This window comes from Rhodoferax sp. (genome assembly GCF_030653815.1).
Classification (GTDB): domain Bacteria; phylum Pseudomonadota; class Gammaproteobacteria; order Burkholderiales; family Burkholderiaceae_C; genus Rhodoferax.
The window spans coordinates 1-95,767 of the sequence record NZ_JAURYQ010000021.1; the positions used below are offsets into that span (position 1 = coordinate 1).

Consider the following 95,767-nt stretch of genomic DNA (forward strand, 5'->3'; position numbering starts at 1 on the left):
TCCATATTGATGGCACGCCCTCTGCAATGACGAACCACCGGGGCATCAGAACTGAGGAGGCCGTGAAAAATATTCTCACTGTGCTACCTCAAGACCATGGCATCACTTTCGAGGCAATGGCCTAGCGTTCACCACGCCAAAAAAATTGAGCAATTTCTCCCAAGCTACAATGAGGGTGTCCCGACATGGGGTCGAGACTTTTTGTCGAATCCCACTGTCGATGCTCGAAAAAGCCTTTGAAATCAACGTACTTGGTTGGATTAGCTGGACCCCCATCAGCCACCCCAGTATCCCAAGAAAGCTCACTATCAAAATGGTAGTGGGCTTTTTTCATGGGGGATTTCAATGGAAGTCCCGGCTGGGCGCGGCAAGCCGTCCCAGCAAAGGCGTCAAATCCACCAGGCGCTGCGCGATCAGGTTGCGCACCTCGCCTTCGCGCTGCCAAGTGCCGTAAACGCCCAGCAGTTTGGCGTTCATCAATGCCTGGCGCTGTTGCTCGCGCACACTTTTCCAGACGATGACCTGCACGCTGCCGTGCTCGTCTTCCAGTGACACAAAAACGACGCCCTTGGCGGTGCCTGGTTGCTGCCGCAGCGTCACGATGCCGCAGGCCCGCACCAAGCGACCATCGGGCAGCTCACGCAAGGCTTGCGATGACTGGAAACGCATGACGTTCAGGCGTTGCCGAAGTAGCGCCATGGGGTGGCGCCTGAGCGAGAGCCCGAGGGCGGCGTAGTCAAACACAATTTCTTCGCCCTCGGGCGCCTCGGGCAACTCCAACAACTCTTCTTCCACCGGCGCGTCGCGCAGCAGCAGGGGCGGTGCATGCAAGGCTGCCGCGTCCCAGACCTGTTGCCGGCGGTGCCCCGACAGGCTGGCCAGGGCATCGGCTGCGGCCAGCAGTTTCATTTCAACCTGCGCTAGTTGGGCACGGCGGGACAGGTCTTCGGCACTGTCAAACGGCGCTTGTGCCCGCGCGGCAACAATGCGCTCGGCGGAAGTTCGTTTGAGCCCGGCAATCAGGCCCAGTCCCAAACGCACGGCGGGGGTGTGGGGCAAGTCCTCCAGCGTGGCGCCCCAAGCGCTGAACATCACGTCCACCGCCCGCACCACCACGCTGTGGCGCCTGGCGTCCTGCACCAATTGGCTGGGCGAGTAAAAGCCCAGCGGCTGGGAATTGAGCATGGCGGCCAGAAAGGCGGCGGGCTCGGTCTGTTTGAGCCAGCAACTGGCGTACACCAGCAAGGCAAACGAGGCCGCGTGGGACTCCGGGAAACCGTATTCGCTGAAACCCTTGATCTGCTCAAAAATCTGCACCGCAAATTCCTTTTGGTAGCCGCGCGCGGTCATGCCGTCGACGATGCGGGCGTAGTATTTTTCCAACCCGCCCTTGCGTTTCCAGGCCGCCATAGCCCGGCGCAAACCGTCCGCTTCGCCCGGGGTGAAACCGGCCGCCAGAATGCTGACCTGCATCACCTGCTCCTGAAACACCGGAACGCCCAGCGTCCGGCCCAAGGCCTGTTCCAGCGCCGCACTGGGATAAGTCACCGCTTCCTTGCCCTGGCGGCGGTTCAGGTACGGGTGCACCATGCCACCCTGAATCGGGCCGGGCCGCACCAGCGCCACCTCGATCACCAGGTCGTAAAAGCACTGCGGCCGCAAGCGCGGCAACATGCTCATCTGCGCCCGCGACTCGATCTGGAAAACGCCCACCGTGTCGGCCCGGCAAATCATCGCGTAGGTGTCGGGGTCTTCGGGTGGGATGTCCTGCATCTGAAATTCAAAGCCACGCCGCAAGCTGACGAGTTCCAGCGCTTTGCGAATCGCCGTCAGCATGCCTAAGCCCAGCACATCGACCTTGAGCAAACCCATGGCGTCCAGGTCGTCCTTGTCCCACTCGATCACGGTGCGGTCTTCCATGGCGGCGGCTTCTATGGGCACCATGCGCGACAAGGGCCCCCGGGTCAGAACAAAGCCGCCCGGGTGCTGTGACAGATGCCGTGGAAAACCCATCAGCTGACGTGTCAGGTCCATCAACTGCTGTACCGCCAGGTCGTTCAGCGACAGGCCCAACTCTTGCAAGCGATCGGTATGCAACTCGCGGCCATCCCAATGGCGGTGCGCTTTGCCCAGCTTTTCCAGCAGCTCCAGCTCAAAGCCCAGGGCTTTGCCAACGTCGCGGATGGCCGACTTGGGCCGGTAGGAAATCACCACTGCCGTCAGGGCGGCGCGCTCGCGGCCGTACTTTTGGTACAGGTACTGGATGACTTCTTCGCGGCGCTCGTGCTCGAAGTCGATGTCAATGTCGGGCGGCTCGTTGCGCTCCTTGCTGATGAAACGCTCAAACAGCACACTCATGCGCGCCGGGTCGACCTCGGTCACGCCCAGGCAATAACACACAGCGCTGTTGGCGGCCGAGCCGCGCCCCTGGCACAGGATGTGGCGCGAACGGGCGAAAGAAACAATGTCGTACACCGTCAAAAAATAGGGCTCGTAGTGCAGTTCGCAAATCAGCGCCAGTTCATGCTCGATCTGATGCTGCACCTTGGCTGTCATGCCGCCGGGCCAACGACGCCCGGCACCCTGGTAGGTGACCTTGCGCAAATACGACTCAGGCGTTTCCCCGGGTGGCACCACCTCCTGCGGATACTGGTATTTCAGCTCGTCCAGAGAAAAGTGGCAGCGCTCCGCCAGCTTGAGCGTCTCGGTCAGCAACGCCTGCGGGAAAATTTGGGCCAGCCGCAACCGGCTGCGCAGGTGCTGCTCGGCATTGGCTTGCAGGTCCAGCCCGCACGCGGTTAGCGGCTTGCCGACACGAATGGCCGTCAGGACGTCCTGCAGGGGCTTGCGCGAACGCACATGCATGTGCACATCACCCACGGCCACCAGCGCAATGGCCGTGGCGTCGCTCAGCTGCTTCAAGTGGTGGCGCCAGATTTCATCGTCCAGCATTAGCAGTTGCGTCACACCCAGCCAGCAGCGGCCGGTGAAATGTGTCAGCAGCCATTGGCCAAGCACCAGCAGTTGCGCCGGGGCATTGTTGCGCTCAGGGCAGGCCAGCACCAGGCAATCGGCCAGCGCAGGCCCATGGATGTCTTCCTGCCGAAGCTGGTAGCTGCCCTTTTTTTCAGCGCTGCGCCGCAGGCGTGTGATGAACTCGCACAGGTTGCCGTAACCGTTCAAGTTACAGGCCAGTACCACCAGCGTAAAAGGGGCTTCACCGTCGACCTTAAATTGCGAACCGACCAGCAGCTTGAGGCCACAGGTTTTGGCTGCCACATGGGCGCGCACCACGCCGGCCATGCTGCATTCGTCGGTGATGGCCAGCGCGGTGTAGCCCAGCGCGTGGGCGCGTGTCACCAGTTCCTCGGGTTGACTGGCTCCTTTTAAAAACGAAAAGTTGGACAGGCAGCGCAGTTCAGCGTAACCGGAAAGCTGGGGCTGTTGTGACAAAGGGGGCAGGGCGGCCATGACGACGCCTCAGGCAAAGATGCCGTGCAAATACCAGCACGCTGTTTCGTTGCGGGGCAGGCGTTGCTGAAAAATCCACAGCGCGCCCGCATGCTGGCTCAGGGCCACCCAGTAGTCGCGCGCCACCTGCAGGCTGTGCTGGCCGCCCTCGGCAGCCTTGACGCGGTGCCACCAGCCACCCTCAATACGCTCGGGGCCCAGCAGCAGTTGCAGCGGTCCCTGGTACAGCGGGCAGTCGTCCCGCACATCAAGCTTGAGCGGGTTTTTGAGAATCCAGGTCGGTTGTGGCCCTGGCACCTGGCGCACCTTGATGCCGGGACTTTGGGCGTTGAGGGGTTGCCAATGGGCCATCCAGGCCATGCGGGTATCCTCGACCAGCATTGGCCGCAGCACACGTTTTTGACCCAGCCGGGCTTCGATGCGCTCCAGCACCTGGTTCAGTGCTTCGCCGCTGGCCCGGGCATCGGGCAGCAAGGAGCGGCTGGTCTCAATGAACGGGCTGACCTCGGTGGCGCTCAGGGCCAGTTCGCCCGTCGGGGCCAGCAGTTGCACTTTGGCCAGGTTCTCACCCAGCAATCGGCACAGATGGTCGACGTTTTGGGTGGGTTGTGCCGTGCGCACCGTGATACTGCCACCCTCACCGGCGTCGCGGGCGCGCATGGCGTCGTGACCCCAGTGCAGCGTGAAAGCCGTCACGCCGCAGTGGCGGGCCGACAACCAGCCACCCATCTGCAGCAGCAAACGCCGCGCGCCAAACATCAGGGCCGGGGCCGTGTCGACACGGCCGGGCAACTCCAGTTTGGCCGAGAAAATCTCTGGCAGCTTGACCCAGGCGTAGCCCTCGGGGCGCAGTCCGTAGGCCTGGTCCAGTGCCAGCAGCAACTGGCTGTCAAAACGCCGGCTGATGCCGCCGCGCGGCAGTTGGCGCACATCGGCCAGCGTTTGGCAGCCCAGGCGCGCCAGCGTGGCCTGATGGGTCTTGACGGCATCCATGCATTCAATGGGCAAGGGGTCAAGTACCTGAGCCAGCGGCATGGCAAAGCCGTTGCGAATGCCCATTCGCGCGCAAGCCAGGGCCGCCAGGCTGGTTGGCGCCCAGGCCAAAGCCCTGATGCCCAGTTCGGCGGCACCGGTTTCCACCCGCTGGTGCAGCGGGTCTTCGCCACCGAACAGCCGGGTGCTTTGTGCCACCTCCAGCCAGACCGTCTGCTCCTTCTGTGCCACCCGGGGAGTGAACTGAAGCGCCCATACAGCCACGCTCTGGGGGTCAATGCGCGGCGAGCTGTCGCAGGTGGCGTTGGTCAACAGTGCGGCCCAGTGCAGGGACATCTGAAACCTCCGATCTTGCAAGCAACTGGCTGGGGCGCATCAGCCGGGGTGTCAACACGCTGGCAAGCGTCCCCGGCACCGAAGGCAGCACGATGGGGCCGTCCAGCAGGGCACCCTTGCGCTTGAGCAGGTGAACGTGCAGGTTCCAGTCTGGCCCCAAGGTGGTCAACAGCCGCAAGGGGGCGGGTGAGGCGTCCAGCTGGGCCGCTTCGGGCCGGAACAGAAACACCGGGCAATCACAAGACTGGGCGTGCACCTGCAGGCGGCGCAATTGCTCGGCACGGGCCTGGGGCAGCCAGGCCAGGATGGTGCCGCCGCGTGGGTTGGCCTTGACCAGCTGTTCTGTGGTCCAAAGCCGTTCGGCCGGGGTGTCGGCAGCGATCCAGACAATGCTTTTTTCGGCAATACCGAGCTTGACCAAACCCGGCGCGTGCGGGCGTTTGGGCGGACCCACCAGCAGGATGGGGCCACCTCCAGCGGCCAGCCCCGCCAGCGCTGGTGCCAACAAGCGCCACTCGCACAAGCCGGGTTGGGGTTGCAACAGTTCGGTCAGGGCATTGCAGGGCCAGCCGCCACCGGGCAATTGAGCATCCAGCGCGGCCCAGCCGCTTGACACCACCGACTGGTCGGCCTGTGCCACCTGGGAGCCGCGCCAGATCGCCTGGGCGACGCTACCTGGAAACTGCCCCAAGTCGAACGAATGCGACAGTGCATCGACCGACACGGGTGCGGCGTTGACGATCCATTGCAGTGCGGCAGGCATGGCGATTGGGTTTGTTGAAATACTGTTAAAAAACACAGTATAACCAGATCACCACTTTGTGGGAGGCCCGCCCTCGGGCCGATGGCTGTTGGGGGCAATCGCGGCGAGGGCGCCGCTCCCACAGGGTCAAGAAACCAGTACTTGTGCAGCAATATCCAGCGATTGCAGGCGCAGCGCTGGGTCAAACATGTCGCACACCAGCATGAACTCGTCGGCCTGCGTTTGCTGGGCTAAGGCCGTCAGCCCGGCGCGCACCTTGTCCGGGCCACCGATGACTGCCACCGCCAGAAAGTCGTTGATGGCTGCGAGCTCTTGAGGATGTAGCTGCTGCATGAAGTTTTTTACCGGCGGCTGCAGCGGCTGGCGGTCTCCGGTCAGGATGCCGAGTACGCGCTGGTAGGTGCTGCTGGCCAGAAATTCGGCCTCGTCATCGGTGGGGGCCGCGATCAAGGGCACGCCGATCATCACATAGGGTTGGCGCAACACCTTGGACGGCTTGAACAAGCGCCGGTACAGGTCAATCGCCTGCAGCATCATGCGTGGGGCAAAGTGCGAGGCAAAGGCGTAGGGCAGACCGCGTTCTGCCGCCAGCTGGGCCGAGAACAGGCTCGACCCCAACAGCCAGATCGGCACCTCGGTGCCGGCGCCCGGCATGGCCACAATGCGTTGGCCCGGCTGCACCGGTCCCAGCAGATGCTGCAGCTCGGCGACGTCGCGTGGAAAGTCCTGCTCGGTCTCAATGCGGTCGCGGCGCAGGGCCTGCATGGTGAGCCGGTCGGTACCCGGTGCCCGGCCCAGTCCCAGGTCAATGCGATTCGGGTACAGCTCGGCCAGCGTGCCAAAGGCTTCGGCCACTACCAGCGGCGCGTGGTTGGGCAGCATGATGCCGCCCGAGCCGACCCGAATGTGGTGCGTGCCCCCGGCCAGGTAGCCCACCAGCACGGCCGTGGCCGAACTGGCAATGCTGGCCATGTTGTGGTGCTCGGCCACCCAGTAGCGGGTAAAGCCCAGTGCTTCGGCATGCTGCGCGGTGCGCAAGGCCGTGGCCAGCGCCTGCGCCACCGTGCCGCCTTCGCGCAGCGAGACCAGGTCCAGCATGGACAGCGCGGGTTTTTTCATCAGGCCAGCTGCTCAGACAACCATGCCAGCGTGCGGCCACGCGCCAGTGCGGCAGCGCGCTGCTGGTACATCGGGCGGCCCCAGCAGTTGAAGCCGTGGTCCACACCCTCGTACACATGGAATTGCGCGTTGGCACGGCCTGCAAAGGCTTTCTTGACGTCGGCCACCGCCGTTGCCGGGATGTAGCCGTCCAGCGCCGCATAGTGGAACAGGATGGGGCACTTCACCGCTGCCGCCTTGTCCAGATGGTTCTGGATGCCGCCGCCGTAGTAACACACGGCCGCATCCACTGCGCCACTGGCCGCCAGCTGGTAACTCAGGCGCCCGCCCATGCAAAAGCCGATCGAGCCCACCTTGCCGCTTACTTCCGGCCGGGCGCGCAGGGCGTTTGCCGTGCTCACCAGATCGGCCACGGCATGGGCTTCGTCCAGGTTGGTCATGAGCTGGAAGGCCTTTGGGGTGTCCGTTTCGTTGTACTTCAGGTCGACGTTGGCTTCCTGGCGCCAGAATACATCGGGCGCCAGCACCACATAACCATCCATGGCGTACTGATCGGCCACCGCCTTGATGTGCTCATTGACGCCCCAGATCTCTTGAATGATCACCAGGCCCGGCCCGCGACCCGTTGGGGGCAGCGACAGGTAGGCGTCAAATTGTTGGCCGTCGTGGCTGGTGATGGAAAGGGTGGAACTGTTCATGTGTGTTTCCTATTGAATGGCGGTCGATACGGGAAATTCCAGAATCTTGAGTTTGTCATGGCCTGGCACCAACAGGTGCTTGAGGGCCAGGCGGTAGGTGTCGAGGTTGAAGGCCAGCGGTTCGGTGCGGCTGTGTAATGCCTCATGCAGGTCGTCGTCAGAATGCACCGTGGCCAGGTGACACCACTGGTCAAACAGGTGGATGTCGGTGCGCCCGGTGCGCGCGTTATGTTCACGCACCCCCACTTTGCCGGCAAAAGGCCAGACCTGCAGCTTGTTGCCAGCCAGCGCCAGCTGCAGGCGCAGGTGGTGGCGCTCGGGTGCTTCCTCGCCACAACACACGCCCTTGCACCGACCTATCTGATGGCCAAAACAGCGGCCCTTGCCGGATTCCAGCCCCAGCGCCTGCAGGCACAGTCCCTGCGTTTCGGCGAGTTCGCGCAGCTGGCTCTGAGCCTGGCTTTTGGAGCGGTAGGGGCCATACAACGCGCCAAATTGTTCCGGCGCCAGTTCGCTGCCACGCACCAGCGTCAGCAGCGGCCGGCTGTTGGGGTTGGCCTCAAGCCGCCAGGCGCACAGGTCGCCTTCGCGGCGCAACTGGCGGTTGTGCACGGGTTGGCGCGCTTTCACCAGCCGCGCTTCGAGCAGCAGGGCGCCGAGCTCTCCGGCGGTCTCGACCCATTCGATGCGCCTGATTTCCTGGGCGATGCGCATCTCGCGGGCGTTGCGGCCGGCGGCCTGAAAATGCGACATCACCCGGCTACGCAGCTTGACACTTTTGCCGATGTACAGCGGCAGCGCGCCTTCGCCAAAAAAGAGGTAAACCCCGGGCGTGTCAGGGATGTCGGTGATGTTCGTATCGAGCTGTGGTGGCAGCGCCGCGCTGCCCTGCAACAGTCTCTGCGCAAGGCCAGCCACATGCTCGGCACCCAGTTCGGTTTGTGCCAACGTGAGCCAGCTTTGCATCACTTCGACATCGCCCATGGCGCGGTGCCGCGCGGCACTGGTCAGGCCGTGGCGTTGCATGATGGCATCCAGGCCGTGGCCCTTGAACTGCGGGTACAAGAGCCTTGAAAGGCGCACGGTGCACAGGGTTTTGACGCGCAGCGTCACGTCCAGGCGGCTCAGTTCATTGAGCAGAAAACCATGGTCAAAGCGCACGTTGTGGGCCACCAGCACGGCACCGTCCAGCAAGGCCAGCAGTTCGGGGGCGACCTCGGCAAAGCGCGGGGCACTGGCCACCATGGCATTGCTGATGCCGGTGAGCTGCTCAATGAAACCCGACACGTGCACCCCCGGATTCACCAGCGTGCTCCAGCGCGCCACCTCCACGCCGTGCTCGACGCGCACGGCTGCAATTTCTGTGATGCGGTCGTGCACCGGATTGCCACCGGTGGTTTCCAGATCAAGCAGCACGTAGCAGGGCAGCATGGCGTCGGGCCTCAGCGCCGGTCAGGCAATGTCAAAGACATGGATGGAAAAATTGCCCTGACGGCGGTCAGCAAAAAAACGCTTCAGGGTTTCACTCACAGTCCGGAAAGCGAGTTCGTCCCAGGGGATTTCATCTTCTGAAAACAGGCGCGCCTCGAGAGTTTCAAACCCCGGATCAAATTGGTCGCTGAGCAACTGGGCGCGGTAGAACAGGTGCACCTGCCCCACGCGGGGGATGTTCACCAACGAGAAAAACTCCCCCATCTCAAATTGCGCGCCAGCTTCTTCGAGCGTTTCGCGCGCCGCGCCTTCGCTCACGGTCTCGTTGAGCTCCATGAAACCGGCGGGCAGTGTCCACTTGCCCCAGCGCGGCTCGATGTTGCGCTTGCACAGCAGCACCCTGTCACCCCAGATGGGGATGGTGCCCACCACATTGAGCGGGTTTTCGTAGTGCACGGTCTGGCAGGTCGGACACACTGCGCGGTGCTTGGTGTCGCCGTCGTCCGGCAGCCGATACACCACGGCCGTACCACAGCTTTTGCAGTGTTTGATCGGGGGGCGGTGCATGAACTCAAACCACCTTGAATTCAATATTTGTGAGGCCGCTGATGCTGCCTTTGAGCGTGTCGCCCGGCTGCACCGCGCCCACGCCGGCCGGGGTGCCGGTGTAGATCAGGTCACCGGGCTGCAGTTCCCAGGCGGCGGAGAGCTGGGCAATAGTCTCTGCAATGTTCCAGATCAGTTGTTCCACCGTGCTGTTTTGACGCACCGCCTGGTTGACCTGCAGGCTGATGGTGGCGTGGGCGATGTCGCCGGCCGCGTCTGTAGGCGTGATGGGACCGATGGGCGCCGAGTGGTCAAAGCCCTTGCCAATGCACCACGGGCGGCCCTGGGCCTTCATGGCGTTTTGCAGGTCGCGCCGGGTCATGTCCAGGCCCACGGCGTAGCCAAAAATATGGTTTTCAGCCTGTTCCACCGAGATGTTTTTGCCGCCGGTGCCAATCGCCACCACCAGTTCAACCTCGTGGTGCAGACTTTGGGTGAGGCTGGGGTAGGGCAGGGGCGTGACGCTACCTGGCTCTGCCACCAGCACCGCATCGGCCGGCTTCATGAAGAAAAAGGGCGGCTCGCGCCCGCTGTGGCCCATTTCCTGGGCGTGCTCGGCGTAATTGCGGCCGACGCAATAGATACGGTGCACCGGAAATTGGGCGCTGGTGCCGACCACGGGCACGGTCACGATGGGCGCTGGAGGAAAAACGGTGTTCATGGCGACCTTTTGCTCAGCCTGCATCAAGCTGACTTGGCGACCAGCTCAAAGTGCTCCACCACCGGCGGACTGGCAAAAAACGGCCCCACGATGGCGCGCCACTCGGCAAACGCCGGGGAACCCCGGAAACCCACCGTGTGGTCTTCCAGCGTGGTCCAGAAAATTTGCAGAATGTAGCGCTGCGGGCTTTCAATGCCACGGTTCACCTTGAAGCCCTCGAACCCTTTGGCGTGGGCAATGACGGTTTTCAGGCCACGTTCAATGGCTTCTTCAAAAGCGGCGTTCTGGCCGGGATGGATCGAGATATCGGCGAGTTCAAGAATCATAAAAGTCTCCGCTGGGGGTAGGTTAATTCGCTAAGCAGCGAGTCTAGCGTTTTCATCCCGGCCGCAAAACCGAACGGTATTAGGACTAAGGTATGCTGGGGACATGAACCACACTACCTTTATTCCTGGCAAAGACGCCGCCCTCGAAACCACGATTCAAACTCTGCAGGGCAAGTTGCAAGCTCTGGGTTTCCACATTGAAGAGCGCAGCTGGCTCAACCCGGTGGACGGCATCTGGTCGGTCCACATCCGCGACCGTGACTGCACCTTGCTGTTTGCCAACGGCAAGGGCGCCAGTCGCCTGGCCTGCCTGGCGAGCGCCCTGGGCGAGTTTGTCGAGCGCTTGTCCACGCATTATTTCTGGACCCATTTTTACCTTGGCCCTGATGTGACCGAACGCGCCCATGTGCATTTCCCGCAGGAGCGCTGGTTTGAGGTGCCGGCCGACGAGCAGTGGCCCGCCGAGCTGCTCACGCCCGAATTACATGCGCTGTACAACCCGCAAAGCAACATCGACGCCAGCAGCCTGGTCGATTTCAACTCCGGTGCCACCGAGCGCGGCATCTGTACCCTGCCGTATGTGCGCCAGAGCGATGGCAAAACGGTTTATTTCCCGGTCAATGTCATCGGCAACCTGTATGTCAGCAACGGCATGTCGGCCGGCAACACCCAACTTGAGGCGCGTACCCAGGCGCTGTCCGAAATTTTCGAGCGTGCCATCAAGGCCCGCATCATCAGCCAGGGCCTGTGCCTGCCCGACGTGCCCGAAGCCGTGATTGCGCGCTACCCGCGCATTGCGCGTGGCATTGCCGCGCTGCGCGAGGCCGGTTTTGGCATTCTGGTCAAGGACGCCTCGCTGGGCGGCCAGTACCCGGTGATGAACGTCACGCTGCTGAACCCGCTCGACCAGGGCTGTTTTGCCAGCTTTGGCGCCCATCCGCGCTTTGAAGTGGCGCTGGAGCGCGCGCTCACCGAGCTGCTGCAGGGCCGCGCGCTCGATGCCTTGTCGGGCTTTCCGGCGCCCGGCTTCGACCTGGAAGAAGCGGCCAGCTCCACCAACATCGAGATCCATTTTGTCGATTCCAGCGGTGTCATCCACTGGAAGTTTCTGGGTGATGTGCCGGACTTCGAATTTGCCGACTGGAACTTCAGCAGCACCACGGCCGAGGACTATGCCTGGAGCTTGGCGCGCCTGCACCAGGACGGTCATGAGGTCTACATCGCCGACTTCGAGCAGCTTGGCGTCTACGCCTGCCGAATTCTGGTGCCCGGCTTGTCCGAGATCTACCCCATTGACGACCTGGAGTTCGAAAACAACAGCATTGCCAACAATTTTCGCGAAGCCGTGTTGAACCTGCCCGACCTGGACGACGAAGAATGCGCCGACCTGCTGGAAACCCTCAACGAATCCAACCTGGCCGACCATCGCCCGGTGCCTGGCCTGATTGGCTTGGCCGCCGATGCCGGCTCGTTCTGGAGCGACCTGCGCTTGGGTGAACTCAAAACCCTGCTGGCACTGGCCGTGGGCGACGAAGCCGCCACGCTCGAAGGCTGCGAGTGGATTTTGAACTTCGACCAGGTCAATCCGCAGCGCAAACGGGTGTATGCCTGCATTCAGAACCTGATCAACTTTGCTGACATCGGCGACAGCGGACCTTATCTGGACACCCTGGCCTTGCTGTATGGCGCCGGCCCGCTGGCGCAAGCCCACGCGCTCATCATGCAGGAAGACCGCTTCATGGGCCTCGGTGCGCCCGGCTTGGCGCTGGACGGTTGCGAGATGCACCACAAGTTGCTGGCGGCCTATGACAAGATACATGCAGCGGTGTGATGTTGTTGTGGGCGCGGCGCCTTGTGGGAGCGGCGCCCTCGCCGCGATTGCCGCCAACAGCCATCGGCCCGAGGGCGGGCCTCTCACAAAGGCAGGGGCTTCTACATGCTGACACCTGACTGGCCGGCGCCTGATGGCGTTCATGCGATTTGCACCACACGCTCGGGTGGTGTGTCTGTTGCGCCCTATGACAGTCTGAACCTCGGCGACCACGTGGGCGACGACGCGGCCCATGTCGCCGCCAATCGGGCCATCCTGCAAGAGTCCATCAGCGCCCGCCCGGTTTTTTTGAATCAGATCCATGGCACCCAGGTGCTGACACTGGACGCCACCACCCCGGACGGCACGGTGGCCGACGCCTGCCTGACCGGCCAGCCGGGCCTGGCCTGTACGGTCATGGTGGCTGATTGCCTGCCGGTGCTGTTCGCCAGCGCCGACGGCCAACGGGTGGCGGCTGCCCATGCCGGCTGGCGCGGTTTGGCCGGCATGGGCGGGGTGGGCATTCTTGAGGCCACCGTCAAGCACATGCTGGTCAATGAATCGCAGGCCAATCACATCCTGGCCTGGCTCGGGCCGTGCATTGGCCCACAGGCGTTTGAGGTGGGTGACGAGGTCCGCGCCGCGTTCATCGCAAGTGATCCACTGGCGGGTGACTGCTTCGAACCCTTGGTGGCGGGCAAATGGCTGGCCGACCTGGCAGGCCTGGCGCGCTTGCGCCTGCGTGCCTTGGGGCTCAGCCAGATTTATGGCAACGACAGCAGCGCACCCTGGTGCACCGTGGGCAATGCCTCACGCTTCTTTTCCTACCGGCGCGACCGCGTCACTGGCCGCTTCTGCGCCAGCATCTGGCGGGTGGCTTAGTGCAGCCTGCGCAGCTTGCAGTTCGGCGCTTTCCCGGGCCTTGATGGCGCGCCGGCGCGCGGGTGTGCCCATCACGTACAGCACCAGGGCCATGGGCAGCACCCCATACAACACAAAGGTGATGATGCCGCCCAATAGCGTGCCGGTGCTGTGGGTGGCTTCGGCCACGGCCATGAGGACGGCCACATAAAGCCAGGCGATTGCGACGATGTACATGAGAAGAATGGTGTTTTTTTGGAAAAAATTGACTGATGTCAGGATTTCGAAGGCCTTGGCCTAAGATACTATCCAAATTATTTTTTGACCACCTCAGATAGGGATACGCATGAACGAAAACGCTTCGGAAGTTTGGCTGCAATCGGCACAGAATCTACAGAAATCCATGGCCGAGAGCTTGAGCAAAGCTTTTGAGTCGTTTCAGAATATGGACCTCGGGGAAGCCAGCACCAAGCTGATGGCACCCACGGCCAAAGCCCCCCAAATCAAATTCTCGGCAGAAAAACTGCAAGAACTGCAACAGGAGTTTCTGGCAGACGCTGCCGAATTGTGGGCCAACAGCGCCCAAGGCAAGCACCAACTCACCGACCGCCGCTTTACCAACGAAGCCTGGGCAGCCAACCCGACCGCCGCATTTTCTGCGGCTTCGTACCTGCTCAACGCCAAAACGCTGGCCCAGCTGTCTGAAGCGGTAGAAACCGACGACAAAACCCGTGCCCGCATCCGCTTTGCCGTGGAGCAGATCACCGCTGCCTCGGCGCCCAGCAACTTCATGGCCTTGAACGCCGAAGCGCAAAAGAAAGCCATCGACACCCAGGGCCAAAGCATTGCCAAAGGCATCCAGAACCTGCTGCACGACATGCAGCAAGGCCATGTGTCGATGACCGATGAGAGTCTGTTTGAAGTCGGTAAGAACGTTGCCACCACCGAAGGCGCGGTTGTTTTCGAGAATGAATATTTCCAGCTCATCGAATACAAGCCACTGACCGACACGGTCTATGAAAAGCCGTTTCTGTTGTTCCCGCCGTCCATCAACAAGTACTACATTCTTGACCTGCAGCCCGAAAACTCGCTGATTCGTTATGCTGTGGCGCAAGGCCACCGTACCTTCGTGGTGAGCTGGCGCAACCCCGATGCCTCAATGGCCAAGGCCACCTGGGACGACTACATCGAAAAGGCGGTCATCAAGGCCATCCAGGTCACCCAAGACATCACCGGCGCCAAAACCGTCAACACGCTGGGCTTTTGCGTCGGCGGCACCATGATGGGCAGCGCCCTGGCGGTGCTGGCAGCACGCGGCGAAAAGCCCGTGGCCAGCGCCACCTTTTTGACCTCGATGCTCGACTTTTCAGACACTGGCGTGCTCGACATCTTCATCGACGAAGGCTTTGTCAAATACCGCGAGAAGGAAATGGGCAAGGGCGGCCTCATGAAAGGCAAGGACCTGGCCATGACCTTCAGCTTCTTGCGCCCCAACGACCTGGTGTGGAACTACGTGGTGGGCAACTATCTCAAGGGCGAAACCCCGCCACCGTTCGACCTGCTTTACTGGAACAGTGACTCCACCAACCTGCCGGGTCCGTTCTATGCCTGGTACTTGCGCAACACTTACCTGGAAAACAACCTGACCAAACCGGGCGTGGCCACGGTTTGCGGCGAAAAAGTTGACCTCAATCAGGTCGACATGCCGGTCTATATTTACGGTTCACGCGAAGACCATATCGTGCCCATCGGCGGTGCTTACGCGTCCACCCAGTACCTGCCGGGCAAAAAACGTTTTGTCATGGGCGCCTCAGGCCACATTGCCGGTGTCATCAACCCGCCAGCCAAGGGCAAGCGCAGCCACTGGATTCGTGAAGACGGCAAGCTGCCCAAATCGGTCGACCAATGGATTTCTGGCGCGACCGAGCACAAGGGCAGCTGGTGGACCGACTGGTCCAACTGGCTGGCAGCCCAAGCGGGCAAGCAAATTGCCGCACCCAAGACTTATGGCAAGGGCAAGTACAAAGCCATCGAACCTGCGCCAGGCCGTTACGTCAAAGCCAAAGCCTAATCATTTCAATTTTTTAACCAGGACTCAGGAAACATCATGGAAGATATCGTCATCGTCGCAGCCGCTCGTACCGCCGTGGGTAAATTTGGGGGTTCATTGGCCAAAGTTGCAGCCCCGGATCTGGGCGCCATTGTCATCAAGGCATTGCTTGAGCAAACCGGCGTCAAGGCAGACCAGATTGGTGAAGTCATCATGGGCCAGGTGTTGGCCGCAGGCTCGGGTCAGAACCCAGCCCGTCAGACCCTCATCAAAGCCGGCATTGCCCAGGAAACGCCCGCCCTCACCATCAACGCCGTTTGCGGCTCCGGCCTCAAGGCCGTCATGCTGGCCGTGCAGTCCATTGCCTATGGTGACAGCGAGATCGTCATCGCCGGTGGTCAGGAAAACATGAGCGCTTCCCCGCACGTCCTCATGGGCAGCCGTGACGGCCAGCGCATGGGCGACTGGAAAATGGTCGACACCATGATCAACGACGGCCTGTGGGACGTCTACAACAAATACCACATGGGTATCACGGCGGAAAACGTTGCCAAGGCGCAAGGCGTGACCCGCGAAATGCAGGACACCCTGGCCCTGGCCAGCCAGCAAAAAGCCGCGGCTGCCCAGGCTGCCGGCAAGTTCAAGGACGAAATCGTCCCGGTCATCATCCCCCAGAAAAAGGGCGACCCGCTGGTATTCGATGCCGACGAATTCATCAACAAGAAAACCAATGCCGAGAGCCTGGCTGGTCTGCGCCCCGCTTTCGACAAAGCCGGCTCGGTGACTGCCGGTAACGCCTCGGGTATCAACGACGGCGCTGCCGCGGTGATGGTCATGAAAGCCAGCAAGGCGGCCGCCCTGGGCCTGAAACCCATGGCCACCATCAAGAGCTTTGGCACCACCGGCCTCGACCCCGCCGTCATGGGCATGGGCCCGGTGTCGGCCTCACGCAAGGCGCTGGCGCGTGCTGGCTGGAGCGTGGCTGACGTCGACCTGTTTGAATTGAACGAGGCCTTTGCCGCCCAGGCTTGCGCTGTGAATCAGGAACTTGCTGTGGACACCGCCAAGGTCAATGTCAACGGCGGCGCCATTGCCCTGGGCCACCCGATTGGCGCGTCCGGCTGCCGCATTCTGGTCACCCTGCTGCACGAAATGCAGCGCCGCGATGCCAAGAAGGGCCTGGCGGCACTGTGTATTGGCGGCGGCATGGGGGTTTCCCTGTGTCTGGAACGTTGATTATTTGATCTAATCAATCCAGATTTTCATTTTCACAAAGAGGAGTAGTTTCATGAGTCAAAAAGTAGCGTACGTCACCGGTGGCATGGGTGGCATCGGAACCGCCATCTGCCAGCGCCTCAGCAAAGAAGGCTTCAAGGTCATCGCCGGCTGCGGCCCAACCCGTGACTACGCCAAGTGGCTGGCCGAACAGGCCGCGCTGGGTTACACGTTTTACGCATCGGCAGGCAATGTCGGCGACTGGAATTCGACTGTCGAGGCTTTCACCAAGGCCAAGGCCGAGCATGGCAGCATCGACGTGCTCATCAACAACGCCGGTATCACCCGTGACCGCATGTTCATCAAGATGACGCGCGAAGACTGGGACGCCGTCATCGAGACCAACCTCAACTCCATGTTCAACGTGACCAAGCAAGTGGTCGGCGACATGGTGGAAAAGGGCTGGGGCCGCATCATCAACATTTCCAGCGTGAACGGTGTCAAGGGCCAGGCCGGCCAAACCAATTACTCGGCCGCCAAAGCCGGCATGCACGGCTTCTCCATGGCCCTGGCGCAAGAAATGGCCACCAAGGGTGTGACGGTCAACACCGTGAGCCCGGGCTACATTGGTACCGACATGGTCAAGGCCATCCGCCAGGAAGTGCTCGACAAGATCATTGGTACCGTGCCGGTCAAGCGCCTGGGTGAACCCTCGGAAATCGCGTCCATCATTGCCTGGCTGGCGTCCGATGAAGGCGGCTACGCCACCGGTGCCGAGTTCTCGGTCAATGGCGGCTTGCACATGGGGTGATGGGGTGTTCTGAGTGCAATCTCTACGTTCTCGCAGAGATTGCGTTCTTTTGCCGCGCCATGCACTCGGTGCGATTTTTTCCGGTGTTCGAGCGCCTTTAAAGATAAATTATTGTGACCAAAAATTGGGCGCTGGCCCTAAATGACGCTGCACCTCATCTGTCTTAATTAATCTTCCTGATGTCGATTGGTTCAAGACTCAACATGACGGGCTTGCTCATGATGTTCAACAACACCATGATGCGTTGCTCACCATCTCTCATTTGATAAACGGCCTCCAGTCCGACAAACGGACCGTCGGTAATTTGTACGGTTTCACCTGACGTGAAGTGGCGCTGTTGCACTTCACCGGACCTGCATTGCGTGCGAATCAAATCTACCAGTGCGTCACTGACCTTGGCTGGCTCCTGACCAAAGCTGACCATGCGGTTGACGCCTTTGGTGGAGCGGATGGGGTGCCAGCTTTGGGCCTGGTTACCGGTGTCGAGTCGGATGAAGAAGTAGCGGGGGAAAAGGGGTTCGTCAATTTCAACGAGCTTGCCCCGACGCAGCTTTTCGACGCGGATCTGGGGCAAGAAGCACGTGTAGCCTTGGTTCTGGAGGTTTTCCAGCGCGCACTTCTCCAGCCGGGGCTTGGTGTGGATGAGGTACCAGTTCATCCGGCGACAAAACTACGGCGCAGCGCGCTAAAAAAATATGACATTTGTGGCAGTTTCCCAGGCTTGGTGCCAGCTCTTTTATGGTGAACTTTAGCGTGGGCGCGATTATAGGCAGGGAAAAAGGCGTGCCTGCGGATCGGCGGAATTACACTTACCCCCATGGCAAGCTACAACACTCCTTTTGAAATCCACGTGCATGGCCAGGTGAGCCTGCGTGGTGATGTGACTTTTGAGAACATTCAGGACGCACTGAAACCCCTCTGGAAATACGCCGGCGCGCGCTCGTTGACCGACGCGGCGGGCAGTTTTTACGAAGACGAGCCCGGCATCCGGTTCGACCCCACCGATCACATCCTGCAGATGTGCTGGACAGTGGAGGGCGATGACGACTTTCGACAGGCACTGGATGAAATGTGCATGAACCTGAACGAAGTGGCGCTGACCGGCGCGGCTATCGAGGTCACGTTTTATGACACCGAGTTTGAAGACGAGGATGAGGAGGAAGACCCCGAAGCCGAGTCCCGCGACGACTTTGTGATGCTGTTTGTGGGTCCCGACCCGGCAGCCATCATGCAGGTGCAGCGCGATTTGTTGGTACAAGACGTCATTAGCCTGATGGAGCGCCATTTTGACGGCGCCGAGCTGGGCGGCGTGGTGGCAGCGGTGGACCAGCTGTTCAGCCAGCGTTTCAATGACCTGGTGAGCTCATTGCAATTAGGCAAGCCACCACGCGGCCCCGGTGGTTCCGGCGGCATGGGCCACGGTAGCGGCGGTCGCAAACCCCGGCATTTGCATTAAGGTGAATTGGTAGGCGGTCTTGGCTTGGTGGGAGGTCCGCCCTCGGGCCGATGGTTTTAACGCCGCACCTGCAAGGCCCCTGGATTGACGATGTTGGTGGGGCGGCCCTTGATGAAATTGACGACGTTGTCGAAGGCAGCGCTGAAATACATTTCGTAGCTGTCTTGCTCGACATAGCCAATGTGCGGCGTGCAAATGCAGTTTTCCAGGCGCAACAGGGCGTGGCCTTGCAAAATGGGCTCGCTTTCGTAGACGTCGACCGCGCCCAGACCCGGGCGGCCACGGTTGAGTGCGCTGATCAGGGCGTCGGGTTCAATCAGCTCGGCACGTGAGGTGTTGACCAGCAAGGCGGTGGGCTTCATGCGCGACAAGTCTTCAAGCTTGACGATGCCCAGGGTTGCCTCGTGGAGGCGCAGATGCAGCGAGAGGACGTCGCACTGTTCAAAAAATTCTTCGCGTGTGGCTGCGGCCTCGTAACCCAGTTGAATGGCTTTTTCGCGACTGGGTGCGCTGCCCCAAATGACCACCCGCATGCCAAAGGCCTTGCCGTAGCCGGCGACCAACTGGCCAATGCGACCAAAGCCCCAAATGCCCAGGGTCCGCCCCTTGAGCGATGTGCCCAAACCGAAGTTGGCGGGCATGCCGCTGCACTTGAGCCCGGATTGTTGCCAGGCTCCGTGCTTGAGGTTGCCAATGTACTGTGGCAGCCGCCGGGTTGCGGCCATGATCAACGCCCAAGTGAGTTCTGCCGGTGCCACCGGCGAGCCGGTGCCTTCGGCCACGGCCACACCACGCTCGGTGCAGGCGTTGACGTCGATATGGCTGCCGACGCGACCGGTTTGGGAAATGAGCTTGAGCTTGGGTAATTTATCGATGAGCGCGCGGGGAAGGTGGGTGCGCTCACGGTTGAGCACGATCACATCGGCGTCTTTGAGTCGCACCGACAGTTGTCCCAAACCCTTGACGGTGTTGGTAAAGACTTTGGCTGGAAAAGATTCAAGCTTGGCCGAGCAAGCCAGTTTGCGGACCACGTCTTGGTAGTCATCAAGGATCACAATGTTCATGACCCGGATTGTGCCTTTTTCTGTTTTGCACCTGCGGAGCCGACTTCAGTCGACCTGGCCGACTGAAGTCGGCTCCACGAAGGCAAAATTGGGTCGGGATTGGCCTTAGTGCGCGCGATCGAAGGCGGCCAGGCGGTCCAGTTCGGCGCAGACGTCGGCCATGCGGCCGGAAATGACCATGCGGCCGACTTGCGATGGTTTTTGGCCTGCCTCGAATACACGCAAGACGCGCAAAGGGCGCAGCGCGTCAGCATTTGCAGCGCTGGTTGCTCCGGTGACCGTCCGGGTGCAAGCACGCGGACTGGCTGCTTTGAAGTGCGCCAGGCCGGGCAGCAAAGTGGGTGACAGGTACGCAATGTTCATGGTGGGGTGCTCTGGATGGGTTGAGATAGCAAGGGAATGCAGCGGGTCAGAAGGGTTTACATCAGCATGGTGTTGCGAATGAGGCCGACCGCCAGGCCTTCAATTTCAAAGGATTCGCCGGGCTCGACCACAATGGTTTGGTAGTCGGGGTTTTCGGGGTGGAGTTCGATGAGGTTGTTGTGGCGCATGAAGCGTTTGACGGTGACTTCATCACCCAGGCGGGCCACCACAATCTGGCCGTTCTTGGCTTCGCGGGTGCTTTGCACCGCGAGCAGGTCGCCGTCCATGATGCCGGCGTCGCGCATGGACATGCCGCGCACCTTGAGCAGGTAGTCTGGCCTGCGTTGAAACAGGCTGTCTTCGAGGTAATAGGTTTTATCGATGTGTTCTTGCGCCAGAATGGGCGAGCCCGCTGCTACCCGGCCAATGAGGGGCAGTGCCAGTTGGCCCGCGAAGTCGGCCACCGACTTCACCAGCGATTTGCCGCGTGCGGCGTTGATGGCTTGCAAGGTGTCGCTTTTCAGGCGGATGCCGCGCGAGGTGCCGCTGACGAGTTCGATGGCGCCCTTGCGGGCCAGCGCCTGAAGGTGTTCTTCGGCGGCGTTGGCCGATTTGAAGCCGAGTTCGGCGGCGATTTCCGCGCGTGTGGGCGGGGAACCGGTGCTGGCGATGGCGCGCTGGATAAGATCGAGGATCTGTTGCTGGCGATCAGTCAATTTGGGTCTGATTAGCATGGCGGCTCCTGGGTGACGGTGTAAGAAAGTACTGGTTTCTTATCCAGTAACTGTATTTTTAACCAGTTTGAGAAAGACCGCAAGTGGCTATTGAAAAAAACTTCAAGAATATTGTGGTGTTGGGGACCGGCGGCACCATTGCCGGCACCGCGGCCCGCGCCGGCGACAACATTGGTTACAGCGCCGCCCAGGTCGGTGTGGCCGACTTGCTGGCGGGCGTGCCGGGCATGGCGGATGTGCTCCAGGGGGACACCCTGGTGGCGGAGCAGGTGGCGCAAGTCGACAGCAAAGACATGAGTTTTGCTATCTGGACGGCGCTGGCGCTGCGCGTGCAGCAGCACCTGGCGCAGGACGATGTGTGTGGCGTGGTGGTCACACACGGCACCGACACGCTCGAAGAAACAGCATTCTTCCTGCACACCACGCTGCCTGCCGCGCTGCAGTTGCGAAAGCCTGTGGTGCTGACCTGCGCCATGCGGCCAGCTTCAGCGCTGAGCCCGGACGGTCCGCAGAATTTGCTCGATGCCGTGGCCCTGGCGCGCACCCCTGGCGCCTGCGGCGTGATGGCCGTGTGCGCCGGGGTGGTGCATGGTGCCCTGGCCGTGCAGAAGGTGCATGTGTACCGCACTGATGCGTTTAGCTCGGGTGACGCCGGGCCGTTGGGTTTTATGGAAGAGGGCAGCTTTCGCCCGGCCAAAGCCTGGCCGCTGGCGTTGGATCATCAGGCAGCGGTGTCACTGGAAAAGATCGCCGGCACCACGAGCTGGCCGCGTGTGGAGATTGTGATGAATTACGCGGGCGGCAGCGCCGCCGTGGTGGACGCGATGCTGCAACTCCTGCCTGGTGTGGCGCCACTGCAAGGCCTGGTGGTGGCGGGCACCGGCAATGGCTCCCTGCATGTTGAACTGATTGCCGCGCTGCAGCGCGCCGGGCAGGCGGGCGTGAAGGTGGTGCGCGCCAGCCGTTGTGGCGAGGGGCGCGTGCTACCCGTGGCGGGTAAAGAGTTTGCGGACAGCGAGGGGCTGTCACCGGTCAAGGCAAGGGTGGCCTTGATGTTGAAACTTATGTGGAGGCCCGCCCTCGGGCCGATGGATTTTTGAATTTAATCGCGGAGAGGGCGCCGCTCCTACAGGGGGCAGTTCGGGCGATTTATGCTGCCAACGCCGCAAACGCCCGCGCGGTGATGTCTTCGACGCTGCCAGTGCCGCTGATGGCGCGGTATTTGGGTGCGGTGGCCGGATCGGCCTTGGCCCAGGCCGAGTAATACTCCACCAGCGGACGAGTTTGCGCGCTGTAGACATCGAGGCGCTTTTTGACGGTTTCTTCCTGGTCGTCGGCGCGTTGCACCAGCGGCTCACCGGTCACATCGTCGACACCGGCCACTTTGGGCGGGTTGAAGGTGACATGGTAGGTCCGGCCCGAGGCTGGGTGTGAGCGGCGGCCGCTCATGCGGTCGATGATGGCATCAAACGGCACATCGATTTCAAGCACGTAGTCAAGCATGACGCCGGCGGCTTTCATTGCGTCGGCCTGAGGCAACGTGCGCGGAAAGCCGTCGAACAGGAAGCCGTTGGCGCAGTCGGGCTGGGCAATGCGTTCTTTCACGAGGTTGATGATGAGGTCGTCGCTGACCAGGCCACCGGCGTCCATTACCTGTTTGGCCATCACGCCCAGCGGTGTGCCGGCCTTGACGGCGGCGCGCAGCATGTCACCCGTGGAGATTTGCGGAATGCCGTATTTTTGGCAAATGAACGTGGCCTGTGTGCCCTTGCCAGCGCCGGGTGCGCCCAACAAAATCAGTTTCATATTTGTCCTCGGGTTCTTATTGAAAATGGAAGCAATTTAACGGGTTGAGAATAGCACGCAAGAGCTTTTGCAAGACTTACATCACCCTTTGATTAAGCGTCGCACCCGCGCCAGGTCTTCGGGCGTGTCGACACCTGGCCCTGGCGCATGCTGGGTGATATGAACCGCAATGCGGTGCCCGTGCCACAGGGCGCGCAATTGTTCAAGTGATTCGGTGCGTTCCAGCGGGGCTTGCGCCAGCTTGGGGAAAAGTCGCAAAAAGCTCACCCGGTACGCGTAAATGCCGATGTGGCGCAAGGGTACCGGGCTGGGCAAGGCGTCGGGCGTGTCACGTGGCCAGGCAATGGGCGCGCGGCTGAAGTACAGCGCCATGTGTTGCGCGTCGAGCACCACCTTGACCACGTTGGGGTTGTGAAAGTCTGTGACCGAATCAATCGCGTGGGCGGCCGTGCTCATGGCCGCTTGCGGATGCCGGGCCAGCAGGTGGGCTACATCGGTGACCAGTTCGGGGTCCATCAGAGGCTCGTCGCCCTGCAGGTTGACCACGATGCTGTCGTCTGGCAGGTCCAACAAATCGCAGGCCTCGGCCAGACGGTCGCTGCCCGAAGGGTGGTCGGTGCGGGTCAGCACGGCTTCAATGCCGTGCGCCTGGCAAGCGGCCACAATTTCAAAATGGTCGCCCGCCACCACCACGCGTTGTGCCCCGGAGCGCAGCGCTTGTTGCGCCACACGGACCACCATGGGCACTCCGGCAATGTCGGCCAGCGGCTTGTTGGGCAGGCGCGTGGAGCCCAGCCGGGCGGGGATGAGGACGGTGAAGGTCAAGCTTGACGCCCTTCTTCAATTTCGATGTCGGTCAGCACCCTGGCTTCGTTTTCCAACAGCACCGGAATGCCGTCGCGCACCGGGTAGGCCAAGCGGGCGCTGCGCGACACCAGTTCCTGCGTGTCGTGCTTGTAAGTGAGCGGCCCTTTGGTGACGGGGCATACCAATAATTCAAGTAGTCGTGTGTCCATGAGTCAATGATAGCGTGCCAGCAATGCCTAAAAGGGCAGAAGCTGTTCGAGTTGCCGGTCAAAGGCAGCCCAGAATGCGGGTTCGGGTTCGAAGTTGAGCGGAACGGCCAGGGCTGTGGGTTCTTTGGCCCAGAGCTTGATGGCGTCTTTTTCAGTGCAGAGTACGGTGTAGGCACCCTCGGCGTTGCCAGCCCATTGGCTGAAATCGTGGTGATCGGGCAGGGCCAGGGTGCCTGCCAGTGGCTGGCCCTGGGCGCGTAGCATGGCGAAAAATGCCTCGGGTTGGGCGATGGCGGCCAGTGCGAGCAATGGTTTGCCAGGCACCAGGTCGGCCAGGGCCACCGGGCTGCCGTCGGCACGCAGGGCATGGCTGGCCAGGCTTCGGCTTGCCCGGAAACCGGCAAAGGCGGGTTGCTGGCCGGTGTGCAGCAGCAGGTCGAGCGGGCGCGGCCAGGGTTCGCGCAGCGGCCCGGCGGGGAGCAAAAAGCCGTTGCCCACGCCCCGGTCGTCAAACACGCCAATTTCCAGGTCGCGCTGCAAAGCCAAGTGCTGCAGGCCGTCGTCACACACCAAAATTTGTATTTGCGGGTAGCTGGCCAGCAGGGCGCGGCCGGCCTCGGCGCGCCGCCTTGCCACAAAGACCGGTGCCGATGTGCGGCGCTGGATAAGCGCGGGTTCGTCGCCGACGTCTTCAACCGCGCTGCCTGGTAGCACTTCAAGGCAGGCTTGGCTGCTGCGTCCATAACCGCGTGAGATCACGCCCACCCGGATGCCGCGCGCCTGCAGGTGTTGCACCATGGCCATCACCACCGGAGTTTTGCCAGCGCCTCCAGCCACCACGTTGCCGACCACCAGCACGGGGACCGGCAGGCGCTCGGTGGTCAGCCAGCCCAGGCTGTACATGGTTTTTCTTAAGCGCACCAGCCCGCCATAAAACACAGACAGCGGCCACAGCAGCCAGGCCAGCCAGCCCCGTTGCAGCCAGGCGCGGGTCAGCAGGCTGCCGGGCAATGGTGCGGCGGTGGCCATTTATTTAGCGTGTGCTGCCCGGGGTGGGGGACACGGTGGCGAAGGTGATCTGGGTGAGCCCGGCGCGGCGCGCTGCTTCCATCACGTTGATGACCGACTGGTGCTTGGCGTTGGCGTCAGCGTGGATGATGAGCACCGAATCGGCTCCAGCCTTGGCGCCCGCCTTCAGGGCGCTGGCCAGGTCGGCCACGCTGCGCCCGTTGACGCCTTGTTTGTTGACGCTGTACTGGCCGTCTGCACTGACCGACACCAGCACTTCGCGCTCGTAGTCGCGTTGTGCGTCGACGTCGGCCACTGGCAGTTTGAGCTGCATTTCGGTGTACTTGCTGTAGGTGGTGGTCAGCATCAAAAAGATCAGGATGACGAGCAGCACGTCAATGAACGGGATCAGGTTGATCTCGGGTTCTTCCTTGTTGCGGACACGAAAATTCATCACGCCAGGGCCTACTTGCGCAAGGTGTACAGGTGGCGCGCCAGCCGATCGGCGGACAGTTCGAGCGTGAGCAGGTACTCGTCGACCCGGGCGCGAAAGTAGCGCCAGAAAATGAGCGACGGAATGGCCACCATCAGCCCGAACGCCGTGTTGTACAAGGCTACCGAAATGCCGTGCGCGAGCTGCGCCGGGTTGCCACCCATGGTGGTGCCGCCGGGTTGCGAGCCAAAAATTTCGATCATGCCGACCACGGTGCCAAACAGGCCCATCAGGGGCGCCACCGAGGCGATGGTGGCCAGCGCGCTGAGGTAACGCTCCAGCCGGTGCGCCACCTGGCGCCCGCTGGCTTCCATGCCGGCGCGCAGCTCGTCCTGGCTGCACAAGGGGTTGGCGTTGAGCGCACGCAGGCCGGAGGCCAGTACTTCACCCAACGCAGAATTTTTTTCCAGCTTGGCGATCACATCAGGGCCGGGCACGCTCAGGCGAGTGACAGTGAGGACCTCGTCGAGCAGCCTGGGGGGTACCACCTTGGCAGTTTGCAGGCTGATGAAGCGCTCGATGATCAGCGCCAAGGCCAGCACCGAGCAGGCCACCAAAGGCCAGATGGGCCAACCCGCAGCTTGTAGGATGGAAAACAAATTGAAACTCCGCTGAAGAAAAAAGCTGGGTGATTATGGCGCAGACATCCATCGGCCCGAGGGCGGGCCTTCTACAAGGGACAACTTTCGCGCACTCTCAAACTGCCGGGGCTCGCCGCTCACCGGGTCAATGAACTCCAGCCGTTTCGCCAGCAGCTGCAGCGGGTGGGCATGGTCCAGCTGGCCCTCGGGGGTGAGGGTGGGGTAAAGGCCGTCGTTCAAAATGGGCAGGCCCAAGCCCAGCATGTGCACCCGCAACTGGTGGCGCTGGCCGGTGACTGGTTTAAGCTGGTAACGCGCCAGCTCGCCATGCACCTCCAGCACATCAATGTGGGTGATGGCGTTGGGCGCGCCGGGCACCTCGTGCTGCAGCATGAAATGGCCCGCCTCCTGAATGCGGCTGCTGCGGGTGACGGGCCAGCTCAGGCCGGCCCGCCACGGGGCGATGGCTTCGTAGGTCTTGCGCACCTGGTGCTGACTGAACAGCGCGCAATAGGCGGCGCGGCTGGCGGGCTGTTTGGCAAACAGCACCAGCCCGGCGGTGTCGCGGTCGATGCGGTGGATGGGCACCAGGTCATTCAGGCCCAGTTTGTTCTTGAGGCGCACCAGCACGGTTTCGGTGAGGTAGCCGCCCGAGGGCACGACGGGCAAGAAATGCGGCTTGTCGACCACCAGCAGATGGTCGTCCTGATACAGCACTACTTCGTCAAACGGAATGCGCGGCTCGTTGGGCACCTCGCGGTAGTAAAAAAGGCGCTGGTGCGCAGAGTAGGGCGCGTGGCTGGCGCGCTCGGGCGAAATAGCCTGGCCACGTTCGTCGATGACGTCCCCGCGGGCCATGCGCGCCAGCCAGGTCTGGGGCGACACGTTGGGAAAACGCGCGGTCAGAAAGTCCAGCAGCGTGGGCCACGACCCGGCCGGCAAACCGACACAGCTCGGGCCGATGCCGTTGCGCGTGGGTGGTTTAAAGGCGCTCAAACACCAGGTCCCACACGCCATGGCCCAGTTTGATGCCGCGGTTTTCGAACTTGGTCAACGGCCGGTAGTGGGGCTTGGGGGCGTAACCCAGCAGCTCGGCGTGTTTTTCTGGCGCGGTGTTTTTCAGCAGCGGCTCGGCGCTTAACACTTCCAGAATCTGCTCGGCATAAGGCTGCCAGTCGGTGGCGCAGTGCAGGTAGCCACCCACCTTGAGGCGCGCTGCAAGTTTGGCAATCAGCGGCGCCTGGATCAGGCGGCGTTTGTTGTGCTTCTTCTTGTGCCAGGGGTCTGGGAAAAAAATGTGCACGCCGTCCAGGCTGTGCAGCGGCAGCATGTGGTCGATGACCTCGACCGCGTCGTGCGCGCAGATGCGGATGTTGTGCAGGTTTTGCTCGCCGATGCGCTTGAGCAGCGCACCCACGCCGGGTTCATGTACTTCGCAGCACAAAAAGTTGGTGCCCGGCAGCAGTGCGGCAATGTGGGCGGTGGCCTCGCCCATGCCGAAGCCGATTTCGAGCACGGTGGGGCGGGTGTCGTTGTTACCGGCAGCGGCAAAGGCCTGGGCGAAATCAAGGAGCGCAGGCTGGTAAGGCAGCAAAAACTTGGGCCCGAGTTCCTCAAACGCCTTGGTCTGGCCCGTGGTGGTGCGACCGGCACGGCGGACAAAACTCTTGATGGTTTTGGGAAAGGCCACATCGGCAAGCGACTGCGGGCGGATGCGCGGGGTGCGGGCCTGGTCGGGCGCTTTGGGAGGGGTATTTTGGGTGTCGTTCACGGGGAGCGATTGTAGAGACCCTGCCACTGGGCCACCCAGTTGGGCAATGCGTCGGCCAGCGCGTGTTGCCCGGCCAGGCCGAGCATCGCCGCGGCCTGATTGAGCGCAGCCAAGGGGTGAGCGCTATCCAGCGCCTGGGCGCCGTTTTGTTTGCTGAGTTTTTCGCCATTGGGTCCCAGCACCAGCGGGGTGTGCAGGTAGCGCGGGGTGGGCAGGTGCAGGGCGCGTTGCAGCAAGATCTGGCGGGCGGTGTTGTCGGCCAGGTCCTGACCGCGTACCACGTCGGTGACGCCTTGGGCGGCGTCGTCCACCACCACCGCCAATTGGTAGGCAAAACAGCCGTCGGCACGCTTCAGGATGAAGTCGCCGACGTCAAGCGCCACATCCTGCGATTGCTCGCCCAAACGGCGGTCATGCCAATGCAGCGGCGGCTGCCCTTGGGTGTTGAAGCGCCAGGCGCGCGCGGGTTTGTCCTGCAGCCCTTTGCGGCAGGTGCCGGGGTAGATCAACTCGCCATGGCGGGGTTTGACCTGGCCGTTGTGCTGCAGGGCAAGTTCGATGTCACGCCGGCTGCAGCCGCAGGGGTAAGCGTGGCCGCTGGCCATGAGTTCGCTCAGCGCTTGCTGGTAAAGCGGCGTACGCTGCGATTGGTAAACGGGCGGCTGGTCGCTGTGCAGGCCTAGCGCTGCCAGTTGTTGCCGGATGGTCTGGTCCAGGCCGGGCAGGCAGCGGGTGCTGTCGACGTCTTCGATGCGCACCAACCATTGGCCGCCGTGGGCACGGGCATCGAGCCAGCTGGCCAGCGCCGCCACCAGCGAACCCGCGTGCAGCGGGCCAGTGGGTGAGGGGGCGAAACGGCCGATGTAGGGGGGGGCCATCGCGGCGAGGGCGCCGCTCCCACAAATCAACGACATGGGTTTCGGTTTTTGTAGGAGGCCCGCCTCGGGCCGATGGTTTTTAAACCACTGCCAGTGCCAGCTCCAACCCTGACACAAACGCGTCTTCCACGCGGTGCCCAATGCACCAGTCGCCGCACACGCCCAGGCCCTTTTTGGCGTCCCAGAGGTGGCTTTTCCCCAGCGGCTGGACCGTCTTGGCATAAAGCCAGCGCTGGCTGTCGACATGGGCGGGTTCGGCGCGGATGCCGGTGACCTCGCTGAAGGCCTTCAATAGTTTGGCTTCGACGCGCGGCACGTCGTCGTGAATGTGTTCCTGTGACCAGGCGGGGCTGGCCTGGATGGTCCAGCGCTCGATGGGTTCCCGCCCGGGTTTGCTCGATTCGCGCGCCAGCCAGGCGATGCGGTGGTGCGTGCTGCGCGCGGCGTTCCATTGCGGCCCCAGGGCCGACAGGCCGGGTTGCATGGCTTGCGGAAAAGCCAGCATCAGTGTCCAGCAAGGGGCAACCTTGACCTGTTCAAGTTGCTTGAGCCAGGGCTTGGCCTGCTCAGAGGTTTGCAGCAGGCTGTGCGCTTGGGCGCTGGGAATGGCCAACAAGACGCCATCGAAACCGGAAAAAACATGTTGGGCGCCGTCAGCGCCTTCGGTGCGCAATTGCCATTTTTTTTTGTTGACGGCATCAGCTTCGATGCGGTTGACGCGGGTTTCCAGCTCGATGTGGCCACCGGACGCGAGTGGTTCGGCCCAGCCGCTCACCAGCGACTTCATGCCGGGTACGGCCACCCAGTGGGCGTCGTGGGTGGACAAGCCCGGACCCGCCACATGGCCCATTTCATCAAGCACCTGGACGCTGTTGGCGCTCCAGCGCTTGCACAGCTTGGGTGTGGTCTCCAGTGCCTGCAGAAAGCGTGCGTCGCGCGCCGTGAAATACTGGGCGCCGTGGTCGAACGAACCAAAGGCGCTGCTGCGGGTGGCCATGCGGCCGCTGGTGCTGCGGCTTTTCTCGAAAATGGTGACCTGGTGGCCGGCCTGCACCAGCGTACGTGCGCAGGTGATGCCCGCCATGCCAGCGCCGATGACGGCAAAGTGTTGGGGTGCGCGCGGCGCAGAACTCATATTTTTCTCCAGTTGGTAACGATGCATTTGTCAATGTGTATGGGACTGTATGGGACCGACTTTACCAGCCGGGCTGGGGTAGGGTCGACTTCAGTCGACCTGGTCGAATAAATTCGGCCCTACGAATACCCTACAGGCCCCGATGGCGCTCCAGCAAGGCGGTGCGGGTGGTAGGGCTTTCCAGTTGCGTCAACCACCATTGCAGGGCACGCCCGGGGGCGTTGCTGGCGGCGCGCCAGGCGTAGTTGACGCCCACCACGCGGGGCGCACGCTCGGTTTGCTTGACTACCAGGCGGCCGGTGTCGATGAACGGGCCGGCCATGCATTCGGGTAGCGAGCCACAACCCAGGCCGCGCAATTGGGCGTCGAGCTTGTCCTGCATGGTGGCCACGGTGAAAACATCCTGCCCGCCCAGCAGACCAATCGTCACGCCCCGGCCACGGCTGATGGTGTCGGCCACGGCCACGGCGCGGTGCGCACGCATGGCTTCGTCGCTAAGCGGCTCGGGGGCCTGAGCCAGCGGGTGGTGCGGCGCCACCGCATAGACAAAGCGCACATCGCCCAGCGGCTTGGCGTGGATGGCGGTGTTTTGCACCAGATCGGCCACGCCCAGCGCCAGGTCGGCCTCGCCGCTGGTCAGGGCTTCGAGCGTGCCCGACAGGGTTTCGTCGCGCAGGCGGATGCGGGTGGGCGGATTCTGATCAAAAAAGCTGTCGACCAGTTCCATCACCGTGGCTTTGGCAATGATGCTGTCCACGGCCAGCGTCAATTGTGGCTCCCATCCGGTGGCCACACGTTTGACGCGGTTGGCGACCGCTTCCAGGTCTTCCAGCAGGCGTTCGCCTTCGCGCAGCAGCTCGTGACCCGCCACGGTAGGCAGGGCGCGGCGTGAGCTGCGGTCGAACAGCAGCACATCGAGCGCGTCTTCGAGCTGGCGCACGCGGTAGGTGAGGGCGCTGGGAACCATGCCCAGCACGCGCGCGGCGGCAGCGAAACTGCCGGTGCTGGCAATGGTTTGCAGCATGGCGAGCGCTTCAGGCGTCAATACATTGCGTGCAGTTTGCATGGTGTGCCTCTTTCAATTCAAACAGATTGAATGATGCCATCAAATCCCAAGACCTTTTGTCGCTTGTTTTACAACTACATTGGAGGCTATCCAAGGAGACACACCATGATCACCCTCAGACCTTCCCAGGAGCGCGGCTATGCAGACCATGGCTGGCTCAAGTCGTTTCACAGTTTTTCGTTTGCCGGGTATTACGACCCGGCACACATGGGTTGGGGCAACTTGCGCGTCATCAACGAAGACCGCGTGGCCCCAGGCAAAGGTTTTGGCACCCATGGCCACCGCGACATGGAAATTGTGAGCTATGTATTGCAAGGCGCGCTGGCGCACAAGGACAGCATGGGCAACGTCAAGTCCATCCCGCCCGGGGACGTGCAGCGGATGAGCGCCGGCACCGGTGTGCAGCACAGCGAATTCAATTTCGCACCCAACGAGACCACGCATTTTTTGCAGATCTGGATCGAGCCGGATGCGAAGGGCGTCGAGCCCAGCTACGAGCAAACCACTTTTGCCGATGCGGCCAAGCAGGGTCGGTTGTGCTTGGTGGCATCGCCTGATGGCGCGCAGGGTTCGGTGCGACTCAACGCCGATGCCCGTTTGTATGCGGGTTTGTTTGATGTCGGACAGACTGCCACGCTGGACCTGGCCGCTGGTCGCAAGTCTTATGTGCACCTGGTTCGCGGCGCCCTGACGGTGAACGGCCTGGCCCTGCGCACCGGCGATGCCGCCCTGCTGGACGGCGAGACACAGGTGGTGTTGAACGATGCGCAGGATGCCGAAGTGCTGGTGTTTGACCTGTCCGCGTAAGCAGATATATTTCAATTTTCAAAAGGAGCTTTCACCATGGCAAAAGTTGCAGTTGTTTTTCATTCAGGTTATGGCCACACCCTGCGCATGGCGCAATCGGTGGCGGATGGTGCCAACGCCGATCTGGTGGCGATTGACGCCGATGGCAACCTGACAGAAGACGGCTGGGCCACCCTGAACGAAGCCGACGCCATCCTCATGGGCAGCCCCACTTACATGGGCAGCGTGAGCTGGCAGTTCAAGAAGTTTGCTGATGCGTCGAGCAAAGCCTGGTTCAGCCAGGCCTGGAAAGACAAGATTTTTGGCGGTTTTACCGCCAGTGCCAACGTCAATGGCGACAAACATTCCACGCTGCACTACTTCATGACGCTGGCCATGCAGCACGGCGGCATCTGGGTGGGCACGGGCCTGCACTACAACAACACCAAGGCGTCGCAGCGCAATGACATCAATTACCTGGCGTCCAGCGCCGGCCCCATGGCGCAAACACCCGGCGACGCTGGTGGTGCAGAAATGAACGCCGGCGACCTGGAGACCGCCCGCCTGTTCGGCCAGCGCGTGGCCGAGTTGGCGGGCAAATTCAAGGGATAAGCCGCGATAATCGCGGCCTATGTCCAATCCCAAAGTTCTGTTCGGCTTTCATGCCGTGGGCGTGCGCCTCAAGACTGCGCCCAAATCCATTGTTGAAATCTACATCGACCCAACCCGGCGCGATGCTCGCATGCGCCAGTTTGTCGACAAGGTCAAGGAAGCCGGTGTGCGTCTGCTGGAGGCTGACGGCATGCGCCTGGCCAAGCTGTGCGGCAGCCACGGGCACCAGGGCGTGGCTGCTCGGGTGCATGAGCTCACGCAAGTGACTTCCCTCGACGAATTGCTGGAACAGCTCGAAGCGACCCAGTTGGAGCTGCCCGCGAACGAGCGCGTGCAACCGCTGATTCTGGTGCTGGATGGCGTGACCGACCCGCATAACCTGGGCGCCTGCCTGCGCGTGGCCGATGGTGCCGGCGTGCATGCCGTGATTGCCCCCAAAGACCATGCGGCCGGCATCAACGCCACCGTGGCCAAAGTGGCCAGTGGTGCCGCCGAGACTGTGCCGTATTTCATGGTCACCAACCTGGCGCGCACCTTGAATGAGCTCAAGGAACGCAACATCTGGATCATTGGCACCAGCGACGTGGCCACTAAAACGCTTTACCAGGCTGATCTGAAAGGACCTGTAGCGCTGGTGCTGGGCGCCGAGGGCGACGGCATGCGCCAGCTCACCGCCAAGACCTGTGACGAACTCATCAGCATCCCGATGCGCGGTGCAGTGGAGAGCCTGAATGTGTCGGTGGCGAGTGGTGTGTGCCTGTACGAGGCGTTGCGGCAGAGGACTTTGTAGACGGCCCTGTCTTCGCGGGAGGCCCGCCCTCGGGCAGGGGTTCAATCGCGGCGAGGGCGCCGCTCCTACAAAAATGTTGATGCGCTGGCCAGCGGCAACCCCGCCATGTCCTTGGCGGCCAGCAGTGGTGGAGCCTCGATCGGCCAGTTGACGCCAACCGTAGGGTCGTTCCACAACAGGCTGCGCTCATGCTCTGGGTACCAGTAGTCGGTGGTTTTGTACAAAAACTCGGCACTGTCGCTGGTCACCAGAAAGCCGTGGGCAAAACCTGGCGGGATCCAGAGTTGGCGCTTGTTTTCTGCCGACAACAGTACGCCTTCCCATTGTCCAAATTGGGGCGAGGTACGGCGCATGTCGACCGCCACGTCAAACACCTCGCCCTGCGTCACCCGCACCAGTTTCCCCTGCGCATGCGCGATCTGGTAGTGCAGGCCACGTAGCACGCCTTTGGCCGATTTGCTGTGATTGTCCTGCACAAATTGCACGTCCAGGCCAGTGCATTGGGCGAAGTCGCGTGCGTTGAAGCTCTCGAAAAAGAAACCACGGGCATCGCCAAAAACCTTGGGTTCAAGAATCAGCACGCCGGGCAGGGCGGTAGGGGTGACGGTGTAGGGCATGTCTTACTTCAAAAGGCTCAACAAATACTGCCCATAGCCATTTTTGGCCAGGGGTGCGGCGAGTTTTTGAATTTGGGCGGCGTCGATCCAGCTTTGGCCAAAAGCAATCTCCTCGGGGCAGGCGACTTGCAGGCCCTGGCGCTTTTGCAGGGTGGCAATGAAGCTGGCGGCCTCCAGCAGGCTGTCGTGGGTGCCGGTGTCGAGCCAGGCGTAGCCCCGGCCCATGATTTCGACGTTGAGCTGGCCCTGCTCCAGGTAGCGCCGGTTGACGTCGGTGATTTCCAGCTCACCGCGCGCCGACGGTTGAATGCTGGCGGCAATGTCGCAGACCTGGTTGTCGTAAAAATACAGGCCGGTGACGGCGTAATTGCTCTTGGGCTGTTTGGGCTTTTCCTCGATGCTGACAGCGCGTTTGTGGGCATCGAACTCGACCACGCCATAACGCTCGGGGTCTGTCACATGGTAGGCAAAAACGCTGGCCCCACTTTGGCGCTCGTCGGCATGGGTCAGTTGCTTGACCAGGTCATGGCCGTAAAAAATGTTGTCGCCCAACACCAGCGCACTGGGCTGACCGGCCACGAAGTCGCGCCCGATGATGAAGGCTTGCGCCAGGCCGTCGGGGCTGGGCTGCACCGCGTAGCTGATCGCCATGCCCCATTGGCTGCCGTCGCCAAGCAGGTCGGCAAAACGCGGCGTGTCCTGCGGCGTGGAGATCACCAGCACCTCGCGAATTCCGGCCAGCATGAGCGTGCTCAAGGGGTAATAGATCATGGGCTTGTCGTAGACCGGCATGAGCTGCTTGCTGACCGCCTGTGTGACCGGGTAAAGCCGGGTGCCGGAGCCGCCAGCGAGGATGATGCCTTTGCGTTGTGTCATTTTTTTATTCCCTTGAGTTTTCGAGCGGGCCAGATTTATTCGGCCGTTATGGTCTCTGCCAGCATACGGTCTACCCCAAGTTGCCATTCCGGCAGGGACAGGCCAAACGTTTCCTGAAGCTTGCCGGTGTCCAGGCGGGAGTTCAGCGGCCGCTGGGCTGGCGTGGGGAAGGCGCTGGTGGGCACGGGCTCTATCGCGGTCGACTTGATTGCCAAGCCGGGTTGCAACTTCCTTGCCTGTGCGATGACATATTGGGCGTAGTCGAACCAGGTGGTGCAACCGCTGGCCACCAGGTGGTAAATGCCGGCCAGGGCCTGGGTGTCTGCCCCCGGTTGGCGCACCTGGCGGATGGCGTGGGCGGTCACGTCGGCAATCAGCTCGGCACCGGTGGGGGCACCAAACTGGTCGTTGATGACCTTGAGCTGGTCACGTTCCTGGGCCAGGCGCAGCATGGTCTTGGCAAAGTTGCCGCCGCGCGCCGAATAGACCCAGCTGGTCCGGAAAATCAGGTGGCGCGGGCAGACCCAGTCGATCATGTGCTCGCCCAGCAACTTGGTCTGGCCGTACACATTCAGCGGAAAGGTGGGGTCGTCTTCACGCCAGGGCCGGTCGCCGCCGCCGCCAAAGACGTAGTCGGTGCTGTAGTGCACCAGCCAGGCACCCAGCTGGGCTGCCTCACGCGCCAGGACTTCGGGCGCATGGGCATTGATGGCGCTCGCCAGTTCGGGTTCGCTCTCGGCCTTGTCCACTGCGGTGTAGGCGGCGGCGTTGACGATGACGTCGGGCCGGACGGTGCGCACGGTGTCGGCCAGGCCTGCCTGGTTCGCGAGATCGCCGCAAAACTCGCTGCTGTGGCGGTCCAGCGCAATGAGCTCACCCAGGGGCGCCAGGCTGCGCTGCAGTTCCCAGCCGACCTGGCCGTTCTTACCTAAAAGAAGAATTTTCATGCGTATTGCTTTTGTACCCAGTCCCGGTAGGCGCCGCTTTGCACATGGGCGACCCAGTCGGGGTGGTCGAGGTACCACTGCACGGTTTTTCGGATGCCGGACTCAAAGGTCTCGGCAGGTTTCCAGCCGAGTTCGCGTTCCAGCTTGCGGGCATCAATGGCGTAACGACGGTCATGACCGGGGCGATCGGTGACGTAGGTGATCTGGTCTTTGTAGGGCTTGCCATCAGGTCGCGGGCGCAGCTCGTCGAGCAAGGCGCAGACCGTGTGCACGATGTCCAGGTTGGCCTTTTCGTTCCAGCCGCCCACGTTGTAGATTTCGCCCAGGCGGCCGGCTTCGAGCACGCGACGGATCGCGCTGCAGTGGTCTTTCACGTACAGCCAGTCGCGAATCTGCTGGCCGTCGCCATAGACCGGCAAAGGTTTGCCGGCCAGCGCGTTGACGATCATCAGCGGGATGAGTTTTTCGGGGAAGTGGTAGGGACCGTAATTGTTGGAGCAGTTGGTGGTGAGCACCGGCAGTCCGTAGGTGTGGTGCCAGGCACGCACCAGGTGGTCGCTGGCGGCCTTGCTGGCGCTGTACGGGCTGTTGGGCTCGATGTGGCTGGTCTCGGTGAAGGCCGGGTCGTCCTTTTTCAGTGAACCATAAACTTCGTCCGTGGACACATGCAAAAACCGGAAATTACCCTTTGTGGGAACGACGCCCCCGTCGCGATGGTCTTCGGGCAAGCCTGACCAGTACCCTCGCACCGACTCCAGCAGGTTGAAGGTGCCCACGATGTTGGTCTGGATAAATTCACCCGGGCCGTGGATGGAGCGGTCGACGTGGCTTTCGGCGGCAAAGTTGACCACGGCGCGCGGCTGGTGTGTGGCCAGCAGCTGGCTCACCAGCGTGGTGTCGCCAATATCGCCCTGCACCAAGTCGTGGCGGGCGTCACCCTGCAGGCTTTGCAGGGTTTCGGGGTTGCCGGCGTAGGTGAGCTTGTCGAGGTTGATGACCGGCTCGTCATGGATGGCCAGCCAGTCGAGAACAAAATTGGCACCAATAAAACCGGCTCCGCCCGTGACCAAAATCATGTTGTTTCCCTATGCATTTTTGAATGCGGAGAGTGTAAGGGCGCTGAAGTCGAGATTGTTGTGGGCGTGTGGCGTAAAGAACAGCCATCGGCCCGAGGCGGGCCTCCACAAGATTCAGCAACAGTCGTTCAAGCCGCTTCGATCTCGCTCGACACTTCCAGCCACTGTTCTTCCAGGCTTTGTAGTTCTTCGTTCACCGCCTTCAGGCGTTTGCCCTGGTTGGCAAAGTCCGCAGGCGGTGGCGATTGGCACAAATGGCCTTCGAGCTGGGTACCCTCGGCCTGCAGTGTGGCCATGCGGGCTTCCAGGTCGGCCAGTTTGCGTTTGAGCGAACCGGTGGGCGCGGGCTTGTGTTTGAGCTTGGCCGCGGCGGCCGCCGCTTCGGCCTGGGCTTTGCGCTCGGCCTTGGCGGCGGCGCTGCTGGCTTCCTTGATGAGTTCGCGCTGGCGCTTGGCTTCATCCAGCAAATAACGCTGGTAGTCGTCGAGGTCGCCGTCAAAGGGTTCGACGCCGCCGTGCGAGACCATCCAGAATTCGTCGCAGACGCTGCGCAGCAGGGCGCGGTCGTGGCTGACCAGCATCACGGTTCCTTCAAACTCATTGAGGGCCATGGCCAGGGCTTCGCGCGTGGCCAGGTCGAGGTGGTTGGTGGGCTCGTCAAGTAGCAGCAGATTGGGGCGCTGCCAGACGATCATGCACAGCACCAGGCGCGCTTTTTCGCCGCCGCTCATGCTGCCCACGGCCTGCTTGACCATGTCGCCGCCAAAGTTGAAGGTGCCCAGAAAACTGCGCAGGTCTTGTTCGCGCGTTTGCTGGCCGACGATCTTGCCGGCCGCAGTCATGTCCTTGACCAGGCGGATCATGTGCTCCAGCGGCGTGTCGGCGGGGCGCAGCACGTCGAGCTCCTGCTGGGCAAAATAACCAATGTTGAGGCCCTTGCCCTCGGTGATCTCGCCGCCGATGGCGGCCAGGTCGCGCGCGATGGTTTTCACCACGGTCGATTTGCCCTGGCCGTTAGCGCCCAGGATACCGATGCGCTGGCCGGCCAGCACCGACTTGCTGACGTTGCGCACAATCACGGTGGGTGGCGTGCCCTCCGGTGCGTCTTCCGGCGGCGGGTAGCCAAAACTCACACCGCTCATCGACAGCATCGGGTTGGGCAGGTTGGCGGGTTCCTTGAACTCAAAGGTGAAGTCGGCCTCCGAGAGCAGCGGCGCGATTTTTTCCATGCGGTCGAGCGCCTTGACCCGGCTTTGCGCCTGCTTGGCCTTGCTGGCCTTGGCCTTGAAGCGGGCGATGAACTTTTGCAGGTGGGCGATCTTGTCCTGCTGCTTGGAAAACGCATTCTGCTGCAGTTCCATCTGCTCGGCGCGCATGTCCTCGAACTTGCTGTAGTTGCCGCCGTAGCGCACCAGTTTGCCCGCGTCGATGTGCAGCGTGACGTTGGTCACAGCATCCAGAAACTCGCGGTCGTGGCTGATCACGATCATGGTGCCTTCGTAGCGCTTGAGCCAGGCCTCCAGCCAGACCAGCGCGTCCAGGTCGAGGTGGTTGGTGGGTTCGTCGAGCAGCAGCAAGTCAGACGGGCACATTAGCGCGCGCGCCAGTTGCAGGCGCATGCGCCAACCGCCCGAGAAGCTGTTGACCGGGTTGGTGAGTTCGGTGGTCTTGAAACCCAGGCCCTGAATGAGTGCTTGCGCACGCGCCGGGGCGTCGTTGGCGCCGGCATCCTGCAGCGCCATGTAGGCGTGGGCCATGCGGTCGTAGTCGTCGGTGGCTTCCGCTGCGGTGACTTCCTGCTGCGCGGCTAGCAGGGTGGTGTCGCCTTCGACCACGAAGTCGGTGGCCGACTGGTCGGTCTCGGGCATGTCTTGAGCCACCTGGCCCATGCGCCACTGCGTGGGAATGTAGTACTCGCCGCCGTCCTCGTGCAGGTTGCCGTTGAAAAGCGCAAACAGCGAGGACTTGCCGGCGCCGTTGCGCCCGACCAAGCCGACCTTTTCGCCTGGGTTGATGGTGACGGTGGCACCGTCCAGCAGCACTTTGGCGCCACGGCGCAGGGTAACGTTTTTTAATGTAATCAAGGGGTTGCTTTTGGTTCTTAATGTTTTAGATAATGTTTTTTCCTTCTGTGGGGTCGACTTCGGTCGACCTGGCAGACTGAAGTCTGCCCCACAAAAGCAAGGTCATCGCAAGGTCAACAGCGCCTCGCGCGAAACCAGCAGCACCTGGTCTTCGCCGGCGCTGGTGGCAAGCCAAATGACTTCAAGGGTGGGAAAGGCGGCTTCAAAATGGGCACGTTCGTTGCCAATTTCCAGCACCAGAATGGCTTGTTCGGTCATGTGGGCGGGCGCCTCGCGCAACAGGCGGCGCACAAAGTCCATGCCGTCTTGGCCGCCTGCCGTGTTGCCGTCAAGCGCCAGCGCGGGCTCGGCCTTGAATTCGGGCGGCAAGGTGGCCATGCTGTGGGCATTGACATACGGCGGGTTGCACAGGATCAGGTCGTAAGGGCCGCCGTGCTCGGGCAGGCCGTCACCCTGGTGCAAACTGATGCGCTGATGCAGGCCGTGGCGCTCGACGTTGATGTGGGCCACCTCCAGCGCATCGGCACTGATGTCAGAGGCCTGCACCATGACATCAGGATACACCAGCGCGGCCAGCACGGCCAGGCTGCCGTTGCCGGTGCACAGGTCGAGCACCCGGTGGGTGGACTCGTTCAGCCAATAGTCCAGGCTGCCCTCGACCAGCACCTCGGCAATCAGCGAGCGCGGCACAATGGCACGCTCGTCCACATAAAACGAGACGCCCTGCAGCCAGGCCTCATGGGTCAGGTAGGCCGCGGGCTTGCGGGTGGCGATGCGGGTTTTCAGCAGCGCATCGATTTTGGCTTGTTCGACGGCGGTGACTTGTCGCACAAGGGCCGGTTCGCCAGCTTCAGCGGTGGCCTCCAGCGGCGTGTCCAGCGGCAGTTCAAGCTGCCACAGCACCAGCCAGGCGGCTTCGTCAAAAGCATTGGTCGTGCCGTGGCCAAAAGCCACCCCGGCCTGGGTCAACTGCTGCGCCGCCTGGGTCACGCAGTCGAGCAGGCGGAGGCCAGCGTTGTGGTGCGATGTGGCCTTCATGCCAGCAACTGCGCGTGCAGGTTTTCCAGCGTCCGGCGGTAAATGTTGGTGAGCGGCGCGATGTCAGCCAGCGCAATGTGCTCGTTGATCTTGTGGATGCTGCCGTTGGGTGGCCCGAACTCGATGACCTGCGGGCAGATCTTGGCAATGAAACGGCCGTCGCTGGTGCCACCGCTGGTCGACAGCTCGGGGGTGAGGCCGGTCTCGGCGCCAATGGCGGCCACCACGGCGTCGACCAGGGTGCCCGGGGGCGTCAGAAACGGCATGCCGCTGAGCGTCCAGGCCAGGTCGTAGGCCAAATCATGACGCTCCAGCACGGCTTGCAGGCGGCTTTGCAGCGACTCCGGCGTGGACTCGGTGGAAAACCTGAAGTTGAAGTCGACCACCACCGTGCCCGGAATCACGTTGCTGGCGCCGGTGCCGCCATGGATGTTGCTGACCTGCCAGCTGGTGGGCGGGAAGAAGGCGTTGCCACGGTCCCAGTCGATGCCGATCAACTCGGCCAGCGCCGGTGCCAGTAAGTGAATGGGGTTGTTGGCCAGCTGTGGGTAGGCGATGTGGCCTTGCGTGCCCTTGACGGTGAGCTTGCCGCTGAGCGAGCCGCGCCGGCCGTTCTTGATCATGTCGCCCGTACGCGTGACCGAAGTGGGCTCGCCCACAATGCAGTAGTCCAGTACCTCGCCGCGGGCTTGCAGCATCTCGCAGACCTTGACGGTGCCGTCCAGCGCCGGGCCTTCTTCGTCGCTGGTCAGCAGGAAGCCAATGGCGAGGGGCGACGCGGGGTGAGCTGCCACAAATTCTTCGGTGGCCACGACAAAGGCGGCCAGCGAGGTTTTCATGTCGGCGGCGCCACGGCCAAACAGCTTGCCGTCGCGCTGCGTGGGCTTGAAGGGGTCGCTGACCCACTGTTTGAGCGGACCGGTCGGCACCACGTCGGTGTGGCCGGCAAAGACCAGCAGTTTGCTGGCTTTGGTTTGACCCGGTGCCGTGCCGGCAGGGCGTTTGGCCCACAAATTGGTTACTTCAAGGCCTTCGGGGCCGCTAACCAGGGTTTCCAGCTGGAAGCCGATGGCCTTCAGGCGTGCACCCATGATGTGCTGGCAGTGGGCATCGCTTGGGGTCTCGGAGGGGCAGGCGATCAGGTCACAGGCCAGGGCAAGGGTGGAATTCATGAATGCTTTAATGGTTGAGGTCGAGCGTGATTTCAGTGAAGGTGGGCTCGTCGTCATGGTCGTCGACGGGCGCCTGGGCCTTGGCACGCGTGGTGAAGTCGTTTTGCAGGCGCCACATCAGGTTGGTCGGCGAATCCGCGAAGGCCAGGCCTTCCTTGCGATCGACCACACCGGTGGTGATGAGGCGGGCAATGTCTTCTTCGAAAGTCTGGCTGCCTTCGGCCATGGACTTGCTCATGGCTTCCTGGATGCCGGAAAAGTCACCCTTTTCAATCAGCTCGGACACCAGCTTGGTGTTGAGCATGACTTCAACAGTGGCGGTGCGGCTGCCGGCGATGTTGGGCAGCAGGCGCTGCGAGATGATGGCTTTCATGGCTGCTGCCAGATCGCCCAGCATGGTCATACGCACCTCGGCCGGATAAAAGCTCAGGATGCGGTTGAGCGCCTGGTAACTGTTGTTGGCGTGCATGGTGGCCAGGCACAAATGCCCGGTTTGCGCGTAAGCGATGGCAGCGGTCATGGTGTCGCGGTCGCGCACCTCACCAATCAGGATCACATCAGGAGCCTGGCGCAGGGCGTTTTTCAGGGCGACGTCGGCACTGCGAGTGTCGGGGCCGACCTCGCGCTGGTTGATGATGGAGCGCTTGTTCTTGAACAGGAACTCCACCGGGTCCTCGATGGTAAGAATATGCCCCGTCATGTTGACGTTGCGGTGGTCGATCATGGCCGCCAGCGTGGTACTTTTGCCCGCACCGGTGGCGCCCACCATCAGAATCAACCCGCGTTTTTGCAACATCAGGTCGGCCAGAGAAGGCGGCATGCCGAGCGAGGCCAGCGGCGGGATCTCGTTGTTGATGAGCCGGATCACCACCGCCACGGTGCTGCGCTGGACCATCGCGCTGATCCGGAAACGCCCCACGCCCGGCAGCGACAGCGCCATGTTGAGCTCGAGGTTTTGTTTCAGTTCCTCGATGCGTTCGGGTGGCAACACCTCGGCCAGCAGGGTCAGCGGGGCATCGGGCGGCAGGATCTGGCTGTTGATCGGGATGCATTCGCCGTTGATGCGAATCGTGGCCGGTGCGTTGGCCGACAGGTAAATGTCGGACGCGCGCTTTTCGGGCATCAGGCTCAGGATGCGCGCCATGGTACTCATGGGCGCCACTCTGTCATTGCTGGTCATGGCCATGGGATGCCCCTTGTGGTTTAGTCGCGCAGCAGGTCGTTCAAGCTGGTCTTGGCACGGGTTTGCGCGTCCACGTGCTTGACGATGATGGCGGCATACAGGCTGTACTTGCCGCCTTCCTTGGGCAGGTTGCCGCTGATCACCACCGAGCCTGCCGGAATGCGGCCGTAACTCACGGTGTCCGTGGCGCGGTCATAAATGGGGGTGCTCTGGCCGATGTAGACACCCATGGAAATCACCGAGTTTTCCTCGACGATAACGCCTTCGACAATTTCAGAGCGCGCGCCAATGAAGCAGTTGTCCTCGATGATGGTGGGGTTGGCCTGCATCGGCTCCAGCACACCACCAATACCAACGCCGCCGCTCAGGTGCACATTTTTGCCAATCTGTGCGCAGGAACCCACGGCGGCCCAGGTGTCGACCATGCTGCCTTCATCGACATAGGCGCCGATGTTGACAAAGGACGGCATCAGGATCACGCCCCGGGCCAGATAGCTGCCGCGGCGCGCCACGGCGGGCGGCACGATGCGCACCCCGGTGCCTTGCAGGCCGGCGGCGTCCATGTGGGAAAACTTGGTGGGGACTTTGTCGTAAAAGGCCAGGTCGCCGGCTTTCATGACCATGTTGTCGTTGAGGCGAAAGCTCAGCAACACGGCTTTTTTGATCCATTGGTGGGTGGTCCACTGGCCCACGCCCTCGCGGGTAGCCACGCGCAGCGCGCCGGTGTTGAGCCCGTCAATGACGTGCTCGACCGCATCGGTCAGTTCTTTCGGCGCCGAGGCCGCAGAGATGTTGGCGCGGTCTTCCCAGGCAGCGTTGAGGATGTTTTGCAATTGTTGGGTCATGGCAGATGAGATTTTGAAATAAAGAAAAATCAGGAGGGGCGGCTGCGAACAAATTGGACAATGCGCTGTGCCGCTTCCAGGCACTCGGCGCTGTCGGCCACCAGCGCCATGCGAATGCGCCCGGCACCGGGATTGTGGCCCTGGGCCTCGCGCGCCAGGAACGAACCGGGCAACACGGTCACATTGTAAAGAGCGAACAATTCACGGGCAAAAACGGTGTCGTCGCCCTTCACCTTGGCCCACAGGTAGAAACCGGCATCGGGCAGGGCCACGTCAAGCACCTCGGCCAGCACCGGGGTGACCTGGGCAAACTTGGCTTTGTAGAGCGCCCGGTTGTCCACCACATGGGCCTCGTCGCGCCACGCAGCCAGGCTGGCGGCTTGCACCACCGGGCTCATGGCGCAACCGTGGTAGGTGCGGTACAGCAGGAATTGCGCCATGATGGCGGCGTCGCCCGCGACAAATCCGCTGCGCATGCCGGGCACATTGCTGCGCTTGGACAGGCTGGTCAGGGAAATCAGGTTTTTGAAGTCGGTACGGCCCAATCTGGCCGCTGCTTCCATGCCGCCCAGGGGGGCTTCATCGCGGAAATATATCTCGCTGTAACACTCGTCCGAGGCAACGACAAAGCCAAAGCGGTCGCTCAAGTCAAACAGCTTTTGCCATTCGCTCAAGCCCATCACCGCGCCAGTGGGGTTGCCGGGTGAGCACACAAACAACTGCTGGGTGCGCGCCCACACCGACTCGGGCACGCTGTCCCAGTCGGGGGCAAAGTTGCGCGCCGGGTCGCTGGCCACGTAATAGGGTTCGGCCCCGGCCAACAGCGCAGCGCCTTCGTAGATTTGGTAGAACGGGTTGGGGCAGACCACCAGCGGCTTTTGCCCGGAAGCGCTGAGCTTCGAGGGGTTGATGATGGTTTGTGTCAATGAAAACAGCGCCTCGCGCGAACCGGCCACCGGCAGCATTTGTGTCAGCGGGTTCACCTTCAGGCCGTAGCGGGTGTGCAGCCACTGGGCAAAGGCCTCGCGCAGCGCGGGCTCACCGGCGGTGGCTGGGTAGCTGGCCAAGCCACTGGGCGAGCGCTGGATGGCGTCCACCATGGCCTGCTGAATAAACGTCGGCGTGGCGTGTTTGGGTTCACCCAGGCCCAGGCTGATGGGGCTGTAGGCTGGATTGGGTGTGACACCGGCAAAAAGCTGGCGCAACCGCTCGAAAGGGTAGGGCTGCAAAAGGGAAAGCAATGGATTCATGGGGCGCAATTATCCATGCTACGGTTGTCATTGCGAGCCCCCCGTATCCGGCCCGTTACCGCACACGGACCTTGAGCCTGAAGTTGTCATCCCGGGCTCGACCCGGGATCCAGGAGTCCGGCAGTCATGGATTGCGGGTCGGGCCTGCCCCGGACCACGATCCGGGGTCCGCAATGACATCCAAGAGGTGAACGGTTCATGGAAAGCGAAGCGTGGCAATCCATGGAGTCCCAGGATCCCTCGATTGCCACGTCGCTTCGCTCCTCGCAATGACGGAAATTTCTGTGGTCGCTGACTCTCAGAATTGCAGTTGGTTCACCATGACATCCAGCCCCAACCAGCGCTGGGCGGCGTTGTGCAGCAGTTCGGGATCACCGGTGCTGAAAAGCAGGCACTGTCCCGGTGCGGACTTGGGTGCGAGGCACGCCAGCACGCGCCGGGTCTGGCGCGCCACCGGAGCGCCGTTGTCAAGCAGTTGGACTGCTGGCCCGACCAGAGCCTGCAAGGTCTCGCGGGCAAACGGGTAATGGGTGCAACCCAGGACCAGGGTGTCGATGTCACCTGGCTGGGCGCCAAAGCGGCCGAGGGCCTGCGCGTATTGCGTGCACAACGCAGTGGTTTGTTCCGTGTCATGGCGCTCGATCGCGTCGGCCAGGCCGTCGCAGGGCTGGCAGATGAATTGCGCCGGACCACCGGCCAGCCCGGCCAGCAGCGTCTTGAACTTCTGGCTGTTCAGGGTACCGCGCGTGGCCATGACACCGATGCGCCCGGTGTGGCTCAGGGTCATGGCGGGTTTTAGCGCCGGCTCGACGCCGATGATGGGCAACTCGGGGTGGTCCTGGCGCAGCAATTGAATGGCCGCCGCCGTGGCCGTGTTGCAGGCCACCACCAGGGCCTGGATGGCCAGATCAGGTGATTTAAGCAAATGCCGGGTGATGGCGCGCGCCCGGGCCAGCACAAAGCCCTGGTCGCGCTCGCCATAGGGCGCAAAGCCGCTGTCGGCCACATAAATGAAGTTTTCGTGCGGCAACTCGGCCCGCAGCGCCTTCAAAATGCTCAGGCCGCCGACACCGCTGTCAAACACCCCGATCGGGGGCTTGGCGTTTGCCGCTTCAGGCACCGGCCACCGTGATGCCCTTGAATTCACCCGTGGCGATGCGCTTTTGCCACTCGGCCGGGCCGGTGATGTGGGCGCTGGTGCCGCCCGCATCCACGGCCACAGTCACGGGCATGTCGACCACGTCGAATTCGTAAATGGCTTCCATGCCGAGGTCGGCAAAACCCACGACCTTGGCGGTTTTGATGGCTTTGGACACCAGGTAGGCGGCGCCGCCCACGGCCATCAGGTAGGCGCTCTGGTGTTTCTTGATGGCCTCGATGGCGACCGGGCCGCGCTCGGCCTTGCCGACCATGGCAATCAGGCCGGTTTCAGCCAGCATCATTTCGGTGAAGCCGTCCATGCGCGTGGCGGTGGTGGGGCCGGCCGGGCCAACCGCTTCGTCACCCACCGGGTCGACCGGGCCGACGTAATAAATCACGCGATTGGTGAAGTCGACCGGCAGTTTTTCGCCATTGGCCAGCATGTCCTTGATGCGCTTGTGCGCGGCGTCGCGGCCGGTCAGCATCTTGCCGTTGAGCAGCAGGGTATCACCGGGTTTCCAGCTGGCCACCTCGGCCTTGCTCAGGGTGTTCAGGTCGACCTTTTTGCTCTTGACGTAATCAGGTGTCCAGGCCACATCGGGCCAGGTGTCCAACGAGGGCGGTGTCAGGTAGACCGGGCCGCTGCCATCCATCACAAAATGGGCGTGGCGCGTGGCGGCGCAGTTGGGGATCATGGCCACAGGTTTGCTGGCGGCATGAGTCGGGTACATCTTGATCTTGACGTCAAGCACGGTGGTCAGGCCGCCCAGGCCCTGCGCGCCGATGCCCAGGGCGTTAACCTTGTCAAACAGCTCCAGCCGGAGTTTTTCGACGTTGGAAAGCGCGACACCGCTGGCCGCCTTGGCCTGCAGCTGGTACATGTCGAGGTCGTCCATCAGGCTTTCCTTGGCCATCAGCACGGCTTTTTCGGCGGTGCCGCCAATGCCGATGCCGAGCATGCCCGGCGGGCACCAACCGGCGCCCATCGTGGGCACGGTCTTCAGCACCCAGTCAACCACCGAGTCGCCGGGGTTGAGCATGACCATCTTGCTTTTGTTCTCAGAACCACCGCCTTTGGCCGCCACGGTGACTTCGAGCTGGTCGCCCGGCACGATCTCGGAGAAGATCACTGCGGGCGTGTTGTCCTTGGTGTTCTTGCGTTCAAACTGGGGGTCGGCCACCACGCTGGCACGCAGGGTGTTGCTGGGGTCGTTGTAGGCGCGGCGCACGCCTTCGTTGATGGCGTCATCGAGGCTGCCGGTAAACCCTTCCCAGCGCACGTCCATGCCAACCTTGAGAAACACGTTGACGATACCGGTGTCCTGGCAGATCGGGCGATGGCCGGTGGCGCTCATCTTGCTGTTGGTCAGAATTTGCGCAATGGCGTCCTTGGCCGCAGGGCTTTGCTCGCGCTCGTAGGCGCGCGCCAGGTGGGCGATGTAGTCGGCGGGGTGATAATAACTGATGAATTGCAGGGCAGCGGCGACGGATTCAATCAGGTCGGCTTGGCGGATGTTGCTCATGTGGGTGTCCTCAAAAAAACCAAGTTTAACCAGAGCGCCCCAACGCCAGCCTGACGTTTCAGCGCAAACCCAGGTGCAACGCGGCCTTGGCCATCAGGTGAGCCGAGATCGGGGCGGTGATGAACAGGAACAGCGTGACCAGAATTTCATGCAGGCTCAAGGTATCGCCTGTGACGCTGAAATAAACGGATGAGGCGATCAGCAGGCAGCCCACGCCCAGCGTGCTGGCCTTGGTCGGACCGTGCAGCCGGGTGTAAAAGTCTTTGAAGCGCACCAGGCTGAGTGAGCCGATCAGGGTAAAGGCGGCGCCGGCCAGCACCAGCGCGGACAGCAGTATCTCGGTGATCAGGCTCATTCGATGATGTCTCCGCGCAGCAAAAATTTGGACAAGGCCACGGTGCCGACAAAACCCATCAGGGCGATCAGCAGGGCGGCTTCAAAATACAGCGGGCTGCCCAGCTGGATGCCGAGCAAAATCAGCAGGGCGATGGCGTTGATGTAGAGCGTGTCGAGCGCCAGGATGCGATCAGGCAGGCTCGGGCCCCTGAGAAGCCTGAAAAAGCTCAGGCCGAAGGCGACCGCAACAAACACAAAGGCCAGGATGAGGGCGCTGCTCAGCATTCAAAAATCTCCTTGAGTGGGGCTTCAAAACGCGTTTTGATGGTGTGGATCAACTGCTCGGGGTCGGTGCAGTCCAGCGCGTGCACCAGCAGGGTCCGCTGGTCGGATGACAGCCGTGCGGACACGGTGCCGGGCGTCAGGCAAATGGTGTTGGCCAGCAGGCTCACTGCCAGCGCATTGGTCAAATCCAGCGGTACCTGCACAAACATCGGGTTGAGCGAACGCGGTCCGGCCAGCACCAGGCCCGCCACGGCCACATTGGCCATCAGCACATCAAACAGGAAGACACCCAGAAAACGCAGCAGGCTCAACGGACGGTGGATGCGCACACGCTCGGGCCAGAAGCCGAGCGTGAAGCGGGGAATGGCCCAGCCCAACAGCAGCCCAAGCACGACATGGCCCGGTGCCACCGTGTTGTTGAGCAGCAGCCAGACCAGCGCCAGAATGGGTGTGAGAAGAGGGTGGGGCAACCATTTCTTCATGGCCTGCCTCCCAGCACCGCGCTGATGTAGCGCGCGGGGTCAGTCAGTTGCTGCGCGGTGGCGTTTGCATAGTCAAGGGCAGGTCCGGCAAATACCGTCAAGGCCAGGATCAAGCCGAGCAGCCCGCCCACGGCCAGCAGTTCGCGTGCGCTTGAGACACCGGAAAGCGTCACATCAGCTGGGCTGGCACCCGACTTGGGCGCCTGCGCGACGGTCGCGGCCTGGCTGTTGAAAAACACCTGGCTGCCCGCGCGCGCCAGCGCAATCACCGCCAGCAAGGCGGCCAGCAGGATCACGGCCCAGACCCAGGGCTGGCCGGGGGCCGCGCGCAAAATAAGAAACTTGCCAATAAAACCGGACAGCGGCGGCAAGCCGGTCACGGCCACCGCTGCCGCAAAAAACAGCCCACCCCAAAGCGCATGGCGTGGCATGTCGGCGTCTGGCGTGAAGCCATCACCGTGTTGCAGGCGGCGGCGCCTGATGGCGTCACTCAGCAAAAACAGCAGCGCGGCGGTGAAGGTGCTGTGCGGCATGTAATACAGCGCGGCGGCGATGCCGTTGGTGCCCACGGCCACGGCGGTCAGCAGGGTGCCCACCGACACCAGAACCAGGTAGCCGCTGAGGCGCCCAAGGCTGTCAGCGGCCAGCACGCCCAACGTGCCGATGACGATGGTGGCCAGCGCCAGCGGCATCAGCCAGGGGTCGAACAAATGCGCCAGGGCGCCGGCGCTGTCGCCGAACAGCAGCGTGTGGCTGCGCAAAATGGCGTAAATACCGACCTTGGTCATGATGGCAAACAGCGCCGCCACCGGCGCCGAGGTCCCGCTGTAGGCGGCAGGCAGCCACAGGTGCAGCGGCAACAGGGCCGCCTTGAGGGCAAACACCGCCAGCAGCAGCAGGCCACCTGCGCGCGCCAGACCCAGCATGTCGGGTGCCAGGGTGCCCGCCTTGGCCGCCAGGTCGGCCATGTTCAGGCTGCCCATCGATGCATAGATGAGCCCGGCGGCAAACAGGAAGACGGTGGAGCCGGCCAGGTTCATGACCACGTAGTGCAGCCCGGCGCGGGTGCGCGCCGGGCCGCCACCGTGCAGCGCCAGACCATAGGAGGCGATCAGCAAAATTTCAAAAAAGACAAACAGGTTGAACAGGTCGCCGGTTAAAAAGGCACCCGCCAGTCCGAACAGCTGCATCTGGAACAGCACATGGAAATGCCGCCCCTGACCATCGATGCCATGGCTGGCATAAATCAGCGCCCACAGCGCGAGCAGGGTGGTGATGAGCACCATCCAGGCGGACAGCCTGTCCGCCACCAGCACAATGCCCCAGGGCGCGGGCCAGTCGCCCAGGCGGTACACCAGAATGTCGCCGCCCGAGACGGCCACCAGCAAGGCGGTGGCAGCGCCAATTTGCGCCAGCACGGACACCAGCGCCAGCACGCGCTGGGCCGGCAGCGACAAGCGCCCCAGCGCCAGCAGCAGGGTGCCGACCAGAAATGGCAGCAGAATCGGGGCGATGGGCAGGTGCGCCGTCATGCTGTGTCCCCGGCTTGCGGTGGCGCGCCATCGACATGGTCGTTGCCGAATTCTTCCCGGGCACGCAGGCTCAGCATGATGACGAAGGCCGTCATGGCAAAGCCGATGACGATGGCGGTGAGCACCAGCGCCTGCGGCAGCGGATCGGCGTAATTGGCCGCACCCGAGATCACCGGGGGCTGGCCGATGACCAGCCGACCGGTGGCAAACAGAAACAGGTTGACGCCGTAAGACAGCAGCGTCAGGCCCAGCACCACGGGGAAGGTGCGGGCGCGCAGCAGCAGATAAACGCCGCAGCCAGTCAAGGTGCCAATGGCCAGGGCGATCAGGGCTTCCATGGTGTGGCCTCGGGGTTGGCGCTGGCGCGGTGCACCAGGCCCAGGTTGATCAGGATCAGCAGGGTGGCACCCACCACTACCAAATAGACGCCGAGGTCAAACGCCATGGCCGACGCCAGCTCGAACTCGCCCACCAGTGGCCAGTCGAAATGGCCAAAGGCAGAGGTCAGGAACGGCCGGCCAAACAACCAGCTTGCCAGGCCGGTGAGCAGGGCGATGATCAGGCCCGCGGCGATCCAGGGATGGGTGTGCGCAGGCAGGCGCGCGTGGGTCCAGCTGACGCCATTGGCCAGGTACTGCACGATCAGCGCAACGGCGGTGATCAGCCCGGCAATGAAACCGCCACCGGGAAGATTGTGGCCCCGCAGGAAGATGAATACCGAGACCAGCAGCGCCAGCGGCAGCAGCAGCCTGGCAAAGGTGGCCAGGATCATGGGATGGGTGTCGCTGTCCCAGGCGCGGCCACTGGCATCCTGCGTGGGGCCAGGCAGGCGCAAATTGCCCAGCAGCGCAAAAATGCCCACGGCGGCAATGGCCAGCACGGTGATTTCGCCGAAGGTGTCAAAGCCGCGGAAGTCCACCAGAATCACGTTGACCACGTTGCCACCGCCGCCGCCCGGCACGCTGTTTTCCAGGAAGAAGCCGGCCAGGCCATCGTTCGATCGGGTCAGCACGGCCCAGGCCAAAGCAGCGGCGCCGCCACCGGCCAGCAAGGCAATGCCGGCGTCACGCCAGCGCCTGGCGGCACTGGATTCGCGGGGCGTGGTGGCGGGCAGAAAATACAAGGCCAGCAGCAGCAAAATGACTGTCACCACCTCCACCGAGAGCTGCGTCAGGGCCAGGTCGGGCGCCGAAAACTTGACAAACACCAAGGCCACGATCAGACCCACGGCGCCGGTGAGCACCAGGGCTGTGAGGCGTTGGCGATGCAGTGCGGTGGCCGCCAGCGTGGCCAGTATCAGCACCAGGCCGGCCATCAAACTGACGCCGTCAACAGCAAGCAGCGCCCGCGTGCCCGTCAGGGGGGCCTCAACCAGCACCAGGCCCGTAGCACCGAGCACCAGGGTGCTGACCACGAACAGCGCGAGCTGGCGCTGCAGCGATGCGGTGTCAAGCCAGCGGGTGAGGCGTTCTGCCGTGCCGAACAAACCCTGCATCAGGGCGTCAAAGATCAGTCGGCCCTGCAGGCGCTTGTCGAGCCGGTCGTGCAGTTGAAACAGGGGGCGCCGGAACCGATACAACACTGCGCCACCAACAAGGGCGATCACGCTCATCCACAGTGCCGGGTTGAAGCCGTGCCAAATGGCCAGGCTGTGCCCGGGCACTGGCCCCTGCAACACGGCGCCGGCGGCCACAGCCAGCAGGGGCTCGACCGTTTGCGCCGGAAATATGCCGACCAACAACACCAGCACCACCAGAATTTCCACCGGCACCTTCATCCAGCGCACCGGCTCATGCGGTGTTTTGGGCAGGTTGACGGGTTCGCCGTTAAAGAACACGTCATGGATGAAGCGCAGCGAATAAGCCACGGCAAATATGCCCGCCAAGGTTGCCACGGCCGGCAGCAACCAGCCCAGACGGTATTCGCTGCCGGCGCTGGCGGCCTCGGCAAAAAACATCTCCTTGGATAAAAAACCGTTGGCCAAAGGCACTCCCGCCATGGCGGCGCTGGCCACCATGGCCAGCGTCGCGGTATGTGGCATGGCGTGCCAAAGGCCATTGATGCGGCGCATGTCGCGGGTGCCGCATTCATGGTCGATGATGCCCGCCGCCATGAACAGGCCGGCCTTGAAGATGGCGTGGTTGATGATGTGGAACACCCCCGCCAAGGCGGCCATCGGGGTGCCAATGCCAAACAGCGCCGTGATCAGACCGAGGTGGCTGATGGTGGAATACGCCAGCAGGCCCTTCAGGTCGTGCTTGAACAGCGCCAGCACCGCACCCAGCAAAAAGGTGGTCAGGCCGATGCCGCCCACCAGCCAGGTCCAGGCGTCGGTACCCGACAACACCGGGAACAGCCGGGCCAGCAGGAAGACGCCGGCCTTGACCATGGTGGCCGAGTGCAGGTAGGCCGACACCGGGGTCGGCGCGGCCATGGCGTTGGGCAGCCAGAAGTGAAAGGGAAATTGGGCCGACTTGGTAAAGGCACCCAGCAAGATCAGCAGCAGCGCCGGCAGGTAGAGTGGGTGCGCGCGCACCAGGTCGCCACTGGCCAGCACCTGGGTCAGCTCGAAGCTGCCCACCATGTGGCCGAGCAGGATGAAGCCCGCCAGCAGCGCCAGGCCACCGGCCCCGGTGATGGCCAGCGCCATGCGGGCGCCGCTGCGGGCGTCTTCGCGGCCGCGCCAGTAGGCGATCAACAAAAACGATGACAGGCTGGTGAGTTCCCAGAAAATCAGCAACTGGATCAGGTTTTCGGACAGCACCACGCCCAGCATGGAACCCATGAACAAGAGCAGGTAGGCATAGAGCCGGCTCAGGCTGTCGCGGGCGCTCAGGTAGTAATGGGCATAAAGAATGACCAGCAGCCCGATGCCCAGAATCAGCAGCACAAACAGCACACCGAGCCCGTCCATCCGGAAAACCAGGTCGAGGCCCGCGCTGCTGATCCATGGCAGGCGCTCGATCGTGGTGGTGCCGGCAAAGCTCGCCGCCATCAGCGGCAGCAATTGCAGCAAGGCCGCTGCCGTCACGCCAGCGGCGGTCCAGGCACTGACGGTGCGGCCATGGCGGGCCAGGCCGGCGACCAGTGCCGCGCCAAAAAATGGCGTGAGTATGGCTAGAAACAATTGCATGAGGTCAGGATTCTTGGGCTATGCCCGGGCCGCGCGGCGTCAGGGCGCACGAGTCGCCCGGATCAAGCACTGCGCAATCCGGGGGCTCTTTAACCGCCAGAAGTCTTTTGCCCCTGCACCATCTTCATGGCCGAACCCACCAGCGCGGCCACTTCGGTCATGTTGCTGGGTACGATCAGTGTGGTGGTGGCATCTGCCGCCACCCGGCTGTAGGCGTCCACGGCTTTTTCAGCCACCTTGAGTTGCACCGCCTGCTCACCGCCGGGCTGGCGAATGGCGGCGGCCACGCGCTCGATGGCTTGGGCATTGGCTTCGGCCACTGCCAGAATGGCCGCTGCTTCGCCCTGCGCGTTGTTGATGGCAGCCTGTTTTTCACCCTCGGAACGGGCAATAAACGCCTCCCGCTCGCCGGTAGCAATATTGATCTGTTCCTGCCGGCGGCCCTCGGACGCGGCGATCAGGGCGCGTTTTTCGCGCTCGGCGGTGATCTGCTGCTGCATGGCGTGCAGGATTTCCTTGGGCGGTGTCAGGTCCTTGATCTCATAACGCAGCACCTTCACGCCCCAATTCAGCGCGGCTTCGTCGATGGCTTGCACCACCTGGGCGTTGATGATGTCGCGTTCTTCAAAAGTTTTGTCGAGCTCGAGCTTGCCGATCACCGAGCGCAATGAGGTTTGTGCCAGCTGCGAGATCGCCATGATGTAGTTGCTGGAACCATAGCTGGCGCGCATGGCGTCAGTCACCTGAAAATACAAGATGCCATCGACCTGCAACTGGGTGTTGTCCCGCGTGATGCAGACCTGGCTCGGGATGTCGAGCGGGACCTCCTTGAGCAGGTGTTTGTAGGCTACCTTGTCGACAAACGGGATTAAAAAGTTCAGGCCGGGCATCAACGTGCCGGTGTACTTGCCCAAGCGCTCGACCACCCAAGCGTGCTGCTGGGGAACGACCTTGACCGATTGGGTGACAAAGATCACCGCGATGACAAAAATGATGACTGCAACTTCCATTTGATACTCCAAAAAAAACTAACTTGACTTGACTTGACTCGACTCAATGCACAGTTTGTCATTGCGGGCTACGACCCGCAATCCATGAATTCCGGACTTCCTGGATCCCCCGGATCGTGGGCCGGGGCAGGCTCCTCGCATCCGGGATGACAAAGTCAGGTCCAAGACCTTTCACACTTTCTCAACCATCAAACGGCTGCCCACGACTTCGACGATGCGGTGCAAGCCGGGAGCAGACGCCGCACCGGTGCGCAGGGTCACGCTCCAGGTGGCGCCGCGGTATTTGGCGGTGCTGGTGCCGTCGTCGTTCCAGGCGTCAATGTGCAGGGTTTCACCAATGTCCAGGTTGACGTCCCGGTTGGCACCGGCCGGCAGGGCCGGCGGCTGGTGCTTTTTATAACTGCGCCAGGCCAGCACACAACCCCCACCCAACAGCGCGGCCACCACCAGTTGCACCGTCACCGACGCTCCCAGGTGCGCGGCGATGGCGGCGCCGGCCACGCCCAGTGACAACATCAGCAGGTAAAAGGTGCCGGTCAGCAGTTCCAGCGCAATCATTCCGCCTGCCAGCAGCCACCAGAGGGTTGATTCAGCCATGTTTGTTTCCAATTGTTATTTGACTTGTCGCATTCTGCTGTAAAAGTGCGTGTTCGCAACAGGTCCGACACGATAAGTCCTTACACTTCGCGCCAATTTACATTTTTCCTTGCGTCGCTGGAGCCCACCATGAAATTCCGCTTTCCGATCGTCATCATTGACGAAGATTACCGTTCCGAAAACACCTCGGGCCTGGGCATTCGCGCGCTGGCGCAGGCCTTCGAGACCGAGGGTTTTGAGGTACTGGGCGTCACCAGTTATGGCGACCTGAGCCAGTTTGCCCAGCAGCAGAGCCGGGCCAGCACCTTTATTTTGTCGATTGACGACGAGGAATTCACCCCCGGGCCGGACCTGGACCCGGCCGTGGTGAATCTGCGCCACTTCATTGAAGAAGTGCGCCGGCGCAACCTCGATGTGCCGATCTACATTTACGGCGAGACCAAGACCAGCCGCCACCTGCCCAACGACATCCTGCGTGAGCTGCACGGCTTCATTCACATGTTCGAGGATACGCCCGAATTTGTGGCGCGCCACATCATCCGCGAAGCCAAAAGCTACCTGGAAGGCGTGCAGCCGCCGTTTTTCAAGGCCTTGCTGGATTACGCCGAGGACGGTTCGTACTCGTGGCACTGCCCGGGCCACTCGGGTGGCGTGGCGTTTCTGAAAAGCCCGGTGGGCCAGATGTACCACCAGTTCTACGGCGAAAACATGCTGCGCGCCGACGTCTGCAATGCCGTCGAGGAACTGGGCCAGTTGCTCGACCATGATGGCGCGATTGGCAAGAGCGAACGCAATGCGGCGCGCATTTTCAACGCCGACCACTGCTTTTTTGTCACCAACGGTACCTCGACCTCCAACAAGATGGTCTGGCACCACACGGTGGCACCGAATGACGTGGTGGTAGTGGACCGCAACTGCCACAAGTCCATCCTGCACGCGATCATCATGACTGGCGCGATTCCGGTGTTTTTAAAGCCCACGCGCAACCACTTCGGCATCATCGGCCCGATCCCGAAAAGCGAGTTCGAGCCTGCCACCATCAAGGCCAAGATCAAGGCCAATCCGCTGATCAAGGAACATTTGCCCGACATCGACGTGAACCAGATCAAGCCGCGCGTGCTGACGCTGACGCAGTCGACCTACGATGGCGTGTTGTACAACACCGAAACGGTGAAGAACATGCTCGACGGCTACGTGGAAAACATCCACTTTGACGAGGCCTGGTTGCCGCACGCGGCGTTCCACCCGTTTTACGGCACTTACCACGCCATGGGCAAGAACCGGGCGCGACCGAAAAAGGCCATGGTGTACGCCACCCAATCCATCCACAAGCTGCTGGCCGGTATCAGCCAGGCCAGCCATGTGCTGGTGCAGGACTCGCAGACCGTCAAGCTCGACAAGCACCTGTTCAACGAGGCCTACCTGATGCACACCAGCACCAGTCCGCAGTACAGCATCATTGCCAGCTGCGACGTGGCGGCGGCCATGATGGAGCCGCCCGGCGGCACCGCGCTGGTGGAGGAAAGCATTGCCGAGGCGCTTGATTTCAGGCGTGCCATGCGCAAAATTGACGACGACTACGGCAGCGACTGGTGGTTCAAGGTCTGGGGACCGGACAAACTGGTGGAGGAGGGCATTGGCCGTGCCGATGACTGGATCATCAAGGGCGAGTCGCGCACCATCAAGGCCGGTGTCAACTGGCACGGTTTTGGCAAGATGGCCACCGGCTTCAACATGCTGGACCCGATCAAGTCCACCGTGGTGACCCCGGGCATGGACCTGAATGGCAAGTTTGCCAAGACCGGCATTCCGGCCAGCATCGTGACCAAGTTCCTGGCCGAGCACGGTGTGGTGGTGGAAAAGACCGGTCTGTACAGCTTTTTCATCATGTTCACCATCGGCATTACCAAAGGCCGCTGGAATAGCATGCTGACCGCCTTGCAGCAGTTCAAGGACGACTACGCCAAGAACCAGGCGATGTGGCGCATCCTGCCCGAGTTTTGCCAGAAGTACCCCAAATATGAAGACATGGGCCTGGCCGACCTGTGCCAGCACATCCACCAGTTGTATGCCAAGTACGACATTGCGCGCCTGACCACCGACATGTACCTGAGCGACCTGACCCCGGCCATGAAACCCAGCGATGCCTATGCCCATATTGCGCTGCGCAAAACCGAGCGCGTGGAGATTGACAAGCTCGAAGGCCGTGTCACCGTTGGCCTGGTGACACCTTACCCACCGGGCATTCCGCTGCTGATTCCGGGCGAGGTGTTCAACAAGAAGATCGTGGATTACCTCAAGTTCTCCCGCGAGTTCAACCGCCAGTGCCCGGGTTTCGAGACCGACATCCATGGTCTGGTGGAAGAGGTGGGTGCCGACGGTCAGGTGCATTACTTTGCTGACTGTGTGAAGGCCTAAAAGGTGCAACCCGAGGGTTATCCCTCATTCAAATGGGTTGTACTTTAAATAGAATCAGTGCAACCCATTTTAAAAGGTTGCACCCATGGCCACTGTCACACTTGGCATCAAGGTTGACGAATCCCTTCGCTCACGCATCAAGGACGCCGCCAGCGCGCAGGGCAAAACTCCGCATTGGCTCATCAAGCAGGCGGTCATGCAGTACGTGGAGAGTGTCGAGCGCGGTCAGTTGCCTCCAGCCATCACAGGTGCAACCCAGATTGTCGACGGTCCGAAAGCCGATGAACCCGAGGCACTGACGACAACCGCCGCAGTGCCGCATTCCGCGCCGCAGCCTTTCCTGGACTGGGCGCAGAACGTGCTGCCGCAGACCGACCTGCGGCCGGCCATCACCGCCGCCTGGCACCGGCCCGAGCCCGAATGCCTGCCATTGCTAGTGCAACTGGCCCATGTGACCGATCCGGCACAACGCGCGGCCATCGAAACTGTGGGCACCCGGTTGGTGGAAGGCTTGCGCGCCAATCAGAGCAGTGGCGGGGTGGAAGCACTGGTACAGGAGTTTTCGTTATCCAGCCAGGAGGGCGTGGCGCTGATGTGCATGGCAGAGGCGCTGTTGCGCATTCCGGACAACGCCACCCGCGACGCGTTGATTCGCGACAAGATCAGCCATGGCGACTGGCACTCGCACCTGGGCAACTCACCGTCGATGTTTGTCAACGCCGCCGTCTGGGGCCTGATGCTGACCGGCAAACTGACCGCCACCGCGAGCGAAAAAAGCATGGCCAGCGCGCTGACACGCCTGATCGGCAAGGGCGGCGAGCCGCTGATCCGCCAGGGGGTGCACCGCGCCATGAAACTCATGGGCGAACAATTCGTCACCGGACAAACCATCTCCGAAGCACTGGCCAACAGCCGCGCGCTGGAGAAAAAAGGCTTTCGTTACTCGTATGACATGCTGGGCGAAGCGGCTACTACCGAGGAAGACGCCGAGCGCTATGTAGCCTCTTATGAGCAGTCGATTCGCGCCATTGGCATGGCGTCCAACGGGCGCGGTATTTTTGAAGGTCCTGGGATTTCGGTCAAGCTGTCGGCCCTGCACACGCGCTACAGCCGCGCCCAGCGCGACCGTGTCATGGACGAGTTGCTGCCCCGCCTGACCAAGCTGGCCCTGCTGGCGCGCCAGTATGACATCGCCATCAACATCGACGCCGAAGAGTCCGACCGGCTGGAGCTGTCGCTGGACCTGCTGGAGAGCCTGTGTTTCGATCCCCGGCTCAAGGGCTGGAACGGCATCGGGTTTGTGGTGCAGGCCTACCTGAAACGCTGCCCCTTTGTGGTTGACTACCTGATCGACCTGGCGCGGCGCAGCGGCCACCGCCTGATGATCCGGCTGGTCAAGGGTGCCTACTGGGACGCCGAGATCAAACGCGCCCAGCTGGACGGGCTGGACGGTTACCCGGTGTACACGCGCAAGGTTTATACCGACGTGGCTTACCTGGCCTGCGCGCGCAAGTTGCTGGCCGTGCCGGACGCGGTCTACCCGCAGTTTGCCACCCACAACGCACAGACCGTGGCCTCCATCGACCAGATGGCGGGGCAAAACTTCTACGCCGGTCAGTACGAGTTCCAGTGCCTGCATGGCATGGGCGAGCCGCTTTACGAGCAGGTGACCGGCACCGTGAGTGAGGGCAAACTGGGCCGCCCGTGCCGCATTTACGCGCCGGTGGGCACCCATGAGACGCTGCTGGCCTACCTGGTGCGCCGGCTGCTGGAGAACGGCTCCAACTCCTCGTTTGTCAACCGCATCGGCGATCCCAGGGTGAAGGTGGCCGACTTGGTGGTCGACCCGGTGCAGGAGGCGCAAGCGATCGAACTTGAGACCGGCCAGCTCGGCGCGCCACACCCCAAGATCACCCTGCCGCGGCAGATGTTTGCCGAACTGGGAGCCCAGTCGCGACTCAATTCGTCGGGCCTGAACCTGGCCAATGAGCAGCAACTGGCGTCACTGGCGGCCGGTTTGCTGCGCAGCACGCAAATCAGCTACACGGCGGCGGCCACTGTGGCGGAGGCGTCCCCTGTGGGGCAGGCTTCAGTCTGCCAGGGTCGACTGAAGTCGACCCCACAAACAGCCCAAGCCGTGCGCAACCCCGCCGACCAGCGCGACTTGGTGGGCTGGGTCTGCCCAACCACGCCCGCAGAGGTTGAACTGGCCGCCACACGCGCGGCCAGTGCGGCGCAAATCTGGCAAGTGACGCCGCCGCAGGAGCGCGCCGCCTGCCTGAAGCGCGCCGCCGACCTGCTGGAGCAGCGCACCCAAACCTTGTTGGGCTTGATCGTGCGCGAGGCCGGCAAGTCGCTGCCCAACGCGATCTCCGAGGTGCGCGAGGCTGTCGACTTTTTGCGCTATTACGCGGCGCAGGTGGACGCCAGCTTTGACAACGAAACGCACCGGGCGCTGGGTGTGGTGTTGTGCATCAGCCCCTGGAATTTCCCGCTGGCGATTTTTGCCGGCCAGGTCGCCGCGGCGCTGGCCAGTGGCAACTGCGTGCTGGCCAAACCGGCCGAACAAACGCCGCTGGTGGCCGATGTGATGGTCAAGATTTTGCACGAAGCCGGTGTGCCGATGGATGCCGTGCAACTGGTACCCGGCACCGGTGAGGTGGTGGGTGCCGCGCTGGTGGCACACCCGCTGGTGGCCGGTGTCATGTTTACCGGCTCCACCGAGGTGGCCCGCCTCATCGCCCAAACCCTGTCGAAACGCCTGAGCCTGCAGGGCCGCAGCATTCCGCTGATTGCCGAGACCGGTGGCCAGAACGCGATGGTGGTGGATTCATCCGCCTTGGCCGAGCAGGTGGTGGGTGATGTGCTGGCGTCGGCATTTGACTCTGCCGGTCAGCGTTGCTCGGCGCTGCGCCTGTTGTGTATCCAGGAGGACGTGGCCGGGCGTGTGCTCGACATGATCAAGCAGGCCATGCGCGAGTGGGTCATGGGCAACCCGGACCACATGCACACCGACGTGGGTCCGGTGATCGACGAGGATGCGCGCGCACAAATTGAGGCGCACATTGCCAGCATGCAGGCCGACGGCCAGCCTGTGACGCGCATGGCGCGCGACGAAAGCGGTGGTCAGGGCCATTTTGTGATGCCCACCCTGATTGAAATCGACCGTATCGAACGCTTGCAACGCGAGGTGTTCGGCCCGGTGCTGCATGTGCTGCGCTACCGACGCGACGACCTTGACCGTGTGCTCGACGCCATCAACGCCACCGGCTACGGCCTCACCTTTGGTGTGCACAGCCGCATCGACGAAACCATTGCCCAGGTCACGCAAAAGGTCCAGGCGGGCAATATTTATGTCAACCGCAACGTGATCGGCGCCGTGGTGGGGGTGCAGCCGTTCGGCGGCATGGGCCTGTCGGGCACCGGGCCCAAGGCGGGCGGTCCGCTGTACTTGTACCGATTGCTGCAAACCAGCGAGACACAAAACAACCCGGCTCTGGCCGCGCTGACGGTATCGCCCGCCTGCCGCGCGCTGGTGCCGGCCAGCACCGAGCGGCACCTGGCTGCGCCCGCCAGCCTGCAAGCCCTGGAGCTTTTGCTGGAAAACCTGCAAGGGCTGGCTTTGGTGGCGCCTTTGGGTGAATTGGACCACTTTGAAGCGGTACAAGCCACCGCCATCTGCGAGGCCTATCTGGCTTTAACCGTGCTCGGTCAATCTTTCAAGCTGCCCGGCCCCACGGGAGAATCGAACCGATACCAACTGCTGCCGCGCGGCGCGGTCTGGGTCATGCCCCAAACGGCACTTGGGCTGTTTCATCAGTTGGCGGCCGTGCTGGCCAGCGGCAACCACTGCTGGCTGGAGACGCCGGCTGGCGACAGCGCTGTGGCGCGTTTGCTCAAAACGCTGCCGGCTGAGGTGATGCGTTTTGTGCAACTGTGCAGCGCCGAAAAATTGCGTGGCGAAAGCCACCTGAGTGCCCTGCTGTTTGAAGGTGATGGCGACGCGTTGCAAGCCCTGTCGCCCCAGGTTGCCAAGCGGGCCGGCGCCATTGTGCGCATTGAAAGCTTGTCACCCGCGCAGTTGGTTGCGGGCGCGCATTACGACCTGAGCGCCCTGATGCATGAGCAGAGCATCAGCACCAACACCGCTGCCGCAGGCGGCAACGCGCAACTGATGACCATGGGCTGATCATAAAAAGGAGACACCGATGAAATTCAAGACACCGCCATGACACACCAAGAATTCGTAGAGATGCCGCACTACGTCATTGCGAACGCAGTGAAGCAATCCATGACTTCCGGACTGCATGGATTGCCGCGCTTCGCTCGCAATGACGCCACTTTCCCACGATTCATCTAATTTTTTTCAGGAAATACCCATGAAACTCACCCCCACACTTTTGCCCCTGATGGGCGCGATGACCCTGGCTTTCGCCAGCCAGGCTTATGCCCAGGAGCAAACGGTTGTCATCGGCTTGACCGGCCCCTTGTCGGGTTCCAATGCTTTTGCCGGCAAGGACAACGAGAACGGCGTGCGGCTGGCCGTTGACGACCTCAACAGCAAAAAAATCACGGTCGGTGGCAAAACGCTCAAATTTGTCCTGCAATCCGAGGACGACCAATGTGACCCCAAAGCCGGCGTGCAAGTGGCGCAAAAATTTGTCGACAGCGGCGTCAAGTTCGTCATGGGTCCCTATTGCTCGGGTGTGGCGGTTCCCGCCTCACGGATTTATAACGAAGGTGGTGCCATGTTGTCCACCGTCGGCACCAACCCCAAAGTCACCCTGGGCGGCTACAAAAATCTGTTCCGCATCATCGCCAGCGACAACCAGATTGGCACCGGCATGGCCAACTACGCCGCCAATGTGCTAAAAGTCAAGTCAGTGGCGGTGATTGATGACCGCACCGCCTTTGGCCAAGGCGTGGCGCAGGAATTCACCAAGGAAGCCAAGCGCCTGGGGCTGAACGTGGTCGGACAGGAGTTCACCACCGACAAGGCCACGGATTTCACCTCCATCCTGACCACCCTCAAGGCCAAAAATCCGGATGCGATTTTCTTTGGCGGCTACGCGCCGCAAGCCGCGCCCATGACACGTCAGATGAAGCAACTCGCCGTCAAGGCGAAGCTGTTGGGGGGGGACACGCTGTGCAGCCCCGAAATGGGCAAACTCGCAGGCGATGCCGTCAATGACGTGGTGTTCTGCGCGCAGGGCGGCTCCATGCTGGACAAGACCGCCGCAGGCCCGACTTTCAAAGCCAAGTACAAGCAGCGTTACAACCAGGATGCCGACGTGTACGCCGCGCCGTTTTATGACCAGACCATGTTCATTGGCGAGTCCATCCAGAAAGCGGGTTCACTGGACCCGGATAAAGTGGGCGCTGTCATGTACAAAACCAGCTACAAGGGCATCATGGGCACCTATGCCTACGACGACAAAGGCAACATGAAGCAGGCCCCGATCACGGTCTACACCTTCAAGAACGCCGCGCTGGTGCCGCTGGCGAGCTATTGAGGCCAGTCAACCCAAGGTGACCGGTATCCGCTGCCGCCCAAAATGGCCACACTTGGCATCAAAGCGTCCGGCCACCGGGTTACCGCAGTCCGGGCAGTGGCCTAAGGCGGTCAGCCGGTAGTCATTGATCTGGTACCAGTCGCGCACGATCAGCGGCGCCTGGCAACTCGGGCAAAAGGTGGTGTCGCCCTCGATGTTGTGCACGTTGCCGGTGTAGACGTAATGCAAGCCTTGCTTGAGTGCAATGTTGCGGGCGCGCACCAGCGTGGCAACGGGTGTGGGGGGCACGTCCATCATCTTGTAATCGGGGTGAAAAGCCGAGAAGTGCAGCGGCACATCAGGCCCGAGCTCTTTCATGATCCAGTTGCACATGGCCACCAGCTCCTGGTCTGAGTCGTTGTACCCCGGGATCAGCAAGGTGGTGAGCTCCAGCCAGACCCGGGTCTCGTGCTTGAGGTAGACCAGGGTGTCGAGTATGGGCTGCAGGTGGGCGCTGGACAGCTTGAAATAAAAGTCTTCGGTAAACGCCTTCAGGTCGACATTGGCGGCGTCCATTTTGGCGAACAACTCACGCCGCGGCTGCTCGTGGATGTAGCCCGCCGTGACCGCCACGGTCTGGATGCCCAGCGCATGGCAGGCATCGGCCGTGTCCATGGCGTACTCGGCAAAAATCACCGGGTCGTTGTAGGTAAAGGCCACACTCTTGCAACCATGCTCGCGCGCCGCCTTGGCGATAGCTTCGGGCGAGGCCTGGTCCATCAGGCTGTCCATGTCGTGCGACTTGCTGATGTCCCAGTTCTGGCAGAACTTGCAGGCCAGGTTGCAGCCCGCCGTGCCAAACGAAAACACGCTGCTGCCCGGGTAAAAATTGTTGAAGGGTTTCTTTTCGATCGGGTCAATGCAGAAACCCGAGGAGCGCCCGTAGGTGGTCAAGACCATCTGCTCACCCTGGCGCATGCGCACAAAACAGGCGCCGCGTTGGCCGTCGTGCAGCTTGCAGTCGCGCGGGCACAGGTCGCACTGCAGGCGGCCATCGTCGTTTCGGTGCCAGTAGCGGGCGGGGTAGTTGGATGATTCCACTTTCATGATGACACCTCGCTTTCCTTGAATTTGTGCACGGTGTAGTGCTGTAGCCGGACCCCTGGCGCCCAAAAATCAGGCGCCAGACCAGCCTTTTGTTTGAGGTGGGCCATGAATTGCCGTGGCTTGGGCAACTGCTCCCAGACCTGCGGCAAGAAAGTGCTGCGATAACGCCCGAACTCAAACACCACGCCGTCCACACCAGGACGCAGTAGCGCCAGCGCATCGGCCTCAGAAGTGAACGGCAGCGGCTGCATGGCCGACAGCACTGAGACCTCCACAGTGGTGATGTCCAGCTCCGGCAAGGTCAACGGCGTAAAACGTGGGTCGTGCAGGGCGGCCGCCACGGCGTTGGCCTGGATATCCTGGATCAGCGGTCTGTGTGCCTGCAGTGAGCCAATGCAACCGCGCAGTTGCCCATGCTGGTTCAAGGTGACAAAACTGGCCCCCGGCGCCTGCAACACATCGGCCGCTTCGCTGATGGGTTCGGGCAGCGCCACCGCGCGCCCCAACGCGTTCGAGATGGCCGTGCGGGCAATTTGCAACAGCAATGGGCCATGCTCGTCCAGGCGCCAGGGCGGCAGAGCGTTCTGCTGCGTGTCCCCCGCCCTGCGGGCTGCTCCTTTTACCTGCGCAGAACGCTCTGCCGCTCTGGCTCCTGGTACTGTGGTGTCAGTGCGCATGGTTTTCTCCTGGTGTGAAGGCCAGCGCCGCATAACCCACCACGCGCCCCTTGTCACCCGCTGTGTCACCAGAATTGCACAGCCCCAGCAGATGCGGCTGCAAATGGTGCTGGCGGGCGGCCAGCAGCAGGCCGTTGACCGGAGTGGCACCACAGGCTTGCTGGTGGTTCAGCTTGGTCTGCAACTGCAGCATGCCTTGCACGGTTGCGCGGTCCACAGCCTGGGCAGTGGCGTAGGGCAGAAAGTGCGAGAGATCGGAGCTGATCACGATCAAGGTCTCGGCACCGCCCCACAGTAGCTCCAGCACTTGGGCCACCTCAGCCGGGGTGGCGTCGCCGACGGCCAGCGGCAGCAGCTTGAAATCATCCAGCGCCAACTGCAAAAACGGCAATTGCACCTCCAGCGAATGCTCCTGCGCGTGCGCCGCCGGGCTGACCACCACCTGGGGCAGGGCGCGGATGGCCGCCACCGCGTTCTGGTCGACCTCAATCTCACCCAGCGGCGTGGCAAAGTAGTCAGCGCCCGGCAAGGCCAGGCCACGTACCGGCACCCGGTGCACCGGCCCCAGCAAGACCACGCGCCGGATGGTGTGGCGCACTGCGCCGAGCTGGGCATAGGCCTGTGCTGCGGTGGCGCCGGAGTAGATGTAGCCCGCATGGGGCACGATCAGGGCCTTGGGCGGCGGGGCGGCCGTGCCGGTAGCGTCCGGCTTGGCAGAGGCCAGCATGGCCAGCACATCGTGCGACAGGGTCTGACTGCGCCCCGGGTAAAAAGACCCGGCGACAGCGGGTGGGCGAACTTGGGGCATCTTGATTTCCTTTAATAAAGAAAACATTACTGCTCAAACAGATGGGGTTGACTGAGCGCAACACAATGGAAATTCTGCGACAAAGAACGCGCCGCCTGCGTGATTATTCTCAAGGTCGGAATGCACAGCATGGTCATTGAATCCATGCCGGTGACGCTTTACGTGTACTTCACTGCCCGCCTGGTGCTGGTTTAGCCCGTTGCTTCCGCCAGCACCGAGCCGTCCAGATGCTGCATGTCCCAGGTCAGGGTGGCGTCGGCCTCGAACGTATGGAGCTCGGCCAGCGGCTTGACCTGGCCGGACTCCAGCGCAAACGCGTTGCTGGCAAGCCGGGGGCCATCGACGTGAAACACACGGATGATCGAGACCTCATGTGCGAGGCAATTGCCGCGGCTGCAGCGCCAGCAAGCCCAACGCCAGCACTGCAAAGCCAATGCCCGCCATGAAGGTGAACGAGGCCCCGAAAAACTGCCACAAGCCACCCGCCAGACCGCTGGCGGCCAGCATCGCCACGCCGCTGAGCAGGTTGAAAAACCCGTAGGCGGTGCCGCGTAAATCGGCGGGGGCGGTGTCGGCCACCATGGCGGCCAGCAGGCCTTGTGTCATGGCCATGTGCAGGCCCCAAAGCGCCACGCCCAGCCAAAACACCCAGCCACTGTTGCTGGTGGCCAGCAGCAGGTCGGCGGCAATCAACAGCAGCAGGCCCCAGCCCAACAAAGTCGTGTGCCGCATTTTGTCGGCCAACTTGCCAAACGGGTAGGCGCACCCGGCGTAAACCATGTTCATGGCGATCAGCACCACCGGGGTCCAGGCCAGCGCCAGGCCGCCTTGCTGAGCTCGCAGCACCAGAAAGGCTTCGCTGAAACGCGCGAGCGTGAACACGGCACCGACGCCGACCACCCACCAGTAGGCAGGGCTCAAACGGGCCAGGTTGGCGCGACTGATCGGGTTGATGCGCTTGTGCTGCACCGGGCGATCCGGCTCCCGCACGCCCCACACCAGCAGCGCCACACACAGCACAGCCGGCACCGTGGCCACCCAGAACACGGCGCGAAAGTCGTTCTGCCACAGCAGCATGAAGCCGATAGCCAGCATCGGCCCCAAAAAAGCGCCCACGGTGTCCAGCGATTGACGCAGGCCAAAGGCGGCGCCACGCAGCTCGGGTGGCGCGATGTCGGCCACCAGCGCGTCCCGCGGCGCACCGCGAATGCCTTTGCCAACCCGATCCGCCAGCCGCGCGGTGATGATCCAGCCGCTGGAGGTGGCCAGCGCGAACAGCGGCTTGGACAAGGCGCCCAGGCCGTAGCCCAGCACGGCGAGTGGCTTGCGCTTGCCCCAGTAATCGCTCAAGGCGCCGGAAAACACCTTGACGATGAGTGCCGTGGCTTCGGCCGCGCCTTCGATCAGTCCAATGACAAGGATGCTGATGCCCAAGGTAGTGGCCATGAACACCGGCAGCAGGCTGTGAATCAGCTCACTCGACACGTCCATCAGCAGACTGACAAAACCCAGCGCCCAGATGCTGGCGGGCAACTTGCGCAAGGGCTGGGCTTGTGGTGACATGCTTACATCCATCGGCCCGAGGGCGGGCCTCCTGCAAAAGCATCAGGGTTCTTGTGGGAGCGGCGCCCTCGCCGCGATGGGGTTGGGTTCATGGAAGCGCTCGGGATGACGACACCGGTTCATGGCCCGGACTCAGCGCACCAGAACGGCGGCGCTGTCGCCGCGTGGGGCAATCACACCAATCTCGTAAACCGTTTCACCCGAGGCGCGCAGCATGTCGGCACAGGCTTGCGCGTTGGCGGCGTCAATGACCACCGCCATGCCGATGCCGTTGTTGAAGGTGCGGTTCATCTCGATGTCGTCAATGCCGGCGGTGGCTTGCAGCCAGGCAAACAGTTCGGTTTGCGGCCAGCTGCCTTTGGTCAGATGGGCAGCCATGCCTTCTGGCAGCACCCGTGGAATGTTTTCCAGCAGGCCGCCGCCCGTGATGTGGGCCAGCGCTTTGATCGGGTGGGCCGCCAGCGCCGTCAGCACGTTCTTCACGTAGAGGCGGGTGGGTTCCATCAGTGCCTGTTTGAAGGCTTTGCCGTCGAGTGTGGCGGGCACCGTGCCGGCGGCCTCCGCGCGCTCGATGCATTTGCGCACCAAGCTGAAACCGTTCGAGTGCACACCGCTGGAGGCCAGGCCCAGCACCACATCGCCAGGGGCGACAGAGGCACCCGTCAAAATTTTGGACTTTTCGACCGCGCCGACGGCAAAACCGGCCAGGTCGTATTCGCCGGCCGGGTACATGCCGGGCATCTCAGCGTTTTCGCCGCCGATCAGGGCGCAGCCCGAGAGCTCGCAGCCTTTGGCGATGCCGCCGACCACCGCGGCGGCGGTGTCGACGTCGAGCTTGCCGCAGGCAAAATAGTCGAGAAAAAACAAGGGTTCTGCGCCTTGCACCAGCACGTCGTTGACGCTCATGGCCACCAGGTCGATGCCCACGGTGTCGTGCATGCTCCACTCGAAGGCCAGCTTGAGCTTGGTGCCGACACCGTCGGTGCCGCTCACCAACACCGGTTCCTTATAGCGTTTGGGTACTTCAAACAGTGCGCCAAAGCCGCCGATACCAGCCAGCACGCCTTCGCGCATGGTTTTTTTGGCAAGCGGCTTGATGCGTTCCACCAGCGCGTCACCCGCGTCGATGTCAACGCCAGCGGCTTTGTAGGAAAGAGGGGTGGTGGATTGGGTCATAACAGTGGTCAGGTAAGGCAAAAGGAGGGCGCAGGCGGCGAGCCGTAAGCCCGATAGAATTTGGCCTGATTTTAAGGGGTTGGCCCGTTGGCCATTTCAATGCAATTTACTTCCACTCAAAAAAGAGCTGCTGTCTGGCTGGCGCTGCTGCTGGGCACGCTGGCCACGCTTTGGCTGCTGGCCCCGGTGTTGACGCCCTTTGTGGTGGCCGCCATACTGGCTTACGCGCTGACGCCGGTGGTGGATTGGCTCGACCGACTGGGCCGTGGCCGCTTGCCGCGGCTACTGGCCGTGCTGCTGGTGGAAATTGTGTTTTTACTTATGCTGCTGGCGCTGATGCTGCTGGTGGTGCCCATTTTGATCAAGCAGTTGCCGCTGTTGCGCGAGCAGGTGCCGCCCATGCTGGACCGTTTCAACGCCTTCCTGCAACCCTTTTTATCGCAATTTGGCCTGCACATGTCGTTTGACGTGGCCGGGCTCAAGGCCTTTGCCATGGAGCACCTGAACGCCAACTTTGAGGACCTGCTGGGCCGCTTGCTGGCCTCGGCCAAGCTCGGTGGCAGCGTGGCGCTGTCGCTGGTGGGCAATGCGGTGCTGATTCCGGTGGTGCTGTTTTACCTGCTGATGGAATGGCGCCGCTTCATGGACCTGCTGTTGGTGCTGGTACCTCCCCGTCTGCGCGCTGTGGTGGACAGTTTTACCCTGGAAGCCGATGGCGTCATGGGCCAGTACTTGCGCGGCCAACTGCTGGTGATGGTGGTGCTGGCGGTGTACTACAGCGCCGGGCTGGCACTGTTTGGCCTGGACCTGGCCCTGCCGATTGGGGTGTTCACCGGTCTGGCCGTGGCCATACCGTACCTCGGCTTCGGGCTGGGCCTGATTCTGGCCACGCTGGCTGGTTTTCTGGAGTTTTCTGCCCAGGCGGGTCATGTCAGTGCGCTGGTTATGGTGGCTGTGGTGTACGGCCTGGGCCAGCTACTGGAGAGCTTCTTTTTGACCCCGCGCCTGGTGGGCGAGCGCGTCGGCCTGCATCCATTGGCCGTTATTTTTGCCTTGCTGGCTTTTGGGCATGTACTGGGTTTTGTCGGCGTGTTGATTGCCTTGCCGCTGAGTGCCGTGATGCTGGTTGCCATTCGCCGGGGCCGCCTCGCTTATTTGCACAGCGCGCTTTATCGGGATAGTGGCAACGCATGATGCAACAACTGGTGCTGGACATGGGGCTGCCTGCGGGGCCCAGCCTGCAAAATTTTTCTGCGGGCGCCAATGAAGCGGCACTGGCGCACCTCAAGCTCTGGTTGGGGCCTGCCGGCACCCCTCGTCGTTCACCGGTGCCGACTTACCTGTGGGGTGGCAATGCCTGTGGCAAAACCCATTTGCTCAAGGCCATGGGCGAGGCGCTGCAGGAGCAGGGCGCCCGTGTCGGTTGGCTCGATGCAGGGGTTCAAGTGACGCCCGAGTTCGACGAGTCCTGGGCCTGTGTGCTGATGGACGATGTGCACGCTTACAGCACGGCCCAACAACAGCTGGCTTTCAACTGGTTCGTGCATGCCCAGACCCTGCAAATGGCGGTCCTGGCCAGTGGCAGCCTGCCACCCGCCGACCTGAAATTGCGCGACGACCTGCGCACCCGCCTGGGCGGCGGCCACGTTTTTGTGTTACAGGCCCTGAGCGAGCCTGAGCGCCGCGCGGTGCTGCGCCAGGCCGCCGACGAGCGCGGCATTGCCTTGAGCGGCGAGGTGATGGACTACATGCTGACACGCTTCTCGCGCGATCTGGGCTCGCTGATGGAGCTGCTCAAATTGATGGACGGTTACGCCCTGCAAACCCGCCGCGCCATCACCATTCCCCTGATCAAAGCCATGATGGACAACACATGACCCCCAAGATAGCCCTGTTTGACCTGGACTACACGCTGCTCCCGATCGATTCCGACCATGCCTGGAACAGCTTCACCGCCACCCTGGGCTGGCACGACTCGGTCGAGTTCAACCAGCGCAACGATGCCTTTTACGAGCAGTACAAGGCCGGCACCCTCAATATTTTTGAATATGTGCACTTTGCCACGCAGGCCCTGCGTCAGCAAGGCGCAGCAAAATCAGCAGCGGCGCATGCCCAATTCATGGCTTCGGTGGTGCACAACGCCATTCAGCCGCAAGCCTTGAAGCTGATTCAGCAACACCAGTCGGCGGGCGACATGGTGGCGATCGTGACTGCCACCAATGAGTTTGTCACGCGACCGATTGCAGACGCGTTTGGCGTGCCCGAGTTGATCGCCATCGAACTGGCGCGCGACCCGCAGAGCGGCTGGTTCACGGGTGAGATTGCTGGCACGCCCTCGTTCCGGGAGGGCAAGGTCAAGCGTGTGGAGGAGTGGCTGGCAAGGCGTGGCCTGGCTTGGGAACAGGTAGAGAGCACTTTTTACAGCGATTCCATGAACGACTTGCCACTGCTTGAGAAAGTGACGCATCCGGTGGCGACCAACCCCGAGGACCGGTTGCGTGCCATCGCGCTGGACCGGGGCTGGCGCATACTTCAACTTTTTTAAATAACAACAATGATCAAAAAATTAATCAATCGGCTGTTGGGCAAAGCTGCCCCGGTCAACAAACACCCCTTTGGCAAACGCGAAGAGATTGGCCCGTCCGAGCACGGTATCAACCCCAGGCTGGTGGATGAGCGCGCGCTCAACGTGGTGCGCACGCTCAAACAGGCCGGCTTTGAGGCCTACATCGTCGGTGGCGCGGTGCGCGACCTGATGCTGGGCCTGGCCCCCAAAGACTTCGACGTGGCCACCAACGCCACGCCCGAGCAGGTCAAGGGCCTGTTCCGGCGCGCCTTCATCATCGGCCGGCGTTTTCGCATCGTCCATGTGGTCTATGGCCGCGGTCGTGAGCATGAGGTGATCGAGGTCTCCACCTTCCGCGCTTACCTGGACAACGTGGCCGCCGAGCAGGTGGCGGGCAACGAAAAAACCAGCAAGAGCGAACTGGCTGGCATGAAGCATGCCGTGGACAGCACCGGCCGGGTGCTGCGTGACAACGTCTGGGGTCCGCAGGAGGAAGACGCGGTGCGCCGTGACTTCACCATCAACGCCATGTACTACGACCCCGAGACGCAAATCGTGGTGGACTATCACCACGGTATCAAGGATTCGAAAAACCGCGTCATCCGCATGATTGGTGACCCGGTGGCGCGCTACCGGGAAGACCCGGTGCGCATCATCCGCGCCATCCGTTTTGCCGCCAAGCTCAATGGGCTGGGCTTCAAGCTGGAGCCCAAAACGGCCACGCCACTGGTCAAGTCCAGGGCTTTGTTGGCCGAGGTGCCGCAAAGCCGTTTGTTCGACGAGATGCTCAAGCTGCTGCAAACCGGTCATGCGCTGGCCTCCATCGAGCAGCTCAAGGTGCTGGGCCTGGCGCACGGCATTTACCCGCTGCTCGACGTGGTGGTGGAGCGCGGCGAGACGCCTTTTGTCAAGTCTGCGCTGCAAGACACCGACCGCCGGGTCGGCGAGGGCAAACCGGTGGCGCCCAGTTTTTTGCTGGCTTGCGTGTTGTGGGCCGATGTGCGCGATGGTTGCGCCAAGCGTATCCAGGACGGCCAGCACGCCCATCCGGCGCTGCAGGATGCGATCGAGGACGTGTTCGACGCCCGCATTGGCGACGTCTCCGGGCGTGGCAAACTGGCCGGTGACATGCGTGAAATCTGGTTGCTGCAGCCGCGCTTTGAAAAACGCGTGGGCAGTGCGCCGTTCGGCCTGGTAGAGCAGGCGCGCTTTCGGGCCGCTTTTGACTTCATGCGCTTGCGCGCTGAGATCGGTGAACTCGACATGGTGCTGTCGGACTGGTGGGAAGCTTTCAGCCTGGCCAATGACGACCTGCGCAATGACATGGTCGACGAGGTCAAGCTGGAACAGCAACAACAGCGCGCCAAGACCCCCCGTGCGCCGCGCGCACCTCGGGTGCATTCGGTCCCCAGCCGGGCCAATTCGGACGCCGCGCCGCAAGCAGCTGCTGCGGACGCGACAACAGAGCGCTCGGACTTGCCGCTTGACGCAGTGGCGGGCGATGGCACTGACGCGCCCAAGAAACGCCGCCGTCGTCGTCGTCCTTCAGGTCGCGACGCGGGTGACGCACCGACGCAAGACCCGCAGGCTTGAAGCTCGGCCATGGCGCGTGCTGAACGGTCAGAAGTACTGGCCTACCTGGGGCTGGGCGCCAACTTGGGTGATGCGCGGGCCACACTGCGGTCTGCCACGCAAAGCATCGCCGCCTTGCCCGCGACCCGGCTGGTCGCGGCGTCCAGTCTGTATTGCACGGCGCCACTGGAAGCTGCCGGACCGGATTATCTGAATGCGGTGATTGCGGTAGCCACCCGGCTCAATGCACCTGAGTTGCTGGTGCACCTGCAACAGATTGAACGCCAGGCTGGACGCGAGCGGCCGTACCGCAATGCCCCACGCACGCTCGACCTCGACATTCTGCTCTATGGCGAGGCCAGCATCAGCAGTGCCTTGCTGCACATCCCGCATCCGCGCATGGGCGAGCGGGCCTTTGTGCTGGTGCCGCTGGCCGAGATTGCGCCAGACCGGGTAAAGCCGGGACAGCTCGGCGCGGTCGGCGCCCAGCCGATTGAACGCCTGACTTCAGCCTTGCGCTGAATCGCCTCACGCCACCTCGGCAATCAACTCGATTTCGACACAGGCACCCAGCGGGATTTGCGCCACACCAAAGGCACTGCGGGCGTGTGCCCCTTGCTCAGCGCCAAAAACTTCGCCAATCAATTCGCTGGCACCGTTGGTGACCAGGTGCTGCTCGGTGAAGTCGCCAGTGGAGTTGACCAGGGACATCAGCTTGACAATGCGTTTGACGCGGTTCAGGTCGCCCACGGCGGCGTGCAAGGTGCCCATCAGGTCAATGGCCACGGCGCGGGCCGCAGCCTTGCCTTCTTCAGTGCTCATGTTCTTGCCAAGTTGGCCGACCCAGACTTTGCCGTCTTTTTTGGCGATGTGGCCACTCAAAAACACCATATTGCCGGTCAGCACATACGGCACGTAGGCGGCGGCGGGTGCAGCCACCGGGGGCAGGGTGATGCCGAGTTGGCTGAGTTTGGCGTAAATGCTCATGGCTTTTTCCTGTGTTTTTAGGGTTTGTTGAACGTTGAATTTTGACTCTGGCTCTGGTTGGGAGCAAAGCCCTGACTTTGACTTTGCGACTGGCTCTGTGTGGGTCGCGACGATCCCTGCGCTTCAACCACGGGCTCCACGGTCACGCCCACGCGCAGGGTGTGGCTGGCACCACCGTGAATGACGCCGCGGATGGGTGACACGTCGGAGAAGTCCCTGCCAATGGCCAGCGTCACATAGTCTTCGCCGGGCGAGGGCCAACCAGCGCGGTCGTTGGTGGGGTCCAGGTCGACCCAGCGTTCGCCGTTTGGCAAGTCAGGCACATACACCGAAGCCCAGGCATGCGAGGCGTCACTGCCCTTGAGCTTGACCGTGCCAGGCGCCGCTTCGGTGAGCAAATAGCCGCTGACGTAGCGCGCTGGCAGGCCCATGCTGCGCAGGCAGGCAATCAAAATATGGGCAAAGTCCTGGCAAACACCCTTGCGTTGCGCCAGTGCTTCGAGCGCCGGGGTGTTGACCTCGGTGCTCTGGCTCTCGTAGCTGAAGTCGTGGTAGATACGGTGCATCAGGTCAATGGCTGCCGCCAACAGTCCGGCACCGACACTGAAGCTGGGTCGGGCGTAGGCGCTAAATTCAGCGTGGCGCGGCGCCATGGGGGACGCAAAAACGAATTCGTTGGCCGCCTCAAAACCGGCATGGGCCTGGTAGCGAAAGTGCTCGCGCACCGCCTCCCAACTGAGTTCGCTGGGCGGCAAATGCACCGCCTGGGTGAGTACTTGGCTGCTTGCCAGCACCCGCAGTTGGGTGTGCGGCACTTGCAGCGAAAAAAAGCTGCGGCTGTTGCCAAAAACGTCCCGGGTGGTGTTGATGCGGGCGGGCTCCGGGCTTACCTGCAGACTATGGCTCAGCAGGGTCTGGGTGGCATTGTCCAGCGGTGTCAGATAGGCCATGTGCTGCGCCGTCTCGACGGCGGGTCGGTAGTCGTACACCGTCTCATGGGTGATGTGCAGCTTCATGCCGCCCCCAGACTCTGGTTGGCCAGGCCACTGTGGGTGAAATAAGTGGCACTGATGTCATCGGAGACGACAAAGCTGGCCTCGGTGCACTGGTACAGCACGTCCTTGAGCAGGGCGTATTGCAGGCTTGGATCCATGGCATCCGGCGTGTTGTCCTGCGTTTGCGCCGGGGTCACCAGGTCAGGCGCTTCATCGCACAGTTGGGCCAGGCCCCAGGTGCCGGGGTTGGGCACCTTGAGTGACAGTGCACAGAGCCGGTTGGGGTCGCTGCCGGCCAGACGGGCCAGGCGACCGCGCAAGGTGTGGGCAATCCATGAAATGGAGCGCGGGTTGTCGCGGTCAATCACCAACAGGTCGACCAGCGCCGCCATGTCGCGGCTTTGCTGGAATTGGGCATGGAAGGTGATGGCGCTGTCAAACAGTTCCACCATGGCATCAAAACCCCCATCGGTTTTCAGGCTGCCGGTGGTGATGCCGCGCATCAGCGCCGACGACAAAAAGGCCAGCCGCTCGATGTGACGGCCAATGCTGAGCAGGCGCCAGCCGTCGTCGCGCGTCATGCGGTCGGTCTGGGCACCGGTGATGGCCGCCATGTGGTCGCTCGTGTCTTTGAGGATCTGCAGCGCCTGCAGCGCGGAAAAATCAGCCCGTTGGCGTTGCGATGCGCAGCGCTCAAACAGCTCTTCTTCGCAGCGAATGATGATGCGCCAGTGTTCCTGCGACAAGCGCTCGCGCACACTGGAGCCGACCATTTTGAGGGCGCGCAGGTAGTAACCCACGCTGGTGGCGCCGCTGCTGCTGCCCAGGTTGTCGATCAGGCTGCGCTCGAACACACGCGGCGCCTGCAAGGCGGAGGGAACACCGGGCAGCACCAGCGTGTTGGCCACCGCCATCTGACTCAGCCAGGCCAGCAACGGGGCCGAGGATTGTTCTTCGCCGTGCAGGCATTCCAGCGTCAGGCGCGCCAGCCGAATGGCGTTTTCGGCGCGTTCGGTGTAGCGGCCGAGCCAGAACAGATTTTCGGCGGCGCGGCTGGTGATGAGGCGCTTGCGCTGCATCAGCGACTCGGGCGTCATGTGCGGTGCCAGCAGGGTGGCGTGATCAATCGTGCCACGGGTCAGTGCCCAGACGTCGGCACTGCTGCCGCCGCGCTGCATCGAGGTGATTTCCTGGCCGGCACTGGCCACGCGCGCCAGACCGCCGGGCAAGACGCGCCAGCCCTGGGCGCCGTCAGACACCACGAACACCCGCAGCATGGCCGAGCGCGAGCGCAACCGGCCCGGTTGGCCCGCGACCGAAGCTTGCCAGGTGGGCATCTGCGACAGCGGCGTGTAGCCCTGTACCGTGTGCTCTTCGGCTTGCCGCACGATGCGCCCGGCCCACTCATCCAACGCCCGGTCGCCCAGCTTGCCACCCAGTACCGGCTCGAAACTGCCATGGTCAAGGGAGCCAGGATAGGTCGGTTTGATGGCACAGTCGGCCAGTCGCGGCAGTGCTTCTTCCATGGCACTGCGCTCGCCACACCACCAGGTGGGCAGGGCCGGCAGCTTGAGTTCTTCGTCCAGCAAATGGCGCGACAAGGCAGGCAAAAAACCCAACAAGGCGGGCGACTCCAGAAAGGCCGAACCGGGCGCGTTGGCCACCAGCACGTTGCCGGCACGAATGGCTTGCAACAGGCCGGGCACGCCCAGCGTGGAATCAGCCCGCAGCTCCAGCGGGTCCAGGTACTGGTCATCCACCCGTTTTAACAGGCCATGCACCGGCACCAGTCCCTTGAGCGTTTTGAGAAACAGGCGCTCGTCGCGTACCAGCAAATCGCTGCCTTCGACCAGAGTCAAGCCAAGGTAACGCGCCAGGTAAGCGTGCTCGAAATAGGTTTCGTTGTAGGGGCCGGGGGTCAGCAGCGCCAGATGGGCATCAGGGCCGGCCGGGCTCATGCTCTTGAGGCTGTCCATCAAGGCGCGGTAGGTGCCAGCCAGGCGCTGAACGCCCAGGTTCTGAAAAGCTTGCGGAAATTGCGCCGAGATGGCGAGCCGGTTTTCCAGCAAGTAACCCAGGCCTGAAGGAGCTTGGCAGCGCTGTCCCTCCAGCCACCAGTTGCCGTCGGGCCCATGTGCCAGGTCAAACGCGGCAATGTGCAGATAACGCCCGCCCACCGGTGTCACGCCGTGCATGGCCCGCAGGTAGCCGGGGTGCGCGTGGACCAGTGCCGGCGGCAACAAGCCGTCATGCAGCAGGGTTTGCGGTCCGTAGACATCGGCCATGACCCGCTCGAGCAGGCGCATGCGTTGCAACACCCCGGCTTCGATGCGCTGCCAGCTCGCCGGGTCAACAATCATCGGAAAGAGGTCGAGCGACCACGGGCGTTGCGGTCCGTTTTCGTCGGCATAAACGTTGTAAGTGATGCCGTTGTCGCGCACCTGGCGCGCCAGATTGGCGGCGCGCTGGTCCATGTCGGTGGCGGTGTCGTTCTCAAGGCTGGAAAAAAATTGCCGCCAAACTTCGGTTAATTTCCCGCTGCCTGTGACGGCTGCGCGCAACTCATCAAAATGTCCAGGAGAGGCTTGTGCCGCCCGCGCCAGTGCGGCCACGCCGGGTGACTCGGGTTCGGCGGGAGGGGTTTGCGCTGGCACGGCTTCGTTCATTTGGGTGAGTATGCCAGCGAAGCAGCGCTTTCGTTGACAATTGCAGGTTCTTCCACTTGATTCATGCCATGACCGAAACCCTTCAAGAACAGACCGATCTGCCCCACCAACTGCCCGAGGATGTGCCTGAGTCCATGGCGTCTGAGGGCATCTCGGAGACGTCCCCCGCTGAAAGTCCGGCCAAGCCGGCCAAAGCAAAAAACCGCTTTGCCTCGGTACAGCCCGTGCTGGAAAAATTGTTCGAGCTTTACCCGCAGCTGTTTGGCGAGCGCTTTCTGCCGCTCAAGCTGGGCATTTTTCAGGAGTTGCTGGCAGCGCACCCGGAGGAATTCAAACGCGAATCCCTGAAGGCGGCTTTGGGTGTGCACACCCGCTCCACCCGCTACCTGCAAAGCGTGGCAGCGGGTCAAAAGCGCCACGACCTGCAGGGCAAGCCTGTCGAAGACGTGGCTCCGGAACATGTTTTTCTGTCGATCGTCGAGCTGTTTCAGCGGCGCCAGGCGCGCAGCAGCGAAGACCTGCGGCCCAAGTTGCGCAAACAATTGCTGGCGGCTTTCGAGAAGTCCGGGCTGACCCGGCAGGACTACCTGGCGCGCATTGGTACGCCGGCCGAGCCCATTCAAGTGCTGCTGGACGAGGTGCTGACCGAGGTGGAACAGCAACGCGCCCGCCGCGCAGCGCTCAAAAAAGCCTTTGAAGCCAGCGGTCAAACGGTGGAGGCCTTTGCTGACGCGCTGGGCATGGGCGTGGGCGAGGTGCAGGCGGCGCTCAAATAAGGCGGCCTGCACACCCATCGTGCTCAACCGCGCCGCAGATCCAGTGTGAACGGGAACTCGCGGCTGGCGGGCACGTTGATGGTGGCCGGGGGTATCTGCACCAGCCCCGGTGTATGCCCCATGGCGGTGAAGCGTGACAGACGCCGGCTTTCGGCCTCGTTGGCGTTGACAGGCAGGCTCTGGTAGCTCAAGCCCCCCGGGTGCGCCACGTGGTACTGGCAGCCGCCCACCGAGCGTTTCATCCAGGTGTCGACAATGTCGAAGGTCAGCGGCGCGTGCACGCCGATGCTCGGGTGCAGGCTGCTGGGCGGGTTCCATGCCTTGTAGCGCACACCGGCCACATATTCGCCTTGTACGCCGGTGGGCTGCAGGCTCATGGCGCGGCCGTTGCAGGTGACCACGTAACGGCTCTCGTTCATGCCGGTGACGCGCACCTCGATGCGCTCCAGCGACGAGTCGACGTAGCGGGCTGTGCCACCCGGCGCACCTTCTTCGCCCATCACATGCCAGGGCTCCAGCGCGTTGCGCAGCGTCAGCGCGATGCCGGCCGAGCAGACCGACCCGACCAGCGGGAAGCGGAACTCGACATGCGGCGCAAACCAGCTGTCGTCAAACGCAAAGCCCGCCTCGCGCATTTCGGCCATCACGTCATGGAAATCCATCTCGATGAATTTCGGCAGCATGAAACGGTCATGCAACTCGGTACCCCAGCGCGTGGCGGGCGCGCGGTAGGGCGCTTTCCAGAACCTGGCAATCAGCGCGCGCAGCAGCAGCTGCTGCACACTGCTCATGTGCGGGTGCGGCGGCATCTCGAAGGCGCGCAACTCCAGCAAACCCAGCCGACCCGTGGCCGAGTCGGGCGAGTACATCTTGTCGATCGAGATTTCACTGCGGTGGGTGTTGCCGGTGGCGTCGATCAGAATGTTGCGCAGCGTGCGGTCGACCAGCCACGGTGGCATGGATTGGCCGTAAATTTCGCGGTTTTTATAGATCTGCTCGATGGCGATTTCAAGCTCATAGAGCTGGTCGTTGCGCGCTTCGTCCACCCGCGGCGCCTGGCTGGTGGGGCCGACAAACATGCCGCTGAACAAATAGCTCAAACTGGGGTGGTTGTGCCAGTACAGCAGCAGGCTGGCCAGCAGTTCGGGCTTGCGCAAAAACGGGCTATCTGCGGGCGTGGCGCCGCCCATGACAAAGTGGTTGCCACCGCCGGTGCCGGTATGGCGGCCGTCGGTCATGAATTTCTCCGCGCTCAGGCGCGACTCGAAAGCCGCGTTGTACAGGAATTCGGTGTTGGCAACGAGCTCTTTCCAGTGGCTTGCCGGGTGAATGTTGACCTCGATGACGCCCGGGTCGGGTGTGACGCTGAGCAGTTTCAGGCGCGGGTCGCGCGGTGGCGGGTAGCCTTCGAGCACCAGTTGCATGCCGAGCTCTTCGGCGCTGGCTTCAATGGCGGCCAGCAGGTCGAGGTAATGCTCCAGTTTTTCCAGCGGCGGCATGAAGACATACAGCACCCCCGATTTTTTACCGACGGCCTCGGCCTTGGGGCCGCTGGCGCGGCGCGGGTCGCGCACCTCGACACACAGCGCGGTGCGGGTGATCCAGTGGGCTGACTCCTGCGCGGCTGGCGCACGGGCAAAGTCGGCAGGCTCGGTTTGGGTTGCACTCTGTGCGTTGGCGGCCGACGCCGATTGCGGACCTGTGGTGGATTGCAGTTTGCGCGCGGCCTCGGGTTGCGGGTTGCTGCCTGCCAGGTAGCCGTTGCCAGCAGACGCAGTGCCGGTTCCGGCCGCGGCCGCCGCCGCCCGCGCCGCGGCACCCAGGGCCAGACCCGCCGTGCCAGGCGCACGTCCCTCGGCACCCGGCGCATATTTGGCCGCCACCGTGCCATAGCTGGGCAGGGTGCCCACCAAGACCGACGGGTCCTGTTCGATCAGGTAGGGGAAATCGGCCTCACTGACCCAAGGCAGCGAGTCCAGCGGCAGGCGCAGGCCCATGGGCGAGTCGCCGGGCATCAGGTACATGCGCTCATCACGCAAAAACCAGGGGCCGGTAGTCCAGGCCGCACCAAACTGCGCATCAAAACCCGCGACCTTGATCGGCAGCACGTAACCGACGGGCGTGTCGAGTTTTTGCTCGAACACCCGACGCAAGCGGGCGCGCTCCATCTCGTCGTCCAGCTTGGAGTTGAAGGGGTCGACATTGACCGGCAGGCGACGCTCGCGCCACAGGTAGTACCAGCTGTCTTCATAAGCGGTTTGAATGTATTTGCCAGTGACCCCCAGTTTGCTGGCCAGCAGCGCGGTAAAACGTTGGGCATCGGTACTGGTGTAGTGCGTGGGCGTGCGCTCATCCGTGAACAGGGCGGGGTTGCGCCAGACGGGTTCGTGATCAGCGCGCCAATAGATGTTGAGCGCCCAGCGCGGCAGTTGTTCGCCGGGGTACCACTTGCCTTGGCCAAAATGCAAAAAACCGCCTTGGCCGTATTCGTGGCGCAGTTTATGCACCAATTCGGTAGCGAAACCGCGCTTGGTGGGACCCAGGGCATCGGTGTTCCATTCTGGTGCATCGCGGTCGCTGTTGGCCACAAAGGTGGGCTCGCCGCCCATGGTCAGGCGCACATCGCCCGCCACCAGTTCAGCGTCCACGGCATCACCCAGTGCCATGATGGCGGCCCATTGCTCCTCGGTGTAAGGTTTGGTGACCCGCGGCGACTCGTAAATGCGGGTCACCGCCATGTGGTGGGCAAAGGTGACTTCAGATTCGTCGACGCCACCCTCGATGGGCGCGGCCCCGGAGGGCTGGGGCGTGCAGGCCAGCGGGATGTGACCTTCACCGGCCAACAGGCCCGAGGTGGCGTCCAGCCCAACCCAGCCGGCGCCAGGCAAGTACACCTCGCACCAGGCGTGCAGGTCGGTAAAGTCGACTTCAGTGCCGCTCGGGCCGTCAAGTGCTTTCACGTCAGGCTTGAGCTGGATCAGGTAGCCAGAGACAAAGCGTGCCGCCAGGCCGCAGTTGCGCAGCAGCTGTACCATCAGCCAGGCCGAGTCACGGCACGAACCGGAGGCCAGGGTCAGGGTTTCCTCCGGCGTTTGCACACCGGGCTCCATGCGAATGGTGTATTTGATGGCGTGGTGCACTGACTGGTTCAAGTCCACCAGAAAGAGCACACTGCGGCGCTTGGTGCGGTCGATCTTGGCGAGGTAGGCCTGCACCAAGGGCGTCACCGGGTCGGGGGTCAGGTAGGGCGCCAGCTCCTGTTTCAATTCGGGTTGGTAACTGAACGGAAATTCCTCGGCCTCGGGCTCCAGGAAGAAATCAAACGGGTTGTACACCGCCATGTCCATCACGACATCGACGGTGACCTTGAACTCCTGGGTCTTGTCCGGAAAAACCAGGCGCGCCTGGTAGTTGGCAAACGGGTCCTGCTGCCAATTGATGAAATGGCCCTCGGGCTCGATCTTGAGCGAGTATGAAATGATTTTGCTGCGGCAATGCGGGGCAGGGCGCAGGCGAACCACTTGCGGGCCCAGGGCCACCAGCCGGTCGTAGCTATAGTGGGTAACGTGGTTCAGTGCAGCGTGAATGGACATGCGGGGTCTCTGAAATTGAAGAATGGGGCGTCGTGTGAATGGACGGGAACAAGCAATGTTGGTGCCAGTTGCATCCGGGGCACGTCGCGGAAATCGGTGTCATGCTTGCGCCGGGTTGTTAGCATCAGAACCTGCACTGTAACAACATCACAACGCACCATGAGTCACCGCAATCCACGCGCCCTGCTGACCCCCGCCATGCACAACGTGATCGAGCGCATGGCACGCGCCGGCCAGGTGCCGCTGCACGCGCTGACGCCACAACAGGCGCGCGCTGCCTACGAGGTCAACGCCGGTGTGCTCGACTTGGCCCCGCCAAAGCTGCACCGGGTGGAAAACTTCACGCTGCCGACACGCGACGGTTTTGATTTACCGGTGCGGTTGGTGGCCCCCAGCGACGAGCCGCTACCGGTGCTGGTGTACCTGCACGGTGGCGGCTTCACCATTGGCAGCGTCGCCACCCATGATGTGCTGTGCCGCCATTTGAGCCACCTGGCCCATTGCGCGGTGTTGTCGGTGGGCTACCGCCTGGCCCCCGAGCACCGCTTTCCAGTGGCGTTCGAGGATGCCTGGGACGCGCTGAGCTGGGCGGCGGCCCACGGCGCGGAAAAAGCTCTGGACACCGCGCGCATCGCGGTGGGTGGAGACAGCGCTGGTGGCACGCTGGCCGCCGCCTGTGCCCTGCAGGCACGCGATGCCGGACTCGCGCTGAAACTGCAACTGCTGATTTACCCGGGCTGCTGCGCGCACCAGGACACGCCATCGCACAAGACCTTTGCCCACGGCTTTGTGTTGGAAGCCGCGCACATAGATTACTTCTTTGACCGCTACATCCCCAACCGGCAAGACCGTGAAGACTGGCGCTTTGCCCCCTTGATGGCCGATGACGTGGAAGGCGTGGCGCCGGCCTGGCTGGGTCTGGCCGAATGCGATCCGCTGGTGGATGAAGGCTTGATGTACGCCGACAAACTGCGCGCGGCTGGCGTGGCGGTTGATCTCGACATTTACCGGGGTGTGACCCATGGCTTCATCAACATGGGCCGCACCATTCCTGAGGCGCGTCAGGCGCACATGGATGCGGCTCGGGCCTTGAGGCATGCCTGGGTCTGAAACCCTGGCCGCCGCCTGTGCAAGCGGTGCAGAGCCGTCCGGATACCAAAAGTAAAGCCCTCATGAAAATTTGGTCATAAGGGTAAACCCTTATAATTTACTGACAGTAACTTTACAAGGACTCGCCCTGTTGAACCCTTGACGGAGTAAATACCATGAACAATTCTCAAAATCCGAACATGACCACCGACAGTTTCAATCGTACCCTGTCGCTGCTCAAAGGCTTGCCTTTTGACATGGCGCGCGAACAGTATGCCAAAGCCGTTCAGGTAGGTCTCATTCCGCGCTCCATGCTGAGTTGGGCCCGCTTTGAGCGCCAAATGGACTTGCTGGAAAAAATGACACTCGGTCCCTGGGCGCGGCGCGTCTAAGCGTAAATATCGCGCAGGCTTAACCCGGCAGCTGGCTAGAAAAGGTTTTTTGGTGCAAGATGGTGACCTCATGTTTTGGCCACCATTGCAATGACCATTCCGTCCTCACGCTCTGATCGCGAGCGCCTCATTCGTGCGTTGTTTGACGACTACATTGAAATGTATGCTGGTCGAGACGATCGCCTGATCCATCATTTCAGTGACAATTTCAGCGGCCACACAGGGGGTGGTGACTTTCTGGTGAAAGATCGCATGGTCTGGGAAAAAGTCACACGCCAGGATTTCGCGCAGGTACCCGAACGGATTCGTTTCGAACTACTCGACCTGTCATTGCAGGACATCAGTGACGATGTGGTGCTCGTCACGGCACTCTTTCACATCCATCTGCCCATTCCGGATCCTGCTTTTGCCGAAGAGGTAGCCCGCCTGGTGCTGCTCTTTCGCCTTGAAGACTCGGTCTGGAAAATTGTGCACAACAGCTATTCCATTCCCGACCGCCTGGTGCAAAACGGCGAGATCTACCCCTTGCAGCTTTTGCGCGAGAAAAACAAGGCGCTCGAGGCCTTGGTTGAGGAGCGCACGCAGGCGCTGCATGACAGCGAAGCCCTGCACCGCTTGCTGACCGAAGATGCGCAGGATGTGCTTTGGAAACTTGATTCCAACTTTTGCGTGACCTATATCTCCCCGGCCGACGAGCGTGTGCGTGGTTTCAAGGCCAACGAGGTGGTGGGCCACTCCGTGCTTGAGATGTTCACGCCAGAGGGGGTCGCTATTGTCAAAGACGTCATGCGGCAAGGCCAGGAAGCGAGGCAATCGGGGGCAACGTCTTATTTTTTGACTTTTGAGGCACCTCACCTTTGCAAAGATGGCCGCGTGATTTGGGGCGAAGTGCTGTCCAAACCCGATCGCAATGCGCAGGGTGACATCGTGGGCTACCACGGCATCACGCGCGAGATCACTGAGCGCAAACGCTTGCAGGATCAGGTGCGCCAATTGGCATTTTTTGATCCATTGACCCAACTCCCCAATCGCCGCCTGCTGAGTGACCGCTTAAGCCAGGCCATGGCAACAAGTAAACGATCGGCGTGTTACGGTGCCTTGATGTTTCTGGACCTCGACAATTTCAAGCCGCTCAACGATGCGCATGGCCATGTGGTCGGTGACTTGTTGCTGATGGAGGTGGCGAACCGCATCACCCGCTGCGTGCGCGAGACCGACACCGTGGCACGCTTTGGTGGCGATGAATTTGTGGTGTTGCTCGGCGAGCTGACCACCGAGGAAGTCCAGTCCGGGGTGCAAGCTTGCCTGGTGGCCGAAAAGATCCGCGGCAAGCTTTGCGAGCCTTATCAGCTCATCGTGGCGCAAGACAATGCTGCAGAGAGGATCATCGAACACCGCTGCAGTGTCAGTATCGGGGTGACCTTGTTCCTTGGTACAGATTCAAATCCGAACGATGTGCTGACGGCAGCCGATGCCGCCATGTACCGTGCCAAGGATGCGGGACGCAATTCAGTCTGGTCTGCCGTGGCATTCGATCAATCAGATGTCAGCCAGTAGCGGGTAAGGCGCTGGCGCCAACTGGAGCAACGGTCCGTCTGCTGCCAGCGCCCGCACCCCCCCAGCCTCGAACGCGCTGATCTGCATCGACACGATGGCGTCAAAGCCGCCCTCGGGCGCTGCCGCTGCCTGCACCACCAAGCCGCAAGGCTGGCTCACATCATCAGGTGCAAACAATTCTTCTCCGGCTTTCAACGCGACATCGGCATGCGCCAGGTAGGCACGTCGCTTCAAGGTGCCACGGAACTGGCTGCGTGCCACCACTTCCTGGCCTGGGTAACAGCCCTTTTTGAAATTGACGCCACCCACCGACTCGTAGTTGAGCATTTGCGGCACAAACGCTTCAAATACCGACTGCGTCACGGTGGCGATGCCACTGCGCACCTCGCCCCAGGCCCATTGCTCAGGGGTCAGGGCGACGCCCGCCGGGGCAGGAGTGCCTACTGGGGCCACCCACAGCGCGCGCGGCACACCATCGGCGGGGTGGAGGTGGACGATCGAAACGCCGTCCACATCCGCTTTACCCCAAACCTTGGCCTGGTGTTCTCCAAGGGACTGGGTTGCCTCGGCCACTGCGGCACCGGCCAGTCCATAGACCACAAAGTCAGCACTGGCGTCCACCAGCTTGGCTTGGGCGCGCAGCACAAACATGCTCAGGCGTTTCAGAGTGGTGGCCAGCAGATCGGCGCTGCAGAGCAGCAAAATGTCGGTGTGACTGCGCTTGAAGCCGATGAAACTGGCCTGCAAGCGTCCTTTGGCATTGCAAAAACCGGCCAGCCGCGCCTCCGACAGTCCCAACAGGGAAAAGTCGTTGGTCAATTGGCCATGCAGAAATTTGGCGGCATCGGCGCCTTGGGCGCGAATCAGCCCGAGGGATGTCAGTGGGGCAACGCCCTGGAAAGGTGTGTTCATGACGTGAATTATCATGCTCACTCTATTTTTTATAAGGTAATAGGGTTGTGCGCTCGATCATTCAATTTTTCCTGGTGTTGGCGCTGACCTTGGGGGGCGGGGCTTTTTGGTGGCTCAACCAGGAATTGCCGCTGACGGCAGCCACGCTGGACCTGTCGGTGGAACCAGGTACCTCGCCGCGCGCTGTGGCGCAGACTGCGGTGGACAGCGGCGTGCAAACTTCGCCTGAGCTGCTGTACTGGTGGTTTCGCCTGTCGGGTCAGGCGCGCCAGATCAAGGCCGGCAGTTACGAGCTGGAAACCGGTGTGACGCCCTACAGCCTGCTGCGCAAGCTGACACGCGGCGAAGAAGCACTGCGTTCGGTCACGCTGGTGGAGGGCTGGACCTTCAAGCAGGTGCGTGCCGCCTTGCTCAAGCAAGAACATCTCAAGCCGGACACCAAAGGTCTGGGTGATGCGGTCATCATGGAAAAGCTGGGGCTGCCCGGCCGCCACCCCGAGGGTCGCTTTTACCCGGACACCTACACCTTTGCCAAAGGTAGCAGCGACCTGAAGGTGCTGTTGCGCGCCCTGCACGCCATGGACAAGCAGTTGGCACAAGCCTGGCAAGCGCGGGCCGCCGACACGCCATTAAAAACACCCGAGGACCTGCTGATTCTGGCCAGCATTGTTGAAAAGGAAACCGGTCAGGCCAGTGACCGGCCGATGGTGGCCTCAGTGTTCAGCAACCGCTTGCGCATCGGCATGATGCTGCAAACCGACCCTACGGTCATTTACGGCCTGGGCGAGCGCTTCGACGGCAATTTGCGGCGGCGCGACTTGCTGGCCGACACGCCCTGGAACACCTATACCCGCAACGGCCTGCCACCCACGCCTATCGCCATGCCCGGCAAAGCCTCACTGCTGGCCGCGGCACAGCCCGCCAGCAGCCGTGCGCTGTATTTTGTGGCGCGGGGCGACGGTAGCAGCCAGTTCAGCGACAGCCTGGACGCGCACAATTCAGCGGTGAACAAATACCAACGTGGACAATAAAGCAAGCATGGCGAGCGGCATCTTCATCAGTTTCGAAGGCATTGACGGTGCCGGCAAATCAACCCACATCGATGGCCTGGCGCGAGCTTTTCGGGCGCAGGGCAGGGCAGTCACACTGACCCGCGAACCGGGCGGCACTGCGCTGGCCGAAAAACTGCGCACGCTGGTGCTCAACGATGCCATGGACGCCATGACCGAGGCCTTGCTGGTCTTCGCCGCCCGGCGTGACCACTTGCAACAAGTCATCGAGCCGGCACTGGCACGCAGTGAGGTGGTGTTGTGCGACCGCTTTACCGATGCCACTTTTGCCTATCAGGGCGGCGGCCGTGGCTTTGATCTGGCCGTACTGGGTTTTCTGGAGCAATTGGTACAAACGGTGACGTCGCCACAAGGCGATGTGCTGCGTCAGCCGGACCTGACGATCTGGTTCGACCTGGCCCCCGACATTGCCGCCCAGCGCCTGGCCGGGGCGCGTGTGCCCGACAAGTTTGAAGCGCAACCTGCTGCTTTTTTTGCGAAGGTGCGCGCCGGCTACCAGGCACGTTTTGAAGCGGACCGGCCGCGCTTCGCCCGCATTGCCGCCGAGCAAAGCCGCGACGCCGTATGGCAGGATGTTTTGACCAGCGTACGGCAAAATGGTTGGCTTATATGAGTGAGCCAGCGGTCAATGCCAGCCCGATAGCCCCCTGGATCGCCGCGCAAACACAGATACTGCTGGCACAACGCGGTCACGCCTGGTTGCTGGCCGGGCCGTCCGGCCTGGGTCAGTACGAGTTGGCACTTGCGCTGGTGCGTGCCTGGCTTTGCGACCACGTCACGGCGCAGGGCGCCTGTGGCCACTGCAGCAGCTGCCATGCGATTGATGTGCATGCGCATGCCGACCTGTGCGTGCTGATGCCCGAGACCGTGATGCTGGCGCTGAATTGGCCGCTGAGCGAAAAGGCGCAGGACGACATAGACGGCAAGAAACGCAAGGCCAGCAAGGAGATCCGGGTCGAGGCCATGCGTGACGCGGTGGAATTTGCCCAGCGCACCAGCGCCCGCGGCCGTGGCAAGGCGGTGCTGGTGTTTCCGGCGGAGCGCATGAACGTTTACACCGCCAACGCCCTGCTGAAAACCCTGGAGGAACCCGCGGGCGACGTCAAATTTGTGCTGGCTTCGGACGCCGCCCACCAGTTGCTACCCACCATTCGCAGCCGTTGCCTGGGTCACACCCTGACCTGGCCCGACCAAGCCAGCGCGCTGAGCTGGTTGCAAGGGCAGGGCGTGCCCGCCAACCAGGCGGTGGTGATGCTGCGCGCGGCCGGTGGCCGACCGCAAGACGCCTTGCAGTTTGCCCCGATTGCGGGCTTGTGGCCACGCCTGCCACGCGCCGTGCAGGCTGGTGATGTCAGTGTGTTCAAAGACTGGACGCCAGCACAAACCGTGGACGCCCTGCACAAGCTGTGCCATGACCTGCTGGCGCTGCGCAGTGGTGCGGCACCACGTTTTTTTGAAGTGACCGATCTGCCCAAACCTGGCAGCTGGCAAGCCTTGAGTGACTGGGCCAAAAGCTTGGCCGAGACCATGCGCACGGTCGAGCACCCTTTCAACGCCGGCCTGATGCAGGAAGCCTTGGTCAGCCAGGCGCAACTGGCCCTCAATACAAAGTCATGATGTTCACAGATTCCCATTGCCATTTGAATTTTCCCGAGCTGATGGCTGAATTGCCAGCCATCCGCCAGGCCATGCTGGAAGCACAGGTGACCCGTGCGCTGTGCATCAGCACCACGCTGGAAGAATTCGGTGCGGTGCACCAGCTCGCCCTTCAATATGACAACTTTTGGGCCACGGTGGGGGTTCATCCCGACAACGAAGGTGTGCGGGAGCCCACTTTGGAGGATTTGCTGACCTTGGGCCAGCTGCCGCGGGTGGTGGGGATTGGTGAGACCGGGCTTGACTATTACCGCCTCAATGGTCGCAGTGTGGCCGACATGGCCTGGCAACGTGAGCGCTTTCGCACCCACATCCAGGCCGCGCGGCAGTTGCGAAAACCGCTGGTGATTCACACCCGCCAAGCCTCGGAAGACACCCTGGCCATTTTGCGCGAGGAAGGTGAAGACGGCTCAGCTGGCAGCGCCGGTGGTGTGTTTCATTGCTTCACCGAAGACGAAGCCACGGCCCGGCAGGCGCTCGACTTGGGTTTTTACATCTCTTTTTCAGGAATTTTGACGTTCAAAAGCGCCAAGAGCTTGCGCGAGGTGGCAGCCATGGTGCCGCTGGACCGATTGCTTATCGAGACCGACAGTCCCTATCTGGCTCCCGCGCCGCACCGCGGCAAAACCAATAACCCGTCTTATGTGCCGTGGGTGGCCAGGCAATTGGCGGAGATCAAGCAGTTGCCCCTGGAAGACATTGCCAGCATCACCAATGCCAATTTCGACGCTCTTTTCAAAGGTGTATCAGCATGAATCACACTGCTTTTAACCTCATAAATTACTTTAAAAAAATTGTTTATCTTTATGTTTTAATTATTTTTAGTTCTGCGCACGCGGGATCGTACGAGGATTTTTTCAGGGCCATCATGCAGGACGAGGAAGCACAGGTCACGGCGCTGTTGAAGCGAGGTTTTGACCCCAATACAAGTGATCCAACGGGGGTTCCTGGCCTGATGCTGGCCACGAAGGAGTCCGCTTTCAAAGTGGTCAATGTCTTGCTCAATCACCCCAAGATCAGGGTTGAGGTTCGCAATGCGGCTGATGAGAGCCCCTTGATGCTGGCGGCGCTCAAGGGGGAGACAGAACTTTGTCAGCGGATGATCCGCAAAGGGGCCGACGTCAACAAGCCGGGTTGGGCGCCTTTGCATTACGCCGCCACGAGCGGCCATCTGGCGGTCATGCGTTTGTTGCTCGACGAGCATGCCTACATCGACGCCGCATCACCCAACAACACCACACCACTCATGATGGCGGCGCATTACGGCACACCCGAGGCGGTGAAGTTGCTGCTGGAAGCCGGTGCTGATGCCACGCTCAGGAATGATCTGGGTTTAACGGCCATTGACTTTGCGCACCGCGGTAAGCATGCGGAGTCAGCCGACCTGATCGCGGCCTTCATACGCGGTCGGCAACCGAAAGGCTCATGGTAGGCGATCATCGTACTTTATACGATGTATACAAGGGGTTAGTTTGATATTCATGGAAATTCTTTCATTAGTATATAAATAAATACCTGCTTTTCAAGATGCGCAGGATAGTTTGGTTAATTGGGAGATATTGCGCCACGCGTCATGGACAAACTCACTGTGTGAGATTTGTTGTTTCATGGTGATACCCCTTCAATACCGTTACGCTTCGCTTCATCAGGGTCTACGACCCCGATACCCCTGACAAGGCATTCCAGCGCCTCAGAAGCCTCTCTAATGGCTTCAATCTGGTTTTTGAAGACCGACACCCAAGCCGGTGCGTTATCACCACCAGCGAGGTCGAGAGCCTCACCGATGGCATCAGCCGCGATCAGACGATCATTCAGAACGTCAACGGCAGCGAGTAGGGCGCTCATGACCTACCCCCTTGACCAATCAAGGGCAGGGGGTTTTTAGTGGCTTGGAGAGCCTTGTAGCGCCTCTGTTGACGGGTTTCCACCACCACCACGGCAGCAGGTTTGGCCCCTTCTTTGACAAATCGACCATCCAAACCGCGCACCTGATCGACCACAGGTTGAGCCAAAACGAACGCGTTATAGAGCTTGATGCCCCGAATCAACCGACGACGCTTAGGCATAGTCATTCCCCTTAATTTCAGATGGTGAAATATTTACTCTGTAATTGATAGCACTAAAAAAAGGGCGTTTCTCCAATGAAACAGGGTCCGCGCCGCACCGTAATTTCCTAAAGTGATCTATTAATAAATTAGGGCCGGTCGGCTTCGCCGCCCGCGCCCGCAATGCTGGCCGCAGCCGTCGCCGACACCCCGTCGCCAGCCCTGATGGCCAGAAGGCGCAGTTGTGTTTCCCGGTCTGCCAAAGTCTTGAAGCAACGTGCCTGTCGCACCAGGAGACCCCACCAGCTCGAATCGTTGGGTTTGAAGCCGTGGCCCTCTGGTGACCACAGTTGGCCACTGTGCATGTGCCAGCCATCCCAGCCATTGGCCGGCAGCTCGGAGCCGGTCAGGATGCGCAGCAGCCGATACGCTGAATACGGGATCAGGGTTTTTCCGGAAATCCAGTACCGCACGGTGCGCGGGTTGACGTGCAACATTTTCCCGGCCGTCTCTGGGGTGAGGCCCAGATCGGCGAGCATGATTTTCAGGCGCGCACTGAGCAAAAGGCGGGTTTGCCGTGCCTTGCTGGGTTTGCGTTTGCTGGCATTGTACTTGATACGATGTATACAAGGGGTTAGTTTGATATTCATGGAAATTCTTTCATCAGTATATAAAAAAATTGACGGTTCAATACCGGGACACCCGAGATTCAAATTTAAAAACTACGTTTTTAAATCCGAATCCCGGGTTACCAAATACCTGTTTTTCAGGGCACGCAGGGCAGGGAGTTAATGCGCAGATACTGCGCCCCGCGTCGGGGACAAACTCGCTGCGCGAGATTTGTTGCTTCATGGTGATACCCCTTCAATACCGTTACGCTTCGCTTCATCAGGGGCTACGCCCCCGATACCCCGGTAAAGCGGGTACTGCGGTCGCCAGTTGGCCGGCAGGTCTTCACGCAGGCACCTGGCGTAGTGCTGCGCACCGGCCGGGGCGCAGGCAATGCCCAGGTGCTGCGCCCGCCCGGCCACCAGCACCTCGAAGGCCGAGGCCAGTTCTTGAACAAACAAGGCTTGCACGTTGGACGGCCAGTCGCTCGGGTCGCTCAAGCCATGCGTGGCCGCGCTGTAGGCCGTCTGAGCCATTTTTTGGACCTCGGCAAGGCTCAGCCAGCCCCACGGCTTGGCGACCGCTTGCAGGCCGTTTTTGCGCCGTTGACGGAATGCGGCCTTGTGCTTGAGGGCCTGATCGTGGTTTTTGGTGCTCATTTGCCACCCCCAAAACTGCCCGAACTGGCGGGGCTGAATTTGTAACAAAACGCCGAAAAATTCTCATTTTTGGGAAAAAAGGAACGTGTAACAGGCCCGTCCCTGTTTTCGGGGTCCGGGATGACGCCGCCCCGGGCGGCCACTGGCGCGTCCTCCCGTGTCGCCGCCAACCCGTCGCCAGCCCTGATCGCCAGCTGGCGCAACTGGGCTTCACGGTCGGCCATGGTCTTGAAACACCGTGCCTGACGCACCAGCAGACCCCACCAGCTCGAATCGTTGGGTTTGAAGCCGTGGCCCTCTGGTGACCACAGTTGGCCACTGTGCATGTGCCAGCCATCCCAGCCATTGGCCGGCAGCTCTGAGCCGGTCAGGATGCGCAGCAGCCGGTAAGCTGAATACGGGATCAGGGTTTTTCCGGAAACCCAGTACCGCACGGTGCGCGGATTGACGTGCAACATTTTCCCGGTGGACTCGGGGGTCAGGCCCAGATCGGCGAGCATGATTTTGAGCCGTGCGCTCAGCAAAAGACGGGTTTGCCGTGCCTTCGATGGCTTGCGTTTGCTGGCATCGTACTTTATACGATGTATATTATGTTAAGTTAAAGAGCAAGACAATGCGTTGAAGATCAGCGAACCACAAATGAGACGATGGGCGCGCTCGGATCGCTGAACGAGGTTCCCAGGGCAATCTGGCCCTGCCCGTGCAACACACATTCATCACGACGCAGCATCAGGTCGGCGCCGCTACCGGCAAAACGGACCCAACTGCCATAAGAACTTTCGTCGACCAGCATGAAGCTGCCGTTGCGCCAAACAATGCTGGCATGGGTTCGTGACACGCGCGGGTCGTTGACGATAAAGTCCACCTGACGAAAGCGCCCGATGTGAATAGGCAACTCGAAGGCCTGGAAGGCTTGATGGTGCTCGTTGAAAGACAATGAAATTTGCCCGCCCAGGGCATCAAGGTCGGCTCTTTCCGTGGCGTGATTGGTGGGTGCCTGGATCGTGAAGTAATCAGAATTTTCATCTTCCTGCCACTCAATCTGGTACACGTTGCAAGGTTCCGAGCGACCCCGTATGGCAATCGGTCCCAAAAACCGGAAATGAACATCGTTCAACTTCGGGCTGTTTTCAATCGCTTTGTCATTCACCCAGATCTGATGCGGACCTGTGAGCTCACTCAAGCGTGACGCCGTGTTGACGGCGTCACCGTAACAATCATCGTCCACCAGAATCACGTCACCACGCACCACCCCTATGCGCAAGGGCATGTAAAGCTGGGGCGGCAAGGTAGCCAGGCGCGACTGGTGACTGCGTTGGATGTCGACCACCGCTGCGATGGCTTCCGAACTTTTCTTGAAGGTGGCCAGCACGCCATCTCCCAGCAGTTTGACCACCTTGCCACCGTTCGCCGTGATCTTTTCGGCGACCCAATTGGTGGCCTGGGTCACGGCTTCGGTGGCCTTGACATTGCCAAGCGATTCGAACACTCCTGTGCTTCCAAACAGATCGGCAAAGACAACAGTGGAGTGAACAGCCATTAAAGATTAATCCTTCATCCTATGGCGCGAGTTTAGGCCAATCTACCTGTCTTGCCACTCTCAATGGCCCCAAAATAACAGGGCATCGCGGCCCTCGACTGACAAGTCTGCCTTGGCCCCGACGGGCAACAAGACCTTGGTCGCGATATGCCCATACGGCAGGTTCGTCAAGACCGGAACCTTGACCCGTGTCCGCAGCCAGGCCACCACGCTTTGCAGCTTGAAACCCCGGTCATGCGGCACAAGTTTGAATTCGGTGAACTGTCCCAGGATGACGGCTTTCTGGCGCGCCAAAACGCCTGAATACAAAAGTTGCGTGAGCATGCGTTCAATGCGGTAGGGGTGCTCACCCACGTCTTCCAGAAACAGCATGCCGCCCTTGATCTCGGGGAAATAAGGCGTACCAAGCAGGCTGCTCAGAACCGTCAGATTACCGCCCCACAAACTGGCATTGCTGACGCTGAACGAGGCCTTGATCGGCGCAGCGACAGCATCAACTTCGCCCGCATTAGCCTGGCTGGCAAGAGCGTCTCGGTGTTGTCGCCAGCCAGCGCCCTCCCCTTGTCCCAGCAGCAAATCATCAAAGCAGGCCGTCATGATGTCGTCGGGCTCGCCAGCCACCCCAAAGCCTTCACACAGCGCCGGGCCAGCCCAGGTGATGGCACCGGTGCGTGCCAACACCGCGCTTTGAAACGCGGTGAAGTCGCTGATGCCGACAAACAGCATGCCTTGCTCGATGGCCTTGGCCACCTTTTTGTAATTGATGACCGGCAGAAGGCGCGTCAAACCATAGCCGCCGCGTGTGATCAGGGCCACATCGGCCTTGCTGGCTGCGGCGCGGTGGATGGCCGCCAGGCGGGTCGCATCATCGCCGGCAAAGCGCTGCTGGCTGCTCAGGGCATCGACATCGAGCTCGACCTCATGGCCCATGGCCTGGAGCCGGGCCACACCGCGTTTGAAGGCAGCCTTGTCACGCACCGCACCCGAAGGAGAGTAAATATAAATGTGTTTTTTCATGGTTGGCGGGCGTTCATTTTTTGGCTGCGGCGCAGCTTGAAGAAAGCTTGCAACACGGCGACGCATTCCTGCGTCAGCAGCCCACCCTGCACCTGCGTCTGGTGGTTGAGCTGGCTTTGTTCGAATAAGTTGATGACCGATCCGGCGGCCCCGGTCTTGGGGTCGGAGGCGCCAAAAACCACGCGTTTGAGCCGTGCATGCAACATGGCGCCAGCGCACATGGCACAGGGCTCCAGGGTGACAAACAGTTCACACTCGGGCAAGCGGTAGTTACCCAGCACCTGCGCTGCGGCGCGCAGCGCCTGCATCTCGGCGTGCGCACTCGGGTCATGGCTGGCAATGGGGGCGTTGTGGCCACATGCGATGACGACACCGTTGCGGAGCACGACCGCGCCCACTGGTACCTCGCCCGCAGCTGCCGCGAGCGCCGCCTGCTCCAGTGCCAGCTGCATGGCTTGCTCGTCAGTCATTGACGATGCCGTTATTCCCACTCAATAACAACGCAAGAAATAACTTGTTTATTTTCAAACACTTACGTCTCCTGAAATTGAGTGTGTAACTCTTGTGTGAAAAACCATTCAAACAAAGCAAAACAACGCTTGCTCTTTTGCTTGAATTTTACACGCTGTGTTGACACTTAGCTTAATCGAGGATGTGACTAAGTGAGGCACTAAAACGTACGCTCAACTCTAACAATAAAAACCATATCAGGCTTTCTTTTAGTCTCACTAATTTGCTCAGGCAAAGTATTAAGCTTATCGGCCCAATGACCAACATAACGGACTTCTTTGAACGTGGCGTTGAAGTACTGCTTTAAAGCACCCGCAAATGAGTCACCAACTACCCATACATATTGATTAGATAAGGGCTTTTCATTTGTCACAACTGTAGCAGAGCCAAAAGCTGTCTTCTGTTCATCGGAAATTTCCTTCAGGCTCAATGAAGGCTCATTGCGCCAAACAACATTCCAATTATCAAAAGAAGAAAGGGGGAAATCCTTGAGCTTAGAAATTCCGATTAAATCTCCCCCATACGGCGCACCCAGCTCGAAATCAACACTTGGTGTTGAAATGTTTAACAACTTGGAGAGCCCATCAAATACTACAAAGGCGCCCTTATTATTCCAGTGCGTGTCAGTCCTCCAATATAAAAAATCATCAGATTTTTTAGTAGCGATCAAATCATAAGATGGATCATAAACCGTAAGTGTTGGAATATCTCTTAGCTTATTGAGGAAAAAACTACTGTACTTAGCATCTGAAGGAGTAAGCTTCTCCGGCAAATATTCAGGATAGATACTAGATTTGTTTGGGCCAAGGATTAAAACTGTTTTAACACCATACTTTGATCCTGTTTCTGAAATTTTAGAAAAACTATTTTTTACAGCATTTACTTGCTCATCACTAGGCTTACTCGATAGCTTAAGTTTCGCAACTGTGTTGTCATAAGCATTACCAAGAAACAGCCAGTCTTGCTTACCCTGATACCAAGACAAAGAACAACCTAAACCGTGCTCAAAGCCTTTCCTTTGGAACAGCATATCTTCAAACCCTCTATGCTTACAAAGATCAACCTTACTATATGAGTAATACCCTACAGATACAACAATAGTCATAAGCACAACAAGCACCGTAACTTTAGTATTCCCGCCTTTACCCAAGCGTATGGGGCGTTCAACAAGCTTGTATGTAAGCCAAGCCAGCGCTATCGATAGGACTACTGCGGCAATGCGTATGTTACGACTTGGCACTTCACTCTCAACTATTCGAGCGAAAGACAACAGCGGCCAGTGCCACAAGTAAAGAGGAAAGCTGATTAAGCCAAACCAAACAGCAATCTTATTAGAAAGTATCTTGCGATTAATCCAAGCCTTAGGTCCAGCAAGAATGATTAAAATTGCGCCCAAAACTGGGATAACAGCCCACTTGCCAGGAAAACTTACATCTTTTGTTATTCGCCAAAATCCATATGCCAAAAGTAAGCTACCAGCAAAAGAAATAATGTTAGATAGAGTCTTACCATCTATTTCAATAGCTTCGCTATAGATTACTTTGGCAAGCCAGCCGTCTATCTTTAGCGTGTAAGAGTGAAAGGCATTTTTCTTGTAGATTGCGAACCAAGCCAAAAGACTTCCGCTTAACAACTCCCAAAACCTAGTTTGCGGCGAATAGAACGTTGCGACTGAGTCCTGCTTAATGCCTTTCAGGTTAAGGCCAAAAGAAATTAACGCAACAATAACAGTCAATGTAAGAAGGTTGAATTTTCGCTTCCAGGCAAACCATAAGACAAATGGCCAGATGATGTAAAACTGTTCTTCAATCCCCAAGCTCCATAGATGTAACAATGGCTTAGTCTCTGCCGAATTGTCGAAGTAGCCTGCCTCACTCCACAAAACTAAATTTGAAACAAAACCAGCACCTGCGGCAATGTGCTTACCTAACTGCTTGAACTCATCAGCAAGTAACGCAAACCATCCAAAAGCAAAACTTGCTATCAGTACCAACAACAAAGCCGGAAAGATGCGCTTAATGCGCCTAGCGTAGAACTCAGCGAAGCTGAACGTACCCCTATCTAAGTTCTCAAAGATGATTGTCGAAATCAGAAAACCAGAAATAACGAAGAAGACATCGACTCCGATGAACCCGCCTTTCATCCAAGCTGGAAAGGCGTGGTAGGCTACTACGGACAGTACAGCGACAGCTCTTAAGCCGTCAATGTCGGGGCGATACTTCGGATGTGACAGATGCGGAGTCGGTGTTGTCATTTCAGCTAGCTTTACGTGTAACTTTAACTTCGCAGCCCTAAAAAATCAACAACTTAGCGATTTTGTGGAACTTTTGTGTAAGTAGAAAACCTATATAAATCAACTACTTACGTTTCTAAAGTCACTCCCACTCGATGGTGGCGGGGGGTTTGCTGCTCACGTCGTACGTCACCCGGTTGATGCCGCGGACTTCATTGATGATGCGGCTCGACACTTTCTTCAACA

General features: G+C 61.4%; 94 protein-coding genes. 27 read left to right on the plus strand and 67 right to left on the minus strand.

Annotated features, from left to right (window positions below):
* Window positions 1-121: 121 nt before the first annotated feature.
* From Q7U49_RS07295 to Q7U49_RS07340, 10 genes are all read right to left on the minus strand, one after another.
* Entirely contained in the window at window positions 122-334 is a 213-nt protein-coding gene (locus tag Q7U49_RS07295; protein WP_304763515.1) for a hypothetical protein, read from the minus strand.
* A gap of 8 nt (window positions 335-342) precedes the next feature.
* Complete coding sequence (locus tag Q7U49_RS07300) at window positions 343-3,471, minus strand: error-prone DNA polymerase (RefSeq protein WP_304763516.1); 3,129 nt, start codon at window positions 3,469-3,471, stop codon at window positions 343-345.
* 9 nt (window positions 3,472-3,480) lie between these two features.
* Entirely contained in the window at window positions 3,481-4,800 is a 1,320-nt protein-coding gene (locus tag Q7U49_RS07305) for a DNA polymerase Y family protein (protein WP_304763518.1), read from the minus strand.
* Entirely contained in the window at window positions 4,739-5,563 is an 825-nt protein-coding gene (gene imuA, locus Q7U49_RS07310) for a translesion DNA synthesis-associated protein ImuA (protein WP_304763520.1), read from the minus strand. The genes Q7U49_RS07305 and imuA overlap by 62 nt, the downstream gene beginning before the upstream one ends.
* A gap of 126 nt (window positions 5,564-5,689) precedes the next feature.
* Window positions 5,690-6,682: an LLM class flavin-dependent oxidoreductase gene (locus Q7U49_RS07315; RefSeq protein ID WP_304763521.1), complete on the minus strand. Its 993-nt coding sequence runs from the start codon at window positions 6,680-6,682 to the stop codon at window positions 5,690-5,692.
* Window positions 6,682-7,380 carry a dienelactone hydrolase family protein gene (locus Q7U49_RS07320; protein WP_304763523.1) on the minus strand — a complete coding sequence of 233 codons (699 nt, stop codon included), beginning with the start codon at window positions 7,378-7,380 and terminating at the stop codon, window positions 6,682-6,684. The genes Q7U49_RS07315 and Q7U49_RS07320 overlap by 1 nt, the downstream gene beginning before the upstream one ends.
* 9 nt (window positions 7,381-7,389) lie before the next feature.
* Window positions 7,390-8,811 (minus strand): exonuclease domain-containing protein, encoded by a 1,422-nt coding sequence (locus Q7U49_RS07325; protein ID WP_304763525.1) that lies wholly within the window; start codon window positions 8,809-8,811, stop codon window positions 7,390-7,392.
* Window positions 8,812-8,832: 21 nt separating this feature from the next.
* A complete protein-coding gene (locus Q7U49_RS07330) occupies window positions 8,833-9,378 on the minus strand; it encodes an NUDIX hydrolase (protein WP_304763527.1) in 546 nt (181 codons plus the stop codon).
* 4 nt (window positions 9,379-9,382) lie between these two features.
* Window positions 9,383-10,078 carry a fumarylacetoacetate hydrolase family protein gene (locus tag Q7U49_RS07335; RefSeq protein ID WP_304763528.1) on the minus strand — a complete coding sequence of 232 codons (696 nt, stop codon included), beginning with the start codon at window positions 10,076-10,078 and terminating at the stop codon, window positions 9,383-9,385.
* 23 nt (window positions 10,079-10,101) lie between these two features.
* The gene (locus tag Q7U49_RS07340) at window positions 10,102-10,404 is read right to left on the minus strand and encodes an antibiotic biosynthesis monooxygenase (RefSeq protein ID WP_304763530.1); all 303 of its coding nucleotides are present in this window, start codon (window positions 10,402-10,404) and stop codon (window positions 10,102-10,104) included.
* Between the two features lie 103 nt (window positions 10,405-10,507).
* On the opposite strand from Q7U49_RS07340, the gene ycaO reads away from it, so the two are divergent.
* On the plus strand, window positions 10,508-12,235 hold the full coding sequence (ycaO, locus tag Q7U49_RS07345) for a 30S ribosomal protein S12 methylthiotransferase accessory factor YcaO (RefSeq protein ID WP_304763531.1): 1,728 nt from the start codon (window positions 10,508-10,510) through the stop codon (window positions 12,233-12,235).
* A gap of 105 nt (window positions 12,236-12,340) precedes the next feature.
* On the plus strand, window positions 12,341-13,096 hold the full coding sequence (gene pgeF, locus Q7U49_RS07350; RefSeq protein WP_304763533.1) for a peptidoglycan editing factor PgeF: 756 nt from the start codon (window positions 12,341-12,343) through the stop codon (window positions 13,094-13,096).
* Here the strand turns inward: pgeF and Q7U49_RS07355 are convergent.
* Window positions 13,025-13,312 carry a hypothetical protein gene (locus Q7U49_RS07355; protein WP_304763534.1) on the minus strand — a complete coding sequence of 96 codons (288 nt, stop codon included), beginning with the start codon at window positions 13,310-13,312 and terminating at the stop codon, window positions 13,025-13,027. The genes pgeF and Q7U49_RS07355 overlap by 72 nt on opposite strands.
* Window positions 13,313-13,478: 166 nt before the next feature.
* On the opposite strand from Q7U49_RS07355, the gene phaC reads away from it, so the two are divergent.
* Genes phaC through phbB form a run of 3 tightly spaced genes read left to right on the plus strand, consistent with a single transcriptional unit; the run spans window position 13,479 to window position 17,151 of the window.
* Window positions 13,479-15,146 (plus strand): class I poly(R)-hydroxyalkanoic acid synthase, encoded by a 1,668-nt coding sequence (phaC, locus tag Q7U49_RS07360; RefSeq protein WP_370653979.1) that lies wholly within the window; start codon window positions 13,479-13,481, stop codon window positions 15,144-15,146.
* Between the two features lie 36 nt (window positions 15,147-15,182).
* Window positions 15,183-16,361, plus strand: coding sequence for an acetyl-CoA C-acetyltransferase (locus tag Q7U49_RS07365; protein ID WP_304763536.1), 1,179 nt, complete (start codon window positions 15,183-15,185; stop codon window positions 16,359-16,361).
* A 52-nt stretch (window positions 16,362-16,413) separates the two neighbouring features.
* A complete protein-coding gene (phbB, locus tag Q7U49_RS07370) occupies window positions 16,414-17,151 on the plus strand; it encodes an acetoacetyl-CoA reductase (RefSeq protein ID WP_304763537.1) in 738 nt (245 codons plus the stop codon).
* Window positions 17,152-17,314: 163 nt separating this feature from the next.
* On the opposite strand, the gene rfaH is transcribed toward phbB, so the two are convergent.
* On the minus strand, window positions 17,315-17,809 hold the full coding sequence (rfaH, locus tag Q7U49_RS07375; RefSeq protein WP_304763538.1) for a transcription/translation regulatory transformer protein RfaH: 495 nt from the start codon (window positions 17,807-17,809) through the stop codon (window positions 17,315-17,317).
* Between the two features lie 159 nt (window positions 17,810-17,968).
* Here rfaH and Q7U49_RS07380 point away from each other — a divergent pair, with 159 nt between their 5' ends.
* Entirely contained in the window at window positions 17,969-18,607 is a 639-nt protein-coding gene (locus Q7U49_RS07380; RefSeq protein ID WP_304763539.1) for a DUF6806 family protein, read from the plus strand.
* Between the two features lie 56 nt (window positions 18,608-18,663).
* On the opposite strand, the gene Q7U49_RS07385 is transcribed toward Q7U49_RS07380, so the two are convergent.
* From Q7U49_RS07385 to lexA, 3 genes are all read right to left on the minus strand, one after another.
* Window positions 18,664-19,671: a D-2-hydroxyacid dehydrogenase family protein gene (locus tag Q7U49_RS07385; protein WP_304763540.1), complete on the minus strand. Its 1,008-nt coding sequence runs from the start codon at window positions 19,669-19,671 to the stop codon at window positions 18,664-18,666.
* A gap of 105 nt (window positions 19,672-19,776) precedes the next feature.
* Window positions 19,777-20,034 (minus strand): hypothetical protein, encoded by a 258-nt coding sequence (locus Q7U49_RS07390; protein WP_304763541.1) that lies wholly within the window; start codon window positions 20,032-20,034, stop codon window positions 19,777-19,779.
* Window positions 20,035-20,090: 56 nt separating this feature from the next.
* Entirely contained in the window at window positions 20,091-20,768 is a 678-nt protein-coding gene (lexA, locus tag Q7U49_RS07395) for a transcriptional repressor LexA (RefSeq protein WP_304763542.1), read from the minus strand.
* Window positions 20,769-20,857: 89 nt separating this feature from the next.
* Between lexA and Q7U49_RS07400 the strand changes: the two genes are divergently transcribed.
* Window positions 20,858-21,868 (plus strand): asparaginase, encoded by a 1,011-nt coding sequence (locus Q7U49_RS07400; RefSeq protein WP_304763612.1) that lies wholly within the window; start codon window positions 20,858-20,860, stop codon window positions 21,866-21,868.
* 49 nt (window positions 21,869-21,917) lie between these two features.
* On the opposite strand, the gene adk is transcribed toward Q7U49_RS07400, so the two are convergent.
* From adk to Q7U49_RS07455, 11 genes are all read right to left on the minus strand, one after another.
* On the minus strand, window positions 21,918-22,574 hold the full coding sequence (adk, locus tag Q7U49_RS07405; protein WP_304763543.1) for an adenylate kinase: 657 nt from the start codon (window positions 22,572-22,574) through the stop codon (window positions 21,918-21,920).
* 81 nt (window positions 22,575-22,655) lie between these two features.
* Window positions 22,656-23,399, minus strand: a complete 744-nt coding sequence (kdsB, locus tag Q7U49_RS07410; RefSeq protein WP_304763544.1) for a 3-deoxy-manno-octulosonate cytidylyltransferase — start codon at window positions 23,397-23,399, stop codon at window positions 22,656-22,658.
* A complete protein-coding gene (locus tag Q7U49_RS07415) occupies window positions 23,396-23,590 on the minus strand; it encodes a Trm112 family protein (RefSeq protein ID WP_304763545.1) in 195 nt (64 codons plus the stop codon). The genes kdsB and Q7U49_RS07415 overlap by 4 nt, the downstream gene beginning before the upstream one ends.
* A 27-nt stretch (window positions 23,591-23,617) precedes the next feature.
* Entirely contained in the window at window positions 23,618-24,619 is a 1,002-nt protein-coding gene (gene lpxK / locus Q7U49_RS07420; protein WP_304763546.1) for a tetraacyldisaccharide 4'-kinase, read from the minus strand.
* Window positions 24,620-24,623: 4 nt separating this feature from the next.
* Window positions 24,624-25,052, minus strand: a complete 429-nt coding sequence (locus tag Q7U49_RS07425) for a biopolymer transporter ExbD (protein WP_304763547.1) — start codon at window positions 25,050-25,052, stop codon at window positions 24,624-24,626.
* An 11-nt stretch (window positions 25,053-25,063) separates the two neighbouring features.
* Window positions 25,064-25,690 (minus strand): MotA/TolQ/ExbB proton channel family protein, encoded by a 627-nt coding sequence (locus Q7U49_RS07430; protein ID WP_304763549.1) that lies wholly within the window; start codon window positions 25,688-25,690, stop codon window positions 25,064-25,066.
* A 33-nt stretch (window positions 25,691-25,723) separates the two neighbouring features.
* Window positions 25,724-26,668, minus strand: a complete 945-nt coding sequence (locus Q7U49_RS07435; RefSeq protein WP_304763550.1) for a pseudouridine synthase — start codon at window positions 26,666-26,668, stop codon at window positions 25,724-25,726.
* Complete coding sequence (gene trmB, locus Q7U49_RS07440; protein WP_370653977.1) at window positions 26,655-27,443, minus strand: tRNA (guanosine(46)-N7)-methyltransferase TrmB; 789 nt, start codon at window positions 27,441-27,443, stop codon at window positions 26,655-26,657. Before trmB ends, Q7U49_RS07435 begins: the two co-directional genes overlap by 14 nt.
* Window positions 27,440-28,321 carry a tRNA glutamyl-Q(34) synthetase GluQRS gene (gene gluQRS, locus Q7U49_RS07445; protein ID WP_304763552.1) on the minus strand — a complete coding sequence of 294 codons (882 nt, stop codon included), beginning with the start codon at window positions 28,319-28,321 and terminating at the stop codon, window positions 27,440-27,442. Before gluQRS ends, trmB begins: the two co-directional genes overlap by 4 nt.
* 79 nt (window positions 28,322-28,400) lie before the next feature.
* The gene (locus Q7U49_RS07450) at window positions 28,401-29,456 is read right to left on the minus strand and encodes an NAD(P)/FAD-dependent oxidoreductase (protein ID WP_304763554.1); all 1,056 of its coding nucleotides are present in this window, start codon (window positions 29,454-29,456) and stop codon (window positions 28,401-28,403) included.
* A gap of 130 nt (window positions 29,457-29,586) precedes the next feature.
* Entirely contained in the window at window positions 29,587-30,522 is a 936-nt protein-coding gene (locus tag Q7U49_RS07455; RefSeq protein ID WP_304763555.1) for a LysR family transcriptional regulator, read from the minus strand.
* A gap of 105 nt (window positions 30,523-30,627) precedes the next feature.
* Here Q7U49_RS07455 and Q7U49_RS07460 point away from each other — a divergent pair, with 105 nt between their 5' ends.
* From Q7U49_RS07460 to rlmB, 3 genes are read left to right on the plus strand one after another with little or no spacing between them, the layout of a single operon-like run.
* On the plus strand, window positions 30,628-31,329 hold the full coding sequence (locus Q7U49_RS07460; protein ID WP_304763556.1) for a pirin family protein: 702 nt from the start codon (window positions 30,628-30,630) through the stop codon (window positions 31,327-31,329).
* A 36-nt stretch (window positions 31,330-31,365) separates the two neighbouring features.
* Window positions 31,366-31,920, plus strand: coding sequence for a flavodoxin family protein (locus Q7U49_RS07465; RefSeq protein ID WP_304763557.1), 555 nt, complete (start codon window positions 31,366-31,368; stop codon window positions 31,918-31,920).
* Window positions 31,921-31,939: 19 nt separating this feature from the next.
* Entirely contained in the window at window positions 31,940-32,710 is a 771-nt protein-coding gene (gene rlmB / locus Q7U49_RS07470) for a 23S rRNA (guanosine(2251)-2'-O)-methyltransferase RlmB (RefSeq protein ID WP_304763558.1), read from the plus strand.
* A 65-nt stretch (window positions 32,711-32,775) separates the two neighbouring features.
* On the opposite strand, the gene rfbC is transcribed toward rlmB, so the two are convergent.
* From rfbC to Q7U49_RS07570, 20 genes are all read right to left on the minus strand, one after another.
* Window positions 32,776-33,327, minus strand: coding sequence for a dTDP-4-dehydrorhamnose 3,5-epimerase (rfbC, locus tag Q7U49_RS07475; RefSeq protein ID WP_304763559.1), 552 nt, complete (start codon window positions 33,325-33,327; stop codon window positions 32,776-32,778).
* A 3-nt stretch (window positions 33,328-33,330) separates the two neighbouring features.
* Complete coding sequence (rfbA, locus tag Q7U49_RS07480) at window positions 33,331-34,203, minus strand: glucose-1-phosphate thymidylyltransferase RfbA (RefSeq protein ID WP_304763560.1); 873 nt, start codon at window positions 34,201-34,203, stop codon at window positions 33,331-33,333.
* 35 nt (window positions 34,204-34,238) lie between these two features.
* The gene (gene rfbD / locus Q7U49_RS07485) at window positions 34,239-35,150 is read right to left on the minus strand and encodes a dTDP-4-dehydrorhamnose reductase (protein WP_304763561.1); all 912 of its coding nucleotides are present in this window, start codon (window positions 35,148-35,150) and stop codon (window positions 34,239-34,241) included.
* A complete protein-coding gene (gene rfbB / locus Q7U49_RS07490; RefSeq protein ID WP_304763562.1) occupies window positions 35,147-36,226 on the minus strand; it encodes a dTDP-glucose 4,6-dehydratase in 1,080 nt (359 codons plus the stop codon). The genes rfbD and rfbB overlap by 4 nt, the downstream gene beginning before the upstream one ends.
* 128 nt (window positions 36,227-36,354) lie before the next feature.
* Window positions 36,355-38,310, minus strand: a complete 1,956-nt coding sequence (locus Q7U49_RS07495; protein ID WP_304763563.1) for an ABC-F family ATP-binding cassette domain-containing protein — start codon at window positions 38,308-38,310, stop codon at window positions 36,355-36,357.
* Between the two features lie 102 nt (window positions 38,311-38,412).
* Window positions 38,413-39,348 carry a 50S ribosomal protein L3 N(5)-glutamine methyltransferase gene (gene prmB / locus Q7U49_RS07500; RefSeq protein WP_304763564.1) on the minus strand — a complete coding sequence of 312 codons (936 nt, stop codon included), beginning with the start codon at window positions 39,346-39,348 and terminating at the stop codon, window positions 38,413-38,415.
* Window positions 39,345-40,520, minus strand: coding sequence for a succinyl-diaminopimelate desuccinylase (gene dapE, locus Q7U49_RS07505; protein ID WP_304763565.1), 1,176 nt, complete (start codon window positions 40,518-40,520; stop codon window positions 39,345-39,347). The genes prmB and dapE overlap by 4 nt, the downstream gene beginning before the upstream one ends.
* Before the next feature lie 7 nt (window positions 40,521-40,527).
* Window positions 40,528-41,673 carry a PilT/PilU family type 4a pilus ATPase gene (locus Q7U49_RS07510; protein ID WP_304763614.1) on the minus strand — a complete coding sequence of 382 codons (1,146 nt, stop codon included), beginning with the start codon at window positions 41,671-41,673 and terminating at the stop codon, window positions 40,528-40,530.
* 50 nt (window positions 41,674-41,723) lie between these two features.
* Window positions 41,724-42,548 (minus strand): 2,3,4,5-tetrahydropyridine-2,6-dicarboxylate N-succinyltransferase, encoded by an 825-nt coding sequence (gene dapD / locus Q7U49_RS07515; protein ID WP_304763566.1) that lies wholly within the window; start codon window positions 42,546-42,548, stop codon window positions 41,724-41,726.
* Window positions 42,549-42,577: 29 nt separating this feature from the next.
* Window positions 42,578-43,798 carry a succinyldiaminopimelate transaminase gene (gene dapC / locus Q7U49_RS07520; protein WP_304763567.1) on the minus strand — a complete coding sequence of 407 codons (1,221 nt, stop codon included), beginning with the start codon at window positions 43,796-43,798 and terminating at the stop codon, window positions 42,578-42,580.
* Between the two features lie 298 nt (window positions 43,799-44,096).
* Window positions 44,097-44,918 carry a glutamate racemase gene (gene murI, locus Q7U49_RS07525; RefSeq protein ID WP_304763568.1) on the minus strand — a complete coding sequence of 274 codons (822 nt, stop codon included), beginning with the start codon at window positions 44,916-44,918 and terminating at the stop codon, window positions 44,097-44,099.
* A complete protein-coding gene (locus Q7U49_RS07530; protein ID WP_304763569.1) occupies window positions 44,911-46,461 on the minus strand; it encodes a fumarate hydratase in 1,551 nt (516 codons plus the stop codon). Before Q7U49_RS07530 ends, murI begins: the two co-directional genes overlap by 8 nt.
* 58 nt (window positions 46,462-46,519) lie before the next feature.
* The gene (locus Q7U49_RS07535; protein WP_304763570.1) at window positions 46,520-46,816 is read right to left on the minus strand and encodes a Na+/H+ antiporter subunit G; all 297 of its coding nucleotides are present in this window, start codon (window positions 46,814-46,816) and stop codon (window positions 46,520-46,522) included.
* The gene (locus tag Q7U49_RS07540; RefSeq protein WP_304763571.1) at window positions 46,813-47,082 is read right to left on the minus strand and encodes a K+/H+ antiporter subunit F; all 270 of its coding nucleotides are present in this window, start codon (window positions 47,080-47,082) and stop codon (window positions 46,813-46,815) included. The genes Q7U49_RS07535 and Q7U49_RS07540 overlap by 4 nt, the downstream gene beginning before the upstream one ends.
* Window positions 47,076-47,564: a Na+/H+ antiporter subunit E gene (locus tag Q7U49_RS07545; RefSeq protein WP_304763572.1), complete on the minus strand. Its 489-nt coding sequence runs from the start codon at window positions 47,562-47,564 to the stop codon at window positions 47,076-47,078. Before Q7U49_RS07545 ends, Q7U49_RS07540 begins: the two co-directional genes overlap by 7 nt.
* Complete coding sequence (locus Q7U49_RS07550; protein ID WP_304763573.1) at window positions 47,561-49,096, minus strand: monovalent cation/H+ antiporter subunit D; 1,536 nt, start codon at window positions 49,094-49,096, stop codon at window positions 47,561-47,563. The genes Q7U49_RS07545 and Q7U49_RS07550 overlap by 4 nt, the downstream gene beginning before the upstream one ends.
* Entirely contained in the window at window positions 49,093-49,434 is a 342-nt protein-coding gene (locus Q7U49_RS07555) for a Na+/H+ antiporter subunit C (protein ID WP_304763574.1), read from the minus strand. Before Q7U49_RS07555 ends, Q7U49_RS07550 begins: the two co-directional genes overlap by 4 nt.
* Window positions 49,422-52,229: a monovalent cation/H+ antiporter subunit A gene (locus Q7U49_RS07560; protein ID WP_304763575.1), complete on the minus strand. Its 2,808-nt coding sequence runs from the start codon at window positions 52,227-52,229 to the stop codon at window positions 49,422-49,424. Before Q7U49_RS07560 ends, Q7U49_RS07555 begins: the two co-directional genes overlap by 13 nt.
* Before the next feature lie 89 nt (window positions 52,230-52,318).
* A complete protein-coding gene (locus tag Q7U49_RS07565) occupies window positions 52,319-53,239 on the minus strand; it encodes an SPFH domain-containing protein (protein ID WP_304763576.1) in 921 nt (306 codons plus the stop codon).
* A gap of 171 nt (window positions 53,240-53,410) precedes the next feature.
* A complete protein-coding gene (locus Q7U49_RS07570; RefSeq protein WP_304763577.1) occupies window positions 53,411-53,836 on the minus strand; it encodes an NfeD family protein in 426 nt (141 codons plus the stop codon).
* Between the two features lie 129 nt (window positions 53,837-53,965).
* Here Q7U49_RS07570 and Q7U49_RS07575 point away from each other — a divergent pair, with 129 nt between their 5' ends.
* From Q7U49_RS07575 to Q7U49_RS07585, 3 genes are all read left to right on the plus strand, one after another.
* The gene (locus tag Q7U49_RS07575; protein ID WP_304763578.1) at window positions 53,966-56,254 is read left to right on the plus strand and encodes an arginine/lysine/ornithine decarboxylase; all 2,289 of its coding nucleotides are present in this window, start codon (window positions 53,966-53,968) and stop codon (window positions 56,252-56,254) included.
* 85 nt (window positions 56,255-56,339) lie between these two features.
* Window positions 56,340-60,443 carry a trifunctional transcriptional regulator/proline dehydrogenase/L-glutamate gamma-semialdehyde dehydrogenase gene (gene putA, locus Q7U49_RS07580; RefSeq protein WP_304763579.1) on the plus strand — a complete coding sequence of 1,368 codons (4,104 nt, stop codon included), beginning with the start codon at window positions 56,340-56,342 and terminating at the stop codon, window positions 60,441-60,443.
* 190 nt (window positions 60,444-60,633) lie between these two features.
* Entirely contained in the window at window positions 60,634-61,767 is a 1,134-nt protein-coding gene (locus tag Q7U49_RS07585) for a branched-chain amino acid ABC transporter substrate-binding protein (RefSeq protein ID WP_304763580.1), read from the plus strand.
* 6 nt (window positions 61,768-61,773) lie between these two features.
* Here the strand turns inward: Q7U49_RS07585 and amrS are convergent, their stop codons facing one another.
* The 6 genes from amrS to purM all read right to left on the minus strand — a co-directional run bounded on the left by amrS (window position 61,774) and on the right by purM (window position 67,077).
* A complete protein-coding gene (amrS, locus tag Q7U49_RS07590) occupies window positions 61,774-62,853 on the minus strand; it encodes an AmmeMemoRadiSam system radical SAM enzyme (protein WP_304763581.1) in 1,080 nt (359 codons plus the stop codon).
* Window positions 62,850-63,530 (minus strand): AmmeMemoRadiSam system protein A, encoded by a 681-nt coding sequence (gene amrA, locus Q7U49_RS07595; protein ID WP_304763582.1) that lies wholly within the window; start codon window positions 63,528-63,530, stop codon window positions 62,850-62,852. The genes amrS and amrA overlap by 4 nt, the downstream gene beginning before the upstream one ends.
* Window positions 63,520-64,338, minus strand: a complete 819-nt coding sequence (gene amrB, locus Q7U49_RS07600; RefSeq protein WP_304763583.1) for an AmmeMemoRadiSam system protein B — start codon at window positions 64,336-64,338, stop codon at window positions 63,520-63,522. The genes amrA and amrB overlap by 11 nt, the downstream gene beginning before the upstream one ends.
* A 191-nt stretch (window positions 64,339-64,529) precedes the next feature.
* A complete protein-coding gene (locus Q7U49_RS07605; RefSeq protein ID WP_304763584.1) occupies window positions 64,530-64,691 on the minus strand; it encodes a hypothetical protein in 162 nt (53 codons plus the stop codon).
* Between the two features lie 16 nt (window positions 64,692-64,707).
* Window positions 64,708-65,901: an MFS transporter gene (locus Q7U49_RS07610; protein WP_304763585.1), complete on the minus strand. Its 1,194-nt coding sequence runs from the start codon at window positions 65,899-65,901 to the stop codon at window positions 64,708-64,710.
* A gap of 132 nt (window positions 65,902-66,033) precedes the next feature.
* The gene (gene purM / locus Q7U49_RS07615; protein WP_304763586.1) at window positions 66,034-67,077 is read right to left on the minus strand and encodes a phosphoribosylformylglycinamidine cyclo-ligase; all 1,044 of its coding nucleotides are present in this window, start codon (window positions 67,075-67,077) and stop codon (window positions 66,034-66,036) included.
* Between the two features lie 99 nt (window positions 67,078-67,176).
* On the opposite strand from purM, the gene Q7U49_RS07620 reads away from it, so the two are divergent.
* From Q7U49_RS07620 to folK, 5 genes are read left to right on the plus strand one after another with little or no spacing between them, the layout of a single operon-like run.
* Window positions 67,177-68,271 (plus strand): AI-2E family transporter, encoded by a 1,095-nt coding sequence (locus Q7U49_RS07620; RefSeq protein WP_304763587.1) that lies wholly within the window; start codon window positions 67,177-67,179, stop codon window positions 68,269-68,271.
* Complete coding sequence (gene hda, locus Q7U49_RS07625; protein WP_304763615.1) at window positions 68,271-68,954, plus strand: DnaA regulatory inactivator Hda; 684 nt, start codon at window positions 68,271-68,273, stop codon at window positions 68,952-68,954. Before Q7U49_RS07620 ends, hda begins: the two co-directional genes overlap by 1 nt.
* Complete coding sequence (locus Q7U49_RS07630; RefSeq protein ID WP_304763588.1) at window positions 68,951-69,622, plus strand: HAD family phosphatase; 672 nt, start codon at window positions 68,951-68,953, stop codon at window positions 69,620-69,622. The genes hda and Q7U49_RS07630 overlap by 4 nt, the downstream gene beginning before the upstream one ends.
* Window positions 69,623-69,631: 9 nt before the next feature.
* A complete protein-coding gene (pcnB, locus tag Q7U49_RS07635; RefSeq protein ID WP_304763589.1) occupies window positions 69,632-71,236 on the plus strand; it encodes a polynucleotide adenylyltransferase PcnB in 1,605 nt (534 codons plus the stop codon).
* Between the two features lie 9 nt (window positions 71,237-71,245).
* On the plus strand, window positions 71,246-71,737 hold the full coding sequence (gene folK / locus Q7U49_RS07640) for a 2-amino-4-hydroxy-6-hydroxymethyldihydropteridine diphosphokinase (RefSeq protein WP_304763590.1): 492 nt from the start codon (window positions 71,246-71,248) through the stop codon (window positions 71,735-71,737).
* A gap of 6 nt (window positions 71,738-71,743) precedes the next feature.
* Here folK and Q7U49_RS07645 read toward each other — a convergent pair whose 3' ends face one another.
* Genes Q7U49_RS07645 through Q7U49_RS07655 form a run of 3 tightly spaced genes read right to left on the minus strand, consistent with a single transcriptional unit; the run spans window position 71,744 to window position 75,863 of the window.
* A complete protein-coding gene (locus tag Q7U49_RS07645) occupies window positions 71,744-72,202 on the minus strand; it encodes a RidA family protein (protein WP_304763591.1) in 459 nt (152 codons plus the stop codon).
* Window positions 72,203-72,219: 17 nt separating this feature from the next.
* The gene (locus tag Q7U49_RS07650) at window positions 72,220-73,218 is read right to left on the minus strand and encodes a transglutaminase family protein (protein ID WP_304763592.1); all 999 of its coding nucleotides are present in this window, start codon (window positions 73,216-73,218) and stop codon (window positions 72,220-72,222) included.
* On the minus strand, window positions 73,215-75,863 hold the full coding sequence (locus Q7U49_RS07655; RefSeq protein WP_304763593.1) for a circularly permuted type 2 ATP-grasp protein: 2,649 nt from the start codon (window positions 75,861-75,863) through the stop codon (window positions 73,215-73,217). Before Q7U49_RS07655 ends, Q7U49_RS07650 begins: the two co-directional genes overlap by 4 nt.
* A 68-nt stretch (window positions 75,864-75,931) precedes the next feature.
* On the opposite strand from Q7U49_RS07655, the gene Q7U49_RS07660 reads away from it, so the two are divergent.
* A complete protein-coding gene (locus tag Q7U49_RS07660) occupies window positions 75,932-76,639 on the plus strand; it encodes a ProQ/FINO family protein (RefSeq protein WP_304763594.1) in 708 nt (235 codons plus the stop codon).
* A gap of 23 nt (window positions 76,640-76,662) precedes the next feature.
* Here Q7U49_RS07660 and Q7U49_RS07665 read toward each other — a convergent pair whose 3' ends face one another.
* Window positions 76,663-80,232 (minus strand): DUF2126 domain-containing protein, encoded by a 3,570-nt coding sequence (locus Q7U49_RS07665; protein ID WP_304763595.1) that lies wholly within the window; start codon window positions 80,230-80,232, stop codon window positions 76,663-76,665.
* 159 nt (window positions 80,233-80,391) lie between these two features.
* Between Q7U49_RS07665 and Q7U49_RS07670 the strand changes: the two genes are divergently transcribed.
* The 3 genes from Q7U49_RS07670 to Q7U49_RS07680 all read left to right on the plus strand — a co-directional run bounded on the left by Q7U49_RS07670 (window position 80,392) and on the right by Q7U49_RS07680 (window position 83,270).
* On the plus strand, window positions 80,392-81,342 hold the full coding sequence (locus tag Q7U49_RS07670; protein WP_304763596.1) for an alpha/beta hydrolase: 951 nt from the start codon (window positions 80,392-80,394) through the stop codon (window positions 81,340-81,342).
* 155 nt (window positions 81,343-81,497) lie between these two features.
* On the plus strand, window positions 81,498-81,713 hold the full coding sequence (locus Q7U49_RS07675; protein ID WP_304763597.1) for a hypothetical protein: 216 nt from the start codon (window positions 81,498-81,500) through the stop codon (window positions 81,711-81,713).
* Window positions 81,714-81,803: 90 nt separating this feature from the next.
* The gene (locus Q7U49_RS07680) at window positions 81,804-83,270 is read left to right on the plus strand and encodes a diguanylate cyclase domain-containing protein (protein WP_304763598.1); all 1,467 of its coding nucleotides are present in this window, start codon (window positions 81,804-81,806) and stop codon (window positions 83,268-83,270) included.
* Here the strand turns inward: Q7U49_RS07680 and Q7U49_RS07685 are convergent.
* A complete protein-coding gene (locus tag Q7U49_RS07685; protein ID WP_304763599.1) occupies window positions 83,253-84,182 on the minus strand; it encodes a folate-binding protein YgfZ in 930 nt (309 codons plus the stop codon). The two genes, Q7U49_RS07680 and Q7U49_RS07685, sit on opposite strands and share 18 nt — an antisense overlap.
* A 47-nt stretch (window positions 84,183-84,229) precedes the next feature.
* On the opposite strand from Q7U49_RS07685, the gene mltG reads away from it, so the two are divergent.
* The 5 genes from mltG to Q7U49_RS07710 are packed head-to-tail and all read left to right on the plus strand — an operon-like array spanning window position 84,230 to window position 88,340.
* Window positions 84,230-85,213 (plus strand): endolytic transglycosylase MltG, encoded by a 984-nt coding sequence (mltG, locus tag Q7U49_RS07690; protein ID WP_304763600.1) that lies wholly within the window; start codon window positions 84,230-84,232, stop codon window positions 85,211-85,213.
* 7 nt (window positions 85,214-85,220) lie between these two features.
* Window positions 85,221-85,865 (plus strand): dTMP kinase, encoded by a 645-nt coding sequence (tmk, locus tag Q7U49_RS07695; RefSeq protein WP_304763616.1) that lies wholly within the window; start codon window positions 85,221-85,223, stop codon window positions 85,863-85,865.
* Entirely contained in the window at window positions 85,862-86,869 is a 1,008-nt protein-coding gene (locus tag Q7U49_RS07700; protein ID WP_304763601.1) for a DNA polymerase III subunit delta', read from the plus strand. The genes tmk and Q7U49_RS07700 overlap by 4 nt, the downstream gene beginning before the upstream one ends.
* Window positions 86,869-87,663, plus strand: coding sequence for a TatD family hydrolase (locus tag Q7U49_RS07705; protein WP_304763602.1), 795 nt, complete (start codon window positions 86,869-86,871; stop codon window positions 87,661-87,663). Before Q7U49_RS07700 ends, Q7U49_RS07705 begins: the two co-directional genes overlap by 1 nt.
* On the plus strand, window positions 87,660-88,340 hold the full coding sequence (locus Q7U49_RS07710) for an ankyrin repeat domain-containing protein (RefSeq protein WP_304763603.1): 681 nt from the start codon (window positions 87,660-87,662) through the stop codon (window positions 88,338-88,340). The genes Q7U49_RS07705 and Q7U49_RS07710 overlap by 4 nt, the downstream gene beginning before the upstream one ends.
* Before the next feature lie 173 nt (window positions 88,341-88,513).
* Here Q7U49_RS07710 and Q7U49_RS07715 read toward each other — a convergent pair whose 3' ends face one another.
* The 10 genes from Q7U49_RS07715 to Q7U49_RS07760 all read right to left on the minus strand — a co-directional run.
* Window positions 88,514-88,753, minus strand: a complete 240-nt coding sequence (locus tag Q7U49_RS07715; RefSeq protein ID WP_304763604.1) for a hypothetical protein — start codon at window positions 88,751-88,753, stop codon at window positions 88,514-88,516.
* A complete protein-coding gene (locus Q7U49_RS07720; RefSeq protein ID WP_304763605.1) occupies window positions 88,750-88,974 on the minus strand; it encodes a hypothetical protein in 225 nt (74 codons plus the stop codon). Before Q7U49_RS07720 ends, Q7U49_RS07715 begins: the two co-directional genes overlap by 4 nt.
* Before the next feature lie 128 nt (window positions 88,975-89,102).
* Complete coding sequence (locus Q7U49_RS07725; protein WP_304763606.1) at window positions 89,103-89,603, minus strand: VC1465 family Xer recombination activation factor; 501 nt, start codon at window positions 89,601-89,603, stop codon at window positions 89,103-89,105.
* A 198-nt stretch (window positions 89,604-89,801) separates the two neighbouring features.
* Window positions 89,802-90,221 carry a hypothetical protein gene (locus Q7U49_RS07730; protein WP_304763607.1) on the minus strand — a complete coding sequence of 140 codons (420 nt, stop codon included), beginning with the start codon at window positions 90,219-90,221 and terminating at the stop codon, window positions 89,802-89,804.
* Window positions 90,218-90,721: a VC1465 family Xer recombination activation factor gene (locus Q7U49_RS07735; protein ID WP_304763608.1), complete on the minus strand. Its 504-nt coding sequence runs from the start codon at window positions 90,719-90,721 to the stop codon at window positions 90,218-90,220. Before Q7U49_RS07735 ends, Q7U49_RS07730 begins: the two co-directional genes overlap by 4 nt.
* Before the next feature lie 125 nt (window positions 90,722-90,846).
* Entirely contained in the window at window positions 90,847-91,761 is a 915-nt protein-coding gene (locus tag Q7U49_RS07740) for an adenylate/guanylate cyclase domain-containing protein (RefSeq protein ID WP_304763609.1), read from the minus strand.
* Window positions 91,762-91,821: 60 nt separating this feature from the next.
* A complete protein-coding gene (locus tag Q7U49_RS07745; protein ID WP_304763610.1) occupies window positions 91,822-92,778 on the minus strand; it encodes an LD-carboxypeptidase in 957 nt (318 codons plus the stop codon).
* Complete coding sequence (tadA, locus tag Q7U49_RS07750) at window positions 92,775-93,248, minus strand: tRNA adenosine(34) deaminase TadA (RefSeq protein ID WP_370653978.1); 474 nt, start codon at window positions 93,246-93,248, stop codon at window positions 92,775-92,777. Before tadA ends, Q7U49_RS07745 begins: the two co-directional genes overlap by 4 nt.
* A 200-nt stretch (window positions 93,249-93,448) precedes the next feature.
* Window positions 93,449-95,542 carry an acyltransferase family protein gene (locus Q7U49_RS07755; RefSeq protein ID WP_304763611.1) on the minus strand — a complete coding sequence of 698 codons (2,094 nt, stop codon included), beginning with the start codon at window positions 95,540-95,542 and terminating at the stop codon, window positions 93,449-93,451.
* Window positions 95,543-95,663: 121 nt separating this feature from the next.
* On the minus strand, window positions 95,664-95,767 hold a 104-nt coding region (locus tag Q7U49_RS07760; RefSeq protein ID WP_304763617.1), incomplete at its 5' end, for a hypothetical protein.

Excerpts from the sequence above, each read along its gene's own strand:
- Q7U49_RS07295 (WP_304763515.1), bottom strand. The coding sequence starts at position 334 with ATGAAAAAAGCCCACTACCATTTTGATAGTGAGCTTTCTTGGGATACT.
- Q7U49_RS07300 (WP_304763516.1), bottom strand. The coding sequence starts at position 3,471 with ATGGCCGCCCTGCCCCCTTTGTCACAACAGCCCCAGCTTTCCGGTTAC.
- Q7U49_RS07305 (WP_304763518.1), bottom strand. The coding sequence starts at position 4,800 with ATGTCCCTGCACTGGGCCGCACTGTTGACCAACGCCACCTGCGACAGC.
- imuA (WP_304763520.1), bottom strand. The coding sequence starts at position 5,563 with ATGCCTGCCGCACTGCAATGGATCGTCAACGCCGCACCCGTGTCGGTC.
- Q7U49_RS07315 (WP_304763521.1), bottom strand. The coding sequence starts at position 6,682 with ATGAAAAAACCCGCGCTGTCCATGCTGGACCTGGTCTCGCTGCGCGAA.
- Q7U49_RS07320 (WP_304763523.1), bottom strand. The coding sequence starts at position 7,380 with ATGAACAGTTCCACCCTTTCCATCACCAGCCACGACGGCCAACAATTT.
- Q7U49_RS07325 (WP_304763525.1), bottom strand. The coding sequence starts at position 8,811 with ATGCTGCCCTGCTACGTGCTGCTTGATCTGGAAACCACCGGTGGCAAT.
- Q7U49_RS07330 (WP_304763527.1), bottom strand. The coding sequence starts at position 9,378 with ATGCACCGCCCCCCGATCAAACACTGCAAAAGCTGTGGTACGGCCGTG.
- Q7U49_RS07335 (WP_304763528.1), bottom strand. The coding sequence starts at position 10,078 with ATGAACACCGTTTTTCCTCCAGCGCCCATCGTGACCGTGCCCGTGGTC.
- Q7U49_RS07340 (WP_304763530.1), bottom strand. The coding sequence starts at position 10,404 with ATGATTCTTGAACTCGCCGATATCTCGATCCATCCCGGCCAGAACGCC.
- ycaO (WP_304763531.1), top strand. The coding sequence starts at position 10,508 with ATGAACCACACTACCTTTATTCCTGGCAAAGACGCCGCCCTCGAAACC.
- pgeF (WP_304763533.1), top strand. The coding sequence starts at position 12,341 with ATGCTGACACCTGACTGGCCGGCGCCTGATGGCGTTCATGCGATTTGC.
- Q7U49_RS07355 (WP_304763534.1), bottom strand. The coding sequence starts at position 13,312 with ATGTACATCGTCGCAATCGCCTGGCTTTATGTGGCCGTCCTCATGGCC.
- phaC (WP_370653979.1), top strand. The coding sequence starts at position 13,479 with ATGGCCGAGAGCTTGAGCAAAGCTTTTGAGTCGTTTCAGAATATGGAC.
- Q7U49_RS07365 (WP_304763536.1), top strand. The coding sequence starts at position 15,183 with ATGGAAGATATCGTCATCGTCGCAGCCGCTCGTACCGCCGTGGGTAAA.
- phbB (WP_304763537.1), top strand. The coding sequence starts at position 16,414 with ATGAGTCAAAAAGTAGCGTACGTCACCGGTGGCATGGGTGGCATCGGA.
- rfaH (WP_304763538.1), bottom strand. The coding sequence starts at position 17,809 with ATGAACTGGTACCTCATCCACACCAAGCCCCGGCTGGAGAAGTGCGCG.
- Q7U49_RS07380 (WP_304763539.1), top strand. The coding sequence starts at position 17,969 with ATGGCAAGCTACAACACTCCTTTTGAAATCCACGTGCATGGCCAGGTG.
- Q7U49_RS07385 (WP_304763540.1), bottom strand. The coding sequence starts at position 19,671 with ATGAACATTGTGATCCTTGATGACTACCAAGACGTGGTCCGCAAACTG.
- Q7U49_RS07390 (WP_304763541.1), bottom strand. The coding sequence starts at position 20,034 with ATGAACATTGCGTACCTGTCACCCACTTTGCTGCCCGGCCTGGCGCAC.
- lexA (WP_304763542.1), bottom strand. The coding sequence starts at position 20,768 with ATGCTAATCAGACCCAAATTGACTGATCGCCAGCAACAGATCCTCGAT.
- adk (WP_304763543.1), bottom strand. The coding sequence starts at position 22,574 with ATGAAACTGATTTTGTTGGGCGCACCCGGCGCTGGCAAGGGCACACAG.
- Q7U49_RS07415 (WP_304763545.1), bottom strand. The coding sequence starts at position 23,590 with ATGGACACACGACTACTTGAATTATTGGTATGCCCCGTCACCAAAGGG.
- lpxK (WP_304763546.1), bottom strand. The coding sequence starts at position 24,619 with ATGGCCACCGCCGCACCATTGCCCGGCAGCCTGCTGACCCGCGCCTGG.
- Q7U49_RS07425 (WP_304763547.1), bottom strand. The coding sequence starts at position 25,052 with ATGAATTTTCGTGTCCGCAACAAGGAAGAACCCGAGATCAACCTGATC.
- gluQRS (WP_304763552.1), bottom strand. The coding sequence starts at position 28,321 with ATGGCCCCCCCCTACATCGGCCGTTTCGCCCCCTCACCCACTGGCCCG.
- Q7U49_RS07450 (WP_304763554.1), bottom strand. The coding sequence starts at position 29,456 with ATGAGTTCTGCGCCGCGCGCACCCCAACACTTTGCCGTCATCGGCGCT.
- Q7U49_RS07455 (WP_304763555.1), bottom strand. The coding sequence starts at position 30,522 with ATGCAAACTGCACGCAATGTATTGACGCCTGAAGCGCTCGCCATGCTG.
- Q7U49_RS07460 (WP_304763556.1), top strand. The coding sequence starts at position 30,628 with ATGATCACCCTCAGACCTTCCCAGGAGCGCGGCTATGCAGACCATGGC.
- Q7U49_RS07465 (WP_304763557.1), top strand. The coding sequence starts at position 31,366 with ATGGCAAAAGTTGCAGTTGTTTTTCATTCAGGTTATGGCCACACCCTG.
- rlmB (WP_304763558.1), top strand. The coding sequence starts at position 31,940 with ATGTCCAATCCCAAAGTTCTGTTCGGCTTTCATGCCGTGGGCGTGCGC.
- rfbC (WP_304763559.1), bottom strand. The coding sequence starts at position 33,327 with ATGCCCTACACCGTCACCCCTACCGCCCTGCCCGGCGTGCTGATTCTT.
- rfbA (WP_304763560.1), bottom strand. The coding sequence starts at position 34,203 with ATGACACAACGCAAAGGCATCATCCTCGCTGGCGGCTCCGGCACCCGG.
- rfbD (WP_304763561.1), bottom strand. The coding sequence starts at position 35,150 with ATGAAAATTCTTCTTTTAGGTAAGAACGGCCAGGTCGGCTGGGAACTG.
- rfbB (WP_304763562.1), bottom strand. The coding sequence starts at position 36,226 with ATGATTTTGGTCACGGGCGGAGCCGGTTTTATTGGTGCCAATTTTGTT.
- prmB (WP_304763564.1), bottom strand. The coding sequence starts at position 39,348 with ATGAAGGCCACATCGCACCACAACGCTGGCCTCCGCCTGCTCGACTGC.
- dapE (WP_304763565.1), bottom strand. The coding sequence starts at position 40,520 with ATGAATTCCACCCTTGCCCTGGCCTGTGACCTGATCGCCTGCCCCTCC.
- Q7U49_RS07510 (WP_304763614.1), bottom strand. The coding sequence starts at position 41,673 with ATGAGTACCATGGCGCGCATCCTGAGCCTGATGCCCGAAAAGCGCGCG.
- dapD (WP_304763566.1), bottom strand. The coding sequence starts at position 42,548 with ATGACCCAACAATTGCAAAACATCCTCAACGCTGCCTGGGAAGACCGC.
- dapC (WP_304763567.1), bottom strand. The coding sequence starts at position 43,798 with ATGAATCCATTGCTTTCCCTTTTGCAGCCCTACCCTTTCGAGCGGTTG.
- Q7U49_RS07530 (WP_304763569.1), bottom strand. The coding sequence starts at position 46,461 with ATGAGCAACATCCGCCAAGCCGACCTGATTGAATCCGTCGCCGCTGCC.
- Q7U49_RS07535 (WP_304763570.1), bottom strand. The coding sequence starts at position 46,816 with ATGAGCCTGATCACCGAGATACTGCTGTCCGCGCTGGTGCTGGCCGGC.
- Q7U49_RS07540 (WP_304763571.1), bottom strand. The coding sequence starts at position 47,082 with ATGCTGAGCAGCGCCCTCATCCTGGCCTTTGTGTTTGTTGCGGTCGCC.
- Q7U49_RS07545 (WP_304763572.1), bottom strand. The coding sequence starts at position 47,564 with ATGAAGAAATGGTTGCCCCACCCTCTTCTCACACCCATTCTGGCGCTG.
- Q7U49_RS07550 (WP_304763573.1), bottom strand. The coding sequence starts at position 49,096 with ATGACGGCGCACCTGCCCATCGCCCCGATTCTGCTGCCATTTCTGGTC.
- Q7U49_RS07555 (WP_304763574.1), bottom strand. The coding sequence starts at position 49,434 with ATGGAAGCCCTGATCGCCCTGGCCATTGGCACCTTGACTGGCTGCGGC.
- Q7U49_RS07560 (WP_304763575.1), bottom strand. The coding sequence starts at position 52,229 with ATGCAATTGTTTCTAGCCATACTCACGCCATTTTTTGGCGCGGCACTG.
- Q7U49_RS07565 (WP_304763576.1), bottom strand. The coding sequence starts at position 53,239 with ATGGAAGTTGCAGTCATCATTTTTGTCATCGCGGTGATCTTTGTCACC.
- Q7U49_RS07570 (WP_304763577.1), bottom strand. The coding sequence starts at position 53,836 with ATGGCTGAATCAACCCTCTGGTGGCTGCTGGCAGGCGGAATGATTGCG.
- Q7U49_RS07575 (WP_304763578.1), top strand. The coding sequence starts at position 53,966 with ATGAAATTCCGCTTTCCGATCGTCATCATTGACGAAGATTACCGTTCC.
- putA (WP_304763579.1), top strand. The coding sequence starts at position 56,340 with ATGGCCACTGTCACACTTGGCATCAAGGTTGACGAATCCCTTCGCTCA.
- Q7U49_RS07585 (WP_304763580.1), top strand. The coding sequence starts at position 60,634 with ATGAAACTCACCCCCACACTTTTGCCCCTGATGGGCGCGATGACCCTG.
- amrS (WP_304763581.1), bottom strand. The coding sequence starts at position 62,853 with ATGAAAGTGGAATCATCCAACTACCCCGCCCGCTACTGGCACCGAAAC.
- amrA (WP_304763582.1), bottom strand. The coding sequence starts at position 63,530 with ATGCGCACTGACACCACAGTACCAGGAGCCAGAGCGGCAGAGCGTTCT.
- amrB (WP_304763583.1), bottom strand. The coding sequence starts at position 64,338 with ATGCCCCAAGTTCGCCCACCCGCTGTCGCCGGGTCTTTTTACCCGGGG.
- Q7U49_RS07610 (WP_304763585.1), bottom strand. The coding sequence starts at position 65,901 with ATGTCACCACAAGCCCAGCCCTTGCGCAAGTTGCCCGCCAGCATCTGG.
- purM (WP_304763586.1), bottom strand. The coding sequence starts at position 67,077 with ATGACCCAATCCACCACCCCTCTTTCCTACAAAGCCGCTGGCGTTGAC.
- Q7U49_RS07620 (WP_304763587.1), top strand. The coding sequence starts at position 67,177 with ATGCAATTTACTTCCACTCAAAAAAGAGCTGCTGTCTGGCTGGCGCTG.
- hda (WP_304763615.1), top strand. The coding sequence starts at position 68,271 with ATGCAACAACTGGTGCTGGACATGGGGCTGCCTGCGGGGCCCAGCCTG.
- Q7U49_RS07630 (WP_304763588.1), top strand. The coding sequence starts at position 68,951 with ATGACCCCCAAGATAGCCCTGTTTGACCTGGACTACACGCTGCTCCCG.
- pcnB (WP_304763589.1), top strand. The coding sequence starts at position 69,632 with ATGATCAAAAAATTAATCAATCGGCTGTTGGGCAAAGCTGCCCCGGTC.
- folK (WP_304763590.1), top strand. The coding sequence starts at position 71,246 with ATGGCGCGTGCTGAACGGTCAGAAGTACTGGCCTACCTGGGGCTGGGC.
- Q7U49_RS07645 (WP_304763591.1), bottom strand. The coding sequence starts at position 72,202 with ATGAGCATTTACGCCAAACTCAGCCAACTCGGCATCACCCTGCCCCCG.
- Q7U49_RS07650 (WP_304763592.1), bottom strand. The coding sequence starts at position 73,218 with ATGAAGCTGCACATCACCCATGAGACGGTGTACGACTACCGACCCGCC.
- Q7U49_RS07655 (WP_304763593.1), bottom strand. The coding sequence starts at position 75,863 with ATGAACGAAGCCGTGCCAGCGCAAACCCCTCCCGCCGAACCCGAGTCA.
- Q7U49_RS07660 (WP_304763594.1), top strand. The coding sequence starts at position 75,932 with ATGACCGAAACCCTTCAAGAACAGACCGATCTGCCCCACCAACTGCCC.
- Q7U49_RS07665 (WP_304763595.1), bottom strand. The coding sequence starts at position 80,232 with ATGTCCATTCACGCTGCACTGAACCACGTTACCCACTATAGCTACGAC.
- Q7U49_RS07670 (WP_304763596.1), top strand. The coding sequence starts at position 80,392 with ATGAGTCACCGCAATCCACGCGCCCTGCTGACCCCCGCCATGCACAAC.
- Q7U49_RS07675 (WP_304763597.1), top strand. The coding sequence starts at position 81,498 with ATGAACAATTCTCAAAATCCGAACATGACCACCGACAGTTTCAATCGT.
- Q7U49_RS07680 (WP_304763598.1), top strand. The coding sequence starts at position 81,804 with ATGACCATTCCGTCCTCACGCTCTGATCGCGAGCGCCTCATTCGTGCG.
- Q7U49_RS07685 (WP_304763599.1), bottom strand. The coding sequence starts at position 84,182 with ATGAACACACCTTTCCAGGGCGTTGCCCCACTGACATCCCTCGGGCTG.
- tmk (WP_304763616.1), top strand. The coding sequence starts at position 85,221 with ATGGCGAGCGGCATCTTCATCAGTTTCGAAGGCATTGACGGTGCCGGC.
- Q7U49_RS07700 (WP_304763601.1), top strand. The coding sequence starts at position 85,862 with ATGAGTGAGCCAGCGGTCAATGCCAGCCCGATAGCCCCCTGGATCGCC.
- Q7U49_RS07705 (WP_304763602.1), top strand. The coding sequence starts at position 86,869 with ATGTTCACAGATTCCCATTGCCATTTGAATTTTCCCGAGCTGATGGCT.
- Q7U49_RS07710 (WP_304763603.1), top strand. The coding sequence starts at position 87,660 with ATGAATCACACTGCTTTTAACCTCATAAATTACTTTAAAAAAATTGTT.
- Q7U49_RS07715 (WP_304763604.1), bottom strand. The coding sequence starts at position 88,753 with ATGAGCGCCCTACTCGCTGCCGTTGACGTTCTGAATGATCGTCTGATC.
- Q7U49_RS07720 (WP_304763605.1), bottom strand. The coding sequence starts at position 88,974 with ATGCCTAAGCGTCGTCGGTTGATTCGGGGCATCAAGCTCTATAACGCG.
- Q7U49_RS07725 (WP_304763606.1), bottom strand. The coding sequence starts at position 89,603 with ATGAATATCAAACTAACCCCTTGTATACATCGTATCAAGTACAATGCC.
- Q7U49_RS07730 (WP_304763607.1), bottom strand. The coding sequence starts at position 90,221 with ATGAGCACCAAAAACCACGATCAGGCCCTCAAGCACAAGGCCGCATTC.
- Q7U49_RS07735 (WP_304763608.1), bottom strand. The coding sequence starts at position 90,721 with ATGCTCGCCGATCTGGGCCTGACCCCCGAGTCCACCGGGAAAATGTTG.
- Q7U49_RS07740 (WP_304763609.1), bottom strand. The coding sequence starts at position 91,761 with ATGGCTGTTCACTCCACTGTTGTCTTTGCCGATCTGTTTGGAAGCACA.
- Q7U49_RS07745 (WP_304763610.1), bottom strand. The coding sequence starts at position 92,778 with ATGAAAAAACACATTTATATTTACTCTCCTTCGGGTGCGGTGCGTGAC.
- tadA (WP_370653978.1), bottom strand. The coding sequence starts at position 93,248 with ATGACTGACGAGCAAGCCATGCAGCTGGCACTGGAGCAGGCGGCGCTC.
- Q7U49_RS07755 (WP_304763611.1), bottom strand. The coding sequence starts at position 95,542 with ATGACAACACCGACTCCGCATCTGTCACATCCGAAGTATCGCCCCGAC.